The organism is Desulfobaculum bizertense DSM 18034, assembly GCF_900167065.1.
Taxonomy (GTDB): domain Bacteria; phylum Desulfobacterota; class Desulfovibrionia; order Desulfovibrionales; family Desulfovibrionaceae; genus Desulfobaculum; species Desulfobaculum bizertense.
Window position 1 is genome coordinate 57,672 of record NZ_FUYA01000007.1, and the last position, 112,811, is coordinate 170,482.

The 112,811-nt window shown below is 53.0% G+C and carries 113 protein-coding genes and 6 tRNA genes (1 of these 119 only partly in view); 71 read left to right on the forward strand and 48 right to left on the reverse strand.

Features of this window, described 5'->3' with window-relative positions; all coding sequences use genetic code 11:
* From rpsG to rplQ, 32 genes are all read left to right on the forward strand, one after another.
* Window positions 1-17, forward strand: the 3' end of a protein-coding gene (rpsG, locus tag B5D23_RS10735; protein WP_078685443.1) for a 30S ribosomal protein S7. The gene continues 454 nt to the left of window position 1, outside the view; the window shows 17 of its 471 coding nt (coding positions 455-471); the start codon falls outside the window, past its left edge; its stop codon occupies window positions 15-17.
* Between the two features lie 16 nt (window positions 18-33).
* A complete protein-coding gene (gene fusA / locus B5D23_RS10740; RefSeq protein WP_078685444.1) occupies window positions 34-2,103 on the forward strand; it encodes an elongation factor G in 2,070 nt (689 codons plus the stop codon).
* Window positions 2,104-2,115: 12 nt separating this feature from the next.
* A complete protein-coding gene (gene tuf, locus B5D23_RS10745; protein ID WP_078685445.1) occupies window positions 2,116-3,309 on the forward strand; it encodes an elongation factor Tu in 1,194 nt (397 codons plus the stop codon).
* Window positions 3,310-3,312: 3 nt separating this feature from the next.
* A complete protein-coding gene (gene rpsJ, locus B5D23_RS10750; RefSeq protein WP_078685446.1) occupies window positions 3,313-3,630 on the forward strand; it encodes a 30S ribosomal protein S10 in 318 nt (105 codons plus the stop codon).
* Window positions 3,631-3,645: 15 nt separating this feature from the next.
* Window positions 3,646-4,275, forward strand: coding sequence for a 50S ribosomal protein L3 (gene rplC / locus B5D23_RS10755; protein ID WP_078685447.1), 630 nt, complete (start codon window positions 3,646-3,648; stop codon window positions 4,273-4,275).
* Window positions 4,276-4,288: 13 nt separating this feature from the next.
* Complete coding sequence (gene rplD, locus B5D23_RS10760; protein ID WP_078685448.1) at window positions 4,289-4,909, forward strand: 50S ribosomal protein L4; 621 nt, start codon at window positions 4,289-4,291, stop codon at window positions 4,907-4,909.
* The gene (gene rplW, locus B5D23_RS10765; RefSeq protein WP_078685449.1) at window positions 4,909-5,199 is read left to right on the forward strand and encodes a 50S ribosomal protein L23; all 291 of its coding nucleotides are present in this window, start codon (window positions 4,909-4,911) and stop codon (window positions 5,197-5,199) included. The genes rplD and rplW overlap by 1 nt, the downstream gene beginning before the upstream one ends.
* A 2-nt stretch (window positions 5,200-5,201) precedes the next feature.
* The gene (gene rplB, locus B5D23_RS10770) at window positions 5,202-6,032 is read left to right on the forward strand and encodes a 50S ribosomal protein L2 (protein ID WP_078685450.1); all 831 of its coding nucleotides are present in this window, start codon (window positions 5,202-5,204) and stop codon (window positions 6,030-6,032) included.
* Window positions 6,033-6,040: 8 nt separating this feature from the next.
* Window positions 6,041-6,322: a 30S ribosomal protein S19 gene (gene rpsS / locus B5D23_RS10775; protein WP_078685451.1), complete on the forward strand. Its 282-nt coding sequence runs from the start codon at window positions 6,041-6,043 to the stop codon at window positions 6,320-6,322.
* An 18-nt stretch (window positions 6,323-6,340) separates the two neighbouring features.
* Window positions 6,341-6,670 (forward strand): 50S ribosomal protein L22, encoded by a 330-nt coding sequence (gene rplV, locus B5D23_RS10780; RefSeq protein WP_078685452.1) that lies wholly within the window; start codon window positions 6,341-6,343, stop codon window positions 6,668-6,670.
* Between the two features lie 10 nt (window positions 6,671-6,680).
* Window positions 6,681-7,319, forward strand: a complete 639-nt coding sequence (gene rpsC, locus B5D23_RS10785; protein ID WP_078685453.1) for a 30S ribosomal protein S3 — start codon at window positions 6,681-6,683, stop codon at window positions 7,317-7,319.
* A 2-nt stretch (window positions 7,320-7,321) separates the two neighbouring features.
* Window positions 7,322-7,735, forward strand: a complete 414-nt coding sequence (rplP, locus tag B5D23_RS10790) for a 50S ribosomal protein L16 (protein WP_078685454.1) — start codon at window positions 7,322-7,324, stop codon at window positions 7,733-7,735.
* Entirely contained in the window at window positions 7,736-7,930 is a 195-nt protein-coding gene (rpmC, locus tag B5D23_RS10795; protein WP_078685455.1) for a 50S ribosomal protein L29, read from the forward strand.
* A gap of 3 nt (window positions 7,931-7,933) precedes the next feature.
* On the forward strand, window positions 7,934-8,197 hold the full coding sequence (rpsQ, locus tag B5D23_RS10800) for a 30S ribosomal protein S17 (protein WP_078685456.1): 264 nt from the start codon (window positions 7,934-7,936) through the stop codon (window positions 8,195-8,197).
* 11 nt (window positions 8,198-8,208) lie between these two features.
* Window positions 8,209-8,577 carry a 50S ribosomal protein L14 gene (gene rplN, locus B5D23_RS10805; protein ID WP_078685457.1) on the forward strand — a complete coding sequence of 123 codons (369 nt, stop codon included), beginning with the start codon at window positions 8,209-8,211 and terminating at the stop codon, window positions 8,575-8,577.
* Between the two features lie 11 nt (window positions 8,578-8,588).
* Complete coding sequence (gene rplX, locus B5D23_RS10810; RefSeq protein WP_078685458.1) at window positions 8,589-8,912, forward strand: 50S ribosomal protein L24; 324 nt, start codon at window positions 8,589-8,591, stop codon at window positions 8,910-8,912.
* A 9-nt stretch (window positions 8,913-8,921) separates the two neighbouring features.
* Window positions 8,922-9,461, forward strand: coding sequence for a 50S ribosomal protein L5 (gene rplE / locus B5D23_RS10815; RefSeq protein ID WP_078685459.1), 540 nt, complete (start codon window positions 8,922-8,924; stop codon window positions 9,459-9,461).
* 12 nt (window positions 9,462-9,473) lie between these two features.
* Window positions 9,474-9,659: a type Z 30S ribosomal protein S14 gene (locus tag B5D23_RS10820; RefSeq protein WP_078685460.1), complete on the forward strand. Its 186-nt coding sequence runs from the start codon at window positions 9,474-9,476 to the stop codon at window positions 9,657-9,659.
* Between the two features lie 12 nt (window positions 9,660-9,671).
* Window positions 9,672-10,055, forward strand: coding sequence for a 30S ribosomal protein S8 (gene rpsH / locus B5D23_RS10825; RefSeq protein ID WP_078685461.1), 384 nt, complete (start codon window positions 9,672-9,674; stop codon window positions 10,053-10,055).
* Between the two features lie 12 nt (window positions 10,056-10,067).
* Entirely contained in the window at window positions 10,068-10,601 is a 534-nt protein-coding gene (gene rplF / locus B5D23_RS10830) for a 50S ribosomal protein L6 (RefSeq protein ID WP_078685462.1), read from the forward strand.
* 14 nt (window positions 10,602-10,615) lie between these two features.
* Complete coding sequence (gene rplR, locus B5D23_RS10835; RefSeq protein WP_078685463.1) at window positions 10,616-10,978, forward strand: 50S ribosomal protein L18; 363 nt, start codon at window positions 10,616-10,618, stop codon at window positions 10,976-10,978.
* A 17-nt stretch (window positions 10,979-10,995) separates the two neighbouring features.
* Entirely contained in the window at window positions 10,996-11,520 is a 525-nt protein-coding gene (rpsE, locus tag B5D23_RS10840; RefSeq protein WP_078685464.1) for a 30S ribosomal protein S5, read from the forward strand.
* A gap of 13 nt (window positions 11,521-11,533) precedes the next feature.
* Window positions 11,534-11,710, forward strand: a complete 177-nt coding sequence (rpmD, locus tag B5D23_RS10845; RefSeq protein ID WP_078685465.1) for a 50S ribosomal protein L30 — start codon at window positions 11,534-11,536, stop codon at window positions 11,708-11,710.
* Entirely contained in the window at window positions 11,710-12,156 is a 447-nt protein-coding gene (gene rplO, locus B5D23_RS10850) for a 50S ribosomal protein L15 (protein WP_078685466.1), read from the forward strand. The genes rpmD and rplO overlap by 1 nt, the downstream gene beginning before the upstream one ends.
* Before the next feature lie 6 nt (window positions 12,157-12,162).
* Entirely contained in the window at window positions 12,163-13,476 is a 1,314-nt protein-coding gene (gene secY, locus B5D23_RS10855; protein WP_078685467.1) for a preprotein translocase subunit SecY, read from the forward strand.
* Window positions 13,477-13,480: 4 nt separating this feature from the next.
* On the forward strand, window positions 13,481-14,251 hold the full coding sequence (gene map, locus B5D23_RS10860; RefSeq protein WP_078685468.1) for a type I methionyl aminopeptidase: 771 nt from the start codon (window positions 13,481-13,483) through the stop codon (window positions 14,249-14,251).
* 78 nt (window positions 14,252-14,329) lie between these two features.
* Window positions 14,330-14,443: a 50S ribosomal protein L36 gene (rpmJ, locus tag B5D23_RS10865; RefSeq protein ID WP_078685469.1), complete on the forward strand. Its 114-nt coding sequence runs from the start codon at window positions 14,330-14,332 to the stop codon at window positions 14,441-14,443.
* Window positions 14,444-14,460: 17 nt separating this feature from the next.
* The gene (gene rpsM / locus B5D23_RS10870; protein ID WP_078685470.1) at window positions 14,461-14,832 is read left to right on the forward strand and encodes a 30S ribosomal protein S13; all 372 of its coding nucleotides are present in this window, start codon (window positions 14,461-14,463) and stop codon (window positions 14,830-14,832) included.
* Window positions 14,833-14,907: 75 nt separating this feature from the next.
* Window positions 14,908-15,297, forward strand: a complete 390-nt coding sequence (rpsK, locus tag B5D23_RS10875; RefSeq protein ID WP_078685471.1) for a 30S ribosomal protein S11 — start codon at window positions 14,908-14,910, stop codon at window positions 15,295-15,297.
* Window positions 15,298-15,323: 26 nt separating this feature from the next.
* The gene (rpsD, locus tag B5D23_RS10880; RefSeq protein WP_078685472.1) at window positions 15,324-15,950 is read left to right on the forward strand and encodes a 30S ribosomal protein S4; all 627 of its coding nucleotides are present in this window, start codon (window positions 15,324-15,326) and stop codon (window positions 15,948-15,950) included.
* An 11-nt stretch (window positions 15,951-15,961) separates the two neighbouring features.
* The gene (locus B5D23_RS10885; RefSeq protein WP_078685473.1) at window positions 15,962-17,005 is read left to right on the forward strand and encodes a DNA-directed RNA polymerase subunit alpha; all 1,044 of its coding nucleotides are present in this window, start codon (window positions 15,962-15,964) and stop codon (window positions 17,003-17,005) included.
* On the forward strand, window positions 16,995-17,411 hold the full coding sequence (gene rplQ / locus B5D23_RS10890) for a 50S ribosomal protein L17 (protein WP_078685474.1): 417 nt from the start codon (window positions 16,995-16,997) through the stop codon (window positions 17,409-17,411). The genes B5D23_RS10885 and rplQ overlap by 11 nt, the downstream gene beginning before the upstream one ends.
* Window positions 17,412-18,116: 705 nt before the next feature.
* On the opposite strand, the gene B5D23_RS10895 is transcribed toward rplQ, so the two are convergent.
* Window positions 18,117-18,572, reverse strand: coding sequence for a hypothetical protein (locus tag B5D23_RS10895; protein ID WP_078685475.1), 456 nt, complete (start codon window positions 18,570-18,572; stop codon window positions 18,117-18,119).
* Between the two features lie 168 nt (window positions 18,573-18,740).
* Here B5D23_RS10895 and B5D23_RS10900 point away from each other — a divergent pair, with 168 nt between their 5' ends.
* The 5 genes from B5D23_RS10900 (at window position 18,741) to lipA (ending at window position 24,009) form a co-directional block, all read left to right on the forward strand.
* The gene (locus B5D23_RS10900; RefSeq protein ID WP_078685476.1) at window positions 18,741-19,679 is read left to right on the forward strand and encodes a selenium metabolism-associated LysR family transcriptional regulator; all 939 of its coding nucleotides are present in this window, start codon (window positions 18,741-18,743) and stop codon (window positions 19,677-19,679) included.
* 207 nt (window positions 19,680-19,886) lie between these two features.
* Complete coding sequence (gene selD / locus B5D23_RS10905) at window positions 19,887-20,942, forward strand: selenide, water dikinase SelD (RefSeq protein WP_078685477.1); 1,056 nt, start codon at window positions 19,887-19,889, stop codon at window positions 20,940-20,942.
* Between the two features lie 6 nt (window positions 20,943-20,948).
* On the forward strand, window positions 20,949-22,505 hold the full coding sequence (locus B5D23_RS10910) for an ASKHA domain-containing protein (RefSeq protein WP_078685478.1): 1,557 nt from the start codon (window positions 20,949-20,951) through the stop codon (window positions 22,503-22,505).
* Window positions 22,506-22,532: 27 nt separating this feature from the next.
* A complete protein-coding gene (gene lipB / locus B5D23_RS10915) occupies window positions 22,533-23,216 on the forward strand; it encodes a lipoyl(octanoyl) transferase LipB (RefSeq protein WP_078685479.1) in 684 nt (227 codons plus the stop codon).
* Window positions 23,146-24,009, forward strand: coding sequence for a lipoyl synthase (gene lipA, locus B5D23_RS10920; RefSeq protein WP_078685480.1), 864 nt, complete (start codon window positions 23,146-23,148; stop codon window positions 24,007-24,009). The genes lipB and lipA overlap by 71 nt, the downstream gene beginning before the upstream one ends.
* A gap of 51 nt (window positions 24,010-24,060) precedes the next feature.
* Here lipA and recJ read toward each other — a convergent pair whose 3' ends face one another.
* From recJ to rfbB, 16 genes are all read right to left on the reverse strand, one after another.
* Window positions 24,061-25,758, reverse strand: coding sequence for a single-stranded-DNA-specific exonuclease RecJ (recJ, locus tag B5D23_RS10925; RefSeq protein WP_078685481.1), 1,698 nt, complete (start codon window positions 25,756-25,758; stop codon window positions 24,061-24,063).
* A 147-nt stretch (window positions 25,759-25,905) separates the two neighbouring features.
* Window positions 25,906-26,790 (reverse strand): HDOD domain-containing protein, encoded by an 885-nt coding sequence (locus B5D23_RS10930; RefSeq protein WP_078685482.1) that lies wholly within the window; start codon window positions 26,788-26,790, stop codon window positions 25,906-25,908.
* Complete coding sequence (locus tag B5D23_RS10935) at window positions 26,791-27,672, reverse strand: tetratricopeptide repeat protein (RefSeq protein ID WP_144012608.1); 882 nt, start codon at window positions 27,670-27,672, stop codon at window positions 26,791-26,793.
* A 20-nt stretch (window positions 27,673-27,692) separates the two neighbouring features.
* Window positions 27,693-28,397: an orotidine-5'-phosphate decarboxylase gene (gene pyrF, locus B5D23_RS10940; protein WP_078685483.1), complete on the reverse strand. Its 705-nt coding sequence runs from the start codon at window positions 28,395-28,397 to the stop codon at window positions 27,693-27,695.
* 20 nt (window positions 28,398-28,417) lie between these two features.
* Window positions 28,418-29,038 (reverse strand): guanylate kinase, encoded by a 621-nt coding sequence (gmk, locus tag B5D23_RS10945; RefSeq protein WP_078685484.1) that lies wholly within the window; start codon window positions 29,036-29,038, stop codon window positions 28,418-28,420.
* Window positions 29,031-29,291, reverse strand: a complete 261-nt coding sequence (locus tag B5D23_RS10950; protein ID WP_078685485.1) for a DUF370 domain-containing protein — start codon at window positions 29,289-29,291, stop codon at window positions 29,031-29,033. Before B5D23_RS10950 ends, gmk begins: the two co-directional genes overlap by 8 nt.
* A gap of 25 nt (window positions 29,292-29,316) precedes the next feature.
* Window positions 29,317-30,201, reverse strand: a complete 885-nt coding sequence (locus tag B5D23_RS10955; protein ID WP_078685486.1) for a YicC/YloC family endoribonuclease — start codon at window positions 30,199-30,201, stop codon at window positions 29,317-29,319.
* A 181-nt stretch (window positions 30,202-30,382) separates the two neighbouring features.
* On the reverse strand, window positions 30,383-31,699 hold the full coding sequence (gene mtaB, locus B5D23_RS10960) for a tRNA (N(6)-L-threonylcarbamoyladenosine(37)-C(2))-methylthiotransferase MtaB (protein WP_078685487.1): 1,317 nt from the start codon (window positions 31,697-31,699) through the stop codon (window positions 30,383-30,385).
* Window positions 31,690-32,736, reverse strand: coding sequence for a tRNA 2-thiouridine(34) synthase MnmA (gene mnmA / locus B5D23_RS10965; RefSeq protein ID WP_078685488.1), 1,047 nt, complete (start codon window positions 32,734-32,736; stop codon window positions 31,690-31,692). Before mnmA ends, mtaB begins: the two co-directional genes overlap by 10 nt.
* Window positions 32,737-32,817: 81 nt before the next feature.
* Window positions 32,818-34,284: an Asp-tRNA(Asn)/Glu-tRNA(Gln) amidotransferase subunit GatA gene (gene gatA, locus B5D23_RS10970; RefSeq protein WP_078685489.1), complete on the reverse strand. Its 1,467-nt coding sequence runs from the start codon at window positions 34,282-34,284 to the stop codon at window positions 32,818-32,820.
* A 29-nt stretch (window positions 34,285-34,313) separates the two neighbouring features.
* The gene (gene gatC / locus B5D23_RS10975) at window positions 34,314-34,598 is read right to left on the reverse strand and encodes an Asp-tRNA(Asn)/Glu-tRNA(Gln) amidotransferase subunit GatC (RefSeq protein ID WP_078685490.1); all 285 of its coding nucleotides are present in this window, start codon (window positions 34,596-34,598) and stop codon (window positions 34,314-34,316) included.
* Between the two features lie 46 nt (window positions 34,599-34,644).
* Complete coding sequence (locus B5D23_RS10980) at window positions 34,645-36,756, reverse strand: penicillin-binding protein activator (protein ID WP_078685491.1); 2,112 nt, start codon at window positions 36,754-36,756, stop codon at window positions 34,645-34,647.
* A gap of 152 nt (window positions 36,757-36,908) precedes the next feature.
* Entirely contained in the window at window positions 36,909-38,816 is a 1,908-nt protein-coding gene (gene dnaK / locus B5D23_RS10985) for a molecular chaperone DnaK (RefSeq protein WP_078685492.1), read from the reverse strand.
* Window positions 38,817-38,963: 147 nt separating this feature from the next.
* On the reverse strand, window positions 38,964-39,554 hold the full coding sequence (gene grpE / locus B5D23_RS10990; protein ID WP_233812605.1) for a nucleotide exchange factor GrpE: 591 nt from the start codon (window positions 39,552-39,554) through the stop codon (window positions 38,964-38,966).
* Between the two features lie 252 nt (window positions 39,555-39,806).
* Window positions 39,807-40,691 carry a dTDP-4-dehydrorhamnose reductase gene (gene rfbD, locus B5D23_RS10995; RefSeq protein WP_078685493.1) on the reverse strand — a complete coding sequence of 295 codons (885 nt, stop codon included), beginning with the start codon at window positions 40,689-40,691 and terminating at the stop codon, window positions 39,807-39,809.
* Window positions 40,688-41,713 (reverse strand): dTDP-glucose 4,6-dehydratase, encoded by a 1,026-nt coding sequence (rfbB, locus tag B5D23_RS11000; protein ID WP_078685494.1) that lies wholly within the window; start codon window positions 41,711-41,713, stop codon window positions 40,688-40,690. Before rfbB ends, rfbD begins: the two co-directional genes overlap by 4 nt.
* 267 nt (window positions 41,714-41,980) lie before the next feature.
* Here rfbB and B5D23_RS11005 point away from each other — a divergent pair.
* Both B5D23_RS11005 and B5D23_RS11010 read left to right on the forward strand, forming a co-directional pair.
* Window positions 41,981-42,057: transfer RNA gene (locus tag B5D23_RS11005), tRNA-Val, on the forward strand.
* A 93-nt stretch (window positions 42,058-42,150) separates the two neighbouring features.
* Window positions 42,151-42,227 (forward strand) — tRNA-Val (locus B5D23_RS11010).
* Between the two features lie 496 nt (window positions 42,228-42,723).
* Here B5D23_RS11010 and B5D23_RS11015 read toward each other — a convergent pair.
* The 3 genes from B5D23_RS11015 to B5D23_RS11025 all read right to left on the reverse strand — a co-directional run bounded on the left by B5D23_RS11015 (window position 42,724) and on the right by B5D23_RS11025 (window position 44,265).
* Window positions 42,724-43,467 carry a sulfite exporter TauE/SafE family protein gene (locus tag B5D23_RS11015; RefSeq protein WP_078685495.1) on the reverse strand — a complete coding sequence of 248 codons (744 nt, stop codon included), beginning with the start codon at window positions 43,465-43,467 and terminating at the stop codon, window positions 42,724-42,726.
* A gap of 8 nt (window positions 43,468-43,475) precedes the next feature.
* The gene (locus B5D23_RS11020; protein WP_078685496.1) at window positions 43,476-43,874 is read right to left on the reverse strand and encodes a rhodanese-like domain-containing protein; all 399 of its coding nucleotides are present in this window, start codon (window positions 43,872-43,874) and stop codon (window positions 43,476-43,478) included.
* 91 nt (window positions 43,875-43,965) lie between these two features.
* Window positions 43,966-44,265 (reverse strand): ArsR/SmtB family transcription factor, encoded by a 300-nt coding sequence (locus tag B5D23_RS11025; RefSeq protein WP_078685497.1) that lies wholly within the window; start codon window positions 44,263-44,265, stop codon window positions 43,966-43,968.
* A gap of 189 nt (window positions 44,266-44,454) precedes the next feature.
* Here B5D23_RS11025 and B5D23_RS11030 point away from each other — a divergent pair, with 189 nt between their 5' ends.
* From B5D23_RS11030 to B5D23_RS11050, 5 genes are all read left to right on the forward strand, one after another.
* A complete protein-coding gene (locus B5D23_RS11030) occupies window positions 44,455-45,006 on the forward strand; it encodes a GNAT family N-acetyltransferase (protein WP_078685498.1) in 552 nt (183 codons plus the stop codon).
* 44 nt (window positions 45,007-45,050) lie between these two features.
* Window positions 45,051-45,539, forward strand: coding sequence for a tRNA (cytidine(34)-2'-O)-methyltransferase (locus B5D23_RS11035; RefSeq protein ID WP_078685499.1), 489 nt, complete (start codon window positions 45,051-45,053; stop codon window positions 45,537-45,539).
* A 34-nt stretch (window positions 45,540-45,573) separates the two neighbouring features.
* Window positions 45,574-46,533, forward strand: coding sequence for a CobD/CbiB family cobalamin biosynthesis protein (locus B5D23_RS11040; RefSeq protein WP_078685500.1), 960 nt, complete (start codon window positions 45,574-45,576; stop codon window positions 46,531-46,533).
* A 106-nt stretch (window positions 46,534-46,639) separates the two neighbouring features.
* Window positions 46,640-46,966: a hypothetical protein gene (locus B5D23_RS11045; RefSeq protein ID WP_078685501.1), complete on the forward strand. Its 327-nt coding sequence runs from the start codon at window positions 46,640-46,642 to the stop codon at window positions 46,964-46,966.
* A gap of 153 nt (window positions 46,967-47,119) precedes the next feature.
* Window positions 47,120-48,514 (forward strand): MBL fold metallo-hydrolase, encoded by a 1,395-nt coding sequence (locus B5D23_RS11050; protein WP_078685502.1) that lies wholly within the window; start codon window positions 47,120-47,122, stop codon window positions 48,512-48,514.
* Between the two features lie 72 nt (window positions 48,515-48,586).
* Here the strand turns inward: B5D23_RS11050 and B5D23_RS11055 are convergent, their stop codons facing one another.
* The 3 genes from B5D23_RS11055 to B5D23_RS11075 form a co-directional block, all read right to left on the reverse strand.
* Window positions 48,587-50,146, reverse strand: a complete 1,560-nt coding sequence (locus B5D23_RS11055; protein WP_078685503.1) for a phosphoethanolamine transferase — start codon at window positions 50,144-50,146, stop codon at window positions 48,587-48,589.
* A gap of 1,728 nt (window positions 50,147-51,874) precedes the next feature.
* A complete protein-coding gene (gene purT, locus B5D23_RS11070) occupies window positions 51,875-53,056 on the reverse strand; it encodes a formate-dependent phosphoribosylglycinamide formyltransferase (RefSeq protein WP_078685506.1) in 1,182 nt (393 codons plus the stop codon).
* A 507-nt stretch (window positions 53,057-53,563) separates the two neighbouring features.
* A tRNA-Pro gene (locus tag B5D23_RS11075) sits at window positions 53,564-53,640 on the reverse strand.
* Between the two features lie 342 nt (window positions 53,641-53,982).
* Between B5D23_RS11075 and B5D23_RS11080 the strand changes: the two genes are divergently transcribed.
* The 7 genes from B5D23_RS11080 to B5D23_RS11110 all read left to right on the forward strand — a co-directional run bounded on the left by B5D23_RS11080 (window position 53,983) and on the right by B5D23_RS11110 (window position 63,205).
* Entirely contained in the window at window positions 53,983-55,044 is a 1,062-nt protein-coding gene (locus B5D23_RS11080) for a protein-glutamate methylesterase/protein-glutamine glutaminase (RefSeq protein WP_078685583.1), read from the forward strand.
* 46 nt (window positions 55,045-55,090) lie between these two features.
* On the forward strand, window positions 55,091-57,019 hold the full coding sequence (locus B5D23_RS11085; protein WP_078685507.1) for a HEAT repeat domain-containing protein: 1,929 nt from the start codon (window positions 55,091-55,093) through the stop codon (window positions 57,017-57,019).
* Window positions 57,019-57,894 (forward strand): CheR family methyltransferase, encoded by an 876-nt coding sequence (locus tag B5D23_RS11090; protein ID WP_078685508.1) that lies wholly within the window; start codon window positions 57,019-57,021, stop codon window positions 57,892-57,894. Before B5D23_RS11085 ends, B5D23_RS11090 begins: the two co-directional genes overlap by 1 nt.
* A 504-nt stretch (window positions 57,895-58,398) precedes the next feature.
* A complete protein-coding gene (locus tag B5D23_RS11095) occupies window positions 58,399-59,181 on the forward strand; it encodes a ParA family protein (RefSeq protein ID WP_078685509.1) in 783 nt (260 codons plus the stop codon).
* A complete protein-coding gene (locus tag B5D23_RS11100) occupies window positions 59,168-59,929 on the forward strand; it encodes a chemotaxis protein CheW (RefSeq protein ID WP_078685510.1) in 762 nt (253 codons plus the stop codon). Before B5D23_RS11095 ends, B5D23_RS11100 begins: the two co-directional genes overlap by 14 nt.
* 9 nt (window positions 59,930-59,938) lie before the next feature.
* Window positions 59,939-60,310 carry a response regulator gene (locus tag B5D23_RS11105; RefSeq protein ID WP_078685511.1) on the forward strand — a complete coding sequence of 124 codons (372 nt, stop codon included), beginning with the start codon at window positions 59,939-59,941 and terminating at the stop codon, window positions 60,308-60,310.
* A 75-nt stretch (window positions 60,311-60,385) separates the two neighbouring features.
* Window positions 60,386-63,205, forward strand: coding sequence for a chemotaxis protein CheA (locus B5D23_RS11110; RefSeq protein WP_078685512.1), 2,820 nt, complete (start codon window positions 60,386-60,388; stop codon window positions 63,203-63,205).
* Between the two features lie 111 nt (window positions 63,206-63,316).
* Here B5D23_RS11110 and B5D23_RS11115 read toward each other — a convergent pair whose 3' ends face one another.
* Window positions 63,317-64,348 carry a hypothetical protein gene (locus B5D23_RS11115; protein WP_078685513.1) on the reverse strand — a complete coding sequence of 344 codons (1,032 nt, stop codon included), beginning with the start codon at window positions 64,346-64,348 and terminating at the stop codon, window positions 63,317-63,319.
* A 201-nt stretch (window positions 64,349-64,549) separates the two neighbouring features.
* Between B5D23_RS11115 and ybgF the strand changes: the two genes are divergently transcribed.
* The 3 genes from ybgF to xerC are packed head-to-tail and all read left to right on the forward strand — an operon-like array spanning window position 64,550 to window position 67,677.
* The gene (ybgF, locus tag B5D23_RS11120; RefSeq protein ID WP_078685514.1) at window positions 64,550-65,470 is read left to right on the forward strand and encodes a tol-pal system protein YbgF; all 921 of its coding nucleotides are present in this window, start codon (window positions 64,550-64,552) and stop codon (window positions 65,468-65,470) included.
* Window positions 65,471-65,482: 12 nt separating this feature from the next.
* Complete coding sequence (gene dprA, locus B5D23_RS11125; RefSeq protein WP_078685515.1) at window positions 65,483-66,715, forward strand: DNA-processing protein DprA; 1,233 nt, start codon at window positions 65,483-65,485, stop codon at window positions 66,713-66,715.
* 32 nt (window positions 66,716-66,747) lie between these two features.
* A complete protein-coding gene (xerC, locus tag B5D23_RS11130; RefSeq protein ID WP_144012609.1) occupies window positions 66,748-67,677 on the forward strand; it encodes a tyrosine recombinase XerC in 930 nt (309 codons plus the stop codon).
* A gap of 6 nt (window positions 67,678-67,683) precedes the next feature.
* Here xerC and B5D23_RS11135 read toward each other — a convergent pair whose 3' ends face one another.
* The 9 genes from B5D23_RS11135 to B5D23_RS11175 all read right to left on the reverse strand — a co-directional run bounded on the left by B5D23_RS11135 (window position 67,684) and on the right by B5D23_RS11175 (window position 81,267).
* Window positions 67,684-68,133 carry a GNAT family N-acetyltransferase gene (locus B5D23_RS11135; protein ID WP_078685516.1) on the reverse strand — a complete coding sequence of 150 codons (450 nt, stop codon included), beginning with the start codon at window positions 68,131-68,133 and terminating at the stop codon, window positions 67,684-67,686.
* Between the two features lie 45 nt (window positions 68,134-68,178).
* The gene (locus B5D23_RS11140) at window positions 68,179-68,505 is read right to left on the reverse strand and encodes a hypothetical protein (protein ID WP_078685517.1); all 327 of its coding nucleotides are present in this window, start codon (window positions 68,503-68,505) and stop codon (window positions 68,179-68,181) included.
* A 318-nt stretch (window positions 68,506-68,823) separates the two neighbouring features.
* Window positions 68,824-71,745 (reverse strand): PD-(D/E)XK nuclease family protein, encoded by a 2,922-nt coding sequence (locus tag B5D23_RS11145; protein ID WP_078685518.1) that lies wholly within the window; start codon window positions 71,743-71,745, stop codon window positions 68,824-68,826.
* Window positions 71,733-72,200: a 2-thiouracil desulfurase family protein gene (locus B5D23_RS11150; RefSeq protein WP_078685519.1), complete on the reverse strand. Its 468-nt coding sequence runs from the start codon at window positions 72,198-72,200 to the stop codon at window positions 71,733-71,735. The genes B5D23_RS11145 and B5D23_RS11150 overlap by 13 nt, the downstream gene beginning before the upstream one ends.
* Entirely contained in the window at window positions 72,187-75,759 is a 3,573-nt protein-coding gene (locus B5D23_RS11155) for a UvrD-helicase domain-containing protein (RefSeq protein ID WP_078685520.1), read from the reverse strand. Before B5D23_RS11155 ends, B5D23_RS11150 begins: the two co-directional genes overlap by 14 nt.
* 23 nt (window positions 75,760-75,782) lie before the next feature.
* On the reverse strand, window positions 75,783-76,661 hold the full coding sequence (locus tag B5D23_RS11160) for a DMT family transporter (RefSeq protein WP_078685521.1): 879 nt from the start codon (window positions 76,659-76,661) through the stop codon (window positions 75,783-75,785).
* A gap of 105 nt (window positions 76,662-76,766) precedes the next feature.
* Complete coding sequence (locus tag B5D23_RS11165) at window positions 76,767-78,977, reverse strand: AsmA family protein (RefSeq protein ID WP_078685522.1); 2,211 nt, start codon at window positions 78,975-78,977, stop codon at window positions 76,767-76,769.
* 92 nt (window positions 78,978-79,069) lie between these two features.
* A complete protein-coding gene (locus B5D23_RS11170; protein ID WP_078685523.1) occupies window positions 79,070-79,540 on the reverse strand; it encodes a chemotaxis protein CheX in 471 nt (156 codons plus the stop codon).
* Between the two features lie 83 nt (window positions 79,541-79,623).
* Complete coding sequence (locus tag B5D23_RS11175) at window positions 79,624-81,267, reverse strand: glycoside hydrolase family 3 protein (protein ID WP_078685524.1); 1,644 nt, start codon at window positions 81,265-81,267, stop codon at window positions 79,624-79,626.
* A 282-nt stretch (window positions 81,268-81,549) separates the two neighbouring features.
* Between B5D23_RS11175 and B5D23_RS11180 the strand changes: the two genes are divergently transcribed.
* The gene (locus B5D23_RS11180) at window positions 81,550-81,789 is read left to right on the forward strand and encodes a hypothetical protein (protein ID WP_078685525.1); all 240 of its coding nucleotides are present in this window, start codon (window positions 81,550-81,552) and stop codon (window positions 81,787-81,789) included.
* Window positions 81,790-82,312: 523 nt separating this feature from the next.
* On the opposite strand, the gene B5D23_RS11190 is transcribed toward B5D23_RS11180, so the two are convergent.
* From B5D23_RS11190 to B5D23_RS15070, 5 genes are all read right to left on the reverse strand, one after another.
* Window positions 82,313-82,915, reverse strand: a complete 603-nt coding sequence (locus B5D23_RS11190; protein WP_078685527.1) for an SAM-dependent methyltransferase — start codon at window positions 82,913-82,915, stop codon at window positions 82,313-82,315.
* Between the two features lie 91 nt (window positions 82,916-83,006).
* Window positions 83,007-83,882, reverse strand: coding sequence for a zinc dependent phospholipase C family protein (locus B5D23_RS11195; protein WP_159445980.1), 876 nt, complete (start codon window positions 83,880-83,882; stop codon window positions 83,007-83,009).
* 240 nt (window positions 83,883-84,122) lie between these two features.
* Window positions 84,123-85,454: an ATP-dependent 6-phosphofructokinase gene (locus tag B5D23_RS11200; RefSeq protein ID WP_078685529.1), complete on the reverse strand. Its 1,332-nt coding sequence runs from the start codon at window positions 85,452-85,454 to the stop codon at window positions 84,123-84,125.
* 39 nt (window positions 85,455-85,493) lie between these two features.
* On the reverse strand, window positions 85,494-85,895 hold the full coding sequence (locus B5D23_RS11205) for a cytochrome c3 family protein (protein WP_078685530.1): 402 nt from the start codon (window positions 85,893-85,895) through the stop codon (window positions 85,494-85,496).
* Window positions 85,896-86,157: 262 nt separating this feature from the next.
* Window positions 86,158-86,298 carry a hypothetical protein gene (locus B5D23_RS15070; RefSeq protein ID WP_159445981.1) on the reverse strand — a complete coding sequence of 47 codons (141 nt, stop codon included), beginning with the start codon at window positions 86,296-86,298 and terminating at the stop codon, window positions 86,158-86,160.
* A 350-nt stretch (window positions 86,299-86,648) separates the two neighbouring features.
* On the opposite strand from B5D23_RS15070, the gene B5D23_RS11210 reads away from it, so the two are divergent.
* The 3 genes from B5D23_RS11210 to cbiM all read left to right on the forward strand — a co-directional run bounded on the left by B5D23_RS11210 (window position 86,649) and on the right by cbiM (window position 90,456).
* Complete coding sequence (locus tag B5D23_RS11210) at window positions 86,649-88,244, forward strand: alkaline phosphatase (protein WP_200803658.1); 1,596 nt, start codon at window positions 86,649-86,651, stop codon at window positions 88,242-88,244.
* Between the two features lie 143 nt (window positions 88,245-88,387).
* Window positions 88,388-89,563, forward strand: a complete 1,176-nt coding sequence (locus B5D23_RS11215; RefSeq protein ID WP_144012610.1) for a YibE/F family protein — start codon at window positions 88,388-88,390, stop codon at window positions 89,561-89,563.
* Between the two features lie 290 nt (window positions 89,564-89,853).
* On the forward strand, window positions 89,854-90,456 hold the full coding sequence (gene cbiM / locus B5D23_RS11225) for a cobalt transporter CbiM (RefSeq protein ID WP_078685532.1): 603 nt from the start codon (window positions 89,854-89,856) through the stop codon (window positions 90,454-90,456).
* Between the two features lie 61 nt (window positions 90,457-90,517).
* Here cbiM and B5D23_RS11230 read toward each other — a convergent pair whose 3' ends face one another.
* Entirely contained in the window at window positions 90,518-90,775 is a 258-nt protein-coding gene (locus B5D23_RS11230) for a hypothetical protein (RefSeq protein ID WP_078685533.1), read from the reverse strand.
* Window positions 90,776-90,791: 16 nt separating this feature from the next.
* Window positions 90,792-91,166: a response regulator gene (locus B5D23_RS11235; protein WP_078685534.1), complete on the reverse strand. Its 375-nt coding sequence runs from the start codon at window positions 91,164-91,166 to the stop codon at window positions 90,792-90,794.
* A 290-nt stretch (window positions 91,167-91,456) separates the two neighbouring features.
* On the opposite strand from B5D23_RS11235, the gene B5D23_RS11240 reads away from it, so the two are divergent.
* The 4 genes from B5D23_RS11240 (at window position 91,457) to B5D23_RS11255 (ending at window position 93,717) form a co-directional block, all read left to right on the forward strand.
* Complete coding sequence (locus tag B5D23_RS11240; protein WP_078685535.1) at window positions 91,457-91,639, forward strand: ferredoxin; 183 nt, start codon at window positions 91,457-91,459, stop codon at window positions 91,637-91,639.
* Between the two features lie 143 nt (window positions 91,640-91,782).
* Window positions 91,783-92,619, forward strand: coding sequence for an AraC family transcriptional regulator (locus B5D23_RS11245; protein ID WP_078685536.1), 837 nt, complete (start codon window positions 91,783-91,785; stop codon window positions 92,617-92,619).
* 65 nt (window positions 92,620-92,684) lie between these two features.
* A complete protein-coding gene (locus B5D23_RS11250; protein ID WP_078685537.1) occupies window positions 92,685-93,422 on the forward strand; it encodes an AzlC family ABC transporter permease in 738 nt (245 codons plus the stop codon).
* Entirely contained in the window at window positions 93,409-93,717 is a 309-nt protein-coding gene (locus tag B5D23_RS11255) for an AzlD family protein (RefSeq protein ID WP_078685587.1), read from the forward strand. Before B5D23_RS11250 ends, B5D23_RS11255 begins: the two co-directional genes overlap by 14 nt.
* 85 nt (window positions 93,718-93,802) lie before the next feature.
* Here the strand turns inward: B5D23_RS11255 and B5D23_RS11260 are convergent, their stop codons facing one another.
* Window positions 93,803-94,021 (reverse strand): hypothetical protein, encoded by a 219-nt coding sequence (locus B5D23_RS11260; RefSeq protein ID WP_078685538.1) that lies wholly within the window; start codon window positions 94,019-94,021, stop codon window positions 93,803-93,805.
* An 18-nt stretch (window positions 94,022-94,039) separates the two neighbouring features.
* Entirely contained in the window at window positions 94,040-94,867 is an 828-nt protein-coding gene (locus B5D23_RS11265) for a tetratricopeptide repeat protein (RefSeq protein ID WP_078685539.1), read from the reverse strand.
* A 208-nt stretch (window positions 94,868-95,075) separates the two neighbouring features.
* Between B5D23_RS11265 and B5D23_RS11270 the strand changes: the two genes are divergently transcribed.
* The gene (locus tag B5D23_RS11270; protein WP_078685540.1) at window positions 95,076-97,829 is read left to right on the forward strand and encodes a PAS domain S-box protein; all 2,754 of its coding nucleotides are present in this window, start codon (window positions 95,076-95,078) and stop codon (window positions 97,827-97,829) included.
* Window positions 97,830-97,868: 39 nt separating this feature from the next.
* On the opposite strand, the gene B5D23_RS11275 is transcribed toward B5D23_RS11270, so the two are convergent.
* From B5D23_RS11275 to B5D23_RS11290, 4 genes are all read right to left on the reverse strand, one after another.
* Window positions 97,869-97,945, reverse strand: a tRNA-Arg gene (locus tag B5D23_RS11275).
* Window positions 97,946-98,039: 94 nt separating this feature from the next.
* Window positions 98,040-98,549 (reverse strand): DUF3124 domain-containing protein, encoded by a 510-nt coding sequence (locus tag B5D23_RS11280; protein ID WP_078685541.1) that lies wholly within the window; start codon window positions 98,547-98,549, stop codon window positions 98,040-98,042.
* Between the two features lie 181 nt (window positions 98,550-98,730).
* A tRNA-Arg gene (locus B5D23_RS11285) sits at window positions 98,731-98,807 on the reverse strand.
* A 129-nt stretch (window positions 98,808-98,936) separates the two neighbouring features.
* A tRNA-Arg gene (locus B5D23_RS11290) sits at window positions 98,937-99,013 on the reverse strand.
* 299 nt (window positions 99,014-99,312) lie between these two features.
* Between B5D23_RS11290 and ispG the strand changes: the two genes are divergently transcribed.
* The 7 genes from ispG (at window position 99,313) to dxs (ending at window position 107,626) form a co-directional block, all read left to right on the forward strand.
* On the forward strand, window positions 99,313-100,410 hold the full coding sequence (gene ispG, locus B5D23_RS11295) for a flavodoxin-dependent (E)-4-hydroxy-3-methylbut-2-enyl-diphosphate synthase (RefSeq protein ID WP_078685542.1): 1,098 nt from the start codon (window positions 99,313-99,315) through the stop codon (window positions 100,408-100,410).
* Window positions 100,411-102,150, forward strand: a complete 1,740-nt coding sequence (locus B5D23_RS11300; protein ID WP_078685543.1) for a proline--tRNA ligase — start codon at window positions 100,411-100,413, stop codon at window positions 102,148-102,150.
* Window positions 102,151-102,238: 88 nt separating this feature from the next.
* Window positions 102,239-103,624, forward strand: a complete 1,386-nt coding sequence (gene xseA, locus B5D23_RS11305; protein ID WP_078685544.1) for an exodeoxyribonuclease VII large subunit — start codon at window positions 102,239-102,241, stop codon at window positions 103,622-103,624.
* A gap of 7 nt (window positions 103,625-103,631) precedes the next feature.
* Window positions 103,632-104,537 carry a M23 family metallopeptidase gene (locus B5D23_RS11310; RefSeq protein WP_078685545.1) on the forward strand — a complete coding sequence of 302 codons (906 nt, stop codon included), beginning with the start codon at window positions 103,632-103,634 and terminating at the stop codon, window positions 104,535-104,537.
* Between the two features lie 4 nt (window positions 104,538-104,541).
* Window positions 104,542-104,772, forward strand: a complete 231-nt coding sequence (xseB, locus tag B5D23_RS11315) for an exodeoxyribonuclease VII small subunit (protein ID WP_078685546.1) — start codon at window positions 104,542-104,544, stop codon at window positions 104,770-104,772.
* Window positions 104,765-105,664 (forward strand): polyprenyl synthetase family protein, encoded by a 900-nt coding sequence (locus tag B5D23_RS11320; protein WP_078685547.1) that lies wholly within the window; start codon window positions 104,765-104,767, stop codon window positions 105,662-105,664. The genes xseB and B5D23_RS11320 overlap by 8 nt, the downstream gene beginning before the upstream one ends.
* A 51-nt stretch (window positions 105,665-105,715) precedes the next feature.
* Window positions 105,716-107,626: a 1-deoxy-D-xylulose-5-phosphate synthase gene (dxs, locus tag B5D23_RS11325; protein WP_078685548.1), complete on the forward strand. Its 1,911-nt coding sequence runs from the start codon at window positions 105,716-105,718 to the stop codon at window positions 107,624-107,626.
* Window positions 107,627-107,681: 55 nt separating this feature from the next.
* Here dxs and B5D23_RS11330 read toward each other — a convergent pair whose 3' ends face one another.
* Entirely contained in the window at window positions 107,682-110,063 is a 2,382-nt protein-coding gene (locus B5D23_RS11330) for an ABC transporter substrate binding protein (RefSeq protein ID WP_233815334.1), read from the reverse strand.
* A gap of 139 nt (window positions 110,064-110,202) precedes the next feature.
* Here B5D23_RS11330 and B5D23_RS11335 point away from each other — a divergent pair, with 139 nt between their 5' ends.
* A complete protein-coding gene (locus B5D23_RS11335; RefSeq protein WP_078685550.1) occupies window positions 110,203-110,832 on the forward strand; it encodes an FMN-dependent NADH-azoreductase in 630 nt (209 codons plus the stop codon).
* A gap of 65 nt (window positions 110,833-110,897) precedes the next feature.
* Here B5D23_RS11335 and B5D23_RS11340 read toward each other — a convergent pair whose 3' ends face one another.
* The gene (locus tag B5D23_RS11340) at window positions 110,898-112,664 is read right to left on the reverse strand and encodes a long-chain-fatty-acid--CoA ligase (RefSeq protein WP_078685551.1); all 1,767 of its coding nucleotides are present in this window, start codon (window positions 112,662-112,664) and stop codon (window positions 110,898-110,900) included.
* Window positions 112,665-112,811 lie beyond the last annotated feature (147 nt).

Sequence of the window (112,811 nt, forward strand, 5' to 3'; positions counted from 1 at the left end):
CTCATTATCGTTGGTAGTTAATGGAGAATTAACGTGGCACGTAAAGTATCCATTTCCGAGCAGAGAAACATCGGTATCATGGCCCACATTGATGCGGGCAAAACGACGACTACCGAGCGTATTCTCTACTACACCGGCGTATCTCACAAGATCGGTGAGGTTCACGATGGCCAGGCAACGATGGACTGGATGGAGCAGGAGCAGGAGCGTGGTATTACTATCACATCTGCTGCTACTACTTGCTTCTGGAATGATCATCGTATCAACATCATTGACACTCCCGGTCACGTTGACTTCACTATGGAAGTTGAGCGTGCCCTTCGCGTACTTGACGGCGCTGTCGCTGTTTTTGACGCAGTGAGTGGCGTTGAGCCCCAGTCTGAGACTGTGTGGCGCCAGGCTGACCGTTACAACGTTCCTCGTATCGCATTCGTCAACAAAATGGACCGCGTTGGCGCGGATTATTTCCGTTGCGTTGAGATGATCAAGGACCGTCTCGGTGCCAAGGCTGTTGCAATGCAGCTGCCTATCGGTGCAGAAGACGAGTTCCGCGGTATGATCGACCTCCTGACCGGTAAAGCTCTCATCTTTGATGACGCTGACAAAGGCGCTCATTACACAGTTGAAGAGATCCCGGCTGACCTGCAGGACCAGTACGAGACCATGCGTCTCGAGCTGATCGAAGCAGTTGCAGAGGAAGATGAGGAACTCATGGAGAAGTACCTGGGCGGCGACGAGCTGTCCTGCGAAGACATCGTTGCTGGCGTTCGTAAGGCCGTCATCAACATGAGCATTGCTCCTGTCTTCTGTGGTACCGCATTTAAGAACAAGGGTGTTCAGCCTCTGCTGGATGCTGTTGTTGCTTACCTGCCTTCTCCTGCAGACATCGAGCAGATGGTTGGTCACGATGTGGACACCGACGAAGAGATCGAGTGCCCCTGTGACGAGAGCAAGCCTCTGGCTGCTCTGGCCTTCAAGCTCGCTGCTGACCCGTTTGTCGGTCACCTTTCCTTCCTTCGCCTCTACTCCGGCCGCATTGAATCCGGTATGACCGTTATCAATGCTACCACCGGCAAGAAAGAGCGCGTTGGTCGTCTGCTGAAGATGCACGCTAACAAGCGTGAGGAAATCAAGGTTGCTAAGGCTGGCGATATCGTTGCAGCTGTTGGTCTGAAGAACGTGAGCACAGGTGATACCATCTGTGATCCCGCTCAGGTCCTGAAGCTCGAGTCCCTCGAGATTCCGGATCCAGTTATCCAGGTTGCAATTGAGCCTAAGTCCAAGGCCGACCGTGATTCCCTGTCTGACGCTCTCGTTAAGCTTGCCAAGGAAGACCCGAGCTTCCAGGTTGCTTCTGACGACGAGACTGGCCAGACTCTGATCTCCGGCATGGGTGAGCTTCACCTCGAAATCATCGTTGACCGCCTCATGCGCGAATTCAACGTGAATGCAAACGTGGGTGCACCCCGCGTTGCGTACCGTGAAACCATCACCAAGCCTACCAAGGTTGATCACAAGTACGCCAAGCAGAGTGGCGGTCGCGGCCAGTACGGTCACGTCGTCATCGAGGTCGAGCCGAATCCCGAAAAGGGCTACGAGTTCGTCAACTCCATTTCCGGTGGTGTTATTCCTCGCGAATACATCCCCGCAGTCGACAAGGGCATTCAGGACGCACTGAAGTCCGGCGTGATGGCCGGTTACCCTGTTGTTGACGTGAAAGTTGATCTCGTCTTCGGTTCTTTCCATGACGTCGACTCCTCCGAACAGGCATTCTACATTGCCGGTTCCATGGCTATTAAGGAAGCTTGCAGACAGGCTGGTCCCAGCCTCCTCGAGCCAATTATGGCTGTTGAAGTCGTTACCCCCGAGGATTACCTCGGTGATGTCATGGGCGACCTGAACTCCCGCCGCGGTAAAGTTTCCAGCATGGAAGCACGTGCCAACGCACAGGTTGTCAACGCTATGGTCCCGCTGAGCGAAATGTTCGGTTATGCAACCGACCTTCGTTCCCGCACACAGGGCCGCGCTACCTTCACCATGCAGTTCGACCACTATGAGAAGGTTCCGAACAGCTTGGCTGAAGAAATCATCAAGAAGAACTAGAGGTAGTCAGTCATGGCTAAAGAAAAATTTGAGCGCAAAAAGCCTCATGTAAATATTGGTACCATTGGTCACATTGACCACGGTAAAACCACCTTGACCGCAGCTATCACCAAGGGTGCATCCCTCATCGGTGGCGGCGAGTTCATCGCTTTTGACGAAATCGACAAGGCTCCCGAAGAGAAAGAGCGCGGTATCACCATCGCAACTTCTCACGTTGAGTACGAGACCGAGACCCGTCACTACGCTCACGTGGACTGCCCCGGTCACGCCGACTACATCAAGAACATGATCACCGGTGCTGCCCAGATGGACGGCGGTATCCTCGTGGTTGCAGCTACTGACGGTCCCATGCCTCAGACTCGTGAGCACATCCTGCTCGCTCGTCAGGTTGGTGTGCCTTCTCTGGTTGTGTTCCTGAACAAGTGCGACCTCGTTGACGACGAAGAGCTCCTCGAGCTCGTCGAACTCGAAGTTCGTGAGCTGCTTTCCAAGTACGGCTTCCCCGGTGATGACATTCCGGTCATCCAGGGTTCCGCACTGAAGGCTCTCGAGGCTGACACTGCTGAGGATCCGGCACTCGCTCCTATCAAGGAACTCCTGGATGCTTGCGACAGCTACATCCCCGAGCCTGAGCGCGACGTCAACAAGCCTTTCCTGATGCCCATCGAAGACATCTTCTCCATCTCTGGCCGTGGTACCGTTGTTACCGGTCGTGTGGAGCGCGGTGTGCTGAAAGTTGGTGACGAAATTGAAATCGTCGGCATCAAGGACACCACCAAGACCACCTGTACTGGTGTTGAGATGTTCCGCAAGCTCCTCGATCAGGGTGAAGCTGGCGACAACATCGGCGCACTCCTTCGCGGTGTGAAGCGTGAAGACGTCGAGCGCGGCCAGGTTCTGGCAGCTCCCGGCTCCATCACTCCTCACAAGAAGTTCAAGGGTGAAGTCTACGTCTTGACCAAGGAAGAGGGCGGTCGTCACACTCCGTTCTTCTCTGGTTATCGTCCGCAGTTCTACTTCCGTACCACCGACATCACCGGCGTGGTTACCCTCGCAGAAGGTGTCGAGATGGTTATGCCTGGTGACAACGCAACCTTCGAAGTCGAGCTCATCGCCCCCATCGCTATGGAAAAGGGCCTGCGCTTTGCTATCCGTGAGGGTGGCCGCACTGTCGGCGCTGGCGTTGTTTCCGAAATCGAGGAGTAAGCCATGGTTTCCATGCAGAGCGATCGCATCAGAATCAAGCTGAAAGCGTACGATTACAGGATTCTGGACAAAGCCGTTGCCGAGATCGTCGACACGGCCCGGAATACCGGCGCCAGCATTGCCGGCCCGATCCCTCTTCCGACCAACATCCACAAGTACACGATTCAGAAGTCTGTGCACGTGGACAAGAAGTCCAGAGAACAGTTCGAGATGCGCATCCACAAGCGCCTTCTCGACATTCTTGAGCCCACTCAGCAGACCGTGGACGCCTTGGGTAAGCTTAGCCTTCCCGCTGGTGTGGATGTTGAAATCAAACTCTAGAATGAGGATATCATGATGGCTAAGACGCTTGGCATCATGGGACGCAAGCTGGGCATGACCCGCGTCTTCAGCGATGACGGCACGGCAGTCCCCGTTACCGTCGTTGCTGCCGGACCTTGCCCAATCCTTCAGAAGAAGGAAGCTGCGACCGAGAAATACGCCGCTCTTCAGATCGGCTTTGAAGAAATTGACGAGAAGAAGGTCACGAAAGCCCAGAAAGGGCACATGGCCAAGGCTGACCGCGGCCTGTATCGCCACCTGAAAGAATTCCGCGTGGATTCCACAGATGGCTACGAGCTGGGTCAGGATCTTACCGTCGAAATGTTCCAGCCCGGGGACAAAGTTAAAGTTTCCGGCACGTCTAAAGGTAAGGGCTTTCAGGGCCCAATGAAGCGTTGGAACTTCCGCGGCCTGCCGGCATCTCACGGCGCCGAAAAGGTTCACCGTTCCCCAGGTGGTATTGGTCAGTGCGCTTGGCCTGCAAAGGTTTTCAAGGGCAAAAAGATGGCCGGCCAGATGGGCAACAAGAATGTGACCTGCATTAATGTGGAAGTCCTTGACGTTCGTCCCGAAGACAACCTGATCATCCTTAAGGGTCAGGTGCCCGGACCCAAGAACGGCCTCGTGATGGTCCGTAAGCAGTAATGAGGATAAGATCATGGCTGTTTTGAAAATATACGACCAAGAAAAGAAAGAAGTGGGCGAGCTGACACTCGCTCCCGAGGTTTTCGAAGTTGCCGTTAAACCGGAAATTTTGAACCTCGTGGTTCGTGCACAGCGCGCCTCTCAGCGTGCCGGCACTCACGCCACCCGTAACCGCGCTCTGATTCGCGGTGGTGGTGCGAAGCCTTGGCGCCAGAAGGGTACTGGTCGTGCACGTGCCGGCTCCATGCGTAGCCCTCTGTGGCGCGGTGGTGCAACGGTGTTTGGCCCTCAGCCCCGTAGCTACGAGTTCAAGGTGAACAAAAAAGTTCGCCGCCTCGCCCTGCGTATGGCTCTGTCCGCCAGAGTCGCTGAAGGGAACATGACGGTGCTTAAGGGCATTGAGCTGAAGGAAGCCAAGACCAAAGCTTTTGCGCAGGTTCTGACCTCTCTGGGCCTTAAAAAGGCCTTGATTGTTACTGCTGATGAAGATAAAGTTCTCAGTCTTTCCGCGCGCAATATCCCCGGTGTTACTCTCCTTCAGCACGACCAGCTCAATGTCTACGACGTGCTTCGCTACGACCAGCTCATCATGCTGGAAGACGCAGCTAAGTCCGTCGAAGAGAGGTTGAAGTAATGGATTACACAAAAGTAATCATTAAACCGCTGATCTCTGAGAAGGCCGCTATGATGCACGAAGAAGGCAACAAGGTTGTTTTCTTCGTGGCCGTCGACGCCAACAAGATCGAGATCGCTAAAGCGGTTGAGAAGGCATTCGATGTGAAAGTGACGGGTGTGAACGTGATTAAGCGTCGCCCGCGTGCCCGTTTCCGTATGGGACGCCGTCTGGGCGTCGAGTCCGGTTACAAGAAGGCTTACGTCACTCTGGCTGAAGGCCACAAGATTGAACTGTTCGAAGGAGTCTAGACATGGCTGTGCGCAAACTGAAACCCACTTCTCCGGGTCGGCGCTTCCAGACGGTCTCTACCTTTGAAGAGATCACCTGCACGACTCCTGAGAAATCTCTTGTCGAGGGTCTGACCAAGAAGAGTGGTCGTAACCACTTTGGTCGTATCACCTCTCGTCGTCGTGGTGGTGGCCACAAGCGCCTCTACCGTATTATTGACTTTAAGCGTGACAAGCGCGGCATTGCTGCTAAGGTTGCTACCGTTGAGTACGACCCGAACCGTAGCGCCCGCATTGCACTGCTGCATTACGCCGATGGTGAAAAGCGCTACATCTTGGCACCTGTTGGCATCGAAGTGAACCAGACCGTTATGGCTGGCGACACTGCCGACATCAAGCCCGGTAATGCACTTGCTCTGGCCAAAATTCCGGTCGGTACCATCGTGCACAATATTGAGTTGCGTCCCGGCTGCGGCGGACAGTTCTGCCGTGCAGCTGGTACTTACGCCCAGCTCGTTGCTAAGGAAGGCAAATACGCACTGCTGCGTATGCCCTCCGGCGAAGTCCGCAACGTGCTGGCAACCTGCTTTGCTACTGTCGGTCAGGTTGGCAACATCCAGCATGAAAATGTGAGCGTCGGTAAAGCCGGCCGCGCACGCTGGATGGGCAAACGCCCCGAAGTTCGTGGTGTTGCAATGAACCCTGTTGACCACCCCCTCGGTGGTGGTGAGGGTCGTAGTTCCGGTGGCCGTCATCCTGTCACTCCGTGGGGTAAACCCACCAAGGGCTACAAGACCCGCAACAAGAAGAAACCTTCTTCCCGGCTCATTGTTAAGCGCCGTGGTGAGAAATAGGAGTTGTCATGCCTAGGTCGCTGAAAAAAGGTCCCTTCATTGATGACCACCTTTGGAAAAAGGTAGAGAACGCCGGCGAGACGGGTGACCGTCGAGTCATTAAGACCTGGTCTCGTCGCTCCACGATCTTCCCCGAAATGGTAGGTCTGACCTTTGCAGTTCACAATGGCCGGAAGTTTATCCCTGTCTTCGTGAGTGAAAACATGGTCGGGCACAAGCTCGGCGAATTCGCTCCGACGCGTACCTACTTCGGTCATGCGGCTGACAAGAAAAGCAAGGCCAAACGATAAGGGGTATAGGTGACTTCGATGGAAACCAGAGCTGTTGCCAAATATATGCGCACTTCTGCACAGAAAGTTCGCCTCGTTGCTCGCAACGTTGAAGATCTTCCTGTAGAAGAGGCTATTAATATATTGACTTTCACGCCTAAAAAGGCAGCCAAACTGCTCAACAAGGTGCTGCATTCCGCAGTTGCCAACGCAGAGCAGGCTGGTGTTGAGGTCGATAACCTGTTTGTGAAACAGGTGATTGTTAACGAGGGACCGACCCTCAAGCGAATCATCCCTCGAGCCATGGGGCGCGCGAACCGTATCCTGAAGCGCACCAGCCACATTACCGTGGTAGTCGCTGAGGCCTAAGGAGGCAGATGTGGGTCAGAAAGTACATCCCTACGGATTCCGGTTGGGGTACAACAAGAATTGGCTGTCCCGCTGGTTCGCGAACAAGGACTATGCGGACAACGTTTTCGAAGACGACAAGATCCGTAAGTTCGTCAAGAAAAGACTTTACCACGCTGGCATTTCTCGTATCGAGATCGAACGTGCTGGTGGCAAGGTCCGCCTGATCGTCTTTACAGCCCGTCCCGGTATCGTTATCGGTCGCAAGGGTGTAGAGATCGAAAAGCTTCGCGGTGAGCTCCGTCACAAGTTCGGCCACGAGTTCTCCATTGAGGTGAACGAAGTGCGCCGTCCTGAAACGGACGCCCAGCTGGTGGCTGAAAACATCGCTATGCAGCTCGAGCGCCGCGTGGCATTCCGCCGCGCTATGAAGCGCACGGTAGGCATGGCCCGTAAGTTCGGTGCCGAAGGCATTAAGATCAACTGCGCAGGCCGTCTGGCCGGTGCTGAGATCGCACGTAGCGAGTGGTACCGTGAGGGCCGCGTTCCGCTGCAGACCCTTCGTGCCGATCTGGACTATGGTTTTGCCCAGGCCCATACCACCTACGGTGTTATTGGCGTGAAGGTCTGGATCTTCAAGGGTGAAATTCTGGATCAGGAAGGTGAATAACGATGCTTTCTCCAAGAAAGACAAAGTTCCGCAAACGCCAGAAAGGTCGTCTGCGCGGTAAGGCCCTGCGTGGCAACACCATTGCCTTCGGTGAAGTCGGTCTGAAGACGCTTGAACACGGGAAGCTGACCAACCAGCAGATTGAGGCAGCCCGTATTGCCATGATGCGACACATCCGTCGTGGCGGTCAGGTCTTCATCCGTATCTTCCCGGACCAGGTCCTCACCTCGAAACCTGCCGAAGTTCGACAGGGTAAAGGTAAGGGTGCTCCTTCCGGCTGGTACGCTCCGGTCAAGCCTGGCAGGATCATGTATGAAATCAAGGGTGTTGATGTTGCCTTGGCCAAGGAAGCACTGGTCCGTGCGGCACATAAGCTGCCTGTAAAGACCGCTATTGTTGTCAAGGAGGGTCTGTAAATGACTGCCAAAGAACTCCGGGAACTCTCCGTTTCCGAGCTCAATGAAAAACTCGGCGAGTTTCGGCAGGAGCTGTTTAACCTCCGCATTCAGCATGCCACGGCTCAGCTGGAAAATACCCAGCGTATTCCCGAGGTGAAGAAAATCATCGCCCGGATTCTCACCATCCTCACTGAGAAGGAAAGTGGAGAATAAATCATGGCTGAAGTGAAGAAGTCTAACAAGCGTGTTATGACCGGTAAGGTTGTTTCCGACAAGGGCGACAAGACCATCGTCGTTCGCGTCGAAACCCTGGTCAAACACCCTCTGCTGAAGAAGTACATTCGCCGCCGTACCAAATTCATGGCTCACGATCCCAACAACGATTGTGGTATCGGGGACAAGGTGCAGATTATTGAGCACCGCCCCATGAGCGCACGTAAGCGGTGGCATCTCCTCAATATCGTTGAAAAAGCGGTCTAAGGAGCTAGAATATGATTCAGGTCGAATCCAAGCTCGACGTCGCCGATAATTCAGGCGCTAAGAAAGTGCTCTGCATCAAGGTGCTCGGCGGCAGCCGCCGTCGTTACGCCTCGGTGGGTGATATCATCATGGTTTCCGTTAAGGAAGCAATGCCCCATTCCAAAGTGAAGAAGGGTGATGTTATGCCGGCCGTCGTCGTTCGTACCAAAAAGGAAGTTGGCCGCCCGGACGGGACATACATCAAGTTTGACACGAACTCTGCAGTTCTTTTGAACAAGCAGAACGAGCCTGTGGGCACCCGTATTTTCGGACCCGTTGCACGTGAGCTTCGTGGCAAGAACTTCATGAAGATCGTCTCTCTGGCGCCTGAAGTGCTGTAGAGGTCAGCCCTATGAAAAAGTTCAAGATCCGCAAAGATGACAAAGTCATGGTCATCGCCGGTAAGGATAAGGGCAAAGTCGGTAAGGTGCTGAAGATCTTCCGCAAGAAGGACAGAGTCCTCGTGGAAAAGGTCAACATGGTAAAGCGCCATACCAAGGCTAACCCTTATACCCAGCAGGCTGGTGGTATCGTCGAGAAAGAAGCAGCTGTTCACATTTCCAATGTGGCTCTGATTTGCGACGCTTGCGCCAAGCCTACCCGCGTTGGGTACAAGGTCACTGCAGACGGCAAAAAAGTCCGTTTCTGCAAAAAGTGCAACGAAACCATCGACTAGGGAGCTTCCATGACTCGTCTCGAGAAACTGTACAAGGACAAGGTCGCTCCCGCCCTGCAGAAAGAGTTTGGGTACAAGTCGCCGATGCAGTTGCCTACGCTTAAGAGCGTAAGCCTCAACATCGGTTTGGGTGCGGCTAGCCAGAATAATAAGCTTATCGAAGGCGCCGTAGACGAACTGACCCGCATTGCAGGTCAGCGAGCTGTTGCTACCCGCGCTAAGAAATCCATCGCAGCATTTAAGCTTCGCGAAGGCATGCCGATCGGTGTGCGCGTGACGCTGCGTGGGGATCGTATGTGGGACTTCCTCGATAAGTTGGTGAATGTTGCACTGCCTCGCGTCCGTGACTTCCGTGGAATTCCGGATCGTGGTTTTGATGGCCGTGGTAACTTTACCCTTGGTGTTAAGGAACACACGATCTTCCCCGAAATCGAAATCGATCAGGTGGAGCTCGTTAAGGGCATGAACGTGACCGTCGTAACCAGCGCCGGCACCGACAAGGAAGGCAAAGCTCTGCTTCAGATGCTGGGCATGCCTTTCAAGAAGTAAGGGAGAAGAGAAATGGCTCGTACATCTCTTATGAATAAGGCAAAGAGAAAGCCTAAGTTCTCTGCCCGTGCCTACAACCGCTGCCCCATTTGCGGTCGCCCTCGGGCTTTTATGCGGGACTTCGGCATCTGCCGAATCTGTTTCCGTAACAAGGCTCTCGCTGGCGAACTGCCGGGCGTCCGTAAATCCAGCTGGTAAGGAGAAAGCACAATGTCCGTGATTGATCCCATTGCGGATATGCTCACTCGGATTCGCAACGCCCATCAGGCGCTGCATCAGGAAGTGCTTATCCCTAAGTCCAAAGTGAAACTGGCAATTGCCGGTATCCTTAAGGAAGAGGGTTACGTAACTGACTGCTCCGAAGAAGAGCGTGATATTCGCATTGTTCTGAAATACGCCGACGGCACTCCGGTTATCGCCGGAATGAAGCGCATCAGCAAGCCTGGCCGTCGTGTATACGTTTCCTCTGCAGAGATTCCGAGTGTTCAGAACGGCCTCGGTGTTGCAGTCCTGTCCACCTCTCATGGTGTTATGGCAGGCGGCGTTGCAAGGGAAAAGAACGTTGGCGGCGAACTGCTGTTCGAATTATGGTAGTGAGGAAGGAACATGTCGAGAATCGGTAAAAAACCAGTCTCCCTCCCCTCTGGTGTTGAGGTGAAGATCGGTGATAGCCAGGTTGATGTGAAAGGCCCCAAGGGCTCCCTCTCCACGCCGCTGCACGACAAGATTAAGGTCCAGCAGGAAGGAGCAGAGCTGCTCGTTACCCGTGTTGATGACTCTCGTGTTGCCCGTGCTCAGCACGGTCTCCGCCGCTCTTTGCTGGCGAACATGATCGAAGGCGTCACCAAGGGTTATTCCAAGGGTCTTGAAGTTGTCGGTGTTGGTTACCGCGTGAAGGTTCAGGGCAAGAAAGTTGTTCTGAACGTGGGTTACTCCCATCCTGTGGAGTACGCACTTCCCGAAGGTATCGAAGCCAAGGCAGAGGGAACTAAGCTTACGATTTCCGGATGCGATAAGCAGATGGTAGGCGAAGTCGCTGCCCAGATTCGTCGAGTACGTCTGCCCGAGCCTTACAAAGGCAAGGGTATTAAGTATATTGATGAAATCATCCGCCGCAAGGCCGGTAAGTCCGCCAAATAGAGTAGGGTGATACGATGAAAAAGAGTAAAGAGCTGGCGCGTCGCCGCAGAAAGATCCGCATCCGCAAAAAGATTAGCGGTACTGCTGATCGTCCGAGACTCTGCGTCTATCGCTCCAACATGCATGTTTATGCACAGCTTGTCGACGATGTGACGGGTACCACTCTGGCCTCCACTTCCACTCTTGCCCTGAGCAAGGGGGAAGGCGTGAGCCTCAAGTCCAACAAAGAGGGCGCAGCCCGAGTTGGTGAGGCAATCGCAACATTGGCTAAGGAACGGAACATCGAAACTGTGGTATTTGACCGTAGCGGTTACATCTACCATGGCAAGATCAAGGCTCTCGCCGACGGCGCCCGTGAAGCTGGGCTGAAATTCTAAGACTGCGGAAGGTCGAAATGGATAAAAAACCTCGCAGAGACTCCCGTAGGGAGCAGCAGGAAGAGCTCGGCCACATTGAGAAGCTTGTCTCCCTGAACAGGGTAGCCAAGGTTGTCAAGGGCGGCCGCCGTTTCAACTTCAGCGCACTCGTTGTTGTTGGTGATGGCAAAGGCTCCGTTGGTTATGGTCTGGGCAAGGCTGTTGAAGTTCCTGAGGCAATTCGTAAGGCTACGGAGAAGGCCCGCAAGTCCATGAAGCAGGTTCCTCTGCTGGACGGCACTCTCCCTTACGAGACCCTCGGCCGCTTTGACGCTGCCCGAGTTGTCCTGAAGCCCGCCTCCAAGGGTACCGGCATCATCGCCGGTGGTCCTGTGCGTGCTGTCATGGAAGCTCTCGGTGTCCACGATATCCTGACTAAGGCTATCGGCACTAACAACCCTCACAACGTGCTTAAAGCTACTATTGAGGGCCTCACTTCTCTTCGAAGCGCAAAGCAGGTTTCTGCACTGCGCGGAAAAGAAGTGTCCACCCCCAGAAAGTAGTAGAGGACGCGACATGGATAAGATCAAAGTCAGACTCGTTCGGAGCTTGATCGGCTGCACACCGCAGCAGCGTAAGACCGTCGCTGCCCTGGGGTTGCGCAAGATCCGTCAGGAGAACGAGCTTCCCAAGAATGACTGCACACTTGGCATGGTCAAGCACGTGCAACATCTTGTTGAGGTGGTAGAATAATGAGACTTCACGAACTGTACCCTTTTCCTGAAGAGCGCAAGGGTCGCAAGCGTGTCGGTCGTGGTTCCGGCTCTGGCTGGGGCAAGACCGCAGCTAAGGGTCATAAAGGCCAGAACGCCCGCTCCGGCGGTGGTGTTCCTGCTTGGTTCGAAGGTGGCCAGATGCCTCTGGCACGCCGTCTTCCCAAGCGTGGCTTTAAGAACCCGTTCCGCGAAGCTTATGAGGCTCTGAACCTGGATAGGCTCCTTGCTGCATTTGACGGCCAGGCAGAAATCTCTCTGGACGAAATCTACGCTAAAGGCCTGGTTAAGCCCGGCGCTTTGGTGAAGGTTCTCGGCAATGGAGAGGTCAAGTCTGCTGTGACTGTTGAAGCTCATCGGTTCAGCAAATCTGCTCAGGAAAAGATTACCGCCGCTGGCGGCACTGCCAAAGCACTGGAAGGGTAATACATCGTGGCGCTTAATGGGGTTGAGAATCTCACCAAGTTACCGGAGTTAAAGAAGAAGCTTCTTTGGACGTTCCTCCTGTTGGCTGTATACCGGATTGGCATTCACGTGCCGACTCCGGGCGTCGACACGGTAGCCCTCCAGGACTTCTTTGATAGTGTTCAGAACACCCTGTTCGGTTTGTTCGACATGTTCTCGGGTGGAGGATTAAGGAATCTTTCCATCTTCGCTCTGGGAATTATGCCCTACATCTCCGCATCGATCATCATTCAGCTGCTGACAGTTGTCAGCCCAGAGCTGAAGCGATTGTCGAAGGAAGAAGGGGAAGCCGGACGCAAAAAGATCACCCAATATACCCGATACGGAACGGTACTTATTACCATCGTACAGGGTTTGGGTATCGCAATCGGTTTGGAGAGCATGACCAGCCCCACCGGCGCGCCCGTGGTGCTTGACGCAGGCTGGGCCTTCCGACTGGTGACAATCATCACGTTGACGGCCGGAACCGTGCTGATCATGTGGATCGGTGAACAGATTACCGAGCGAGGTATCGGCAACGGCATCTCGCTCATCATCTTCGCCGGTATTGTTGCCGGGTTCCCCGGCGCAGTCGCCAAATCCTGGCGTCTTATGACCACCGGTGAAATGTCTCTGTTCATCCTGCTCCTTATTGGGGCGCTGATGCTGGCTGTGCTGGCAATCATCGTCTATATGGAGCGTGCCCAGAGACGGGTTCCGATCCAGTACGCCAAGCGTATGATGGGACGCCGTATGTACGGGGGGCAGACAACGCATCTGCCGCTGCGTATTAATACTGCTGGCGTTATTCCTCCAATCTTTGCTTCATCCATTCTGATGTTCCCGGCCACGCTGGCGAACTTCTCCCGGGTGGAGTGGATTCAGGAGGTTTCCGCCTGGCTGTCCCCATCTTCGGTTTTGTATAATGTGCTGTATGTAGGCATGATTGTCTTCTTTTGTTTCTTCTATACGGCCATTATCTTCGACCCAAAAGACATTGCAGAAAACATTCGTAAGCAGGGTGGCTTCATTCCTGGGATTCGTCCCGGTGAGAAGACCCGCGAGTACATTGATCGGGTTTTGTCCCGCATCACACTCTGGGGCGCTCTGTATGTTTCCGCAGTTTGTGTGCTGCCGATGTTCCTTATTAGCCAGATGCACGTACCATTCTATTTTGGTGGTACCAGTCTGCTGATCGTCGTCGGTGTTGCCATGGACTTTATGTCTCAGATTGAGTCTCACCTCATCAGCCGTCAGTACGAGGGCCTGATGGGTAAGAACAAGATGAAGGGTCGACGGTAAAACGTTGAAGAAGTCTCACGGAATATTTATTAAGAACGATGCGGAGATCGCGCTCATGCGAGAGGCGAACCGCATCGTCTCCGTGATACTTGACAAACTGGGCGAAGCTGTAGAGCCAGGTGTTTCCACCATGCGCTTCGAGCAGATCGCCCGGGACATGTGCAAAGAGTTCGATGTAACGCCCGCTTTTTTGGGCTACAACGGTTTTCCCTTTGCACTGTGCTGCTCAGTAAACGAAGAAGTCGTCCATGGCTTTCCCTCAGATCGAATTCTGCGGGAAGGAGACCTTGTCAGTTTGGACATGGGTGTTATATACGATGGCTTCTACGGTGATTCGGCACGGACCTTCGAGGTGGGAGAAGTCTCCCCGGAAGCGTCGCTTCTGTGTGATGTGACTCGTGAGTCACTCATGAAAGGCATTGCACAGGCCGTTGAAGGCAAGTTTCTTTATGATATTTCTCGAGCAATTCAGGAATATGTGGAACAGAATGGATTTTCTGTGGTAAAGAGATTTGTCGGACACGGAATAGGGCGGCAGCTTCATGAGAAGCCCGCGGTCCCCAATTACGTTCCCATTGCCGGGAGGAGCCTTCCGCTCAAGAACGGAATGGTCCTTGCTATCGAACCGATGGCGTGCGTGGGAACGGCCGAAGTCGAGATACTCGAAGATAAGTGGACAGCGGCGACGAAAGATCGTAAGCTCTCTGCCCACTTTGAACACACGGTTGCTCTGACCCCAAACGGGCCGGAGATATTGAGCAGAAACGAACAATAAGGTTCTTGCTTGCATATATACCTTGGTTCCCGGCCTGTTGTGTCGGGGGCTGAACAAGGAAAGTAGCGGGAGAAGGTCATGAAAGTTAGACCCTCAGTGAAAAAGATGTGCCCGAAGTGCAAAATTATTCGCCGCAAAGGCGTGCTCCGGGTTATCTGCGACAACCCCAGGCATAAGCAGCGCCAGGGCTAGGTTAAAGGGGATTTATCGTGGCAAGAATCGCAGGTGTTGATTTGCCCAAAAATAAGCGTCTGGACATCGGTCTGACGTATATTTACGGCATCGGTCGCACTTCTGCTCTGGAAATTCTGGAAGCTACCGGAATTGACTGGACCAGAACGACCGACGATCTGAACGCTGATGAAGTGAACACGATCCGTCAGGAGATTGAAGCCAACCATAAGGTTGAAGGCGATCTTCGTCGTGAAGTGACTGCTAACGTTAAGCGTCTGATGGACATTGGTTGCTACCGTGGCCTCCGCCACCGTCGTGGCCTGCCGTGCCGAGGACAGCGCACCCATACCAATGCACGCACCCGTAAGGGTCCGCGTCGTGCTGTTGTCGGTAAGAAAAAGAAGTAACCAGCTTTGCATCCCTCGCATTCTCTCTGTTTGAGGGATGCGAATCTGCACTAAAGAGTTTACGGAGAAAAGGTTATGGCTAAACCCCGCCGCTCCGGGAAGAAAAAAGAGAAGAAGAACGTACCTGCGGGCATTGCCCACATTCAGTCTACGTTCAACAACACGATTGTTACTTTCTCTGACATGAAGGGAAACGTGGTCAGCTGGGCATCCTCCGGCGGATCCGGTTTTAAAGGCTCCAGAAAGAGCACCCCTTTTGCCGCTCAGGTTGCTGCCGAGCGTGCTGCCCGAGTTGCTATGGACCATGGCATGCGTACAGTTGGCATTTTTGTCAAAGGCCCCGGCTCCGGCCGTGAAGCCGCTATGCGCGCCATTAATAATGCCGGTTTGAAAGTCAGCTTCATGCGTGACATCACCCCCGTACCGCATAACGGGTGCCGTCCGCCCAAACGCCGTAGGGTCTAACCCGGTAGTTTTCAGGAGGAAACGTTTTGGCCAGATATACTGAAGCGAAATGCCGCCTCTGCCGCCGCGAAGGGCAGAAGCTTTTCCTCAAGGGCGACCGCTGCTACACTGATAAGTGCGCATATGAGCGTCGTCCTTATGTCCCGGGCCAGCATGGCCGGGCAAGGAAAAAGACTAGCGACTACGCTGTCCAGCTGCGTGAGAAGCAGAAAGTACGCCGTATTTACGGCATCCAGGAGAAGCAGTTCCTCTCCTACTTCCACCGCGCTGACATGATGAAAGGCGTAACCGGTACCAATCTGCTCGCGCAGCTTGAAACCCGTCTCGATAACGTAATTTACCGTCTCGGTCTCGCAAACTCCCGCACCCAGGCTCGCCAGCTTGTGCGCCACGGCATTTTCCTGCTGAATGGCCACAAGGTGAACGTGCCTTCTCTGCAGGTGAAGATCGGTGATGAAATCACCGTCCGCGAGAAGAGCAAAAAGATCCCGGTTATTCAGGAAGCCCAGGACGTCATCGCACGTCGTGGTTGCCCTGATTGGCTCGAAATTGATGGCGCTGCTCTCAAGGGCAATGTTAAGGCAATGCCCGTACGTGAAGACATTCAGTTCCCCATCAATGAACAGCTGATCGTCGAATTGTACTCCAAGTAACAGGTGTAATGATGATCATCCAAGACGGCGACAAACTGATCAACACCCGGAATTGGTCCGAGCTGGTCAAACCCGAACAGATAATCCGCGACCCCAAGAGCAACGAAGCTTACGGCAAGTTCGTTTGCGAACCTTTGGAGCGTGGCTTCGGTACGACCATCGGAAATGCACTGCGACGCGTCCTGCTCTCATCTTTGCAGGGAGCTGCAGTGGTGTCGGTGAAAATCGAGGGCATCCAGCACGAGTTTATGACCATGCCGGGCGTTCTGGAAGACATTACGGACATCGTCCTGAACCTGAAGCAGGTTAGGTTCATGATGACCACCGAGGAGCCGCAGCACCTCACCCTCACTGCCGACAAGAAGGGCGAGATCACAGCTGCCGCCATCTCGGAGAATCAGAACGTTACTGTTCTGAACAAGGACAAACATATCGCTACCCTGACTGAGAATACGCCCTTTAAGGCAGAACTCGAAGTCAGAATGGGTAAAGGCTATGTTCCTGCTGAGATGTTGGAAGGTCTGAGTGACGAGATCGGTGTTATCCGCCTCGACGCCAGCTTCTCCCCCATCAAGAAAGTAGCTTATACCATTGAACAGGCTCGTGTGGGTCAGATGACCAACTACGATAAGCTTATCCTGGAAGTCTGGGCCGATGGCTCCGTCATCCCCGAGGACGCCGTTGCGTACTCCGCAAAAATCCTCAAGGAACAGCTTTCCGTGTTCATCAACTTCGATGAACAGTCCTCTGACGAAGAACAGACCGCTCAGCAGTCCGCTATGGACCTCAACCCGAGCCTCTTTAAGGGGATCGATGAGCTTGAACTCTCTGTTCGCGCAACGAACTGTTTGAAAAGCGCAAACATTCGACTCGTCGGTGAGCTCGTGCAGCGCACCGAAGGCGAAATGCTTAAGACCAAAAACTTTGGTCGTAAGTCCTTGGATGAGATTCGTAAGGTTCTTGCCGAAATGGAACTCGAATTCGGTATGACCGTTGAGAATTTCGACGAACGCTACCAGGAATGGCTGAAGAGGAAAGAAAGCGATGAGGCATAAAGTAGCCGGAAAGAAATTCAATCGCTCCGCTTCGCACCGTAAGGCAATGTTCCGCAACATGGCTAAGTCCATGATCGAGCACGAAAGCATCCGTACTACGGAAATCCGTGCTAAGGAACTGCGACGCGTGGTTGAAAAGCTGGTGACACTCGCTCTTAAGAACGATGTCCCCGCTCGTCGACAGGCATATAAGGTTCTCGGGAGCCACACCCTCGTCAAACGTCTGTTTGATGATATCGGTCCCCGTTTCGCCGGTGTCCCCGGCGGTTACACTCGTGTCGTTAAAATGGGCCAGCCCCGTAATGGCGACGCTGCTCCGATGGCTATCATTGAGTTTACTCGTGAAGCCGCCGCTGCAGTCGAGGAAGCACCCAAAGCTGCTGAAGAAAAGAAGACCGAAGAATAAACCCTTCTTACTTCTTTCTGAAGATTATAAAGCAGGCCCTTTTAGGGCCTGCTTTTTTTTTGTTCTTTATTACGGGAAGAGCTGGGGGGAAAAATGGGGGCCAGCCCCCAACCCCCCGCGTAAGGGAATGATTCCCTAACGTATCCTCAGCGAGTTTGAATTCCCTCCACGCTTCGCGTGAATGAAATTCAAACTTGATGAAAATAACGTCGAGAGCCTCTTTCTCTTCTGCGAGTTGCTACCATTTTCATTCTGAACGCGAGCGTTCAGAATGAAAATAAGTGTGCTCTGAAGAAGGCAAAAGAACACGCATTCGGGAAATGCCCACTAGGCCAAAATTAAGGGGCCGGATGTAAGGAAAAGCCAACGGCTTTCACACATCCGGCCCCTTAATTTTGGGCGATAGCGGGATTCCCAAGGGCCTCGTCCTTGGGCGGGGTCAAGGGGCAGCGCCCCTTGCAGGGTTTGGGACAGAGTCCCAATAAAACAACACCACCCCCCATCCACCCGGCGCCCTTGCAGAGCACGAGACGGTGTCTCGTAACCCACTCACCAAACGTCCAAAAAAAATCCCCGCAGCCCGGCCCCTTTTATTGGGACAGAGTCCCAATAAAAGGGGGTGAGTGAAGGGACTATTCACTCACCCCGTTCCCTTAGCGCAAAAGCGGCGTAATACAGAAACGCATTGAAAGTGTAATACGCTGCTCAAGGGTCAACAGAGAGGCCTGAGACGGTGCTGATCTGCTTAGAGTTCGCGCCGATGATTACGTGCTGAAAGTCGCGAGTGCGAAAGACCCAGACGGGTTCGGTGCACGCAGGCATAAGTGGCCAAAAAAGCTCAGCTTCGACAAAGTTAGGTGCGATGCTGGCATTGAGGAAACTTTCAATGGCGGCAGAGAGATCGAGTTTGCAGTTGTGGATAATGCGGAGACCGAGTGGGCAGTGAACAGCCCGAGGCGAGGTGCTGGCGGATTCAGGGGGGAGGGTGGAGAAATAGGAGAGGCAGCTTTTTTCCCAATGGACAAGATACTCTATTCCCAAAAGATCGGAAAGGGAGCTTGCGAAGTTTCCTTTGAGAGCTGCTTTCATTCGGAGTAGCCCGTCGGGGCGCACTCCGGGGAGGAGAGGTGAAGTGAAAAGGTTTTGGTTTGTGAGTTTCATAGTTCCTCTATAAAAAAATATTTATAGAACAAGCTATACTCCATGGGAGAAAAAAACGTCAAGGGGTTAAAAAAATGATGCTTTTCTTCTGAAAAGCCTGATGGTGCGCGGTGTTTTTTCTTTGGCCTGCTGTTTGCTTTCTCAATAATTTGTATTAGTCATTTCGATATGGACTTTCGAAGATTAGAGGCCTTTTCCAAGGTCTACGAGTGTAGAAGCTTCTCCAAGGCGGGGCAGCTGCTGTTTTTGTCACAGCCGACGATTTCAGCACATGTGATTGCGCTGGAGGACGAGCTGGGAGTACGGCTCTTTGATCGGTTGGGACGAGTTGTTCTGCCTACTCCGGCGGCAGAGATATTGTATACCCATGCGCAGGATGCTTTTGGGATTCTGGAGAAGGCACGGGCAGAGATTCTGCTTGTGAATGACCGGGTCGCGGGTGACCTGTACATAGGCGGGAGCACAATCCCGGCAAACTATGTTCTGCCGGAGCTGCTGGCGAAATTCACCCGATTGCACCCAGATGTTCACCTGCGGGTGGAGCTTGGGGATAGCCATGATATTCTTGGCTTGCTGAGTTCGGGAAGCCTGCCACTGGGAATGGTTGGAGCCAAGGTCCCAAGTTCTGATGTTGCATTTGAAGAAGTGCTGCGAGATGAACTGGTGGTGCTGGCAAGTCCGGCACTGGCGGAGCAGTATAACGCAGCTCCAGAGCTAACGACACTGACACAGCTTCCGTGGGTTATGCGAGAGCAGGGGTCGGGGACGCGACGGGCACTGGAGCAGGCGCTGAATGCTGTGGGTGTGAATATCCGCAAGCTGAATACGGCAATTTCCGTAGAGAGTACGGAATCCGTTATGCGCTGTGTGCTGGCTGGCCTTGGTATTTCCGTTACATCAAAGCTTGTTGCGCAGGAGTTCCTTGAACAGGGGAAGCTGGTCCTGCTGGAAGTGCCGGAGCTGCATATGGTCCGAAGCTTCTATCTGGCGTATAATGAACGTCGGGAAATGTTCCCGGCTGCACGATATTTTTTGGATTTTGTTCGTGAAGAGCTTCAGGCGCGTGAAAATCATGTGCCCGCACAGTCCCGTGCACAAGAGAAGTGAGAGGAGAACAAAAATGACCGAAGAGAAGAAGTATAAGGAATCGATGCGCTCCGCAGGCTGAGGCCCAAAAATGACTCCAGAGGAACTGGAGAAATTCTTGGCAACTCTGGATAAAATTGAGGCATTTTTCAAAAAGAGTGTTGCCCGCATTAAAGGCATGTTCCGCCGCGGGTCAGATCAGTAGGAAAAGAAGAAAGGAAAGTAGAGATGGCAGATAAGAAGCTCGTGGAAACGGTCCGCGCGGCAGGTTGAGCTGCAAAAATTGCTCCGGGGGACCTAGAGCAGGTTTTGGCAACTCTTGAAATCCAGCCGGACGAGCGGCTTCTGACGGGCACGGGAGATAATGAAGATGCTGCCGTGTTGCGCTTTCCTGCTGGTAAGGCGCTTGTCCAGACTGTGGATTTCCTGACGCCGGTTGTGAATGACCCGTTCCGCTTTGGGCGTATTGCCGCAGCAAACGCGCTGTCGGATGTCTACGCTATGGGCGGAGAACCGTGGTCAGTCATGAATATTGTGTGCTTCCCCATTAAGACGCTGGACCGGGATATTTTGGCGCAGGCGCTCCGTGGTGGCTATGAGGCCATTATGGAGGCCGGAGCTGTTCTGGCTGGCGGACATAGCGTGGAAGATGATGAATTTAAATATGGTTTGTCTGTGTCTGGAGTTATTGACCCAGGGCACAGGGCAACAAACAGAGGGCTTCGCGCTGGTGATGATCTGCTTTTGACCAAGCCGATTGGAACGGGCGTGCTCTCGACAGCAATCAAGGGACGCTGGGAAAACAGCGAGAAGATGGAAGATGAAGTCTTTCGCTGGGCTGGCCGACTGAATCGCTTTGGTGGCGAGGCTATCCAAAAGTTCAAACTCCTTGGCGCAACGGATGTCACGGGCTTTGGCCTCGGTGGACATGTGCTGGAGATGGCGCAGGCGTCGCATGTTCGAGTCGAACTGTGGCCCAATGCCGTGCCGCTTTTGCCGCAGGTGGAAGCTCTGGCTGGTATTGGTATGCTCCCGGCTGGCAGCTTTGCGAACCGCTCGTACTGTGCGTCACAGGTCGGAGTGCATAGAGCTGTTGATTCTGTGCTGGCTGACCTTGTGTTTGATGCGCAGACCTCGGGCGGCCTCGTGCTTTCTGTCCCGGCAGAAAAGCGGGAAGCTGTTCAGGAATTTTTGATTTCGCACGGTGACCTTGCCGCGCATGTTGGCCATGTTTTGCCAGCGGATGCACCTGTTGATGCTGTACTGAATCTTAAAAATCGCTAGGTGACTATGCCCGAAATACGGCTGACTGTACTGGATGCAGATCATCAGAAGCGAGAGATGAGCTGTGAACCAGGACAAACTCTGGCTCAGGGCCTCTTTTTGAGTGGGTATTGGAAGACCCCTGTTTTATGCTCCGGCGTCGGCCTTTGTGGTCGGTGCCGGTTGCGTTTTTTATCGCCTGCTCCCGCTCCGGATAGCGCTGACGAAGCGCTTTTTTCTGTGGAGGAATTGCATGATGGCTGGCGGCTTGGCTGTCGACATCAGGTCAGAGAGGGGCAAGAGGTCTTTTTGCCATGCCATGCCGCAGCGTCGGCTGCGCCGCAGGAATTGACGCCGGACGCAAAGGCTGTGCGCCTCGCAGTGGACTTCGGGACCAGCTCGGTGTCGTGGCAGGCGCTGGATGGCGAACGAAGCGTTGCACAGGGGACCGACCCAAATCCTCAGCTTGGCGCGGGAAGCGATGTTATGAGTCGGCTGGCCTATGCTGCGGACCCAGACCACGCTCGGCAACTCCAGAAGCTTGCTGTGTCATATTTGCAGCAGGTAGTGGCTGGACTTGGTGCTCCTGTCGAGGAAATTGCGGTTGCCGCAAACCCGGCCATGACGTTGATTCTGCTCGGAAAAGAGAGCGCTGGGCTTCGGGCTGCACCGTACCGGCTGAGCTACAGGGGCGGACAGGTGGAAATACTTGAAGCCCTGCCGCCTGTGTATGTCTTGCCGCAGCTTGCACCATTTGTCGGGGGAGACCTGAGCGCTGGGCTGCTGGAGCTGCTGGAACGGAATACAAGGCCGCAGTTCCCGTTTTTGCTTTCAGATATGGGAACGAATGGAGAGTTTGTGCTGGCTGTTTCGCCGGAGCGTTTTCTGGTGACCAGTGTTCCGCTTGGGCCTGCACTGGAAGGTGCGGGGCTGAGTTGTGGGAATGCGGCTGGTCCCGGTGCTGTGGTGCACTTTGAAGTCCAGCCCGCGGGATTGGTGGCGCAGTGCCTTGGTGGAGGAATGCCTTCGCGTAAGGCGGGCATGACTGGGACAGGATATATTTCACTTCTTGCACTGTTGCGTCAGCTTGGTGTGCTTGCTGAGGATGGGCGCTTTGAGCAGGGGAACACGCCGCTTGCAAAACGTGTGAGTCGTTCCCTTGGTACGCAGTACGGTGAGCCGTGTTTGCATCTTCCCGGTGGGCTGGTACTGCTGGCCCGGGATGTTGAGGAAATTTTGAAGATCAAGGCTGCATTTCATGTGGCTTTGGATGCGCTCTGTGAGGCGGCGGGAATTCGGCTTACTGATCTTGCCGCGGTGTATCTTGCGGGAGCACTCGGTGAAAATGTCTCTTGTTTGGCTCTGGAACAGCTTGGTTTTCTTCCGGAAGGGAGTGGGAGGCTTGTGCAGAGCGTTGGCAATACATCGCTTGCGGGTGCAGCGAGAGTTCTGTACGACAAGACTGCGCGAGAAAAAGTGGAAAGCTTTTCGAAAAAGACGCAGGAAATTGTGCTGGCTGGAGACCGGGACTTTAGCACCCGGTTTATGGCGAGAATGCGTTTTTCGCAGAGTGAGGCCGTATAGACTTTTGCCGGAACAGAGGAGGTCGACGTGCGCATTCGGGATTTAGGCCGAATCAGCTATGCAGATGCTTTGGCGCTCCAGCTTGAAGAAGTGGAGCGGGTACAGCAGGGCGGCGAGGACACGCTTTTTTTACTGGAACATCCGCCGGTCATTACTCTTGGCAAAGGCGGAGGACTGGATAATTTGCATGTTTCGCCGGACTATCTGAAAGAGCATGAAATTGAGCTGGTTCAGGTGAAGCGTGGCGGAAACATAACCTGTCATTTCCCGGGGCAGCTTGTGGCCTATCCTGTGTTTCGCATTGAGCACCGTCCAGGTGGAATTCGGGCTTTTTTTCATGACATGGAAGAAACCGTGATTCGCACACTGGCCCGGTATGGGCTTGTTGCTGGACGCTCAGAAGGGCGCCCCGGTGTGTGGCTGGGCAATCGGAAAATTTGTTCGATGGGCATCGGGGTCAAGCGATGGGTGACATGGCATGGCCTTGCGCTCAATGTTTTGCCTGATGTGAGTCTTTTTCAGCTTGTGACGCTGTGTGGCCTCTCGGATGCTGTCCCGACCTCTGTCCACGCAGAAATGCGTCGATGTGATGCGCAACGCAGTTCAGAAACCCCATTGCCAACTTTGCAGGAGATAAAAGGTGTCATCGCAGAAGAATTCCGCACGGTGTTCAAGGATTCCAGAGTGGCTGAGAATCAAGCTGCCCAGTGATCCTGCATTTGCCGAGACTCGTGGACTGCTCAAGGATCTTGGGCTGAATACGGTGTGTCAGGGGGCGAAGTGCCCGAATATTTATGAGTGCTTTTCAAAGCATGTGGCGACGTTTCTTATTATGGGGAGCCACTGCACCAGAGGCTGTGCCTTTTGCAATATCGGGCTGGGGCATGTTTCTCCTCTGGACCCGGAAGAACCGGCTCGCGTGGGTGAGGCTGCGGCTCGGCTTGGCCTCAGGCATGTTGTGATTACGTCGGTGACGCGTGATGATTTGCCGGATGGCGGAGCAGAACATTTTGCAGAAACAGTGCGGCAGGTCAGGGCACAGGTACCGGGGTGCACTGTAGAAGTGCTTATTCCTGATTTTCAGGGGAATGAGGCGGCCTTGCACACGGTGATTGATGTGGCTCCTGAGATCATTAACCACAACGTGGAAACCGTGCCAGAGCTGTATACGGCTATCCGACCACAGGCCAACTTTGAGCAGAGCCTGACTCTGCTCCAGCGGGTTCATGACGCCGGGATTGTGTCCAAGAGTGGGCTTATGCTTGGGCTTGGTGAAAGCCATGAGCAGGTGAAGCAGCTCCTTGCCCGTCTGCATGAAGTGCAGTGTCAGATTGTGACGGTGGGGCAGTACATGCGCCCAAGTCTCAAGCACCCGGAAGTGGTGGAGTATGTGACACCAGAAGATTTTGAGGCTTTGGCCTGCTACGCACGGGAGCTTGGAATTCCCCATGTCTTTTCTGCGCCACGGGTCAGAAGCTCGTATAATGCTGCTATGTTTGTGTAGCGGCACATGAGAGAGAAAGCGAAAGCGCCGTCCATATGGGCGGCGCTTTTTTTAGATTTCTTTCCAGTCTTTGATGTAGAGGTCGATGCGGGCCGTGCCCCGGTAGCGGTCAATGCGCGGGGTAAAGGCAATGCGGATGCTGCGTCCCTGAATGCCCGGCAGAATGTTTTCTGCCTGTCGCCATGCCTTGGCGCTCTGGCGGATGCCTGACTGCTCGTCCAGAAGGTCCAGCTTGATGTGATTCTTGCCGAAGACGCTGCGTCGTTCCACCTTGACGGGCGGGGAAACAAAAACAGGTTCGGCATTGCCGGGACCAAAGGGCTGGAGCAGTTCAAGCTCCTTGAGCAGGGTGAAATCAATTTCGGCAAAGGGCAGCTCGCCGTCTGTGAGGAGGGTGGCCGTAAGAGGGCTGTCTCCGCACTGTTTGCGGACGGCTTTGTCGAAGGCATCGCGCAGGGCAGGGAGCTTGTTTTCATCAAGCGACATACCTGCGGCCTGCTTGTGTCCACCAAATCCGAGCAGAAGCTCGCTGCATTCCGTCAGGCCGTCGTAGAGATGAAATTCGTGGGTGCTGCGGCCCGAACCTTTGAGGTGGTCGCCTTCCTTGGTCAGAATCAGGGTTGGGCGATAAAAGGCTTCGACAATGCGCGAGGCCACAATACCAATAACGCCAGCGTGCCAGTCAGGATGATAGAGCACCAGTCCAAGGCGGTTTTTGCTCTGGGACTCGGCCTGTGTCAGGGCCTCTTGCAGGATGCTGTCTTCTGTGGCCCGGCGTTCGGTGTTCAGGTCATCAAGCTGGGCGGCAATAGGCCGTGCTGTGCTGTAGTTTTTGGACAAGAGCAGGGTCAGGGCGTCTTCGGCTTTGCCAATACGTCCTGCGGCGTTGATGCGCGGAGCAAGTCCAAAGCCCACCTGACCAGCACCAAGGGCGGCTGTGGGGGCGTATTTGCTGACCTCTTTCAGTGCGGCGATGCCGGGGCGCTTGGCCTCTCCAAGGAGCAGCAGGCCGTTTTTTACGAGGACGCGGTTCTGGCCACGGAGTTTGACGACGTCTGCAATGGTGCCAAGGGCCACGAAGTCGAGAAATTTGCGGATGTCGACTTTGGGCGGAACAAGAGCATTCACTGCGGCCATAAGCATGAAGGCCACGCCAACGCCTGCAAGGTCTGCACAGGGGCAGTCTGCACAGCGAGGGTCAACAATGGCGTCAGCAGGGGGAAGTTCCTTGCCGGGGAGGTGGTGGTCAGACACGACAACGGTCATGCCCAGCTCTTTTGCCCGCGTGACTTCCTGAATGTTGGTAATGCCGCAGTCAACAGTCAGCAGCAGTTCAACGCCCTGTTCGGCAAGGGCCTCAATGCCTGCGCAGTTCAGGCCGTAGCCTTCGCTAAAGCGGTCAGGCAGGTGGTGCATGGAGTCGATGTTTTTCTCTGCCAGAACATCTGTGACCAGAGCCGTGGAGGTGACGCCGTCCACGTCATAGTCACCCCAGACCGCAAATTTTTTTCCGGCGAGCAGACCGTCAGCCAGAATCTGTGCGGCTTCATTCAGGCCGGGATATTCGCTGAGCGGAGCAAGGTGCTTGAGTCCTGGACTCATAAAGGTGTCCATCTGCTCGGCGGTGTGCATGCCTCGCTGCCACAGGATAGTGGCAATACGGGGGCTGACGTGCAGGGCTTCGGCTCTGCGTTCAATGTCTGCGGGCGTTTCTTTTTCTTGCGGTCGGGGAATCCAGTTCAGGGACATGCTCCATGCCTTTGGTTGAAATTTTCTCGCTGGGAATTGTGTAGAGTGCGGAACGCATCTCGTCAATTGCTCGGCAGAGCCTGAGCTTTTTGAGCTGCACAGGCTCATCAGGAAATATGTATGTCGTGAGGGGGGAGAGCGTGGCTTTTAGGCCAGAGCGGCCAGCAGGCGCTTTTGCTCCGGTTCCTTGACGCTCTGTGCGATTTTTTGGGCCAGAGGACGCAGGGAGAGATCAAAGCTCTGGAGCAGGCCTTTCCAGTCTTCGGCAACGGGTTCTTCTGAGGACTGAAGGCGAATGGCAAGGGCGTTTGCAAGGCAGAGGATGCGGGCATCCAGTTCATGCTCGGCGGCCCTGTCTGGTGCGTGGTGCCAGCTCACGGGTTCTGTCAGGGATGCGGGGAGGTTCCATGAACGAAGGGCCATAGCGCCAATGACACCGTGATCCATGCCCCAGTAGTCTTCTTCGGCCTCTGCAACGGTGCAGTGTTTGGCTTTGGCCTGCTCTGTTACGCGCTGCCAGTCCTTGGGCATAAGCATTGCGGTCAGCAGTTTGCCCATGTCATGGAGCAGGCCCGCGGTGTACATGCGTTCGGGATTGGGCAGGGCTTCTGCTGTGAGCGGATGCTGTCCAAGCTGAGTTGTGATGTGCTTGGCCGCGACAGCTGTCAGGATTTGGTGCTTCCAGTAATCCCGGAGGGCAAAGCCTGAGGCGCTTTTGAGGTTTTGGCCGATGCTTTGGACACCAAAGCTCAGAATAAGACTGCGGATGTACTCCAGCCCCAAAACGGAAACGGCCCGCAGTGGAGAGGCGATCTCCGACTGCAGGCCGTAATATGCGGAATTGGCAATGGACAGAACACGGGTGGTCAGCGCGGGGTCAGAGGCGATGCTCTGGGCAACATCTTCCAGAGAAGAGCGTGAATCCTCAGACGTTTGTGCAAAGAGAGCATGGAGTATTTCCGGTGAATACGGAAGCTCCTGCCTGAGCTGGGTCACTTTTTCTATCAGAAGTGCGCTGCGCTGATGTGTCATTTAGACATCCATAACGTAGTTTGTCCCCGGTCGCTTTTTGGGTGCAGAATGCTTTTTGCCTCGCACAGGGCGAAGCGCTCCTGGAATGGCCTTGCCGTCGCGGTCCACGAGCTTGTTGTCCTGCAAATAATCCATGAAGCGAAGGGCTTCCGGAAAATCCCGGTTCAGTTCCAAAGCTCTGGTCAGATAGGTTGCTGCCCGGCCCCAGTCTTCCTGTTCAAAGGAAACCCGGGCCATGTTGTAGAACAGGTGTTCGTCCTGCTGTGAAAGTTCCAGCGCACGGCTGTAATATTCCATAGACTGTTCAAACATCTTGTTCTTTCGAAGGTTGATGCCAAACTCGTTGAACAGGTGCTTGTGCTTTTTTTCAAACGCGGCATCCAGTTTGACCAGACGCTCAAAAATGTCGTTGGCCTTGGCATCTTCGCCACGCTCAAGGTAGGTCAGGCCCAGACCAAAATTGGCCCGGACGTTTTCCTCATCAATGCCAAGAGCGTGTCCAAATTCCAGCTCGGCGCTAAAGGATTCGCCGCGCTCACGGTGCTTTTCTCCCTTGTCGATGCTGGCCTGAAGCTCCTTCATCTTTGGGAAAACCGTGGAAACATAAAACTCTGGCTCTGGCGAAAACTTCTCAAGGAAGTCCTCGCGGGGAACGTCCCGACGTGCTCCAGATGGGACATAGTTCGCATTGAGCGGCTGAACTTTTATTGTGCCATCTTCTTGCTCGTCTGCAAACCAGAATGCTTTCTTTATGGTTTTGCGGGTCGTGGTACCAGTGCCCACTCGCTGGATGCGCTGGATAGAAAAAACGCCTTTGATAGACTCTTTGCGACTTGTCTGTGCAACTTTCATGTCAGTATCAATCTTCTTTTCATCAGTCATAGGCTTCCCCTTTCGGAAACTTATAGACTTTCAGCGGCCATCTGTTCAAGGAAAAGAGTTGCAGCATCACGGGGCGAATCTGCTTTTGTGATGGGGCGTCCTGCCACAAGATAGTTTGAGCCAGCCGCGACAGCCTGTGCTGGAGTCATAACGCGTCTCTGGTCATCGTCAGCGCTGGCAAGTCGAATGCCCGGAGTCAGGCAGACAAAGTCATCGCCGCAGGCGCTTTTGATGCTTTCCACTTCGTGCCCGGAGCAGACAACGCCAGTCAGTCCGCATTCACGCGCGGCCTTGGCGTACTGGAGGGCCAGCGTGGGCACCGTCATGCCCTCGGGCAAAACAAGATCGTCCTCGGTCATGCTGGTCAGGACTGTGACCCCAAGCAGAAGAGGGGAGCGGCCTGTGTCGGCTGCGCCTTCTTCAAGCCCTTTTCTGGCTGCTTCCATCATGCGGCGTCCACCGCAGGTATGGATGGTGATCATGTCTGCACCAGCGCGAACCGCAGAGCGCACTGCGCCCTGTACCGTGTTGGGAATGTCCATGAATTTCTGGTCCAGAAAAACACGGAAACCCAGCTTGCGAAGTTCATAAATAATCTCAGGGCCTGCTGTAGTATACAGCTCAAGACCAACCTTCATCCATGTGGCGGTCCCTTTTAGGCTCTGGGCCATTTCAAGTGCGCTTTCCTTGGTGGGAAAGTCCAGTGCTACGACAAGTTCAGCCATCTTTTCCCTCGTTCTTCCAGTTAAATCTTTTTGTGGTGCAAAATGCGGTCAGGCAGCTGCGGCAGGTAGCTGGGGCGTGTTCCTTCGGCAAGGTAGACGCTTTTCAGCAGGCGGTATGCAGAATCCAGATCGTCATTCACAATCCAGTAGTCAAACTTGTTGGCTTCTTCGACTTCACCCGGTGCATTATTCAGACGGCGCTCAATGATGGATTCGTCGTCTGTGTTGCGGGCTTCCAGTCGCTGGCGCAGTGCGGCCAGAGATGGTGGGAACAAAAAGACGTAGCAGCCCTGCTGCATGCTTTCGCGAAGCTGTGCTGCTCCCTGAACGTCAATGTCAAAGAGCACGTCCTGACCTTCGTCCAAAAGCTCCAGAACGGCATCCTTGGGAGTGCCATAAAAGTTGCCGTGGACTTCGGCCCATTCTGCGAAGAATCCTTCCTCGATGAGTGTATTAAACTCGTCGCGGTTCACAAAATGATAGTCAATGCCCTGCCGTTCGCCATCGCGAGGTTTGCGGGTCGTGTAGGAAATGGAAAAGGAGATTCGTGGAAACTCTTTCCGGAGACGTTTGGTGAGGGTGCTCTTGCCTGTGCCAGATGGGGCGCAGATGACAAGCATCAGACCGCGTCTGCTATTCATTCTCCTCTTCCTCCTGGCAGTAACGCTGCCCGATGGTTTCTGCCTGAATTGCGGACAGAATGATGTGATTGGAGTCGGAAACAATAATGGAGCGTGTTTTTCTGCCCTGTGTCGCATCGATGAGACGGCCAGCCTGTCTGGCGTCTTCACGCAGTCGGCGCATGGGGGAAGACGTGGGGTTCACAATCGCAATGACCCGGTTGCTCACGACAAAATTGCCGAAACCAATGTTGAGCAGTCCGTTTTTCTGCATGGTAGTGACTCGCGGGTTAGTGGTGTTACTCAATGTTCTGGACCTGTTCACGGCATTTTTCCAGCTCGGCCTTAAAGTCAACAACGATGCGGCTGACCTCAGTATCCTGAGCCTTGTTGCCACAGGTGTTGATTTCGCGGAAGCATTCCTGGAGCACGAAATCGAGGCGCTTGCCCATTTCGCCACCATCAGAAAGCACTTTCTTGAGCTGGGTGAGATGCGCCTCAAGGCGGGTCAGCTCTTCGGTGACGTCGATCTTATCGGAAATAACTGCGATTTCCTGAAGGAGACGGTCCTGATCCAGTGTCAGTTCGTATTTGTCGAGGACGGTCTGCATCCGCTTTTCAATGGTCTCAAAGCGGGTTTCCTTGACCTGAGGAGTGCGCTCTTCGAGTTTGGTCAGCCAGACGCGCAGGCGAGCTACACGCTCCAAAAGGTCGGCTCGCATGGCTTCGCCTTCGGTAGCACGAGCTGCATTCCAGTCTTCAAGAGCTTTGATGAGACCCTGTTTCAGGTCGTCAGAGAGTTTGGGATCAGGCTCGGAGGAGCTGTCTTCCCACAGGAAGGACATGGACATCAGTCGCATGAAATCTGGTGTGAAATCCGCACCCTTTTCCTGAGCAAAGCCCTGAAGCTGGTCCAGCATTGCCGAGGCAAGGGTTGTGTTGAGCGTGACGCCAAGAATTTCTGGGCGGAAGACCTGGAGGTTCAGCTGCACATTGATGCGGCCACGGGTTGCGTAGTCGCGGAATGTTTTTTCAAAGCTGGTCTCCAGAGAACGCACACTGGAGGGAATGCGCCATTTCAGATCAAGGTGGCGACCATTGACGCTGCGGATTTCCCAGGCCTGTGCCCAGTCTTCTGTTCGGGCTGTGTGGCGGCCGAAGCCAGTCATGCTTTTTATTGTCATATCAAGTACCTGCGTGAGTAAAAGGTTGCACGGTCGGTTATGAAGTATGCGAAAACGGCGCGGGCCACTCCGAGAGTAGCCCGAGCCGTTTTTGTGTAGATGCTAGTGGGCACGGTTCATTAGTCCTCTTTTGAAAGGATGTCCATACCGTGACCGGAGCGAAGGGTGAAGGATTTCTCCCCTAAGCTGGACGAACAAGAAGGGTATTTCCCTCCCGTCGAATGGGAACGGCCCTGACCATTTGGCGCTTTTCTGCATGTTCCAGAGTATCAGGAAACACACAGTCTGCATAATGCTGGCAGACGCCACGGGCTGGGTCGAGTTTTTCCAGAACCACATCAAGCTCTGGCTGCTGGGCCAGATGCTCCAGAAAGGCCTGTTTTTTCTCATCGGCACATTTTCGCAAAAGTGCAGCCCGTTCTTTTTTGATTTGTGTGGGCACCTGCTCCGGGTAGCGGGCCGCCGGAGTGCCGGGGCGCTGGGAGTAGGGGAAAACGTGGGCGTAGGTGAGTGGCAGTTCTTTCATGTGAGCCAGCGTCTCCTGAAAGTCCTCGTCAGTTTCGCCGGGGAAGCCCGCGATGAGGTCCGTTCCAAGCCCAAAGAATGGCCAGTATGCAGCCAGGCCCTTGAGCCAGTCAGAAACGCTTTCAAAACTGTAATGGCCGCGGCCCATGCGTCGCAGCACGGCCGGGGCAAGGCTCTGGAGAGAAATATGAAGCTGCGGGCAGACCATGCGGGAGGTGCCCAGTACGGTAAGAGCCTGCTCGGTGAGCTGGCCCGGATCAAGAGAGCTGATGCGCAGTCTGGCTTTCCCGGCCCATGTGGGAGCAAGGTCTTTTTCCAGATATTCCATGAGGTCCCAGAAATTCGGGGAGCCGTCGAGGTCCCGGCCAAACTGGCGGAGATTGATGCCAGACAGGGTGACTTCGTGCCAGCCAGCTTCAAAAATACGGTGGATCTCTTCGGCTGTGTCCTGCATGGGACGGCTGACAGATTTGCCTCTGGTGCTGGGGATAATGCAGTAGGTACACCGGTGTGTGCAGCCGTCCTGAACTTTGACGACCGCGCGGACACGGTTGTAGCCCGTGATGGAAAATTTCGGGAAGTGCAGTGCTGCGGGTGACTGCTCCGGAGTACTGATACTTGCATCTGGCGTGGCCATGGGCAGGGTAAGCAGCTCTTCCTTTTTGGACTGGGGCACAATCAGGGCATCGCCAAAGTCTTTGGCGAGTTCCTTGTGCAGGACTTCTGCGGCGCAGCCTGTGATGATGACTTTGGCTTCGGGAGCAAGGCGCATGAGGCGGCGTGTCTGCTGGCGCAGGTCGCGGACCGCATGGGCGGTGACTGCGCAGGAGTTCATCACAATGATGTCTGCCTGCTCTGGGTCTGTGCATTCCTGATACTCAGCGCCAAGCCATGCTTCACGAATGGCCTGACTTTCATACTGGTTGATTTTGCAGCCCAGTGTGTAGATGTAGAAATATTTGTTTATCGACATGAGTGAGAAATAACTCCACCGGCCAGAACTGTACCGTCTTCGGTGTAGAGCGCGCCGATCTGGCCGGGGGCTGGGCGCGTGTGTGCTTCGGTAAAGCGAAGTTCCAGACCTCCGTCAGTCAGCTCGACCTCAACAGGACGGGCTTTTTGGCGGTAGTGCGTCTGGGCATAGAGCTTTTCTGGCCACTGGTCTTGCGGCACAAGGATGTTGACCTCGCGCAGCTGGCAGCAGGCGATGGGCAGGCTGCTTTTGGGACCAACGGTCAGGGTGTTGTCCTCGGCGTTTTTGGCAATGACATAGAGCGGTTCTTTCCACGCAACGCCAATACCCCGGCGCTGGCCCAGTGTGTAGCGCCAGATGCCGTTATGCCGTCCTACTGCGCTGCCGTCTTCCAGAATGATTTTTCCGGGACCGGGCAAAGGTTCCAGACTTCTGTGCTCTAAAAATGCACAGTAGTCGTCGCCGGGAACAAAGCAGATTTCCTGGCTGTCGGACGGAAGCGGAGGAACAATGCCTCGCTTTTCCAGTTCGGACCGAACGTCTGTCTTGCACCATGAGTCCAGTGGGAAGATGGCCTTTGCAAGGCGCTCCTGCGGAACCAGAGAGAGGAAATAGCTTTGATCCTTGACCGGGTCTGTGCCGCGAATAAGCCGAGCGTCTGCACCTTCGCCCTGAATGCGGGCATAGTGACCTGTGGCAACGTGGCTCGCATCGAGCTCTTTTGCACGGTCAAAGAGCAGGCCAAATTTCATGGTCGGATTGCACAGGGCACAGGGATTGGGTGTTTTCCCGGTGGCATAGGCCGCAATGAACGGGTCAATGACCTGCTGCTGAAATTCTTTGTGCAGGTCGAGCACGTGCAGGGGCACGCCAAGGGCATCGCAGCGGCTTTGCAAGCCCGCAACGGTTTCGTGCGCCTTGTCGTCCGGAGGAAGGAAAAAGGCGTGAACAGCAAAGACGTCGTGCCCCTGCTCCTTGAGGAGAATCAGGGAAAACAGGCTGTCTGTTCCGCCGCTCACGGCAACTGCTATCTTCATAGGTCCTCTACTGGTCCCGGTGTGGGAATCTGTAATAAACGGAAGCCCCGCAAAAGCGGGGCTTCCTGAATCTTCGGGAGCTTAGGCAAGGCCCTTGGGTCCGGGCAGCGGGTCAAGCTGACTGGACAGGGCACCAGCTGCGGCAAGCAGCTTTTCTTCGCCAAAGGCGGGTCCCAAAAGCTGGAGACCAACAGGCATGGCGCTGTCTGCACCAAGCCCGGCCGGGATGGAAATGCCCGGCAGGCCCGCAAGGTTCAGGCTGATGGTATAAATATCCATCAGGTACATCTGGAGCGGGTCGTCAGTTTTTTCGTTCAGTCCCCATGCTGTGACCGGAGATGCCGGTCCACAGATCAGGTCGCATTTGGTGAAGGCGTCCAAGAAGTCCTGACGAATCAGGCGACGAACCTGAGCGGCCTTGCGGTAATATGCGTCATAGTAGCCAGCAGAAAGCACGTAGGTGCCCAGCATGATACGGCGTTTGACCTCAGGGCCAAAACCGGCGCTGCGGCTGGCTGTGTACATGTCGATCAGGTCGTCGGCATGTTCACGGTGCCCATACCGCACACCGTCGAAGCGGGCAAGGTTGGAGCTGGCTTCGGCCATGGCGATAATGTAGTAGCTGGAAACAGCGTACTTGGTGTTGGGCAGGCTGACGGGAACAACCTTTGCGCCCATGTCTTCGGCCTTAGCAATGGCTGCACGGCAGGAATCTTCAACCTCTTTGGCAAGACCTTCTGCCCAGTATTCTTCTGGCATACCAATGGTCATGCCGGAGAGATCTTTCTGTGCTGCTACGGCTGCGGCATAGTCGGGAACGTCGCAGGTCGCGGACGTGGAGTCCATTGTGTCGTGACCTGCAATAACATTCAGCATCAGTGCTGCGTCAGGAACATTGCGGGTCAGCGGGCCAATCTGGTCAAGGCTGGATGCATAGGCAATGCAGCCATAACGGGAGACTCGGCCATAGGTGGGCTTGATGCCGACGCAGCCACAGAAGGAAGCGGGCTGGCGGATGGAGCCACCTGTGTCAGTGCCAAGGGAGCCAAAGCACTGGCCAGCAGCAACGCTTGCAGCGGAGCCTCCAGAGGAGCCACCCGGAACCTTGGCGGTATTCCACGGGTTTTTCGTGGGGCCAAAGGCAGAGCTTTCCGTGGAAGAACCCATTGCGAATTCGTCCATGTTGGCGCGGCCAATGATGATGGCGCCAGCGTCTTTCAGTCTTTTGACAGCCGTGGCGTCATAAAATGGCGTAAAGTTTTCCAGAATTTTGGAACCGCAGCGTGCCGGATCACCCTTGCTGGCAAGGATGTCCTTGATGCTGACGGGAACACCCCAAAGCGGCTTGCTGGAATCAGGACCAGCAGCGTCCATGCTCTGGGCAAGGCTCAGGGCAGATTCGCCCTGAACGTGGGTGAAGGCATTCAGGGAACCTTCGGTTGCTTCAATGCGGTCAAGGCAGGCCTGAACAGCGTCAGCGGCCTTCACGTCTCCAGAAGCAAGGAGATCGCGAATTTCTGTAAGGGATTTACTGGTCAGCTCGGACATGAAATTTCCTTCTCTCAAGAGATGTCCCGCTACACAATGCGGGGAACAATGAAATATTTGCCGTCGGATTCGGGGGCATTGGCCATAACGTCGTCCCGGTTGCTGCTCTCGCGGACTTCATCGTCACGCAGGCAGCTCATATTCTCAATGGGAGAGTACAGCGGTTCAATGCCTTCGGTATCGGCCTGACCCAGCTCATCCATGTATTCCAGAATATTTCCAAGCTGGCCGCTAAACTGGGCCTGCTCGTCCTCGCTCAGGTGCAGGCGTGCCAGACGGGCAACTTTGGCAACCTGTTCGGGGGTAATTTTCATACTGTCCACTCCTTAATGCTGGCGGACCTTGCGGCCCGCCTTCGGTCTACTGTGCGGAAGACATTTCTTCCAGACGGCTTTCCAGCTGAATTTTCAGTGCCTGAACCCGCTGTTTCAGGGTTTTGTCCGAGGGCTTTTTGTCGAGAGCCTTTTGCAGGTCATCGATTTCTGCCTGACGGCGGAGCACTTCGCGTTTGTCGTGCAGAGCGCGAATCCGCAGGATGCGGCGGGAAAGCAGTTCTGGGTCAATGGGACGGTACCCGTCTTCGGTTGGGCGGAACAGGAAAAGCTGCTGGGATGCCTTACCATCATAAGTCCATTCCAGCGGAGCCATGCTCCAGTCCATTTCCTGAGCACCTTGCAGTGCTCTGTTGACATCAGTCGCACTCGGTTCTTCTATCTGACCAAGGCGCTCGGCTAAACGAATAAAGTCATATCCGATTGCTGTCCAGAGGTCGGCCCGGCCAGATGCATCCTGTTCCAGTTCCGTACGCAGGGTTTGTGCTGGCGCAGAAGGATTTTCTGGCCACCATGCGCTTGGAAAAACTGCCAGACGGAAATAGCGGGCTTCGATGTTTTTGTCATGTTCCAGTCCCTGTGCCCAAAGTGACGGGCCAAGGATGAGCAGACGGTCTTCATCATAATAGAAAAGCTGAGGCACAAGCTGGCGTGCGGTTTCCCAGCTGTCCGGAAGGAACACGGCCTGAAGGCGCTGCGCGCCGCTGTCGCTTCTGGCCTGAGCAAGGAAGTTGCGGACAGATTTGCCCCATTTGGTGGGCTGACCCGGAGGGTAGCTTGTACTGCCTGCGACGTGGGCAAGGCGATCTGCTGCGGCCTGTGAGAAAAGTTCGGACAGGCGGGCACCGTATTTTTCATCGGGGTAGAGCACTCCAAGAGAGTGCATGTCCAGATTGTCCACCGCAAGGTTCAGAAGAACCCGGAGCTGGTCTTTCTGGCTGGGGAAAAAGCGCCATGCGTCTTCGCCCTCTGTGGCAGAGCCAAGGCTTGGCAAAAAGCTAAAGAAGGGGCGGTTTGCAAGCATACCGCTTTTTTCGAGCTGCTTAAACTTGGCCGTGCGAAGTGGTCCACCAACAACGGAATAGCCTTTGGGCAGTGCCTTGATCTGGTCCATCCAGTCCGGAGACTCTGTGTTCACAGTACGGATGTCCATCTGGCCACCGGCCATAAGGATTTTCCACTGGGCAACGCCCGCACCGCGGACAATCTTCCAGCCGATTTCGCTGTAGGGTCCAGAGAGAGGCAGAGCCAGAGCAACACCGCCAGTGGACTTGGCACGGTTCTCCATGAAAGGCGCCATGCTGCGGGCCACGAGGTTTTTGTCGGCAAACTGGCCGTCTCGGTTTAGTTCAGTAAAAAGATTCCATGCACGAGGCCAGCTTGCGCTGTCTGCGGCAAGGCGGCGGGCTTTTTCGAGCTGGAGAACACTGTATGGGAATGCAAAGCGGCGCTCTGCCGGAGTGACCTGCTCCAGACCGTTCAGGGTCGGAGTTGCAAGCTCGTGCAGGGCTTCTGCAAGCTGGCGTTCCAGTCCGGCCTGAGACTGCTCAACAGGTTCCGGGGCTGCTGCATAGAATGAATCCAGCTCGCGGAGAGAGTCGTCAAAATCACGGGCCTGCCACTGCTGCAGAGCCAGTGCGACGGCAGCCTTGGTGCGCAGTTCCCATGTATAGCTTGTGTTGTCAGTCAGGGCACGCAGGTGGTCCTGCGCGGCTCCACGCTTGCCCTGGGAAAGAAGGGCATCAGCAAAGATGCTGTGCCATTCCCATGTCTTTCGGCTTGCCGGGTCCAGCCGGGAAAGCTGGTCCAGTGCATCAAGGGCGATGTGCGGGTGCTGTATTTCTACAGCGCTGCGGCCCAGCCGATACAGGGCAGTCTTTTTTTCGTCGGGACTGAGGGTGCCATGATCCAGCAGGTGCATATAGAGCATTTCGCTTCGGGCGTAGTCCTTGGCGTCCCATGCGGCCTGCGCATCACGAGTGTCGAGCGTTGCTGTGTCTGCTCGTGGTACGGGGTCTCCATAGCTGGGGAGGGATTTTTTGGCACAGCCAGAAATGGCAAAAAGAAGCGCCAGCGTCAGCGCAAAAATGACGTAGCGCAACGGGGTCCTGACGTCGTGACGGTCGCGTGCGTTTTTCATTGGCGTCCGGGGGTGTTACGGGGTGACACCGCAAAAATCTGCGGCATAATAAAATGGCCTGCCTGCAAAAATAGCAGACAGGCCAGAGTATACCCGTTCAGGGGGGGAAGGCAAGCGGGTGCACGGCGTACAGCCCGTTCTTCCCTGAGGATTTAGACTTCTTTGTAGTCAGCGTCGACGACGTCGTCATCATCCTTCTGAGCGCCGCCCTGAGGCTGCTGTGCACCGGGCTGACCCTGTGCGCCTTCAGCATTGGCACCCTGTTCTGCGTACAGCTTTTCGGCCAGCTTGTGAGATGCCTGAGCAAGCTCATTGGTAGCGGCTTCGATAGCTGCGGCATCTTCGCCCTCAAGAGCCTTCTTCAGGGTCTCGATCTTGGCTTCGATGTCGGTCTTGGTCTCAGCGTCAAGCTTGTCACCAAGGTCGCGGATGGACTTTTCGGTGGTGTAAATCAGGGTATCAGCCTGATTGCGGGTCTCGATCAGCTTCTGCTTGGCTTTGTCTTCTTCTGCGTGTGCTTCAGCTTCTTTCACGAGGTTTTCGATTTCGTCCTCAGAAAGGCCGCTGGAAGCAGTGATGCGGATGGACTGCTCTTTGCCAGTGCCGAGATCCTTTGCGGAAACATTAACAATACCGTTGGCGTCGATGTCAAAGGACACCTCAACCTGCGGAACGCCACGGGGAGCAGCCGGGATACCGGAAAGCTCAAAGCGGCCGAGAGTCTTGTTGTCTGCTGCCATTGGACGTTCACCCTGGAGTACGTGGATGGACACGGAGGGCTGGTTGTCTGCAGCAGTGGTGAAGACCTGGCTCTTCTTGGTCGGAATGGTGGTGTTGCGCTCGATCAGCTTGGTGCACACGCCGCCCATGGTCTCGATGCCGAGAGAAAGGGGAGTGACGTCGAGGAGCAGAACGTCCTTAACGTCGCCAGCGAGGATGCCACCCTGAATGGATGCGCCCATTGCGACAACTTCATCGGGGTTCACGCTACGGTTAGGCTCTTTGCCGAAGAATTCGGAAACCTTTTTCTGTACCAGAGGCATACGGGTCATACCACCAACGAGGATAACTTCGTCGATGTCGGAAGCAGAAAGGCCTGCGTCCTTAAGTGCTTTCTGGCAGGGACCAGCGGTACGCTCGACCAGATCTTCGACCAGCTTTTCGAGCTTGGCGCGGGAGATCTTGACCATGAGGTGCTTGGGACCAGTTGCGTCTGCGGTGATGAAGGGCAGATTGACTTCGGTCTCGACAGAGGAGGACAGTTCCTTCTTTGCCTTTTCTGCTGCTTCTTTCAGGCGCTGCAGGGCCATGCGGTCCTGAGAAAGGTCGATGCCGTTCTCACGCTTGAATTCTTCAACGAGGTAGTTGATGACACGGTGGTCAAAGTCTTCGCCGCCGAGGAAGGTGTCACCGTTGGTGGCACGGACTTCAACAACGTTGTCGCCAACTTCCAGAATGGAAATATCAAAAGTACCACCACCAAGGTCGAAGACAGCGATTTTTTCGTTTGCCTTCTTGTCGAAACCGTATGCCAGAGAAGCAGCGGTAGGCTCGTTGATGATACGCTTTACTTCAAGACCAGCAATGCGGCCGGCGTCTTTGGTGGCCTGACGCTGGGAGTCATTGAAGTATGCAGGAACAGTAATAACGGCTTCGGTCACGGTCTCGCCGAGGTAGGTCTCTGCGTCGGACTTCAGCTTCTGGAGGATGTTGGCGGAAAGCTCAGCCGGGCTGTACTGCTTGCCGTCGATCTCAACATAGGCATCACCGTTGGAATGGCCTGCGATGGTGTAAGGGCAGGAAGAAACCCACTTCTGAATTGCCGGGTCCTGGAACTTGCGGCCCATGAGACGCTTTACAGCGAAAACGGTCTTGTCAGCGTTGGTCACTGCCTGACGCTTTGCAAGTTCACCCACGAGGCGTTCTTTTTCAGTGAAAGCCACGATGGACGGAGTGGTGCGGCCACCCTCAGGGTTGGTGACACACTTGGGGTCCTTACCTTCCATGACGTAGACACAGGAGTTGGTTGTGCCGAGGTCGATGCCGATGATCTTACCCATGATTAAAAATCCTCCTCTTCATGAGAAATATATTTTGAGTCTCTGTGTTTAGAGAGATGTCATTTCCGTTTGTGCCGATGAAAATAATTCGCAAATTCCAGCTGTAAAGAGGGGGGATGCAAATTTTTCATCATTTTTTTTGTGCAGCTATTTTTCGGGGGCCTTGCTGACCGTCACCATTGCAGGGCGAAGCAGACGACCGTTCAGACGGTAGCCCTTCTTCATCAGGGTCACGACGTGGTTCGGTTCCATGTCGTCACATTCTTCCTGACCAACTGCTTCATGGATTTCGGGAGAGAACTCTTCGCCACGGGTGCCAACCGCTTCAAGGTTGTGCTTGGCAAGAGTATCAAGGAAAATTTTGCGGGTCATGTCCACGCCAATGACGAAGTTCTTGGACGCATCGTCCTGCGGGGCATGCTGGAGAGCAAGGTCAAGGTTGTCCAGAATGGGAAGCAGGTCTGCAAGCACTTTTTCTGCGGCAAAGCGACGGAATTCTTCCTTGTCGCGCTCAAGGCGCTTGCGGGTGTTTTCCATGTCGGCCAAGAGGTGCAGGCGCTCGTCTTCGAGTTCTTTCTTTTCGGGACACTCGGGGCAGACCTGTTCTTTGCAGAGCTTTTTCAGCTCCTCTTCGGTCAGGGTCAGATCCTGTGCTTCTGCGGTCTCTTCCTGCACGGTCTGCTCTTCTGTTTCTGCATTCATTGTATTTTCAGGCTCTTCGTTCATTTTCTCTGTCATATCGGTCTCCGGGACGCCAGATGGCGATTCTAAGCGATTGCTCTGGAAATCAGTAAGCACTCAAACCATGAAGTCAACCGCCAGACGTTTTTTTGGTGGAATCTTTTTGTATGTTTTGAGCAAGATGCTTGAACAAAGAAAATGCAGGCAACCACTGACGCCCACAGTTTGGGTAAGCGTTTTGGGTGGCCTGCCTGCGATACGTCGTTCAAGCCGGTCCAGTCATGGAGTATGCCGGACCGTTTGTGTCTGTTACTGGCTGAGGTTCTCTGCTGTTTCAGAGTAGACATACTCCTGCACGGCCTGAAGCCAGGGGCGCGGTGTTATGCCTGTTGCCTGCGTAAAGCGGGACGTGTCCAAAACAGAGAACGCTGGGCGCTGTGCCTTTTGCGGGTAGTCTTCCGAGGGTATTGGATTGACTGTGCAGGAGTATCCTGCAGCCCGGACAGCTTCGCTTGCCAGTTCGCACCAGCTCGCGCGGCCGGAGTTGGCAAGGTGATACAGCCCATACTGGCCTGTTTTGATAAGAGCCAGTGAATATTGTGCAAGGTCAGGGGTGTAGGTTGGGGAGCCAACCTGATCGTGCACCACGCCAATATTTTCGCGGTCCTTGCACAGCGTCAGCATGGTTTTTACAAAATTTTTCTTTTTGGGACCAAAGAGCCATGCAGTTCGAATGATGAACAGCTTGTCCAGCCCAAGATCGAGCAAAGCTTTTTCGCCATCACGCTTTGTCTTGCCATACACAGACTCTGCGTCTGCCTTGTCATCCTCAAGGTAAGGCGTTCCTTTTTTGCCATCAAAAACAAAATCTGTTGAGTAGTGAACAAGAGGAATGTCCAGCCCCTTGAGCGCTTTTCCGATTATTCCCGGCAGGATTTTGTTGACCCGGCGGGCTTCCTCTGGTTCATCCTCGGCAAGATCAACCTGGGTGTACGCCCAGGTGTTCAGCACGAGGTCAGGAGACTCTTTTTGGAAAAATTCGCGCAGGCTTTCGACATCGTATGCCCAGTGCTCAGGGCGGGGCGTCACGGAAACTTCCCAGCCATCATGGGCGAATGCCTCAGCGAGAGACATGCCTAAAAGGCCGGACTGGCCGCCAAGCACGAGCGCCTTTTGTGACGCTTCTTCACTCATTTTCGTTCTCCATACCAGTCAGACATAAAGCTGCGGTATTCGCCACTTTCAATGGCATTCCGCCAGTCTTTATGCTCTTCGTACCAGCGCAGGGTTTCGGCAAGGCCACGCTCAAAGGTATATTTGGGGCTAAAGCCAAGTTCTTTTTCTGCGAGGCTGTAATCCATTGCGTAGCGGCGATCATGGCCGGGGCGGTCCTTGACGTAGGAAATCAGGTCTTCACCCTTGCCCATTGCGGACAGAATGGATTTGACGACGTCAATATTGGCTTTTTCTGCGTTACCACCAAAGTTGTACACTGAGCCAGGAGTGCCTTTGCGGAGTGCAAGGTCAACACCGTGGCAGTGGTCAGTGACAAAAATCCAGTCGCGGACCTGCATGCCATCTCCGTAAATCGGGAGGGGCTTATCTTCTTCTGCGAGCTTGATCATCAGCGGGATAAGCTTTTCCGGGAACTGCCACGGACCATAGTTGTTGGAGCAACGGGTGATGACAACCGGGTAGCCATAGGTCTTCCAGAAGGAACGAACAATCAGGTCCGCGGAGGCTTTGGACGCGGAGTAAGGACTATTGGGTTCCAGCGGATTCTCTTCGGAAAAGGCCGGGTCATCCGTAGCAAGCGTGCCGTAGACTTCGTCCGTAGAGATTTGCACAAAGCGTTCGATCCCCGCTTCCATTGAGGCTGACAGGATGTTCTGGGTGCCCAGAACATTGGTCACAATGAAAGGTGAGGGGTCATGGATGGAGCGGTCCACATGCGACTCTGCTGCAAAGTTCAGCACAGCATCAGGCCTGTGCTCGGCAAGAATGGCGCGAACGCTGTCCTTGTCGGCAATGTCGGCCCGCACAAAGCTATGCCGCTTGCCCAGCGGAGAGGACTCCAGCGGAGCAATGTTGTTGCGGTTTCCGGCGTAGGTCAGCTTGTCGAGGTTGACAATCTCTACGTCCGGATAGGTCTCAAGCATGTGGTAAACAAAGTTGGTGCCGATAAATCCGCAACCACCAGTAACGAGTAACTTCATACGTTTCCCTTGTTTGACGTGTTCGAAGAGGACTGTACCAGGGGTATTTTTCTGGTACGTGGAAGCGCAGTATCATAAAAAAGAGGCGCCCCTTGTCCCTGTGTCACGAAGTACACAGTAGCCTATCGTAAATTTGGCTGCTGGCAAAGCCTCTGCGTTATGTAAAAAAGTATGAAAATTCGTAAAGTTCAAAAAAAGAGTTGACCCGGGAAGGGATGGGAGATAATGACTTCTTCCCGCAGCACCTGCGCGGTGTGTTTTGAAAATGGGCGATTAACTCAGTTGGTCAGAGTGCCATCTTCACACGGTGGAAGTCACTGGTTCAAATCCAGTATCGCCCACCATTTTCAACACACAGAACTGAACAGGAACCCAAAGTCCTTGACAGTCTGCGCACTTGCGTGCATATATCAAAGCCTCAACGCGTTTGAGTCTATGGGCGATTAACTCAGTTGGTCAGAGTGCCATCTTCACACGGTGGAAGTCACTGGTTCAAATCCAGTATCGCCCACCATATGATACATCAAGCTCCAGAATTTATTCTGGGGCTTTTTTTATTTGGAGGAGTTACGAGACTCTGTCTCGTGCTCTGCAAGGGGCGCTGCCCCTTGACCCCGCCCAAGGACGAGGCCCTTGGGAATCCCGATTTCGCCCGAAATAAAAGGGGCCGGATGAGTGAAAGCCTTTGGCTTTCCCCTTCATCCGGCCCCTTTTTTTCGGCCTAATTAACTCAGCGTGTGTTCTTTTTCTTTGCGCTCCACCCCTTTCTTTTTGAACGCGAGCGTTCAAAAAGAAAATGGAGGCAACGCACGGGAAAGAGAAAGAAGCTCTCGACGCTAGCCCCAACAAGTTTAAAAGCCGAGGAAGCAAAGCTTCCACGGCTTTTAAACTCGATGAGGATACGTAAGGGAATCATTCCCTTACGCGGGGGTTTGGGGGCTGGCCCCCAATTATATACCCACCCATCCAAATCACCCGCTTCATCTGTCCCTCCAGTCCTTATTTATAAGTTAGAAAAGCTGCCAAAGGAGTTTGACACCGATGAGCATAATGACAGCTCCGAGGAATTTTTTGACGGTGCCGGGGGCGAGGTGCTTCTGCATGTAGTTTGTTCCGAGATACCCGCCGAGGGCGGCAGCGACGCCGACGCAAAGGACGAGTGGGATGTGAATATTTCCCATTGCCCAGTAGGCGAGAAATCCGGTGAAGGAGGAGAAGGGGACGACGAGGGCAGTAATCATGGCGATGCGCTTGGGGTTGAAGCCAAGGAGCACCATGAGGGGAGCCACCACACCGCCGCCACCGACACCGAGGAGGCCGGAGCTTCCTCCTGCGAGGGCGCCAATGAGAAAGAGCGTCAGGGCAGGGGCTTTTTCGCGATAGATTTCCCGGTCTGTTTTGCGCTTGGGCTTGAGCATCATGCTGCTCGACATAAAGAGGAAGGCGATGAAGCAGAGCTTGAGAGCTGACTCATCGATGAATGTTGAGGCATAGGCTGCAATGGGGGCCATTGCGATTGAGCCAATGATGATGGGGCTTCCGAGCCGAAGGTCGAGCCGCCCTGAGCGCAGGTTGGAGACGGATGCACCGATGAGGCTCAGGGTGTTGACGAAGAGGCTGGTTGGCCGCGCCTCGGCAAAGGGGACGCCCAGCCAGTGAAGGACCGGAACGAGTACGAGCGCTGACCCAATACCGCCAAGGGCAAAGATAAAGCTGAGAACAAACGCGATTGCGGAAATGAGTAAAATTTCCATATGGGAACCTAGCCTTGAACTTTTTTAAGAATCGTACCGGGTTTGAGTATGGCCAGAAAATTTTCAAGCGGGGAAGTCAGACACTTCACGTTTTCGTAGCCCTTGTAGCGCAGATAGGCGTACGCAACCGCACCACGGAAAATAGACGTGCAAAAGACTATGTTCAGCGTGTCATCGGAAATTTCGTCAAGATGCTCAGACAGAGTGTTGAGGGGAATGTTGGTGGCAAAGGGAAGAGGAAGATAGGAAATTTCTTCGGGAGTACGAACGTCAATGAAGCGGGCCTTGTCGGTGCCGTAGAGTGGAGCAGCCTGCGCCGCGCTGATGGAGTGCTGGCCGGAACCTAAAAAGCTCAGATCCATTTCCGAAAGAATAGCCTCAAAAGTCTCTGTTTTTGCCGTCGTCATTTTGAAATCCTTGAATAAAATCAGCTTGAGAGTGAATGGGTAAATAGCTGTTTGGCTATTCGGCCAAATACAGGGTATGAAAAAAAGCCCCTTATTCCTGGAGCTTGTTTCCAATGCAGTGGAATGTGTCCACAATGCAGGGACAGACCAGCGTGTAGAAAATATATTTCCCTCTGCGTTCGTCACGGATGAGTCCAGCCTGCTTGAGGATGGCGAGATGCTTGGACACCGTGGACATGTCGTTTCCGACCATTTCCTGAAGTTCGCCAACGCAACGCTCACCGTGTGAGAGTGCGTCGATGATGAGCAGTCGGGTGGGGTGCGCCATAGCCTTGTAGACTTTGGCGAGTTCCTCATATTTCGAGTGTGGCAGAAGAAAAATATTATTCATAACTGAGCTTCCCTAAAGGAGATACGTTTGGCGATAACGCCAAATGTGTGGGGTGGTCAAGCCTTCTTTTGGGAGAAATAGCACAGTCGGGGCGTGAGGCGAAGTTTTTGCGTGCAAAAAACAGGAAAGCCGTGTCAGAAGCTGGATTCAAAGCCTGGGAGATGATAGCTCATGTCAGAGAGGTGACAGATGGACTATTCATGGCAGGTACTGACTCTTTCGGAACAGGGAGATGACTGTGGACGCTGGCTCTTGGCCAAGAAGGGAGTGAGCGGGGCGTCGTTTAGTCTGAACCCTGTGTTTGGCGTGCGTGAAGATCAGGGAATATTTTCGTGCTTTGACTTCCCGTGCAAGGGCTTTGAGCTGCACTGTGGTGAGCGGCAGCTGGCTTTTGGACGTGAGCTTTTCGTCCCGGAACCTTTACGGGGAAGAGGCGTAGGTTCCTACCTTTTACGCTGGCTTGCCGGGCAGGCTCTGGATGCCGGGCTGGGAGCAGAGCGGGTGCGCTCGCTGCATCTTATTTCGCGCCAGAACACGGAATTGCGCAATGCGTTTTATGAGCGACTGGGCTTTGAGCTGACCGTGTACCGGGATGGAAGCGGCTGGGCACGATTGCCTCAACTCAAAGCCATGCAGATGCAGCCGTCGCATGAAAAAGTACGGCCAGTTCTGGATGAAGAGCCACGGCCTGTGGCCTTGCAGAACTTTGCAGACATGAACTCGCGCTTGCTCCAGACCTGAATAGGCAGTACAGCCCCCTGAGCCGAAACGGCTTGGAGGTTAAAATGGAAATTGTACTGTACGAACCGGAGATTCCGCCGAATACGGGGAATATTGCGCGGCTTTGCGCTGCGACCAAGACTCCGTTGCATCTTGTGGAGCCTTTGGGTTTCAGTCTGGAAAATAAATATCTCAAGCGTGCAGGGCTGGACTACTGGCCTTATGTTGACGTGACTGTGCATCCGAACTGGGAGCATTTTCTGGAGCATGCTGGAGATCGCCGTATTGTTGCGACCAGCTCCAAGCAGGGCAGCCGCTATGACCGTTTTGGTTTTGAAGCTGACGACATTATTTTGATGGGGCCAGAAACGCGTGGCCTGCCCGAGCAGGTGATTGCGAGCGTGGGGCATTGCATTAATCTGCCCATCTGGGGACATGTGCGTAGTCTGAACCTGTCGACTTCGACAGGTATTATTTTGTACGAAGCAATGCGTCAGGCAGATATTTTCCCAGACATTGAACCGGGTGTGGCGCACGATCTTGCGATGTCATAGGCGCATGATTTTTTAGGACGCGAAGGAGCGGGGAATGGAATCTGTGATGTACTGGGCTGTGCCGCTGTGCGCAGTCCTTGTGGACTGGTTTGTTGGTGATCCGCATGGCTGGCCGCATCCTGTTTGTGCACTTGGCTGGTATGCCGGTCGCATAGAATATTGTGCCCGACGCTTTGCTGGGCAGAAATTTTTGCTCGCCAAGGGTGCTCTTGGCGTTGTGCTGATGGCTGGAACGGCGTGGCTTGTCGTGGCTGGCCTCACGGCGATTCCCTATGTTGGGCTGATTCTGGCGTTGTATTTTTCCTTTGCAGGTTTGGCTCTTGGTCAGCTTATGCGTGAAGGCCGTCATGTGCTCGCGCTGCTGGATGCTGGGGAGCTGGAAGATGCGCGTTTTGCTCTTTCCTATCTCGTGAGTCGTGAGACTGAACAGATGAGCGAGGAAGACGTTCGTGCCGGGCTTGCCGAGACGCTGAGTGAAAATCTCAACGATGGTTTTGTCGCTCCATTTTTCTATCTGATGCTTGGTGGACCTGCATTGCTGTGGGCGTACAAGGCCGTGAGCACGCTGGATTCCATGTGGGGGTACCGCACGCCACAGTATGAAAAGTTTGGCAAGGTTGCGGCCCGAATGGATGATGTACTTGCGTGGATTCCGGCGCGTTTGTGTGCGCTGGGGCTGCTGTGTGGTGCAAAGCTTTTGCGCTATGAGACGGCAGGCGAAGCCTTTGGGCATGCATCAATTGACGCAGGCAAAAGCGCGAGTCCGAATGCAGGCTGGCCAATGGCAACGGCGGCATGGCTTGCTGGCGCGGCAATGGGTGGCCGAGCTGTGTATTTTGGGAAAGTGAAGGAAAAACCCGTGCTTGGTCCTGCGGGGGAACCGTGGACTGATGCAGCATTGCGGCGGCTCATGCGGCTTATTCCTGTAGGAGGGCTTGTTGGGGCTGCTTTTTGTGGCATTTTGGCCGCTGTGATTCGCTTTGCTGTGTGCTAGATTTCTTGCGCTTTCAGGGGATTGCAGGTAGGTCTCTTTGACTGGGGAATGCTTGGCAGGAGACAAACACAAAGCACCTCTGGAACTCAAGGACTGGAGAAGGTTCATGGAAACAGGAATTACAGACTGTCCTGGAATGGATTATCTCGTATGTATTGAGGGCTTTTTGGTTCCTCTTGCACAGATTAAGGCTATTGGGTGGATTGAGAAAACCTACTCCGATCCAGACGCTCCCTATGAGCCTGAGCAGTATTATTTTCGAGTTTATCTTTCACAGCCAGAAGGCGATCGTGGGGATGGCGTGCCGCGTGATCTGGCTGCGTTTTTTGACTCGGAAACTGAGGCCACGCAGGAACGGCTGGCCTTGGCAAAGAAGGTGAATGCCTATTATCAAAACATGTTTGGGGTGATTTTCCCTACGTGTGTGCATTAAGCATTTTCCGCATACATCTTTAGCGCAGAAACATATGTTTCTGCGCTTTTTTTGTGCCCTTGGAACAAGATAGGTCTTGGTTCATGTCTGTGTGCTGTGCTATTTGTAAACGCAGTAATATCGCTAACAACTGCATTGCAAGGAGCTGTGCTTATGTACTTTAAACAGATTGTTGTTCCGGGCATGGGCTGTTTTTCGTATGTGATTGGATGCCCTGCGGCCGGCGCAATGGCTGTTGTTGATCCCAAGCGGGATATTCAGGATTATCTGGATATTTCACGGCGGGAAGGCATGAAGATTACGCACATTATTGAAACGCATGTCCATGCTGACCATGTGAGCGGAAATCAGGAGCTGAAATCGCGTACAGGCGCGACGATATACATGGAAAAGGATTCTCCGGTGAGCTTTCCGTTTGAGCCGCTGAAAGAAGGTGATCGACTGGAAATAGGTGCGGCACGTATGGATATTCTGGAGACCCCCGGGCATACGCCCAATTCACTGTCTGTGCTGGTTTCTGACTTGATGCGTTCCGAAGAGCCGTGGCTTATTTTGACTGGTGACGTGCTTTTTGTGGGAGACATTGGGCGTCCTGACCTTGTTGGACCTGATGTGATTGATCAGCAGGTACGCAATCAGTGGCAAAGCCTCTACGTGAAGTTTGGGCAGTTGCCGGATCATCTGGAAGTTTTTCCTGCACATGGCCAAGGCTCACTGTGCGGCAAGGGGATGAGTAGCAAAGGAAATTCCACGCTTGGCTATGAGCGGGCAGCAAATCCCATGCTTCAGTTTTCAAATTTTGAAGATTTTCATGCGGCGATGACGCAGACCTTCCCGGTGCGACCGAAGAGCTTTACTCACATTATCCAGTCGAACATGCACGGCGCGCCTTTGCTTGAGCGCTGTCCTATGGATTTGGCTCTGAACCCTGACCAGTTTGAGGCGGCGATGGAACGGGGGGCGGTTGTTATTGACACCCGTGGTGCGGCGTCATTTGGTGGAACACATATTCCGGGAAGCATTAACATTGGCTTTGAGCCTGCCATGGCCAACTGGGTCGGCATGGTGGTGGAGCCTGATGCGGATATTATTCTCGTGGTGGATGGGCCAGAGCGCTATGCTGAAATGCAGACGATTTTGCATCGCATTGGCTACGACCGAATTTATGGCTGGCTTGCTGGCGGTATGAGCGGCTGGGTAATGAGCGGGCGGCCAGTGGAGCGCCTGCCACAGTATTCATCCAGGGAGCTGGCAGAAGAGCTGGTTGGTGGTGGATTGCCGCAGATTATTGATGTGCGAACTGATGCAGAGTGGAAACAGGGATACATTCCCGGTTCAACGCATGTCGCATTGACTGACCTGCTTGCGGAGGGCGTGCCGGGACTGAAAGCAGACGAACCTGCACTCGTGCTTTGCGGCTCTGGTTACCGTTCAAATATCGCCGCAAGCCATTTGCAGCATGCTGGATTTCCTAAAGTCTCCTCTCTTGCTGGCGGCCTTGTCGCATGGCAGCGTGCCGGGAATAGCGTCATGAAAGATGTGGAATAAATTGCTCTGAACTTAGCAGGGCAGAAAGAATACAAAAGCACGCCTCAGCGTTTACTGGGGCGTGCATGTTTTTTAGCGATGTGCGAGTGTTTTGTTAAGGGAACCATGCCCGACGAGCATGGTTGAGGAACTCAAATCAAGTTCGGGGCGCTGGCGCTGATACTCAATGGACGCCAGTGCAAGGAGAGAATGAAAAATGTAGTCGTGAGAAATTGGAAGGTCTTTGTTTGCCCAGAGGTTCGCAACGTGCTGTGGAGAGTTTTGGGCATATTTTTTTGAAAACCAGACGATGAGAGGCACTTTTCGTTGCTCAGTACGATCAGGGTTGCCGTGGTTAAAGACGCCGTCTTCTCCAAGGGATTCTCCGTGGTCGGAGCAGTAGAGCACAAGCGCATTTTTGTTGCGCACAAGCTCAATTGTTCTGTAGAGCAGATCGTCAGTCATCAGGATGCTGTTGTCATAGCTGTTTATGAGCCCCTGTATGTCCGAGGTGGATGACGTGTCTGGTGTCCACTTCCTGAATTTCTGCGCGTAGCGATTCTTGTATGCCCAGTGACTTCCTCGTGTATGCAATACTACGAAGTGGCTTTTGTTGGGCGTGTCTTGCAAAACTTTTTTTAGCGCAGGGAGCATCATGTGATCCTGAGCTGTTTTGTATTCAACATTGAAGAATGAACGGAAATAGAGGTTGTCTACGCCAACAAGCGTTCGGGTGATTGGATTGCTGTGCCTGTCAAATTTGTCGTTAAGGGAAAACCAGAATGTTTCGAAACCAAGTTTTTGAAAAATGCTAAGGAAAGACGAGCTGGTGACTTCTGGCTGTGCGGAATCCGCTTCTGTGATCATAATTGGAACAGAGCGGCGGGTGTTTGCAGCAAAAGAAGTGACATCTTTGAAGCTCACAGCATTTTTTTCTAGAGAAAGTTTTGGGGTCGTGTTCCGATGATAGCCATTCAGTCCAAAATGGTCCGCACGGGCTGATTCTCCAAGGACAAAGATGACATCAAGTGGAACCTGCTTGGTGCGGTGCGCTTCCAGTTGTGCTGTGTTTTCGATTTTTCCTAGCTCATCAATGGCTGAGGCATTTTTGATATACCCAAAGAAGGCGTTAACACTATTGAAAGGTATGATATTTTCAAAGTGGGTCAAGAGCCGTTCATTGTCATAATGCTCTTTGAAGTATGAGCTGTTGAGATTCTGGTATGCTCCTATAAGAAGCGCACAGAGTATCCCAAAGAATCCCAGATATCTTTTTGTGACGCGCATGCCTGAGAGGGCACGGGACGTGAGAAAGGTCATGGCTCCAGCCATGAGGAGCCAGAGGAGAAGCCTTGGTTCCAAGAATTCTTTGGCTTCAAAAAATGACGTTTCCAGACAGGCACCAATGATGTCTGGTGTTATTTTAAGCTGGAAGCTTGAAGTGTAGTATCCCGTTACTGCGGATAAAAGAAAAAGACATGTAAGAAGCGGTGTCTTTGCTCTTTTGCTTAGTGCCAGAAGGGAAAAAATAAAGTTAAAGAGAAGAAAAATATACAGTCCAACCCACCAGGGCGTTGTGCTTGAAGGAATTTTGTCTGGATTGTAAAGGAAAATCGTGGCCGCTGATATGCATGCAATGTAAATATATTTCATAATTAACTCGAGTAGCTAGGGGCTATATCCTGCCTGAAGTCAAAAAGAAAGCTCAGAGTACGTCGCCGAGAAAATTTGAGAATTATGCCTATGGGATGGCAGTATTTTACATACTACAGGGCAGAAAGAATACAAAAGCACGCCTCAGCGTTTACTGGGGCGTGCTTTCTGGTTTTACTCTTTGGAGCTGAATGTAATCGAGAAGCAGGATGAGAATGAGCATGAAAGGAAAGTCGAAATCAAAGAAGATACTTCTCCTAAAGGGGAAGGATTCAGCGAGAGTAAAGAGGAAATCTGCTAAGCAGTAGACGCCTGCGAATGCGATTAAAGAAAGGATGCCTGAGGATGGAATTCTGGGGAACCCTTTTGAAGTGTCGGGGAATACCATGACAAAGACCTTGAGGCTGGGGTCCGTGTTGTGAAGTACTCTGTGTCCATGAATGAAGTACACGATAAGGAGTGCGCTTATGACGAGATGAGGGAGGCTTTCGAGACTGATGGGGAAATTGCCGAACCAGAAAAGAGGTGTAGCCTTGTTTGGCGCAAGTCCAAAGGCGAAGCTATTTCCTAGAGATATAAGAGGAATGAGGAGTGAAAGCTGGAGAACTCTGAGAGAGATGTGCCTCGCGCATGCAATAGCCTGATTCCGTGGGCTGTCGGGAAACTCCGTGTTCATGTCGACCTCGCAATGTCTGTTGGTGTAATTAGAAAGACATAGCAATATGAGATAGTTAAGTCGAATTTTGCCGATATTTTGTCTGGAAGTGGCAGAGTCTCCTTTTTAGGCCTGTGCGTAGGAGATTGGGCGAAGGGGGGCATTGATCGAAAAGCTTTTGAGGAAGTGATAGAGGAATATTACAAGTAAAGCGGTAGGGATGTAGAAACTGCAAATCCAACACAAAAGGATGAGGGGCTTGGGTTGGGCTAGGGCGCTGATCAGGTCTTTTTACCAAGATATGGTGCGGGCATTTCGCAGGTGGCACCAAAGAGTAAGATAAAGGCAGTTCCTTTTCTGTGAGAGGACTGCCTTGTGTTGCCCAGAGGTTGCTTTAACTTTTAAACTTGAGAGATTACTTATTACCCAAAGCATACCCCGCAATGACGCCAAAAATGGTGAAAATATGTGAGTTTTGCGGGTCTTGAACTATATACAAAATTCCAAGGACTGGAATTAGACAAGAGAAGCAGAGGAGTTTGTAAGTATTAATTCCTATTCCTTGACTTTTTCTTTTAAGCAATTCGAAAATTTTATAGCTAGAGAAAAATAGATAAAAAATAAGAGCGAATAAACAAATAATTTTAAGCGTGAGTGTCATTTAGGCTCCGTTTTTAGAATTTTAAGCATCTTTTTATAAATATTGAAGGGTGATTGCAACGTAGGAGTTTGAAGGAAGGATTGCACCTATATGCGAAAAAAAGGAAGAACGGAATATTTTTTAGAAAAAAGAGACTTGCTGACCGCGATAAAAAAGGGTTTACGCTTTTACACGTAAACCCTTGAACCGCTTGTTGGGATAGCGTTCCTTGAGGATGTGTTCTCTGCCTGCCGGTGTGAAGGGCCTCATGGCGTTGTATTCCGAACTCCTTGGCAAGGAAGAAATCTGGAACACATCTGCTGGAGTTATGAGCTGGTGAGAAGCTCGGCCACGAATTCAACGGCTGGGAAAAGATGGGTGCGTATACTTTTCGCAAAGCCTGCTGATGTCATGCGGGCTGCCCAGCATATTTTTAATACATAACTTTTATGGCAGCAGACGTCTTCTTTGCTTTTTCTACAGCATCCTGAATATCGTCAGCAAGGGCCAGAGCGACACCAAGACGGCGCACTCCCGCGCATTCGCCTTTTCCGAAAATCAAAACCTTTGTATCTGCCTCGCGGAGCGCAAGGTCAACGCCATCAAAGGCTGGCTTGTCTGATGTGCCATTGGACAAGATAACACTTGATGCGGCGGCTCCGTACTGGCGAATACCTGGAATGGGCAAGCCCAAAATAGCGCGCACATGCAAGGCAAATTCACTTAAATCCTGAGAGATGAGAGTCACGAGTCCCGTGTCGTGAGGGCGAGGGGACACTTCGCTAAAAATAATGTCATCATCTTTCACAAAAAGTTCAACGCCGAAAATGCCACGCCCACCGAGGGCGTCTGTGATCTTGCGCGCATACTCCTGTGCTTTTGCGAGGGCCTTTTCGCTCATGGGTTGCGGCTGCCAGGACTCGCGGTAATCCCCATTTTCCTGCCGGTGGCCAATCGGCGCACAAAAGCTTGTTCCATCAATGTGACGTACTGTCAGCAGGGTAATTTCATAATCAAAAGGCACAAATTTTTCGATAATGATACGCCCTTCACCAGTGCGGCCTCCGGACTGAGAATATTCCCAGGCCTTTTGGATATCAGCCTCACTCTTCACAATAGATTGCCCTTTTCCGGAAGAGCTCATGACAGGTTTGATTACACAGGGAATACCAATTTCGACCACTGCGGCTCGGTACTCTTCTTCTGTGTCGGCGAAACAGTATTTTGATGTGGTTAGGCCCACTTCCTCAGCAGCAAGCCGTCGGACACCTTCACGATCCATTGTCAACTTTGTCGCATTGGCCGTAGGGACAATATTGAATCCCTCTTTTTCAAGCTCGACCAAAGTAGACGTCGCAATCGCCTCGATCTCGGGGACAATATAGTCCGGCTTTTCTTCTGTAATAACCTTTCGAAGTGCCTCACCATCTAACATGGACATGGTATAGGAACGGTGTGCAACCTGCATGGCCGGGGTGTCTTCGTAGCGATCAACTACAATAACCTCAACGCCAAGACGCTGCGCTTCAATCACAACTTCCTTACCAAGTTCTCCGCCACCAAGAAGCATCATTTTTTTTGCTGATGCAGTTTTGGCTGTTCCTAATAGTGCCATACTCAATCCCTTTAAATAAATTTACGTCATGCTTTAGGCAGGAACCCTCTATGCCAAACTTCCTTCCAAATTGAAAGGATTTCCCTTTTGGATTTTTGCGGCTTCAAACGCCTTTGTTTTTTTTGCGATTTTGTGGGGGGAGTGCTGAGAGTTTAAGGGGGAGGCGTCTCTTGCAGGGGGGGGCAGTGTTGTGTCAATTGGCTTTGTGAATGTATATTGCGCACGCAACTATATAGAAAAAGAAATACATCTCTTTTTTGTCTGCGTGGCGGAGGAGCACGGCGAGCTGGTGTAAAAAAGTGGGAGTGTACGGCCTGTCGAAGATATTCCCGGTGGGAGCATTATGTAGGGAATGCCAGAAATGAGGAGTGAGGTGTTGGTAGCGAAAAGAAAGGAAGAGGCTTGGGGACGAAAAAGTCGCAGAAAAGGTAGGGTGCTGGGTCCCGTTTTTGGGTCCCGCAACAAAAAAAGGGTTTACGTTTTTACACGTAAACCCTTGAATTCGTTTGGTCGGGATGGCGTGATTTGAACACGCGGTCTCTGCGTCCCGAACGCAGCGCTCTACCAAACTGAGCCACATCCCGTTGCGGAAAAGACATTTATGTGTTCAGCCCCGCTTTGGCAAGTACTTTTTTCATTTTTCTTGAAAAAAGTGCTTTTTTCCAAAAACTTGAGCTTTTCACTAGGTCACCCCTGTTCCTTTTCGAATTCCTGCCGATTCAGAAAAAGAGATTTTTCGTTGGATAACGAAATATCATTATCAAATTCCCAGTTGTCCTTGCCAGATATTTTTTTTACACCTCGACCTAGCACCCCCGCTTACATCTAGCTCTTGAATTTGTAACAACTTTCTCGCAAACGCTTCGCGAGACTCCGGGTGCTGAATCTGTTTGCTGACTTGCCTCGCTGAACAAGGAGTTATGGCTGTGGTTCGGGTTGTCGTTGTGGATGATTCTGCTTTCATGAGAAAAGCCATCCAAACCATGCTGGATAAAGATCCAGAAATTCGTGTTGTCGCAACTGCCCGCGACGGACGGGAGGGCGTTGAAAAAGTACGCCTGCACCAGCCCGATGTCGTCACTCTCGACATCGAAATGCCGCGCATGGATGGGCTGACCGCTCTGAGACACATTATGATGGAGATGCCTCGGCCTGTGTTGATGGTCAGCTCGCTGACAACAGAAGGCGCTGAGGCAACACTCAAAGCTATGGAGCTTGGGGCAGTGGATTTTATCCCGAAACAGCTTTCCAGAGTCTCTCTCGATATTATTAAAATCGAAGAGGATCTGCGTCGAAAAGTGAAAACTGTTGCCCGAAGACGCTTTCGTGCCCCGGTTGCACGACGCGCTGCGCGTCCGGGAAACACTCCCACCCGTTCCAGACGGGCCGCTCGACCTCGCCCTTCGGGAGCACCCCGGCGTGACGTTGTCGCTATTGGCGTTTCGACTGGCGGACCGCCAGCTGTTCAAAAGCTCCTGTCGCGACTCCCTGCGGATTTCCCCGCGGGTATTCTCATTGCGCAGCATATGCCTGCAGCTTTTACTGGACCCTTTGCCAAGCGTCTTAACGGCGTTTGCCCACTTCCCGTCAAAGAAGCAGAGCATGGCGAACGCTTTGCTCCGGGGCACGTGTATGTCGCACAGGGCGGAAAGCACCTGAGAATTGTCCAAAAAGTGAGCAGAATCGATATTGAAGTTTCGGAACGACCAAGCTCAGCGCTCTATAAACCTTCCGCAAACGAGTTGATGACTTCGGTTGCAGAAGGCGTGGGACGTCGCGCCCTTGGCGTTATCCTGACGGGGATGGGTAACGACGGCCGTGATGGAATTCGAGTCGTTAAGCAGCGGGGTGGGCGAGTCCTGGCCCAAAATGATTCTTCGTGCGTTGTGTATGGAATGCCAAAGGCTGTTGTTGATGCCGGGCTTGCTGACGAGATTGTAGATATTGAAGATATGGCAGACGCAATCGTAGAGAATATCTACAGGTAACAGCACCATTTCTTTCGCAGAGAGAGTGCTGAAAGGATGAATATTGATGGAAACATGCGTTGAAATTACAGACGTGCTTCAAAACGGAAGCCCCGAAGAAATGCGAGAGGCTGCATTTCTTGCTGGAGAGCAAGGCTGCCGTGACGCTATCCCTCTTCTGGCGAACCTTTTGCTCACAGATAATCTCGGATTGCAGGACGCGGCTGACATGGCTTTGCGACATCTTGGAGGAGAAGAGACCGCAAAGGCTGTTATCCCTATGCTGCGTTCAGAAAGTGCACCTGTTCGTAACCTCTCTATGGATATACTCCGGGAAATTAGCGCACAGGCAATGGCTCCACTGCTTGCGCTTCAGCATGACGCTGACCCGGATGTCAGAATTTTTCTTGCGGACATTCTCGGCTCCAGTGCGAGCCCTGATGCTGTTCTTCCGCTTGGTCAGATGTTGCTCAAAGATCCCGCTGTCAACGTGAGAAATCAGGCCGCCATTAGCCTTGGCGAGCTTGGAATGACAGATGGCGCCCGCTTTTTGAACAAAGCCTTGCAGGATGAAGAATGGGTTCAGTTTGCCGTTGTGGAAGCGCTGGCCAAAGTTCGGGATGAGGAATCCGTTGGGGCTTTGGCAAAAGCCTTGAGTACCTGCTCCGTGCTGGTCGCATCCATGATTGTGGATGCCCTTGGTGAGATGGGAAATATTAAGGCTGTTCCGCTTTTGCTCCGGAACATGGACGGTGCCCCAGAGGCTCTGCGAAACAAGATCGTGAAGGCTGTCATTCAGATTCTTGGGCCGCAGTCATTAACCTTGCTTACAGAAAAAGAGCAGGCAGATTTTTTACAGTATCTTTTTGAGGCCTTGCAGGACAGCGACACGAGTATTCAGGACGCTGCCATTCAGGGGCTTGGTGTGACTGGAGGGGAAAAAGCCTCGGAAGAAGTTTTGAACCTCGCCGTTGCAATGGACCCTGAGCACGATCAGGAGCGTCTTGAAGCTGCTATCTCGGCCCTTGCCTCAATTGGTATGACAAACACCCTTGTGCAGGGACTCCACAGTTCTGACACGCATCAGGTCATGATTATCGTGGACGTTTTGAACCGCATCGGAGGCGATGAGGTTTGTACGTTGCTGACGGATGTCTTTTGGCAGGTCGAACGCGATGTGCAGCGTTTCATTATTCATGTGCTTGGGGAATGCGGCGCACCAGTCAAAGATTTTTTCTATGATGTGCTGAATCGGCACAATGACGGCGGAGTGCTCAAAGGCGCCCTTCATTACTTTGGCGAAATGGTCAAGGAATCCGAAGCCGGAGCCGTTGTCTTTGGCTTTTTGGAGCACCCATTCCCAGATGTTCGCGATGTCGCCCTCGAAGCCTGTGTCGCCATTGGTGGCGCGGAAATGAGCAAGCGTTTTGTCGTCCTCGCAAAAAGCCCGGAGGCAGAGCATCGGGCCAAGGCTGTGTACGCGCTTGGGCGTTTGGACTGCGTTGGCAACCTTGAAGAAATCAAGATCGCCCTTGAAGATGAATCGCCAGATGTACGCAAAGCCGCGATTGAGGCCTTTTCGAATTTGAAAAATGGTCTCAGTGCCTGGCTGCCAGTTATTATTTCTCGGCTCAATGACGAGGATCAGTCTGTGCGCCTTGCCGTTGTCGATTTGCTTGCGGAAGTGCAGCAGTCAGACGTGATTCCAATCATTGTGAGCGCCCTTGATGATGAAGATGACTGGGTTCGGGTTCGAGCCATTGACGCCCTTGGGCGACATCAGGCCATTGATGCAACCCCACGGCTTGTGGAGTGCATCGACTCTGACTCCCGGCTCGTCCAGATCAAAGCTATCGAGGTTCTGGGAGAAATCGGCGGGCCTGTCGCCTTCTCGACGCTTCTCGAACTTATCGCCGTGGATGATTATGAAATTGCTGGAACCGCGGAGCGATCTCTCGAAAAAATTCAGGAAGATCAGGCAGGGGAGGGGGCATAATGTCAGCGCTGTTTACTCATTCTGCTACTCTCAAGAAGGATTTTGTCATCTCTGCGGAGGAATTTACCCAGCTTCGTGATTTCATTTACTCCAAAAGCGGAATTTTCATCGCTGATAATCGGAAATATTTGCTGGAAAATCGTCTTCGGAATAGACTCAAGGAGCTGAATCTTAAAAGCTTTAGTGAGTATTATTACTTTTTGCAGTATGACATGCAGCGTCGCAAAGAGTTGACCAAGCTCTTTGAGGTCGTGACGACCAACGAAACAAGCTTTTATCGCAATCCGCCGCAGCTTGATGTCTTTCAGAAGAACGTGTTGAAAGAACTCGTCGAGGAGCAGCGCAGAAAAGGCGAAAAGCGGATTCGTATTTGGTCTGCAGGGTGCTCCACAGGTGAGGAACCCTACACCACCGCGATGCAGCTTCACGAAGTCCTGCGTTCCGAAATTGCCGCGTGGGATATTCGCATCACTGCGAACGATCTCTCTGACGCGGTGCTCGCTGCGGCCCGGCGTGGTGTCTATTCTGAGTATTCTCTCCGAACGACTCCCAAGGAATTCATTCCTCGCTATTTTGAGAATGAAAATGGAAAGTACAAGATTAAGCCCTCTGTGAAACGGCTCGTGACTTTCGGGCAGATCAACCTGAGCGACAGGATGCAGCTCAAGCGCGTTGAACGGTCGCACATCGTTTTTTGCCGAAATGTCATCATCTATTTTGACGACATTATGAAAAAAAAGGTCATTAACTCCTTTTACGACAACTTGCTCGCTGGTGGGTACTTGCTCATTGGACACTCAGAATCGTTGCACAATATATCAAGAGCATTTAAACCTGTGCATTACCCCGGCGCTATTATTTATCGAAAATTATAGCGTTGTAAGGCTCTAGGTTAGCTGAGGAAGAAGACTGGCTGGGGGCCAGCCCCAGCCCGCGAGGGCTGGATGGGCGGGAGGGGGAAGTTGGGGGCCAGCCCCCAAACCCCCGCGTAAGGGAATGATTCCCTTACGTATCCTCATCGAGTTTGAATTCCCTCCACGCTTCGCGTGAATGAAATTCAAACTTGGGTGAGAAGGCGTAGAGAAAGTCTTTCTCTTCTGCGAGTTGCCACCACATTCTTTCTGAACGCGAGCGTTCAGAAAGAAAGGGTTGAAGCGCAAAGAAAAAGAACACACGGGACGCCCACTAGCTGGAGTATGGGGTTGATGGAGAGGAGAGCATAGCTCTCATCCCACTCAACCCCATACTCCAGCGAAAGCGGGATTCCCAAGGGCCTCGTCCTTGGGCAGGGTCAAGGGACAGCGTCCCTTGCGGGGTATTAGGGGCAGCGCCCCTAATAATAAAAAAAACAAGTATACCACCAAAAATGGAGTCATACCGTGGGGGCGCAAGTTCTTGCCATAGCAAACCAAAAGGGCGGCGTTGGAAAGACGACGACGGCGCTGAGCCTTGGAGCTGCGCTGGTGCGCGAAGGCAAGAGGGCGCTTGTGATTGATATGGACCCCCATGCCTGCGCGTCAATACACCTCGCACACTACCCGGAAGAGATTGAGGCTTCGGTGCTGGATATCTTTTACGCAGACGAGAGCGATGCAGGGATGATCTGGCCTGAGATTATTCACCACGAGGAAGGCCCGGGCTTTGATTTTGTTCCGGCGAGCATCCGCCTTTCTGATCTTGAGGTGGACCTGAAAGAGCGTCAGGGGCGGGGTGGTATTTTTCGTCGGGCCATTTTATGCATAGAGAATGATTACGACTATATTGTTCTGGACTGCCCGCCTCATGTGGGGGTGCTTCTGGTGAACGCTTTAGTCTCGGCAAACCTTGTCATCATTCCAATCCAGACGGATTTTTTGGCTCTTCATGGGCTGCGACTACTTTTTGACACAATGGGGACCTTAAACAAGGTTCTGGTGCATCCGCTCCAGTTCATGACGCTTGGGACGATGTTTGATCGTCGGGCAGGGGCCTGCCGTCGTGTTTTGAATTTGTTGCGAAAAAAGATGAAAAGTCGGGTTTTTGATACGGTCATCAACCTTGATACGAATTTTCGAGAGGCGAGCGCCAAGGGCAAGGTGATTTATGAAATCAGTCCGAAGTCACGGGGCGCGCTAGAATACACGCTGTTAGCCAAGGAGATCATAAAAGATGAAATCTCCTGAAGAATATTTCATCGATCGAGATTTTCCTGTTGAGCCACAAACGGAAACGCTTTCTGACTCAGAAAAGGCGTTTGTGGAAAAGTTTCTTGGAGTGTCTGCGGAAAATGGACAGGGCGACCTTGTTCTGCCGCGACCTGTGCAGGCTGAGTCGGTGACGAGTTTTGCCGCACAGCCCCAGGAGCAGGAACATAGTGCAGGAGCAGAGAAGAGTGCTGGAGTGCCTACCGCACCAGAAAAATGTGATGAAAATCTGGAGCAGGCGGCCCCGGCAGAAACTGTGGATGCTGATGATTTTGAAGAAAAGCTGAAAGAGGAAAACTCGCTTCAGCTTGTGGCCTTCACGCTCAATGGTCAGGAATACACCGTTCCTATTGAGGCTGTTCAGGAGGTCATTAAATACGTGACACCAACCAAACTGCCGTCTGCCCCGGCTTACGTCGCAGGCATTGTGAACCTTCGGGGCCATGTGACGCCGCTTATTACAACGGGGTCGCTTTTGGGCGGAGGTGAAGATGGTGATGGGTGTCGATTTATTATGGTATGTCGCCGAAAAGGATTGCAACTTGGTTTGCTTATCGAAACGGTGAAGACGATGTATCGAGTCGAGCAGAACCGAATAGACTGGCACGTGGAGAGCCACCTAGGAAGTGATGCCGAGTACGTGATGGGGCTGCTGAAAGCTGATGACCAGCGTCTTGTCGGGATATTATCTGTAGACCGCATAGTTCAGCATGTTCTCATGGCATAGGGGAGAAAAATGTCTAAACATATTCTGATAGTGGACGATTCTAAAACTGTAAGGAATCTCGTCGCCTTTATTATGAAAAAGGAAGGATTCCTTGTTACGACCGCTGAGGACGGGCTTGATGGGCTGGAAAAGCTCTATTCCTGTGCTCATGTCGATTTGATTATTTCCGATGTGAATATGCCGCGAATGGATGGCTTTACGTTCATCAAGACCGTTCGCGAGCAGGAGACATATCGAGATGTTCCAATTGTCGTGCTTTCGACAGAGGGGCAGGAGCAGGACATTCGTACGGGCATGAACCTTGGTGCCAATCTGTACATGGTGAAGCCCGCGCAGCCTGAATCTATGGTGAAGAATGTCAAAATGCTTCTTGGAGCATAGCTTTCGGGGAAGCCTGGTATACATCCAATGGCCCTCAGTTGTTGTGACCGGAGGCCGAACCTTTGAGGTGGGGCAATGAATCAGGAGTTCATGGATCCTGAAATTTTTTCAGATTTTATCATTGAGGCCAAAGAGCACCTGGAAACGATTGAGCCGAATCTTTTGGAGCTGGAAAGTAATCCGGAAGATCTGGACTTGCTCAATGAAATTTTTCGCCCGATGCATTCCCTAAAGGGAGCGTCTGGTTTTTTGGGGCTGGATAAAATCAACATGGTTGCTCACCGGGCAGAAAATGTTCTGGATGAGTTGCGCAAAGGCAAAATGAAAACCACGTCGCACATTATGGACGTGATTCTGAATGCGACTGATGTTTTGCGAACCATGATTGAGAATCTGGAGACTGAAGAGAGCGAAGGCGATGTCGACATTAGTCCGATTGTTGGCAAGCTGGATGCCTTGATGAAGGAGCAGGCTGGAGGAGCTTCGGCTTCTGCACCGGAAGCCGCGTCAGCACAGCCTGCCGCGCCAGTTTCTGCGGCGCCGGCACCTTCTGCTCCAGAGGCCGAGGCTGCCGGAGATCTTGCCGTTGCCGAGCGCCCGGAACCAGAGAACAGCCCTGTTGCTGAAAGCCTTGAGGCGTATGCCCTGTCTGTTTCGACCCATGAGCACCTGACTGATTTTGTGGAAGAGGCGCAGGAGATTGTCCAGAATCTGAACCAGTCACTGCTTGGTCTGGAACAGCTGGATGAGCCTCAGGAAACTGTGAACGATATTTTCCGGTATTTCCACAACCTCAAGGGAAACAGTGGAATCGTTGGATATTCCGAGCTGAACGCCCTGACTCATGAGGCAGAAAGCCTGCTCAACAAGGTACGCCACAAAGATATTGCGGTGAGCCATGAGCTGGTTGATTTGCTGCTCCAGGTGGCGGACGTTATTGAGTCGCTGGTCAATGGCGTGAACATTGAAAGCGGCGAAGTGACTCCTGTTGGCACTGCTGAGCTGCTTGCCCGTTTGCAGCTGGCCTCGCAGACCGGAACCGTGACTGCACAGGAAGCACCTGTTGCCAAGTCTGAAAGCGCAGCGCAGGGTGGCAAGGCCGAGGACGTTCTGAGTGAAACAGAAGAGTCTGGTCTGGATGGGGTGGACCCGGAAGACGTGAAGATTTTTCTTGATACGGTTCGCCAGCAGCAGGAAGCCATTCATCTGGCCCTTGTAGAGCTGGAAAAGGACTCTGGGCAACAGAATTATGTTGATGCCCTGTATCGCTCGCTGGTGACGGTGCAGAATTCCACGGGCTATATGGGCTTTGACGACATAAGCCTGAACGCCAAGCGTACAGCCGGTCTGGTTGATCAGGCACGAAATTCAGATATGGATTTTGGCTTGATGATCGACATCCTGAAACAGGAATGCTCTATCATTTCTGATCAGATTAAAGCCACGGTGGAAGTGCTCAAGGTACAGTTTGAGAAGGCGGAAGAAGAGGCTGCGGCCCCAGAACCGGCTACTTCGGCTCCTGTTGTGGATGAGTCCCCAGTGCTGAAAGAGACGGCAGAGTCTGCTCAGAGCGCACAGCCGTCTGCTGAGACAGCATCCCCGGCAAAGGATGAAGCTCCAGCCCCTGAGGCTGCGAAGAAACCTGCCAAGAAAGCCGGGAAAAAGCCTGTTGAAAGCAGCAAGCGAAACAAAGCAAAAATTTCGACTATCCGTGTGGATCATGACAAGCTCGACCACCTGATGAATTTGATTGGTGAGCTTATCATTAACCGCAACCGTTTTGCTATGCTGGCCCGCCATCTGGAAGAGGGCGGAGAGCAGCTAGACATTCAGGACGTGGCTTCGAATTTGACCGAAACCACCTATGCAATGGCCCGTATTTCTGATGACCTTCAGGATACAATTATGAAGGTCAGAATGATGCCAGTGAAAACGGTCTTTACCCGTTTCCCTCGTTTGGTGCGTGATTTGTCCCGCAAGAGCCAAAAGGCTGTGGAGCTGATTACCGAGGGCGAGGAAACAGAAATGGACAAGAGCGTTATTGAGGAGATCGGCGATCCGCTGGTGCACCTCTTGCGTAACGCTGTTGACCACGGACTGGAGCCGCCGGAAGAGCGTCTTCGTCTTGGCAAGCCTGAGACCGGGCGTGTGTGGCTGCGAGCCTATCACGCAGGAAATTCGGTCAACATCGAAGTTCAGGATGATGGTCGTGGCATTGACCCGCAGCGTATGCGCGAGGTTGGTGTTCGCAAGGGGATTGTGACCGAAGAGGAAGCAAAGAACCTTGACGATCAGCAGGCCATTGAGCTGATTTTTGCACCGGGATTCTCTGGGGCAGAAAAGGTGACGGATATTTCTGGCCGTGGTGTGGGCATGGATGTTGTCAAAACCAACATCAAGAATCTGAAAGGCTCAATTAATATCAATACGGAAATTGGCAAGGGAACCTGTTTTACCCTGTCCCTGCCGCTGACCTTGGCTATTATTGATGCTCTGATGGTGACGGTGTCTGGACAGACCTATGCGATTCCGCTGGAATCTGTGTCTGAGACGACCAAGCTGGATGCTGATATCCTTACCGAAGTGAATGGCCGCAAGGCTGTGACTATGCGGGATGAAGTGCTCGGCATTATGGAGCTGTCCGAGATTCTGGAGCTTGATCCAAACCTTGAGGAGCGCGAGCAGCTCCCTGTGGTGGTGATTCAGGACGGGAATCGACGTCTTGGGCTTATTGTTGATAGCCTTCTGGAACGTCAGGAAATTGTTATTAAGCCTCTTGGGGCGTACCTTGGCGACAAGGAGGGGATTTCTGGGGCAACGATCATGGGTGACGGCTCTGTCGTACTCATTCTTGATCCTCATGAAATCTACCGCATGTCGATGCGCGTTATCTAAATCTAATGAGGCCGGGCCTGAGTGTCCGGCCTTTTTTCTTGCGCAAGGCAATATAAAAGCCCGCAGGCTTGCGCCGTGCGGGCTTTATTTTTTTTGGGGAAAAGGAATCTGCTAGGCAAGCGGAGCGATGTTCTGGAGAACCAGAAATGCGCTGGCAACGCCAAAGGCACAGAATCCGAGAACGAGCAGAACAAGTCCGCTTATCATGGAAAATTTGTGACGCATGGGCGTCTGGGAGCGGAGAATAAACGCCCAGAACAGGCAGGCCAAAACACTTGCTCCGGCTCCAGCTCCGGCGACGATGGGCATGTACTGCTGCATGGGAGAACCAGAGAGCATGGGCATGGTGGCCCAGACAGACCAGCCTTCTGCGCAGAGGGCGAGAAGCGTTGTTGCAATGGCCCAGCCAGCGCCTGTGCGTGCAGCAAAGGCGTAGTAGTCGCGGCCCCAGTCGTCACGGTTTCGGCGCAGAATAAGCCAGACTAGCCCTGCGGCGGAGGCACAGGCCAGTGCATCCAGCAGGAAAGGAATGAGCAGGGGCAGGAAGAGCATGGAGCCTGCACCGCGGATGATAACTACAAGCGGGTTGATGCTTTCTGGCGGCAGAGCTGGCAGAATCATGGCAACGAGCTTGGTGGAGAGCGAAATGGCACACATGACAACGAGCAGCAGCACGGTCAGGATGCCAAGCGCCTTGTGCGGCGTGGGAGCCTTGCGGGAGCTTTTCCAGCTCATGGAGTAGGCTCCAGCACACAGAACATAGGCCACGAGTGCACCAAGCATGGGAGCGAGCACGAGAGGTGCGTCAATCCAGGGCTGGGCAAAGGCTGGCTTTTTGACATACATGTAGGCAAGGCTGGCTGCGCTTGCCAGAAGAAGATAAAGAGTCGCAAAAAAGCCCAGTTTGCTGAGCTGCTGGGCAAACTTTTTGAAGAAGATTTTCTTTTTGGCCCCGGCGAGGAACTCACAGGCAACAGCGACAGGAAAAGCTCCCATGGCTGTGAGTACGGCTGTGAGATGGAGCGCAAAAAGCACAGCCAGGGGATAGACCCCATAGTTAGTGATGATGCCGCTCGCTGCCAGTTCCGAAGAACAAGGGACAGACGCCCCGAGCAGCATGGGACTCAATTCCGGGAAAAACATACAGCAGTCTCCTTAAGGGTTCAGCAAACAGAAACCTGTTTGACATAGGCGATGCTTTTTTTGCCCTAAAAAAGTGCACAGGGCAAGCCGGACACTGGTCCCTGTGCTGCCTGTGAGAAAGAGCATACTTGAAGAACCTGTAAAAATCGCGGTACGATTTGACAGCGGCATATCCTGACTGTGAGAGACGAGGAGGGGAAAATGGCTGTTCGTTTACGGTATACTTTTCTGAGCGGGTGTCTGTGTCTTGTTCTCTGTGGCTGTCAGGGAATGACGTATTCCGTACGTGATGGCTGGCGTTTGGAAAGTGTCGAGGAAAAGACCGTGCAGTTGCAGGAAGACCAGTTGCAGCAGCGCGACCGCCTTGATGCCCTGGAAAAACGTCTGGCAGTGCTCGAAGCGTCTCAACTCGCTGATTCGCGCGTTCAAAAGGGAAAGGCTGCACCACGTCTGGCCGCTTCTTCTCAGATGAAGACCCCGCCGCCAGAGCGGAAAAGCCTTCGTCCGCAAAAAAAGAAAACACGCACTCCGTACGTTTGCCCCTTGCGGAAACATCCTCGCAGAAAACCTGCTCCCGCAAAGGTCGCAGCGGCTCCCAGTAAAAAAGCTCCTGCCTCGCGTCAGGCTCCATGTGTCCCCCCGGCGCACAATGTTCAGCCTCAAAAGGTTTCCAAAGCTGTCGTCCACAAACAGTCTTCGCAGGCTCACCCGGTTAAGAAAGTTTCGCGTGTGAACGTGCAGGCGACCAAAGCCAAGGACCTCTATGACAGAGGGCTTCGCGCTGTGCTGGAAGACAGGCCCGCCAAGGGACGAGAGCTTTTGAATCATTTCATAAAAAAATATCCTCGCCACGAGTTGCAGCCGAATGCCCGTTACTGGATTGGGGAAAGTTTTTATTCTGAAAAACGTTTCCCAGAGTCCATACTCGCCTTTAAGGCTGTAACCAGAGGCTATCCCAAGCACGAAAAATCTGCTGCGGCCCTGCTCAAGACGGGCTATGCCTATGAAAAGCTTGGAGATGCACGAAACGCTGCGTTTTATCTCAAAATTGTTGTGCAGGACTACCCGAACACTGAGCCAGCTCGACTTGCCCGGCGTCGCCTTGCGCTTCGGAACTGGTAGGAAAAACTTGTTGTGAACCACGCTCAGCTCAAAGAATATCGGGCCTGCCTTGCCTTGCGCCACTGTCTGCATATTGGTCCACGGACATGGAAACGCCTCTGTGATTTTTATGGCTCTGCGGCAGAAGCCGTGGAGGATTATGCCTCGTGGCGAGAGCACCGTCTGGTGTCGGCCCGGCAGTACGACTCTTTTGTATCCAAAACATGGGAGCAGGGGCAGGAAGAGGAGCACGCGGCTGCGCGTATCCATCGGCAGTGTGTTGTCCTGTCTACTGATCCACGTTTTCCTGAGGCGTTGCGCCAGCTCCCGGACCCTCCGCTTTTTTTGTATTATTCTGGGCAGATTTCCCTGCTCAAGAATCCTTGCGTTGCTGTTGTTGGATCGCGAATGTGCAGTACTGCGGGCGTTAACATGGCCCGAAGGATTTGTCGTGAGCTGTCCGCTGCGGGCATTACTGTGGTGTCTGGCATGGCCCGGGGCATTGATCGGCAGGCGCATCTTGCCAGTGTTGAGGGGCCGGGGGCAACGATTGGCGTTTTGGCAACGGGACTTGACCAGACCTTTCCTCTGGAAAATAGCGATGTGCGCAGGCGAATCGAAAGCAGAGGACTCCTCCTCTCTGAATTTGCACCGGGGACGGAAGCTCTTCCGGGAAATTTTCATATCCGAAACCGTTTAGTTAGCGGGCTGAGCCTTGGGGTTGTTGTGGTGGAGGCTGCCAAGCGAAGCGGAACGCAGATTACGGCGCGGCTGGCACTGGATCAGGGCCGTGAAGTGTATGCCCTGCATGGGCCAGAAGGAACGCCAAGCTTTGAGGGATGCAGGCATTTGCTGGAGGATGGAGCGCATGAAATTCATTCAGCCTCCGAAATTATTCTGGATTTGTCGGCGCAGATTACGGCATGCCTTGAAGGGAAGAGTCCCTTTGCCGGGCGAAAGCCCGTCATGTCGCCGCATCAGTCGAAACTTCCGCACATGAACATGGCTCCTCGTGATGATTTTGAGAGCGAGAAAAGACAGCCTCCAGAAACGGCGTTGGCTTCATCCTGTCTTGCGGGACTGGAGCAGGATTCTGATGAGTTTGCAGTGGCTTCACTGCTTTCTGCTCGTACGCAGACACATATTGATGCCTTGTCCCGAGAGCTTGGGTGGGAGGCATCGCGGACCAGTTCTGCACTTTTGATGCTTGAACTCGATGGTCGGGTGCACCAGCTTCCGGGTATGGAATATGTTTTGAGTGCGTGATGATTTTTTTTGAAAAGGGTATGACGTTTCGTATGACGAAAAGTAGACAGAAAAAGGCAAATCCAAGTCTTGTTTGGGCATTCCGACAGTATCTTGAGGTGGAGAAGGGCTATAGCGTCGCCACCATTCGAGCCTATGATCGGGATTTGGAGCAGTTTGAAAATTTTTTGAATGCCAGAAGTAAAACCCTTGAACGCCCGGCCGAACTTGAGCGACAGGATGTTCAGTCGTTTATGGCGGAGCTTCATCGCCAGCGTATGGCAAAAACAAGCGTCGCCAGAAAGCTGTCCTCACTTCGGACGTTTTTTCGATACATGGCGCGTGAAGGTGAGATTCAGCATAATCCCAGTTCAGGGGTGCGAAATCCCAAGCAGGAAATTCATCACCCCAAGGCGCTGAATGTGGATCAGGCTTTGGCACTGATGGAAGCAGAAGCCGCAGATAACCCGCGTGCGCTCCGAGACCTCGCGCTTGCCGAGTTGCTGTATGGCTCTGGTTTGCGCATTAGCGAGGCGCTTTCGCTCGATCTGGAAGATCTTGATTTGCGTTCTGCTGTGGTGCGGGTTTTTGGTAAAGGCTCAAAGGAACGAATGACGCCACTGTCAGGGGCAGGGGTGCAGCGTCTTGGGGCGTATCTGAAGGTTCGTGGAGAGTTTTCTCGTATGCCGTCGCAAAAAGCGCTGTTTTTGGGCGATCGGGGTGGTCGGCTCCAGCGTCGGCAGGCGTCGCGCATTCTGGAAAAGCTGTCGACAGAAGCAGGGCTGCCAGAAAAGGTGCATCCGCACATGCTGCGGCATAGTTTTGCGACACATCTCTTGGAGGCTGGCGCAGACCTGCGCAGTGTTCAGGAACTTTTGGGGCACTCTCGGCTTTCCACCACTCAGCGCTATACGCATCTGACCATGTCGAAAATTATGCAGACCTATGACAAGGCGCATCCGCGTGCTGCAAAAAAGAAATAAGTTTTCCTAGAGGTCTTTTTGCATGGGGACAAAGCGAATGCCGTGAATGTCCTGCATATCCTGTGTCGGCCGGAATCCAAGCCGAGTATACACCGGGATGGCACAGGGTGAAGAGTTGACTGTGATGGTGCAGTCTTTTGTGAACGTGAAAGCCTTGTTGAGAAGCGCGGTGGCAATGCCTTTGCCGTGCCAGTCGCAGTGCGTAAAAAGCAGGGCAATGTGTCTGCCTTTTTGTACTTCGAGGAGGCCAATTATTTGGGTGTTGTGCCGCGCAATAAAAAAAACAGACTCAGCAGAAAAGCGCTGGCGCAGAGCTGCTGGGGTGATGAATGCAAAGAACTGTTCCTGGCCGGTCTGGCTGTAATCTGGAGCGATGCAACGCAAAAAGACCGAAGCAACGAGTTCGCGGGCCGCAGGAATTTCCTGCTCCGTCATGGTATGAAGGGTAAAAGACATAATTGTGTGTTGTGAAGAAAGCCGGGGCTGTTGCTCTGGCCTTTTTTATGACTGAAATTCACATTCGCGCTGGTGCAGTGCCGCAATGTCTGGATCTGGTTCCAGCACATCACCAAGCTCTGGGCCAAGGATCTTTCCGGGCCACTTGTAGAAGCAGTAGCCGTATTCCTTGACTGCAGTAATGATGCGTTTTTGACCGCCAGCTGCAAAGGGAAGGTGGGAGGGAAGAATAGACCCCTTGGACAGGCTGAGCTTGCCAAAAAGGTAGAGAATATTAAACGGCACACAGTTTTCTGGAGTCAGATCCCGTTCGATAACCAAATAGGTTTTGGGAAAGTTCAGGCCACAGTATGTCTTGTAAAGCGAAGTCATGGGTGTGCGTTCTCCCCGCGCTGAATTCAACAAACAGGACTGGACAAGATGCGTCTGCAAGAAAAGACGCAGTGCTTTGAATAAACGAGCCTGTCGTTCTCGACATACGACAAACTCTTTTGTGTTACGTTTTGAGTATAAAAAAGAAAACCTCGTAACCCTTATGATGAAGATATACTAAATAAGGTGTCAGCGCAATGACTTGTCGAAAAAGGGCGGAGAAGCCGGGGAAAGCCGCGTCAGCTCTGGATTTGTCGGCTTTCTGACAAAAAAGCGCCACCGGGGAGCAGTGGCGCTTTGGGTAACTGTTTTGATTTTTTACTGCTTTTGACATGCGAAGCCATAGGGGCACCAGTCGCAATAATGGCCGGGGGTGGATGTGAAAACCGGGGTTTTGAGCATGTGTGAGAGGACAAAGCGCAGAGCGCGGGGCGTGTATTCACAAATGGCATCTTCTCGGATTTCTTCGCTATCTGCGTCGGAAAACAGCTCTGATTCCATTCCCTCGGTGCGCAGTTCAACCCAGCCTGCATTGGCAGGTACAACGCCATTTTCCAGATAATACAGGTAAGCGTAGAGCGGGAGCTGGAGACTCGGAAGTTTTTCTGCAAGCATCACCAAAAGCTCGTCGTCTGCTGTTTCCTGTTCATAGCCTCGGGCGATGTCGTCCCAAAAATCAATGTCTGTCCAAATCCCACGCTTGGGCATGGGCATCCCACCGGTTTTGTAATCCAGAATAGTGATTCCACCCGCGCGTTCATCCACACGGTCAAGGGTGCCCTGCAACAGAATGTTCAGGTCGCCAATGGGTGTTTTTTGGTCGATCTTTTCCTCAAGTTTGAGGATCGTGGTCGTGCCCTGATTTTTCAAGAAACGGCGCAGGCGTTCGCGACCGCTCAGGTTAAGCCCTTCGCGCATGTCCCACGGCATCTGTTTGAAGAATTTTGAGTCAGTAAGCCTGCGGGTAAATTCATCCTGCAGGTCTGCGGGATCAAGTGTGCTCAGGTTCGTGAGTTCGCCGCGGTATGGCAAAAAAAAGTGGTGCAGCACGTCGTGCACAATGGTGCCGAGTTCTGCTGGATCGCCCGCTTCGTTTACTTCGTCCAGTGGCTTGAGTGGAGTCAGGTACTTATAAAAGAACATCACCGGGCAGCGCAGGTAACTGTCCAGAAGCGACGGCGAAAGCGAACGCTTGTGGAGCATGTCCAGCAGACGGTTCTGGATGGTTCCGGTCTTTTCAATTTCAGTTTCCCGAAGTGGGATGCCCCGGATGGGGAAGCTGACTGTTTTGACAGGCCCGGTGCCCGGTTCAATGAGATGTCCCTCCCGCTTTTCTTCTTCCCAAAGCAGCTCTTCGACAAACCTGCTTCGGACACTTTTGCCACCAAGAGCGCCCGCGCCATCCTCACCATTGCGATAATAAATGCAGACGTCCTGAGCACCAGCCAAAAGCCGATGGAAGTTGTGTGCTGAAACAAGGCTCCTGTGGCGGTGGTCCGGCAGACCGAGTTCGCGGCGAAGCGGTTCTGGCAAAAGTGGGTCATAGGCCGTGCTGCCGGGGAGTTTGTCATCTGTGGCGTCTAGAATGTGGACATGCGAAAAGCGCAGAAGACGGGATTCCAGAATACCCATGATTTGCAAACCAGACAGTGGCTCTGCCTCAAACGGGACGCGTTCACGGTTAATGAACTGGCGCAGGATGGAGTAGAGCACTGACGGAGAATAGGTATCGTGGCTGATTTGGCTGTCGGTCAGCGTCGGAATGGATTCCTTGACCAGCCTAAACAGACATTCGGCGTCAATGGGGAACTTATGCCACTGGGAACTGCCCTCGTCCTCAGGCAGGAGCACATCCGCAACACCAAGCAGGGCGTCACCAAGTCCGGCAAGAGAATTGACGCTCTCAAAGGCTGTGCAGCAGGCCCGGAGCACTTCGTGCAGGCCTTCGAGCTGTGCCGTTTTAAATGCATCATCAGCATCATCTGGCCAGTTTTCTGTCTGCGGCACCCATTCCAGCGGATTGAGATATTTTCCGCCACGACGGATAGCCTTTTCAAATTCTCGCAAAATGGCTCGCAGGGGCACGGTGCCCTTGGGTGTGAGCATTTTGATGTAGGGGTGGCGCAAGAGGTTGATAAGTTCGCGCCAGTAGTAGCGTCCCGGTCCCTGAGATGTTTCCTGCAGGCGCAAAATAATGTCTACAAGGCGGTGCAGGTTGGAGTGGGACAGAGGGTAGCCCATGGAAATATTGATGTCTTTGTCGGGCAGGTGGTGGAGCACAGGCATCAGTGAAGACGTATCTGGAACCACGACTGCCGTGTCGTGTCCATCCGTTCCGGCCATGTTTTTTTCCAGTTCCCGGAGCTGAGAATGCAGGTCAAAGCCCTCAATGAACTGGATGTCTGGGCGGGGTGCTGTTCGGGGACTGACGGCTAGGTCTGTGAGTTCGGCCTTGGCTCCCCAGCGTTTCAGCCAGCGGAGGTGCTCTTTGCAGGTCCAGTGCGCCCGGTCTGGCTCGTCAACAATGGCCGGGTCCGTGTGGAACACAACGCGTGCTGCGTCTGCTTTCCACAGCGTTTCAAAAATGGCGTTTTCTGTTCCGGTCAGCGCGTAGAAGCCTGCAATCCAGATTTGCTTTTCTTTGGCAATGGCGACCAGCTCTTCTGGGTGAGAGGCAACAAAACAGGCGTCGCGGCCCGGCGTGGTCCAGCCCTTGGCTTCCAGCATCTTTTCATACTGCTCATGGATGGCAGCCAGCTGTTCCAGAAGTGCGGCGGCCATTGGCTGTACTTCTCCAGAAAGGTGCAGCAGGTTTGCTGGGGTGCGGCCATGGCGGAAGAACTCTTCCAGCAGTTCTGCAAGGCGGACGCCCCATGGGTAGAAATGCTCCCGTTCAACGGGCAGTCGGGAAAGCAGCCCTTCACCGGACTGATGCAGGTCCTGAACAATGTCAAAAAGCATTCCAGCCCTGTCCAGAAGCGAAACCGTGCGCAGGGGGCGAGGGTCCATTTCCTGTCGCAGATGGGGAATCCATTCGTTGATGGACAGACCTTCTGGCAAAAAGAGAGGTTTTGGGACCTCTGGGTCCTGAGCAAGAAATTCCTGCAAGTGCCGTTGCGGGCGCTGGTGTGGGTAGAGAATGAGGACGTCGCGAAGCTCTGTCCCGTGCGCTTCGAGCAGCAGGCGCTTGAGAGTGGCGACAAAGTCGGCGCTCCAGTCAATGACGGTTACTTGCTGCATGGCTCGCCGTTCTCCTCAAGGTCGGATTCGGTGAAAATGGCGAGTCCGTTTTCACGACAGAGTGCGGCGAACAGGCCATCTCCGGGAACATGGATATGCTGGAATGTGCCATCATAAATGACACCTGCGCCACAGCTTGGAGAGCGCTCCTTGAGCACGGCTGCCGTGCATCCGGCGAGCGAGGCAATGCGAAACGCTTCCTGTGCTCCGCGTGCAAAGTATTCGGTGACGTTTTCGTCTCTGTCATTCCAGACCTCGACAGCCTCACCATTTTTACGGATTTCACAGCAGGGGCGAGGTGTGGGCAGACCACCGAGCTGCTCTGGGCAAACCGGAATGGCCCGGCCCTGTCGCACCAGCTCAACGACAGCTTCGCAGAGGTTATCCCCGCCACTATATTTACAGCAGCATCCTGCAAGACATGCGCTCACAATAATTTTTTTATGCGTGTTCATTTGTCGTCTCCGGGTTGGATGCAGAAACCGTCACGGTTTCCTGCTTGTCGAGGTAAAGAATGATGCCGCGATATGGGGCCGAAAGTCCGGGCATGGCCTGCGTCAGGCGCAGATAGCGCCGGACCTGGTCAATGTGCTCCTCACGTTTGCCACCTGTTTTGTATTCCACCACAAGTGTTCCGGAATCATTGGTGACCAAAAGATCTGGACGGTGTTCGTTACCGTCTTTGTCGAGTATGGGGCACTCTGGAGAACCTTCTGTAATCCACTGTACAAAATCAGGCACTTCGACAGCCCAGCGAAGGAGTCCCTCGGCTTCGGCTGTAATGGCCTCACGCTTGCGATCCCCAATGGGCAAAATGTCGACGTGCGCAGCTACGGCACTTGCTGCGGCCCGGTGAATGTCTTCCGTCATGTCGCCAGTAAAGTGCAGGCGGTCCATTGCTTCGTGCATGAGTGTGCCACGGGCGCGTTCATCCCAGTTGCGTCCAGACAGCATATCTTCCCGCGTGACGTCTTTGGCAAAGTGACGGTGAATTTTGAGGCGGGGGAGCCATGCCATTGGGCGCGCTGCGGTTTCTGATGCGTCATCAAAGAGCTGTACTGGTGCGGTGTGCTCTTCGTCGTTTTTGCTTTCCTCTTTTGGGAGGCTGTCGGTTTCTGCGCGTTGCGTATCGCTTGGGGCGACCTTTTTTTCTGCTTCTGGTCTGGCGGCGTCCTGAGTGAGGGCGTCAGCGGGATCACTCTCGAGGAGCTGGTCCACGTAACTCCCGTTGAAATCCGGGGCAAAGTCTGGCTCATAGCTTTCGCCAAGGCTGCCGTTTTCATCAACGTCTGGTACAGGTTCGGCATCGCGCGTGCAATAGAAGTCCTCTGGCAACTCATCAAGATAGCTCGAACCTGCAAAGCTTTCGTCGTCAGGAACGGGCGCTGTTTCTTCATGGGCTGTGCTTCGGCGTTCAGTCCGGGGCTGTGGATTTTCGCCATAGTCCAGCACCGGAGTCCCCTCAAAATCTTCATCCCACGGCAAGGCGCTGGTGATTTTCTCCAGCCCGCGCACCATTGGATAGCGGGTTCGAAATGCCGGTGTGCTGGTTAAAAAGGCATACAGTTCATCCACCGGGCGAGTCCACGCAACGTAAAGCAGGTTGAGCTGTTCCTGCAAAATCGCGGTCAGGCGCTCCCAGTAGAGCGGGCCAAAGTCCTTGCTCCGCAGGGGAGAAAGCAGGTGCATTGAGCCAATTTCTGTGATGGCGAGTTCGTTATGCATATTGAACTGCCAGTGATGGAAGGGCACAACGCAGACCGGGAACTCCAGTCCCTTGGATTGGTGGATGGTCATGACGCGGATAGCATCAATGCTGTCTGGCAGGGGGACTTTTTCTTCACCGCCAGAGTCGCGCCAGTAGTCCAGAAATGCAGAAAGTGATTGGTGCCCGGCTTCCTGTGCGCAGTGGATGACTTCCATAAAGCGCCGCACAAAGAGTTCGTCTTTGGGGTTGCGTTCAATGACCCGGAAGTGGCGGCAGATTTCCTGCACCATGTCGTACGGACTCATAAGCCCAGCCTGAAGCTGAAACGGTGAAATATGCCGGTCCCACAGCTCTGGGAATGCCTCGCGAAAGCGTGGGAAAAGCGGGCTGTGGGAACAGGTACAGAGCCAGTTGCTGAGGTCCTTGATATCCACGCCTGTGTGACGCAGGAAAATATCCTCACCAGAAATGAACTCCCAGAATGCAAGGTCATCAAAGGGATAGTCCATAAAGGTCATTATGGCCACGAGCTGGCGAATGAGCGGATGCTCGGCAAGGCTCAGGCTGTTTTCCGTGATGACTGGCACACCCCATTCAATGAGCCAGCGCGAAACCTCTGCAGCTTCGGAGTTGGTGCGAACCAGCACGGCAACGTCACCAAAGGGGCGGCGCTTGGCGAGATTTTCAACAAGAAGCTGATGGAGTTTTTCGCGGACATTTTCAAAGAGTCCGTCCTTGTCATCTCCTTCAATTTTCTGGAGCTGGACAAAGCCACCAGAGCCGAGTTTGTGCTCTGGGACGTCCTGCGCTGCACCATGAAAAAGATGCTGAATGCGCTCGGCAAAGCGTTCGATAGCGTCCCCGGCTCCCTTGGTGTCTTTGGGGAACATGGCCGTGGCAAGCTCCGAGGCGTTTTCTGGGGATTCCAGCGCGCTAAAGATTGTGTTGTTAAAGCGGATGATGCGTTCGGTGCTACGCCAGTTGTTGGGCAGTGAACGCCGCTCCGGATCTGTCATGGCGAGCAGTTCCGGATCCTCCGGTACTTCGTCAAAAAGCGCTGCATCGCCACCACGCCAGCCGTAAATGGCCTGCTTGATGTCGCCAACAAAGAACATGCTGCCGCCCTTGGCAAGGCATTCCGCGGCGAGTGGGTGCAGGGCTTGCCACTGGTCGCGGCCTGTGTCCTGAAATTCGTCAATGAGGATGTGCATGAGCCTTGTGCCCATGCGGCAGTATGCGTCAGGCACTCCTGTGTCGTGGTCCAGAAGCCGTGTTGCAAGGGAAGGGCACAGGCTGTTCAGCAGTACGCCGCTTTCGGTTTCTTTGCGCTCAAGATCCTGCAAAATTCGGTCAGCAAGTGGAACAAAAGGCGCAAAGTTCCGGGCGCCTTCAATGGCCGGGCGCAGGGATTTGTATGCAGTCCATGCCTGCTGGAGATTCTGGAACACTGCTTCGTCTGCGGGGCTGACATCGTCCTGCGACTTTTTGTTGACGCAGTCGCAAAAGCTCATGTTGAGCATGAGCTTGGAGTCTGGGGTTTTGTCTGTGCCAGAGAAGGCAAGGCATTTGTCCAGAAAGTTCAGGAAATGCTTTTTGACGGCCAGCCTGTTTTGAACCTGTGTTTGCAGCTCGCGTGCTGCATTTTGCATTGCAAAGCGCAGGTCATTCAGGATGTCATTCAGTTTTTGTGGGTCGGTTTCGAGCTGCTCGCTGTGCGTCAGACGAAAGCGAAGCACATCCAGCAGGCGCTGGCGGAAAGATGCGGAAAGATCAAAGCCTTTTTTTTGCTCAAGGTAGAGCATGGCCTGAAGGGCATTGAGTAGAAGCTGCTGCTCTTCGGTGTGCCCGTTTTCGGCCTGTGCAGCCAGCTCGTCAAACAGCTCTTCGAAGAGTTCATTGATGTCAAAAATAACAGTGAAGTCGGGAGAAACGCCAACATCCAGCGCAAAGATGCGCATGAACATGTTGAGCAGGCTATCAATGGTTCGGATGTTGAGCTGGTGATAGTGGCGCAGAATTCGGGTGAGCCAGAGGGCGGCCTCGTTTGCCTTCCATTCTCCGGCTGGGCCGCTTTTGTCGCCAAGGGCGCGGGCCTTGAGCGAGCTGATGACGCGCTCTTTCATTTCTGCGGCGGCCTTGTTGGTGAATGTCACGGCCATGATTTCTGACCAGCCATAGCCTTCACCGGGTATGGCTCCGCAGGCGGCTGGAACACCGTCATTGGCATTTTTGAGCAGTCGCAAAAAACGGCTGGTGAGTTCAAAGGTTTTTCCGGAACCAGCAGAAGCTTTGACCTGTTCGAGCATGATGGAGTCCAGCCAGAGGCGGGTTAGGATTGAGTACAGGGGGCCTGGTGTTTTCGACCGTCCAGAATCATCAGGAGGACTGCGCCAAGAATCAGGGCGCTGCCAATGTATCCGGCAAAGGAGAAGTGCTCACCCCACCAGACAAAGGCCATTGAGGAGGCCACAACAGGCTCAATGGTGGCAATGATGGAGGCACGGGTTGCCTCAAGGTGAACAAGGCCAGCACAGTAGACCGTGTAGGCCAGATAGGTCGAAAGAATACAGATCGCAAAAATGGCGCCCCAAACATACGGGGTTTTGTCATGAAATTCTACAAAGGGGAAAAGGAGAACGGCCCCAAGCGGAAGCCCCCAGATAAAAAGCTGGGGTGTCGTATAGCGGGGGAGCAGAAGCTTTCCGAAAATAAAGTACATGGCGTACGTCATGCCAGAAAGGACGCCAAGGATGAGCGCGAGTCCTGTGACCTCTGATCCACCGCCGAGCACACCACTGACACCCGCTACCCCAAGAAGGGTTGCGCAGACAGCAGCCAGTTTTACTGGGGTGAGCTTTTCTTTGAGGAAAAGTCGGGCAGCAATCGCAACCCATGCAGGAGACGTATACATCAGGACGCAGGCAAGGGCTGCGCCGCCTTCCTGAATGGCGAGCTGATACACTCCGTAGAAAGCCGCAATGCAGATTAGCCCAAAGCCGCCGACGAGTGGAATGTCGTTTTTGGCAATGGTGAGAGAACCACCCCGGATGGCCTGAAATGCAAAGGGAAAAAAGGGAATGACGCAACGCCAGAAAGCGATTTCCAGAGGTTCAATGCCAAGCGAAAATGCGTATTTTGCCAGAGGGCCAGTAATGCCCCAGAGCACCGCAGCCGTAAAAACGTACAGATAGCCTTTTGCAGAATTCATTGCAGAACCTGAACCATGCGTGAAAAGTGAAGTCCAAAAGCGGAATGACGGCAAAACGGTTCTGATGTTCTGCGGCGAGATTGTCGCGTAATATTCTGAAACCGTTTACTTCTTTTTGTCGCCACCAAAGATGTTTTGCAAGCCCTTGTTGATGCCGTCAAGAATGTCTTTGCCAACATCGATGGTGCCTTTGCCCACATCTTCGCCAACGTCGAGAGCTTTTTTGCCCACATCAAGTGGCGAAGTCATGATGGTGTAGGCGGTTTCCTTGAGAAACTGCACGGTGTCAAGGGAATAGGTCGGCTTGTACACGGGGCCGGTAACGGTGAAGGGGATTCGTGGCAAAGCTGTGATGCTAATGATCGCATTATAATTCAGCTGATAATCGCCGCGAAGGTCCAGCGTTCCTGCTCCCTGTCCACTCAGGCGAGGGGCTGTAACTCGGGTATTTTTTGTTTGCAGGAGGCCGTTTCTGACTGTGAAATCAGAGCTGAGCCGTTCGTATGGCTGCTGCTTTTGGATTTTTCCTGAGATGTCAGACGGACTTTTTTCAATGGCGGCCTGTTTGACTGGTTCGGGAATGATGGAAAAACCTCGGAAGACGCCATTTTTCATGACAAGTTTGGCGTTGCCGTTCAGGCTTCGGCGCACGGTATGCCACGTAAAGCCATTGGCGCGGGCATTGATGTTCAGATCGACTCGCCCGGTGACGTAGTCTTTTCCTGCGAGGTCCGTCAGCGCCTTGCCAAGGTCCACATTGCGGGCCTTGGCAACAAGCTGATTGCGAGGAGTTTTGCCCCGAAAGTCTCCCTGTGCATCAGTCACCAGCTTGCCGCTGGAAAAGTCCGTGCTCAGTGGGTTGATGCGAATGAGTCCGTCGCGGGCTTTGACTGTGCCCTTGATGTTGTTGAGCCGCAGTTTTTTGAAGCGGAATTCGCCAAGCTGGACCGTGCCTTCCATTGTCACGTGACGCAGGAAGTCAATGACGGGGTTCTCGGCGCTGTGCTTTTCTGCTGCAGTGTCTTTCGTGGGGGTGTTGTCTTTCGACGTGGCCTTGCCCTTGGCGTTTTTTTGGGCGGCATTCCCTTTTTTCTGTGCAGGGGGCAGGTACCTGTTCAGGTCGAGACTGTCTCCCTTGAGGGCAAAGCTTAGGTTTGGTTCCCTAAAGCTTTTGATATTGGCATGACCTGAAACCGTCGTGTCATCCAGATTGAGCTGGAGAGAGAGGATGTTCAGGAAGTCCATGCCCCCAGTGGCGGAAATTTTGAGTGCGCCAGCAGAAAGGGCTTTGGGGTCTGCTGTTTTGGGAACTGGAATTTGCAGGAGCTTGAGCAAAGCCCGGGGCTTGACCTGCGTCATAACCAGATCCGCGGCGTACTCAGGTGCGCTGTTCAGCTTTTCAGCTGTGACAACTCCTGTAATTTCTGCCTGTGGTGTTTTGAGGTCCAGATTTTCAACAGAAAAGCTGCCTTCGTTCAGATCAATAAGAATATTGGCGTGAATTTCGGCCTGAACACCTTCCTTGGCAATTTCATCTGCCTTGGCCGTGATGGAAAAAGCAGCGTTTTTGTACTGCTGGCGGCGGAAGTTTTTGTCGATGTTTGCCGTGCTGGTGAGCTGGACAATGCCTTCTTTGTCGTTGTGGGCAATACGGCCGGAAATATCCAGATCAAAATCTCGACCTGGGGCCATTGCTCCGGTGTTCAGATTGAGCTGGTCGAGAATCAGCTTACGGTTTTCGACAGCATCATCCCAGCAGAGGCTTGCATTTTTGAGCTGGAGGTCGGCAATGGCAAAAGACTCTGGCGTCAGCGAAAAACCAGAGTTCGTCTTTTCCTTTGGAGATGACTCTGCGTGTTTTTCGCTTGTACTTTTGTCCTTTTGCGCCGCGCGTTCAGTCTTTTCTTTCCTGAACTCTGTGATGTCTTCCCAGTTTGTTTGGCCGTGTTTGTTACGGGCAAGGTTGAGAGAAACACCATCAAGCATAAGGCTTTGGATACGCAAATCTCGATTAATAAGCGGAAGGAGCTGCACCTGTATGGAGCTGTGCCGTGCTTCAAGGAATGGCTGTGGCCCAAAGCCTTCTGCATTGGACAGGGCTATGGGACCAAGGTCCACGCCAAGCCACGGGCGAAGAGCAATGGAAAGGTCTCCATCGAATCGCAAATTTCGACCCGTCTGTCGTTTTACTTCCCTGATGATGTCAGACTTGTAGGAATTGGGGTCAAGAAGCTCTGGGGCCAGTACAAGCCCAAGGGCACCAGCGGTGCACAGGACAAGAAAGAAAAGCCCAAAGAGAAGGACGCCTTTTTTCATAGTGACTCCATCAGGAAAAACGTCTTGCCACAGGGCGTGCGGCGCAAAGCCAAACGTGCGCCACAACGCGTCGGATTCTCATGCACGAAAGTTTACTCCAGAGAAACTTCAACCGTAAAGGCTCCACATGCCGTGGAGAACGGTATTGCAAGAATGGGTTCTTTGCAGATGTGAGAAATTGTGTGATTTTTCCCCATAATAACAGAGGGAATACCACCATCAAACTTGGTGCCAAGGGCTGAAAGGCCCTGACGAGCCTGACCAGAAATCATATTGGTCAACTCGCCCACTGCATCGCGAATTTCTGCCCCCATTTCTGTGATTTCTTCACCCAGCATCCCACTCACAACCCGCAGGATGCACGCTTCGCTAAAGGTTACGGAAATTGTTCCGTTACGATCACCTGAAAGGCTGATAATGCCCGTCACATCCCCAACTGCCTGTGAATCTTTTTTGATGTATGGCTTGCCGGGCGTTGCCTCGACCATCGCCATCATGGACAGAACACTTTGCACAGCGTTCAAAAATGGCTTCACAATGCGGACATCTTCCTTAACATTCATCTCTTTTATCCTTTTGAAATCTGGTCAGCTCTTGCCGCTCTCTCCCGTGTGCAAAAGAGCAATTCTTTACGGTGAGATATGTCCTACCTGACTTGTGTCGCACTTGCAAAAAGAAGCTCTGCGATGGCCCGTATAGCCTCCGGGGTAGAGGAGCCTGACGCGATGACGCAGGGAGCCGCTGTTTTGTTGAGTATGGCGTCTGCTGTTCCCAGTGTGGCAACATAAAGTTTTCCGGCATTTCTGGATTCCAGAGCGCGAACCAGTTCAAGCTGTTCTGGCGCCTTGGCTGTTTTACGGGTCAGGACAATGCAATCTGCATCACGAAGGTGTTTGAGCACTCGCAAAATGAGTTCCTGACTGGGGCGGCGGGGAAGTTTGATGAGTCCCGTTCCTGCTGGGAATGATGCCTCAACGGTCTGCTGTGACGGTGTGTCGCCAAAAGTAATAACAGCAGGGGGGATGGCTCCACGTATGGGGAGCTGTTTGTGGGTGTCGCGGAGAATTTTTGTCCCTTTTCGCGCCAGCATAAGGGCTGCGGCCCGGTGCTTTGGGGTGCCAACCATGTGGCTTGCCGCGAGTGGAGACTGGAACGAAGGACTGAGGATATTGTACGCCTTTTTTGTCTTGAGGATGCGCAGCACGGAGGCGTTGAGTCGGGCCTCAGAAATTTTCCCGTTTTTCACTGCGTCTCGTACGGTACGGATTGCAGCAAGAGCTTCTTCTGGTTCGTGTCCTTTATCTGCACCAAAAAGCAAAATGTCTGCACCTGCTTTGAATGCCCGTACTGCGGCCTGTCCTGAGCCGTAGGTGTTGGCAATGGCTCCCATGCCCAGTGAATCAGTAATGATAAGGCCGTTAAAGCCCATTTTTTTTCGCAGGAGTTCCGTTAGAATTTTATGGGAGAACGTCGCGGGCTGGTTCGGCGTAGGATCAAGCGCTGGCACAAAGAGGTGTGCGGTCATGATGGCCGGAGCGTCTTCTGCGAGTGCCGAGAATGGGGCAAGCTCTGTCTGTTGCAGGCGTGCAAGCGAGTGGGGCACAACTGGCATTGCGTTATGTGAGTCAACGCTGGTGTCGCCGTGTCCTGGGAAGTGTTTTAGCACTGGGATGACCTTTTGCGCCACATAGGCGTCTACAGCCGCGCGGCCAAAGCGGGCTACCATGTTAGGATTATTTCCAAAAGATCGTGTGCCAATAATTGGATTATCCGGGTTTGAATTCACGTCCACGGATGGCGCAAAGTTCATGTTCAGTCCGACCGCAGTCATTTCCTGTGCAAGGAGTGTTGCGGCCCGGCTTGCGGAAATCGCTGTGTCTGTGTGCCCGATGCTTAAATTCGACGGGAGAACAGTAAAGCCTTTGGTCAGGCGGGTGACAGGACCACCTTCCTGGTCGATGCTCATGAACAGACCAAGGTCAGCACCAGTGCGCAGCGCAAGTTTTTGGGCTGCCGTGCTGAGTGTGGTGATTTGTTCAGGTGATTTTGTGTTGCCGGTAATGGAATAAAAAATAAGCCCACCGACATGGTATTCACCAATGGCTTTCTGCAAAAATGGAGACATTTCTCCACCCTTGAACCACACTATAAAAAGCTGACCAACTTTTTCGTCAAGCGTCATCGTCTTGAGTATTTCCTCTGGCGAAACTCGTGGCGCAGACTGCGCATTCGAAACAGGAAAGACCCAAAGCAGAAGCGCAAGCAGGATGTACAGATGTTTTTTTCGCATGCTTATAGAATCGGAAATATTCTCTTCTCTTGTCAAGATTATGCATCCTCAGCATCCCTTTGCAAAAGAACACTTTTAAATCATAGCAACTCACTGTAATCATGAAAAAATGGAGAGAGCACTTGAAGTAAATGCTCGCCTGTGCTTAACTAAACGCATGGACGGAGAACTATGCTAGAGTCTCTCTGTATGTTCCCGTCCTCGATCGCGGCAATACACTCTTTTCGTCGCGTGTATATGGTTTTTAGTGAATATATCCCCCGGTGTGTATGGAGGTGGATTATGGATTATTCGCAGAAGGATATCCCGCTAGAAATACATCACGGAGAAATTTTGTCTTTTGAAAATGGACAGACTCTCCGCTTTGAAAGCAATGGCGAAGCCAAAGACCTCTTTTTTGGCGATGAATGGTCCCCAACTATTCAGCTCTTCCCCGCCTGTGACTACTCTTTTGAGAACGCAGGCGATAACTACAAAGCTACCGCCCTTTTCGAGGATGGACTCAAGGTCGAAAAGATTTAACCCGTGCCTAGCGCCGGGGGATTGATGTTTGGAAAGCCCTCGAAAGAGGGCTTTTTTATGGTGTGTGGGAGAAGATTGGGGGTCCGCTCAGCGCGCGAGGGCTGGATGGGTGGGAGGGGGAAGTTGGGGGCCAGCCCCCAAACCCCCGCGTAAGGGAATGATTCCCTTACGTATCCTCATCGAGTTTGAATTCCATCCACGCTTCGCGTGAATGAAATTCAAACTTGTTGGGCATAACGTCGAGAGCGTCTTTCTCTTCTGCGAGTTGCCACCATTTTCTTTCTGAACGCTTGCGTTCAGAAAGAAAGGACTGGAGCGCAAAGAAAAGAACACACGGGACGCCCACTAGACCAAAATTAAAGGGCCGGATGTAAGGGAAAGCCAACGGCTTTCACACATCCGGCCCTTTAATTTTGGGCGATAGCGGGATTCCCAAGGGCCTCGTCCTTGGGCGGGGTCAAGGGGCAGCGCCCCTTGCAGGGCTTGGGACAGAGTCCCAATAAAACACCCGCCCACCCGGCGCCTAACGCTGCCCGATGAATTGAACGACAGAGCTTTTCCCTGTGTGAAGCTTCCCTTCGTAGACAGATCGAATGCGCTCCTGCAAAAGGATGCGCCGCAAGGAGGGGAACTCGTCGCGTAAAATTTGAGCAGTCATAAGCCGCTTGGCGTCCTGCGGCCCACCGGTGTCACGGTTGAGCTGGTCGGGGGTGTACGCTTCGAGAATAATGATGCCGCTGGGGCGAAGCGTTTTTGCGCAACGCTGATACAGGGGGACGCGCACTTTTGGTGGAAGATGGCAAAAGATGGAAATAATGCCGTCATACTCGCTGGGGGGAAGGGGGAAGTCTGCGAGATTGGCTTGAATGGTTGTGATGCGGACACCGCGCTGCCTTGCGAGGGACTGGGCCTTGTCGAGACCAATGCGAGAGGCGTCAACGGCGGTGACGCGAAATCCCTGCTGCGCGAGCCAGACGGCATTGCGTCCTTCGCCTTCGCCGAGGCTCAAAAGATGCCCGCCGGGGGTGAGGTGTGAAACAGAGCGAGTCAAAAAGGCGTTGGGACATGTCCCAAAGGTAAAGCCTTCCTCAGAATATCGACGATCCCAAAGTGGTGTGCGTTCCATGCAAAAGCTCCATGCTTGCGACCTCAAAGATCAAATGGTGAGGAGAGCGTAGCAAAAAAAGCTCAAGCGGGAAAATACGGGGAGGGAGAAGCTAGGCCGCGTGCGACCCTGTGCTCTCGTAGCGCCGATGAGCCTGACGCAAGATGTCAAGATTGTCGGCTTCGAGAAGAAGGGGGCGGGGCAGACTTACAAGCCGTGGGTCAACCGGAAAACGGTTGCCAAGTGGGGTTAACATGCCGCGCAGATTCGCAAAACGCTTTTGCAGAAGAAGATTCTTGGCACGCGCAAGGGCGTCGGCACCAATGGGGTCAAGCTGCCGGGAAGGGCAGGACTCTGGATGCAAGAGCAGGTCGTGGACCGTTGCAATGCTGATTTCCATCTGGTTGCAAAAATAAAAGCGTAAACCATGCGGGGCTAAATGCTTGGAAAGCAACCGCAGGGAACCGTCAACGCCTTTGTTGTTGCTGAGATGCATGCTGTCGCCAACGAGACGCTTCTTGAGAGAGAAGGACAGAGGGCGAAGTGGCTGCTGTCGGCGAATGGAGCGAAAGAGCGCGCGGTCTTCTGCCTTGTGTTCCTTTCGCATGAGGCGGCGGGCCTTGCGTGGAGACCAGAGAACATAGTTGTCTGCAAGAAGCTCTGCGTAGACGTGTGGCAGTGTTCCGCCAAGAGGCATGGCAGAAACAAGATTTGGCACATAGTAGTTGTGCGCAACAGTGTCGGCGGCAAGATGGCTCATGTAGCCGAGGGCGTATGCCTGTACTTCTGTAGACTTGGCCTGCTGGAGAATACCTTGGGCAACGGACCAGTTGTGACTGTGTCCGGGACGGGGACGGGAGCCTTTGCCCACAAAAATGTCGGGGCTGAGGCAGCCATAAAGAAAAGAGTCGCCATGCGAGGCGAGAATACCGGCAACAACCGGACTCAGGAGTGCCAGGTTGTTTAGAAAGAATTCACCAATTGCCATATGAACACCTGGCCCCCATGCGAATGCACTTTGGGCAGGCAAAAGCAGTAAGAGTACTGCAAAAGAGACGACAATGGAGATTTTTGACATGATTCGCGACTGCATCGGCATAAGGTAATCAAGCTTATGTGAAAGTCAATAAAAAGACCGGTAAAAAAAAGAGGAAAAGGCTACAGTAAAATGTGTCATTTTGACAAAGTCTTAGAGTGAACCGGGGAGACTGTGCTCCCCGGTGTGTGCCTAATCTTCTGGAGTGCCAAAACAGGAACGCATGTACTGAAACTGCCCGGTTGATTCAAGAACTGCTCGCCAGTAGTCGGAATGCGTATCGATTTTTCTACGCTGCCCAGTGACGAGCTTGAGGGGGAGATGGATGTAGTGCTCACGCATCCTGCTGATGACAACGCCGGTCTTGCCGCCCATTGCGGCGTGGACTGCGTGCTGCCCAAGGAAACCGCAGTAAATTCGGTCGTTGGCGTTGGCTGCAACGGAACGGATAATGTAACTCGGGTCAATGTACTTGAGCGTGTGCGGAATTTTTTGCTCTGAGAGATACTCAGGAATCCGTTTGCGCAAAATTCCGGCAATGTCGCCAAGGATGGGGTTGCCCGAAGCATCTGTTTTTCGTGATGCATCTGTCAGGTCCTGACCGGCTCCCTCGGCAACAACAATAACGGCGTGGTGGCGTTTTTTGAGCCGTTCTGCCAGCCCCTCAAGGAGTCCTTTTTCTCCTTCAAGCGTGAACGGTGATTCCGGGATGAGAACAAAATTGACGACCTTGAGGGCGAGTGTTGCCTGTGCAGCAATAAAGCCGGATTCGCGCCCCATGAGCTTGACCAGACCAATGCCGTTGTACGCGCCGTTTGCCTCGGTGTGCGCACACTGAATTGCTGTTGTGGCGGCTTCGACGGCGGTGTCGAACCCAAAGGACTGATAGACAAAGCTGATGTCGTTATCAATGGTCTTTGGGATGCCAATGATGGCGATTTTCAGCTTCCGCTTCTGCACCTCGTTGAGAATGCTTTCGGCCGCTCGCATGGTGCCGTCTCCGCCCACCATGAAGAGAACGGAAATGTTCATGCGCTCAAGGGCATCAACAATTTCCTCGGGATTCTGTGGCCCTCTGGATGATCCCAGCATTGTCCCGCCAAAGGTGTGGATGTCGCCAACTTTTTCGGGGGTTAATTCCAGAATGTTGTGCCCATACTTGGGAATGAAGCCTTCCAGACCATAACGGATGCCAATGGTCGCTGCGACCTTGTAGTTGTAGTGCGCTTCCATGACGATGGCCCGAATGACGTCATTGATGCCGGGGCAGAGTCCACCACAGGTCACAATGGCGCATTTGGTCTTTGACGGGTCAAAGTATGTTTTTTGGCGAGGGCCAGCGAGTTCGAAACGAAGAAGCTCTTCCTTGGTCTTACCGTCCGGCTGTGGGACGGGGATGGTAATTTTGGTGCTCTCGTCCGGCTCCATGAACTGGCAGTAGTGCATTCCAGATTTTATTTTTGCAGGTCCAAGCGTGGGAATGCTTGTGTTGATGCGAACTTTGCGTGTCTTTTTTGCCGGCATGTCGACTCCTCAATGCGCTAAAAAGGCCGAGGTGCAAGGTTATTTTTTGTGACAGTCTTTGCAGGAACGCGGGCCGTATTTAGCTGCTTTTTTCTTTTTGAGAGATTTGTGACACCCAAGACAGCTTATTGTCTTGGAGGAATGAAACGCTTTGTGAAAGGATCGTTTCCCCTGTTTGCTGTCAAAACGATCGTGACACCCCTTTGAGCTGCAAGACTGGAGCTGGCTTTTGCCATTCCAGGTGTGGTGGCACGACGTGCACTGGATCTTTGTGTGCTTGTCGTGAGAAAAATGCACAACTGGTTTGCTTGGCGTGTGTCCTTTGGGGATCTTTACCGCAAGTGAACCAGCAGGTGCATGGTGCGGAACTGCCATTGCAAGAGGGAGTGCGAAAAAAGCAATAACGGAACAAAGTGCCATGATACGAAAGATCTGTTTCATTCTTGTCTCCTCACCGTACAGAAATTTTAGAAGAGAAGTCAGAAAATCGTAGCAAGTTCACAGTGTCGCTTCAAGCCCCTTGCAATAAAAACAGCATTGCTCAAAACAGGAAAAAAGGCATCCCCTTTGGGAAACTGAAAAAAATCTGGAGGATGCGAGTGCCTGTGAAAACAGCGAAAGGGCGTATTACACGCGGTGCCCTGTCAAAAAATCCCACAAGGTGTGTGTAGATTGTTTTATTCTATATCAAGTGGCTCTTCTTTTATTGGCTTTCCTTTTTGGTGTGAGGCAATCCATCAGGGAGAACGGGGAGTTCCGTAGGTGGGAAGCTGTATTTATTTTGAATTTGATAATTTTTTTTATATGGCAATAGTACAATTTGAATTGTCAGTTTCTGCATCATACACGGTATTTCCTGATTCTTCTCCATTCCCCTTTTTTAAAAATTCCTCCAAGGTAGAGAGCTTTTTCTTGGGTGTATTATGCACGTAGGTCTCTGGTATTGTTTATGAAAATGTTTGCCGCAAAGCCAGATATAGTGTACAAGCCTTGTCGTGAAAAAGTCTCGCAAAGTTCATTTTCCTCAGCACGTTACAGTCTTTGAGCCTGCAGTGTACGCTGGGCTTCGTTGTGTGTGACGCTGTTTGTACGCATCGGTCACGATGAGAACTGGAGATACATTCTTGAGGGGAGAGGTCGCCGGATAAAGTATAGTAGTCCGGAGACTTGAACAACTATACGATGGAGAAATGTATGATATTCTGTCGACGAGCTCATAATGCGCTCAGCACCATGGTGCTTTCTTTCTGCTTGGTCCTGATGGCTTCTGTTGCTTTTGCTGCAGATGCTCCCAAGTATGTTTTTTATTTCATTGGTGACGGTATGGGGCCTGCACAGCGCCAGTCCGCCGAATACTTTTATAAAATGGAGACCAAAAACCCGGAAGCAAAACTGCTTATGAATAGCCTTGGCACCTCTGCACTGGTGACCACCTATTCCGACAGCACGCTGGTCACTGACTCCGCCGCAGGTGGTACCGCCCTTGCTACGGGTTTCAAGACGACCAACGGCATGATTTCCAAGCTTCCTGATGGCAGGGACATTAAGACCATTGCTGAGGCCGCTCGTGATGCTGGCTTTGCTGTTGGTCTGGCGACGACCACCCGCATCACTCACGCAACACCTGCATCTTTTTCCGCTCATAACATGAGCCGTGGCAATGAGAACGAAATCGCCGTGGATCAGCTGAACTCTGGATTTGATTATCTGGCAGGCGGCGGCTTCCGTCACTTTGTGGCCAAGGGCAATGCCGAAGGTCTCAAGTCCAAGCGCAAAGACGGGCGTGATCTTGTGGCTGAGTTCAAGGCTAAAGGCTACACAACGTTTGTTGGTGATAGCGCTCGTGATGCGTTCCGTGCCTATCAGCCCAAAAAAGGTGACAAGGTTCTGGCTTCCCTGTGTTACAGCGCAGTGGGAATGGAAATTGACCGCCGTTTCAGCACAGAAAAAGTGAACGCTATGCCCGCACTGTCCGAGCTGACTGAAAAGGGCATTGAGCTTCTGTCTGCTCAGGAGAAGCCGTTTTTCATGATGGTTGAAGGTGGCCGCATTGACTACGCTTCACACTGTAATGATGCCGCAGGCACCATTTATGAAACGCTGTCTCTGGATGCTGCTCTGGCAAAAGCTTATGACTTCTACAAAAAGCATCCCAAGGAAACGCTGATCGTTGTCGCCGCAGACCACGAAACCGGTGGCATGGCTATGGGCATTAGCCTTGATTCCAAGGGCTACTTCCTGAAGCTGAAAGAACTTTGCAAGGTGAAAGCCTCTGTGGAAGACGTTCTGGCCTCTGTTTATCCTGAAATGATTAAGGAATACCCCGATGTGAAAAGCCGTCGCAAAGCCTATCTGGCGTACGTGGCTGAAAACTTTGGTCTGTCTGACCTTAATCCTCAGGAGCTGAAAAAGCTGGAGACAGCTATGGCTGTTGAAGATCGTAACCAGACCCTGAGTTTTGAGGACAAGACCACCTACGGGTATGCCTACACCCCCACCATGATTGCCGTGGCTCATCTGGTTTCTGAGCGCGCCCGTATTGGCTGGACCTCCTACGTCCATACCTCTTCGGTGATCGCGTTGTCCGCAGAAGGATGTCAGGCTCAGCAGTTTGCCGGGTTCCGGGATAACACCGACCTTCCCCGTACCATGGCAAAGCTCATGGGTGTGAAACTCTCTTCGTTTGATGTGGACCCCTCCAAGGCGCTTTTGGGCAAGACCGTTGGTCCCGATGAAAAATACTCTAAGCTCCCTTATGGCAAGACCCAGAACGTTGCCGGGAAGAATTAGTCCCGACATGTTGCTGGCCGAAATTGGCCATACCATGCGAGTGCGTGCCCTGACTGTGTTGTTATGACAGTGTTGGGGTGACGCATTCTCATGATGCTGTTGGAGGGCGGGTTTCCCGTCCTCCTTACGGCTTCGGAGATTTTATGCGAGCATTGAAAAGATTACTGGAATTTGTCCTTCTTTTTGTTGTCCTTGCCGCGGTGTGCGCTAGCGCCAGACTTTGGCTTGAAAGCGACGGGCAGGGGCGGCCTGTTTTGGAAACGGCGGGGACCGTTCTCTCTGTGGACAACGGAAATATTCTTGCCGCTGGTGGTGCAGGAGCTGTTGGCGTCCAGATGCTTTCCGTAGTGATTGTGGACGGGGAGTGGAAGGGCAGACAGGTTCGGGCGATAAATCATCTGAATGGGCAACTGGACATGGACGAGATTTATGTTCCGGGGGACCACATCCTTCTCGCTGTACAGGCAAATGACGGGTGCATTGTTGATGCGAAGGCTATCAATATGTACCGGCAGAACTGGGAGCTGGTTCTTTTTGGTGTCTTTGCCGCTGCTCTTATCCTTTTTTCCCGTTTTGTGGGTGTGAAAGCGCTGCTTTCTTTTGTCGGAGCACTTGGTGTGCTGTGGTGCTTTTATATTCCTTATCTCCTGAGCGGAGTCTCTCCACTGCTTCTTAGCATTGGGGTTTTGGTGCTTCTCTCTATGGTGATTATCTTTACTGTCTCGGGCATAACCCGTCAGGGCGTGTCAGCGTTTCTGGGAACGGTTTGTGGTCTTGGAGTGACCCTTGGGCTAACACTGTTCTTTGGTTCCCGCCTTCATTTGGGCGGGATGACGACGCCATTTTCTTCCCTGCTGCTGGTTCAGGGAGGCTATGGCCTGAATATGCAGCATATTTTTTATTCGGCTGTGTTGCTGGGGGCTTCTGGGGCGGCGATGGATATTGCTATGGATGTGAGCGTCTCTATGGGGGAGATCAAGGCGAAACGGCCTGATATTGGGATGCGTGAGCTTATTGCTTCCGGGTTCAACGTCGGGCGTATGGTCATTGGCACGATGGCAACGACGCTTTTGCTTGCCTATTCGGGGGGCTATTTGACCATGCTTATGGTCTTTGTCTCCCAGGGAACCAGCTTTTCCCGTATCGCCAACATGAAGCTGGTGGCCGCCGAGATCTTTCGGATACTGATTGGCAGCATTGGTCTTGTCTTGGTCGCTCCTGTGACGGCTGTCATTGCCGGGCTGCTTCTGAGTGCCGGGCATGAAGTCTGGATGTCTCGAGGGTGGCGCGAGGCGCTTGCGCGGCGCTGGCCTTTTTAAGCGGAGGCGGGCGTTTTTCATTCCTCCTCTCCACGTTTTCCTTTTTCTCTTTTCTTTTTCTGAGTCTCCTTCTTTTTTTCTCTCGCTGCATGTCTTCTTGTGCTGGCCGTATTGCTTGTGTTCGCTTGGCCTGAAAATGCACAGGGCAATGCGCTTCTTTGGCCTTTTGAAGCAGAGTCTACTTTAACTCACTGGAAAGACGTCTCTTTTGGAAGACTGAAAAAAATAGCCGAAGCTAGTGACACGATATTGAGTTTCGTGTAATTCAGCGAGGAGGATAAGGAGGCGGTATGCATATTTCTGAAGGCGTGTTGTCTATGCCTGTGCTTTTGGGTGGGGCTGTGCTCGCTGCGGCAGGAACGGCTGTCGGGCTGAAGAAAATTGATTATGACCAGCTGATGCGCATTGCGATTTTGTCGGCAGTAGCGTTTGTCGCGTCGTTTATTCACGTCCCGGTGGGACCGACGAGCGCGCACCTTGTCTTGAATGGTCTGCTGGGCCTGCTGCTCGGCTGGGCTGCATTCCCCGCATTTCTCGTGTCACTCACCTTGCAGGCCGTGCTGTTCCAGTTCGGAGGGCTGACCACGCTTGGAGTGAACACGTTTGACATGGCCGCGCCTGCGGTGATGCTCGGAATTTTATGTCGTCCTTTTTTGCTGCGCTCTTCCCGTTCGCTCTCTGTGGCTGCATTTTGTTGTGGAGCCGGTGCAGTGCTGGTTTCTGGGCTACTTACAGCTGGAGCGCTGGCATTGTCTGGTGGTGAGTTTTTGGGCGTGGCTAAGGCACTTTTTATTGCGCATGTCCCCATTGCAATAATTGAAGGCGTTATTTCTGGCTTTGCGGTGTCATTCCTTGGACGGGTCAAGCCGGAAGTTTTGGATGGGCTTTCGTAAGTTTTTCTGAACGACCATATTTTGCATGAAAAAAAGGCCATTCCAAGGAATGGCCTTTGTGTTATTCGCTCTCTTCGGTTTTGGAATACCCCTTTTGCTGCATACATTCATCAATGTAGAGCTGGAGTTCTTCCGGCGACAGTTCAACTTCACTCCATGAGCCGTCCGTATTCTGCACGTGGGTTGCGTCCCATTCGCAGTTTTTCAGGTCAAGATCGAGGTTGGCTGTGCCTTTGTCGTGGGTATATTCTGGTGTACTTGCACATGCAGCGAGGCATGCTGCGAGAAGGATTGCGACGAAAAGGCGCGCGGCGCGCATAGTGTGAACTCCCGGGTTAGCTGTGGGTACTTGGAAAAACTTCCTTGAGCTTTCGTAACAGGTCGAGAACATTATACGGCTTTGCGAGGCAGTAGGCAAAGCCGTTTTGCGTACAGTTTTGACTGTCGCAGGTGTCGCAGGCTGAAACTGCAACAATTGGGGTGTCCTGAGCTGCGGGGATGTTTTTCAGTTGCTTTGCTGCTTCTCGTCCGTCCATAATGGGCATTTGGAGGTCCATGAAAACAACGTCAATATTCCACGGCGATTTTTTGGCGAGTTCAACTGCTTCGTGGCCATTGGGAACTGCGGTCACGGTGTATCCGTGGTCCTGAAGGGACAGGCGAGCACATTCTCTGGTGATGCACTCATCTTCGACAAGAAGCACATGCATTTGGGATGCCTCCAAAAGGGATTTCCGAGAATAACCTACTGTATTCTATGATAATGCAATATTAGAGGAAGAGGGGGCTTATGTCAATGACTCGTGATGAAAAAAGCGCTTCCTGACGTGGTATTTCGTCGCTTATGTGATTCGGCGATTGTATAGGTTCTTGATATGAAAGTCTGAGAACGTGACGGATGATTCAAAAAAAATTTTTTCGTGACAAAAAACTTCGCTTCGGGGCACAATACAGGGCGATTGGCAGAGGAATTCTTAGACATAAAGCAGATGGAGGAATTATGGCTATTATTATCGATGCCGACGCCTGCATTGGGTGTGAAACCTGTGTGGAACTGTGTCCAGATGTTTTCGAGATGGACGGCGACGGCGAAAAAGCTATCGTGACTGATCCGGACAGCACCGCCGAGTGTGTTGACGAAGCTATTGATACCTGCCCTGTGGAGGCGATTTCAAAAGGGTAGGATGACATCGCTTTTTGAAAGGGCGGCTGGGGTCGCCCTTTTTTTGTGCCCAGGAAAGCTGTTTTCCCCCTTGACCAGAGGGCTGGTGAGTATGAGAGTGTCTTTTGCGAAATGTCACTTCCTGTGCACAACGGATAAATTTTATGCGTCAAAATGATACACAAAACTTAGCTCTTATGAGCACACTTCCGGGCTTTGCCGAGGTCCGTTCTTTGCGCGCGCACTTCACGTCGTTTGCATTCGAGCCGCATGCTCATGCAGAGTACGTGCTGGGAACAGTGCAGGACGGTGTGCAGCGATATTCCCACAGGTTTGGGGAGTCCTATTTGCAGCCCGGTGGCTTGTTCACGATTAATCCTGACGAAATTCATTCGGGGGCACCAGCTTTGCAGTCCGGCTATGCCTACCGTGTCGTGTATGTTCCGCAGCAGACTGTGCTGGAAGCCTTTGCGGATGTTCCCGGCGCAGATCACCCCCGGTATTTTTTGCGTCCGGAAGCGCATGATCCTGAGCTGGCACGTCGATTTTCGTATGCAATGTCACTTTTTGATGAGGATTATCCAGAGAACAGGCTGGAGGCAGAGTCGCATTTTGTGGCCTGCCTGCGAGATTTTTTTACACGTCATGCTGTCCCTGATGATGCTGAGCATGTTGGAGCAAATGTGCGTCTGGCTGCGCGGCTCAAGTGCTTTTTGTATGAGCATGCGGCCGAAGGCGTGAGTCTTGATGAACTTGCGCAGGAAGCAGGTTTGTCCAAGTATCATGTGTTGCGGACCTTTAAGGCCGCGACGGGGATTGCCCCCCATGCCTTTTTGAACCAGTGCCGGGTTGGGCTTGCGCGTCAGGCGCTGGAGAAGGGGCACAGCCTGACAGAAGCAGCCCTTGCTGCCGGATTCTCGGATCAAAGTCATTTGTCCCGGCGTTTTAAGGCGCTTGTGGGTATGTCTCCCGGGCAGTATCGACGTCAGCTTTCACGCTGACCGCAATTTTGTTCAAGAAAAACCTCTGCGACTTGACTACGGTGTGAGTTTCGGAGGTTTTTTTTATGAAAAATGGTTTTGCGCAAGGGGTACGTGCAACCATGCCCGTGTCTGCCAGTGTGGCGGCATACGGGAGTGTGCTCGGTGTGCTGGCTGTGCATAAAGGCATGGCCTGGGGAACACTGCTCTTGATGAACGGACTTGTTTTTGCAGGTTCGTCGCAGTTTGTGATGGTTGAAATGTGGAACGAGTCCATGCCCTTTGTCGAAATGGGGCTGGCTGTTCTGGTAATTAATTTGCGCTATCTGCTGGCGGGGGCTTCTTTGGAGCCAATACTTCGCAACACACCGCTTTTGAGACGGCTTTTCATCATCCATTTTGCAACCGACGAAAGCTGGGCCGTGACAATGGCCGCAGATCGTTTGGGCAAGGCGACGCCAGCGTATCTGCTTGGCGCTGGGCTGTGTGTTTTTGGGGCATGGAGCCTTGGCACTATGGCTGGCACACTGTGTGGTTCGACAGTTTCCAACCCGGAACGCTTTGCTCTTGATTTCGCATTTACTGCCGTTTTTACAGCACTTGCCATCAGCATCTGGCGAGGCAAGGATGATGACATGCTCCCGTGGGCTGTTGCTCTGGTTGTGTCCCTCCTTGCTGCCCGGTTTTTGCCGGGAAAATGGTACATCGTGATTGGCGCGCTCTGTGGTGCGCTGATGACGCTTTTGAGTCCTGTTCCAGAAAAAGAGGAAAAGGCAAAAGCCGTTCCTGCGCAGGATGTGGAGGTGTGCCATGCAGATGATTAGTACGGCAGAATTTGTGGCAATCCTTGTTGCTGCGGCGGTCACATACGGGCTGCGGGCCGGAGGCCTGCTCCTTGCGGGGCATCTCCCGCAGGAAGGACGCCTGCGCCGGGTTATGGATGCTCTCCCCGGAACGATTATGGTGTCGCTTGTTGCGCCTTCTGTTGCTGAGGCTGGTCTTGCTGGAGGTCTTGGTGCAGTGCTGACTGCGCTTGTGGCGTGGAAAAGCAAAAATGTGTTTTTGGCAATGCTGGCAGGAATGGCCGTTGTTGCTCTGGAACGAAATTTTATGGCGTAAGCTTGAGCTTTCCCCAAGACGTTTGTGCGGTACGCATGAACACAAAAAAGGCGACCTGAGGGTCGCCTTTTCTTTTGGGAAAAATTTATTCGCCTTCTGCCACCAGCGTGGCCACCAGCTCGTGGTCCTCTGGGTAGCGCAGGCCGTCGGGGGTGACAATGATGCTTGGGTGCAGCATGTCAGAGTTGGGGTCATCAAGCGGCATGATGATCCAGCCGCTTCCGGGTTCCTTTCCGACCACCATGTCTCGGTCATCGTCACGGGCAGTGCGCCATGCACGTGCAATACTCGCTTTGAGGTCCACGTTTCTCTCCGTCCTGATTTAGGCTGTTTTTTCCATAATCCGGCGCGCTTCTTCCAGGTTTGGCGCGGCATCAAGTGCCCGGCGGGCATACTCAAAGGCTTTGTCCCGTTTGTTCCAGTAGAGATAGAGTTTGCTCATGTTGAGGAGCGTCATGGGATGGCTGCCAAACTGTCGGAGCGCATCAAGGTAGACCTGCTCGGCCTTCTTGAATTCGTGCATGCTCACATACGCATAAACAATGAGCCTGTACAGTTTGCTTTCCTTGGGGAAATGCAGGCGGCATTCCTCCATGATCTCTGCTGCTTCCTGATAAAATTTGGCCTTAAGCAGGCGTTTGCTGATGTCGATGACCACCGCAGGTTCTTTGCGGAATTCGTAGGCGGCCCGTCGGAGATAGGCCTTGCCTCGCGGGGATTCTCCCTTGTTCAGGTACTCTTGCCCCTTGCCAATGAGCAGGCGTTTGCGCTGCTGCACGGCCATCTTTTTTTTCTTTTCTCTGTTTTTTTCGAGCTTCTCAAGAAGGGTCCCCAGCATATACAGGCGCTTTGCAAGCTGGAGTTCCTTTCCTTTTTGGTATTTCAGGAAAGGCTGAGCGTTGATTTTAAGCTTCGAAAGAATAAGCAGAATGCCCGGCGTCGTATTAAACTTGTCGCAGAATTCTTTGAGGATAAACCGCATTTCAATCCGCTGCTGGCCATAGACATTGGAGCAGTCTTTGACATGCGCAAAGGCAATCAGCGCAGCATTAATGGCCTTACCGTACTCCTGTTTATTCAGATAATTCGTAGCCCGGGCGATGTTGCGCTTGATTCGTTGAAATGGGGTGTCGAAAGGTCCATTGAGCATTGTACTTTTGCAGAAGCTTTTTTCGAGGTGAACGAGCAGTTACGGCAAATCCCTCTGAAAACTTCCTTATCTCAGAGTGCTGGTGATGGCAACGCAGTTTCGGCTGGTCGTTGTATGGGACTTGTCTTTGAGGTATATTTATACAGATGTTCTTTGCGGTACGTTATCCAACCCGTGACGGGATTCGCCTGCCTGGAGGATTGGCCCCATGATGCGTTGTTTGTTCCGTGTGAAGGAAAATGTGCAGATGCTGGTGAGTTGCCTCGCTGTTGTTCTGCTTGTTCTTATGCAGGTCTCTTCGGCAGAAAGCGCAGTTCCTTTAGTCGATCCCCCTAAAAATATTCTCCTTCTTTACTCTTCTGCGCCCAATCCGTGGACCACGGAAGTTTTTCAGGGGGTGCGGCAGGAACTTTCTGATGACAGGTGCAACTTTTTTGAAGAATTCATGGACGCGCACTGGAATTCCAGCCCGGCATATCTTCATGCGCTGAAAGCCGTGTATGCCGAGAAATATCTTCATACGCATTTCGACGCCATCATTGCGACGGAAAATGAAGCTCTGGAATTTTTGCTTGTAAATCGGGACACACTGTTTCCGGGTGTGCCTGTGCTTTTTTGTGGTGTTGAGGGCTACAGCCCGGACATGCTGGGCGGGCGTATCAATTTTTCGGGTGTGACGTGGGACAATGAATATGAGCGGGCGCTTCAGGTTGCCCGAAAGCTCCAGCCCGGTGCACGTCGGGTTATTGTTGTTGCTGACCGGAGCCTGAGCGGACGCCATGCCTTGGCTTCTTTTATGACTGTCGCAGGTCGAAAGCATTCTGATTTGCAGATCGAGCTGCTTCAGGACGTGACCGCAGAGCAGCTTGCGCTTCGCCTGCGCGAAGCTCCCCCGGACAGCTTTGTGTTTTTGCTGTCGTTTTGGCGGGACGTTTCAGGGCGACCCGTAACCCTTGATATGCTGTCGAGCTTTTTGCAGTACAGTGCCGTCCCGGTGTTTGACCGTATGGAGTGGCTTGTGGGGCGTGGGGCTATTGGTGGCCTGTGCGTAAGTGGCAGAGAGCAGGGAAAGGCTGTTGCGGCCCTTGTTCATAATGTTTTTGAGGGGGCACCAGTCTCTGCTCAGAGCGTTGCCCATCATCCAGCAGCTTCGTACGTCTTTGATCTTGCCGGGCTTGAAGCTTTTGATATTTCCAAAGACCTTTTGCCAAAGGGGAGTGAGTTGCTTGCTCCGCCTGAGCCGGTTTTTGAACTCCGTCATTCTCTTGCGGTTGCCCTTGGTGGCGGACTGTCTCTTGCGGTGTTTTTGACCTTTTGGTTTGCCGCGGCAAATTTCCGTCGGGCCGCAGTGCAGCGCAAGCTTGGGAAGAAGCAGGAGCGGTTTCAGCAGATTATTGACGAGACGCCAGCGATTATTTGTGGCGTGTCTCCTGAGGGGGTGACGGAATTCATCAATCCGTATGGATTGAAGGCCATAGAATATAGCAAAAGTGAAATTTTGGGGAAAGACTGGTGGCACACCCTGTATGTTGGAGAAAAGTACACTCAGGTTGAAAAACTTTTTCAGGATATGGGACCAGAAGGCGTGCGTGGCTATGAAATGGCCCTGCATACTCGTTCGGGTGCGGAAAAAATTATTTCATGGACCTCGATGAACATTTTGGATTCTGCGGGGAAGATCAAGGAAGTTATTGGTTATGGTGACGATGTGACTGCACGGCGGCAGGCAGAAATCGCTTTGCGGCAAAGTGAGAAGCGCTATCACATGCTTTTTGATGCGGCGTATGACACGCTTCTTGTTCTCCATGATGGACAAATTATTGAGTGCAACCAGCGGGCCGAAGAGATGTTTGCTGCCCCCCGGGAAGAGATTCTTGGGCGTTCTCCCGTGGACTTCTCGCCCCGGAATCAAAAGGAAGGAGCGTCGCAGCGAGAGGCTGAGCGCCTGATTCAGGAGGCGGTCGAAGGAACGAGCCGAGTCTTTTACTGGCGGCACATGCGGGCGAATGGTGAAGGCTTTGACGCGGAGGTGTCGCTGTCGAGCTATGAGCTGGACGACAAGCAGTATGTGCTGGCCATTGTTCGAGACGTAACAGAAGCGCGTCGGCTTTTGGAGCACGGAGCGCAAACGGAAAAGATGCGTTCGCTGACCGGGCTTGCTGCTGGCATGGCGCACGAAATTAATAATCCGCTGGGTGTGATTATCCAAAGCGTACAAAATATTGAGCGGCGGCTTAGTCCCAATCTTCCTGCGAATACTCGTGTGGCTTCTCAGATAGGGATGAAGCTGCCTGTCTTGCAGGGCTATCTTGATGAGCGGGGCGTTTTGCGGATGCTCGAAGCCATTCGGCAGGCTGGCGGCCGGGCTGCGTCTATTGTGCGGGGCTTGCTGGATTTCGGAAAGTGGGAGTCAGACAACAGTGTGTCGTGTGATGTCCCGCTTGCTGTGCGGAATGTGGTCGAGCTGATACGGGAAGACGTTGAACTTGATGAGCTGTACGGCGGGAAAAATGTTCGTTTTGAAACTGACATTGACGAGTCGCAGCATTGTGTGCCGGTGAGTCAAAGCGGTTTTGAACAGGCGTTGCAGCATCTGTGCAGAAATGCGGTTCAGGCAATGGGTGAGCTGGGTAAGAAACAGAAAATTCAGCCTGTGCTGAGCCTGCGGAGTTATGTGCAGGATGAGGTGCTGGTTTTTGAGGTGGAGGACTCAGGGCCGGGGGTGCCGGAAGAAGATCGAAAGCAGATATTTGAACCGTTCTATACTACGGCAGGTTCAGCAGGAGCCGAACGCCGAACCGGACTTGGTCTTGCGGTCTGCTATTTTATTCTGGTCCAGAGCTTTGGCGGGAGGCTTTTTGTCGAAGACTCCACGCGGGGCGGGGCAAAGTTTGTGATTCATTTGCCTCTTCGGGAGGGCACAGTCTGCCCTTTGAATTTGGCAGAAGAGTCTGACGCATAAAAAAAGCCCCGAAGCAGAAGCTTCGGGGCTGAATCGTCGTGGTGGGCCCGGCAGGATTCGAACCTGCGACCTACTGGTTCGTAGCCAGGCACTCTATCCAGCTGAGCTACGGGCCCACGTCGTTGTTGCGAAGAGGTGTTTATGTTTTTCATCCCTGAGCGTCAAGCACTTTTTTCAAAAAAAGATATTTTTTCGAATAAGAAGGAACGCTTACCTGTCTGGATCACCCAAAACCTGCGCCGGGCGGGCAAAGGAAATACCGAGACTTGATTCGGTTCCGATCATGACCGCTTCGACGACCGGGACGTTAACACCCTTGTCAGAATGCCACTCTACTATGAAATTTGCTCCAGAGCCACCCTTGGTATCCCTGAGCTGCACAATGATTTCATGCGTCCCAAGTGGCGGAATGAGGACAGGCTCTTTCACATGGTCACGGATGCGTTTCCCTTCTGTATTGTAATAGCTCGCCCTGGTGAGAATGATGGGGTGAACTTCGTCGGTGTTGCGAATGCTGAGGGTCGTGCTGAGCTGAATGGCCCGGCTCTTTACCCCGTGATAAATATGTGAGTAGACAGGGACATAGAGTTTTTGTCCTTTGCTGACCTGAGCGCGCTGGCCTGCGTGAGCCAAAGGAAGATTTGCAGAATTCACGAGGCAGAAAAAGAGACTCAGGACAAGAAACAGTGCAGAGGAAAGAAAAGCGTTTTTGTGTGGCATACGCACACCCCTTTTGCTGAAAACGGTTTTGCAGAGCAGCCAAAGAATAGCAGTGAGAAAATGAAAAGTCATTCAGAACCGTCGGGCAGGGGAGGGGAGGCTGAGAAAAGGGGAGAAGACAGGCGGGGAGCATTGCATACAAAAAAAGCCCCGAAGCAAAAGCTTCGAGGCTGAATTGGCGTGGTGGGCCCGGCAGGATTCGAACCTGCGACCTACTGGTTCGTAGCCAGGCACTCTATCCAGCTGAGCTACGGGCCCACGTCGTATTGCGTGAAAAGGGATTTATGTTTTTCATCCCCTGTCGTCAAGCTTTTTTCAAAAAAACTGACCGCGCCTTTTCGGGACAGAAAAAACCTCGAAGCGTGCTTCGAGGCGTCTTTGTCGAAGTGGTGGGCCCGGCAGGATTCGAACCTGCGACCTACTGGTTCGTAGCCAGGCACTCTATCCAGCTGAGCTACGGGCCCACATCGTTGGCGCGAAAAGGGATTTATGTTTTTCGGTACCGGGCGTCAAGCACTTTTTCAAAAAAAGCTGAAATTTTTTCGATTTTTGCCATGCCCGTGGTGTTGTCAGGTGCCTGTGCCTGCGGTATCCCTTTCGCACACAAATCAGGAAAACAAAAAAGACCCCAGCTCTGGAGTCCTTTTCTTTTGCCCGTATCCTTGGGGCCGGGTTCTGCTTTGCCCTTTTGCGAGGGCGGGGAGCAACTTGGCTTGTGAAAGGAAATCGGATAACAGGTTTACGCTTCCAGGGAGGCACATATATGGATTACACACCACTGATGCCGCGTCGCAAATCGCGCGTTGTTCATGTTGGAAATGTTCCGATTGGCGGCAACAATCCCGTGGTTGTTCAGAGCATGTGCAATACGGACACCCGAGACGTTGAGGCGACCTGTCGCCAGATTGACGAGCTGGCTCAGGCTGGTTGCGAGATTGTTCGCCTTGCTGTGCTGGATGAGGACGCGGCAAAGGCGCTTGAGCCGCTGTGCAGGCGTTCTCCTGTTCCGCTTATTGCAGATATTCATTTTGACCACCGGCTCGCTCTTGCTGCTGTGGACGCAGGCATAAGTGCCCTGCGCATCAATCCGGGCAACATTGGGAGCGAATCGGCTGTTGATGCTGTGGTCAAGGCGGCAAAAGCTGCACAGCTCCCCATTCGTATCGGCGTTAATTCTGGCTCCGTGGAAAAAGCCCTGCTCAAAAAGTTTGGCGGGCCAAGCCCGGAGGCTATGGTCGAAAGCGCTTTGGGGCATGTGCGCCTTTTGGAAGAACGAGATTTTTACGACACGAAGATTTCTCTCAAGTCATCTTCGGTCCTGAATACCATTGCTGCGTATCGGCTTTTGGCAACGCGCTGTGATTATCCTTTGCATATTGGAGTGACCGAAGCTGGCACTCTGACCCGGGGCACGGTCAAGTCTTCTGTAGGACTTGGCATTTTGCTGGCTGGAGGCATTGGTGACACCATGCGCGTTTCGCTGACGGCTGACCCCGTTGAAGAAATGGGCGTTGCATGGGAAATTCTGCGTTCTCTTGGTCTTCGGGCCAGAGGACCGGAAATTGTTTCATGTCCGACCTGCGGACGCACCGAGATTGATCTTGTTCACCTTGCAGAAGAGGTTGAACGCCATCTGCGCCATGTGACGGAAGTCTTTACCGTGGCGGTTATGGGCTGCGTTGTGAATGGTCCGGGCGAAGCCCGCGAGGCAGATATTGGCATTGCTGGCGGGCGTGATCTTGGTATCATTTTCCGCAAGGGCAAGGTCATCCGAAAAGTGAAGGGGAATGACAATCTTATCCCTGCTTTTCTTGAGGAACTGGATAAATTTCTCCTAGAACGTCGAAATGAGGAAAACTGAATGCGTTTCAGCAAACTGTATGCTCCTACTCTGAAGGACGCCCCGGCCGATGCCGAGGTCGTGAGTCACAAGCTTTTGGTCCGTGCGGGCATGATCCGCAAGCTGACCTCTGGCATTTACACCTATCTGCCGATGGGCCTCCGCAGCCTCGAAAAGGTCAAGACCATTGTCCGCGAGGAAATGGAGCGTGCTGGTGCTCAGGAAATTTTTATGCCCACAGTGCAGCCTGCTGACCTGTGGAAAGAAACTGGCCGCTGGGATTTTTATGGCAAAGAGCTTTTGCGCTTTGAGGATCGTCACGGCCGTGGCTACTGCCTTGGACCCACACACGAAGAGGTCGTTACTGACCTGCTGCGTGGTGAAGTGCGTTCCTACCGTCAGCTTCCGCTGAACGTGTACCAGATTCAGACCAAGTTCCGTGACGAAATCCGTCCTCGCTTCGGCCTGATGCGTGGCCGCGAGTTCATGATGAAAGACGGCTATTCCTTTGACCGCGACGATGCTGGTGCTGATGAAAGCTATCACGCCATGTACGAAGCATATAAGCGTATCTTTACCCGCCTTGGCGTGAAGTTCCGCCCGGTTGAAGCTGACTCCGGTTCTATTGGTGGCAGCTTCTCTCATGAATTCATGGTGCTTGCTGATACTGGCGAAGACACCATTGCCGTGTGTCAGTCCTGCGATTACGCCGCCAATGTGGAAAAGGCCGAAGTGAAGGGTGATTTTGCTCCCTGCACCGAGAGCTGCGCTGCAATGGAAGAGGTCGCAACCCCGGACAAGCACACCGTTGAAGAAGTGGCTGAATTCCTTGGTGTGCCGCTTTCTGCCATTGTGAAGACTCTGCTTTTCAATGTTGATGGCGAGCCTGTTGCAGCTCTGGTCCGTGGTGACCGCGAGCTGAACGAAATCAAGCTCAAGAATTACCTCAACGCTGACGAAGAGCCAGAGCTGGCAAGCCCTGAGCAGGTTCAGGAATGGACTGGTGCTCCGGTTGGCTTTGCTGGTCCGGTTGGTCTGAAACAGGTCAAGCGCATCATCGCAGACAGCGAACTGATGGCTGCAAACGACTACGTTGCAGGAGCAAACAAGGCTGACACGCATGTGCTGCATCTTGATCTTGCCCGCGACGCCAACGTCGAGGCGTTCATTGACCTGCGCATGATTACCGACGCTGACCCCTGCCCGCACTGTGGCGGTGCTCTGGAACTGCCCAAGGGTATTGAAGTTGGTCATGTCTTTAAGCTTGGCACCAAGTACTCCAAGTCCATGAATGCGACATTCCTTGACGAGAACGGCAGGGAACAGGTCATGATTATGGGCTGTTATGGTATTGGCGTGTCCCGTGTTGTGGCCTCCTGCATTGAGCAGAACCACGACGATGACGGCATCTGCTTCCCTCCGCCGGTTGCTCCTTATGACGCAACTGTGCTTTGCCTTGACCCGCGCAAGGAAGACATCCTTGGCAAGGCAGAAGAGATTGAGAAAATGATGGAAGGCTGGGGCATGAGTGTGCTTTTGGACGACCGTCAGGAGCGCCCTGGCATCAAGTTCAAGGACGCTGATCTCATTGGCCTGCCCATGCAGGTCGTCGTCGGCGGCAAGGGCCTGAAAAATGGCATTGTCGAAGTGAAAGACCGTCGCACTGGCGAAAAAACAGAGCTTTCTCTGGAAAACCTTGAAACAGAACTCAAGGACTTTTACCAGAAGGTGCTGGACGGCTGGAAGGCCGCTCGGGACTAGTACTGCTTTCTTATGATATAGAGGGGCACTTCCGCGGCATTGTGCTGTGCGGAAGTCCCCCTTTCTGACCTGCCTGCAGGGAGGACGTATGCCGCACATTTTTGAGGTCTCAGAGCTGACCCGTGCTGTTGGAGATGTCCTTGAGAGCCAGTTTCCATTTATCTGGGTCAAGGGACAGGTCGGCAATGTAACCCGCCCCCGAAGCGGGCATATCTATTTTTCTTTGCGTGACGCAAATTCCCAGCTTTCTGTTGTGTGGTTCAAGCGGAACCAGCGCTGTTTCAAGTGTGGTGAAGTCGACCCGCTGACTGGCGAAGTCTATGAAGAAGGCTTCCAGCCTCAGCTCGAAGAAGGGCAGGAGGTGGTTTGTGCTGGGCGGCTGAATGTGTATGCCGCACGCGGTCAGTATCAGCTTGTTGCTGAGCTGGTGCAGGAGCAGGGGCTTGGTCAGCTGCATCTTGAGTTTGAACGGCTTAAGGCAATGCTGGCTGAAAAAGGCTATTTTGACGCCGAGCGAAAGCGCGCATTGCCGTACCATCCGCAACGGGTTGCTGTTGTGACAGCTCCTACTGGCGCGGCAGTACGAGATTTTTTGCGTATTGCCGATGAGCGTGGCTGGGGCTGCGAAATTCGCATTTACCCCTCACTTGTTCAGGGCGATGCCGCACCTGCTCAGATTGCTGCGGCCCTGCGACAGGTGGCCAGCGATGGCTGGGCCGAGCTTGTTGCAGTGATTCGCGGTGGTGGTTCACTCGAAGACCTGTGGGCATTCAATACCGAAGCCGTTGCAGATGCGATTTTTCAGTCGCCTGTCCCTGTGCTTTCTGGTGTTGGTCATGAAGTCGACACAAGTCTGGCGGATTTTGTGGCTGATGCCCGCGCGGCAACCCCGACGCATGCGGCTCAGATGCTGTGGCCAGAGCGTGATGCCCTGATGCAGGACATCGATGCCCTTGAAGGCCGCTTGGTTCAGCGTGCCTGTGAGCGTCTGGTTCAGTTCGAACGTCAGCTCCAGCATACAGAAAAAGCGGTGTCGTGGCTGTCCCCTCGGCGGCGGCTCAATGCACTTCTGGAGCGGTTCTCGGACAGCTTGCGTGCTCTGGAGCGGAACGTGGGCACTCTTGTGGATCGGAGTTCTCAGCGCCTGAGTCGCTGTGAACAGCGCATGAGTGATTCCTTTGGGCCGCGAGAGCTGAGCGATCGGGAGCGACGTTTTGAAGCTGCTGTACAGGGACTTGAGCGGAGTGCTGGGCTGATTCTGGACAAAAAGATGCAGGAGCTGGCTTTTGCACAGGACAGGCTGGAAAGCCGAGATCCTCTCAAGCCTTTGGAACGCGGCTATGGGTTGATTACCGTCGACGCAACAGGGCGATTCTTGCGAAGTGTTGATGAGGTTCAGGAGGGCGAGCAGCTTTCCCTCACCGTGCGTGATGGTGAGCTTGCCGCACAGGTAACAGCAAAACGCAGGAGATAAAAATTTCATGATTTCCAGACGGGCGTTTCTTGGCAGTCTTCCGGTGATGGCCGGATGGTGCGCATTCCCGGCCTTGGCCTCTGCGGCCTCTGCTGGCGGAGCTGTTCTTTCTGCTCCAGAAAGTGTTTCAGTGGGAGAAGCTTTTTTTGTAAAGATTGTCTGCCCACGGGAGGCACGGCGGGTCAAAGTGTCATGGCTTGGTGAAGAGCTGTCGCCTGTGCTGCGGCCCATTGACGGGCACTATGAAAACTGGTTTGCCCTTGGGGTAGGTCTTGGGGCAAAAGCCGGAGGGTACCGCTTGCGCGTGGAGCTTGCAACGCAGGGCAAAACACAGGTTTTGACTCAGCTTGTGCAGGTTTCGACGAGGACCTTCCCAGAGCAGCACCTCAAGGTTGCCAAAAAGATGGTTCATCTGAGCAAGGAAAGCCTTGATCGGCATTATCGCGAAAAAAAGCTGATGAAAGCCGCGCTTGCCCGTCGCTCTCCAGAACGCTTTTGGGACAGCCCCTTTGTGCGACCTGTTCCTGGCTCTATGAGCAGCGCCTTTGGACTTCGCCGGTTTTTTAATGGCGAACCAAGAGCACCACACCGCGGTGTGGACCTGCGCGGAGCCAAGGGAACGCCTATTAAAGCATTCGCTGCGGGCGAAGTTGTTTTAACTGGGAATTTTTATTTTTCTGGCAATGCGGTATTTGTGGACCACGGACAGGGTATGGTGAGCCTGTACTGCCACATGTCGCATATTGATGTGAAAGAAGGGCAGTTTGTTTCTGCTGGCCAGATTCTTGGTCAGGTTGGATCAACTGGACGAGTCACAGGGCCGCACTTGCACTTTGGCCTCTCGGTCATGGGAAACATGGTCGATGCCATGCCTATTTTTGCTGGCAAGGGTGTTCCCACAACGCGGGAGTAAGCACGTGGCACCACGCAAAAAGCAGAATTTTGAGACGCAGCTTGAGAAGTTGCAGCAGATTGTGCAGGACCTCGAAAAAGAGGACCTGCCATTGGAAGAGGGCGTCACCTTGTTTAAGGACGGCGTGAAACTGGCCAAGGATTGCCGTCGGCGTCTGGAACAGGCCAAAAACGAAGTCAGTCTTCTCACAGAAGAGGGACTGAAGGAATTCCATACGGAAAAAGAACATGACTGAACAACGTGTTGATATAAAAAAGACGCTGAAAAATTACTCCACCACTGTCGAAAAAGAGCTGGAAAAGTGCTTTGCCGACCGTGGCATTGAGCCTCGACTCAAGGACGCAATGGAATACAGCCTGCTCGCAGGCGGAAAGCGTATGCGTCCAGCTCTGTGCCTGAGCATTGCTGCGCACTATGGCCTTGATTTTGACGTGACGGTTCCCTTTGCTGCGGCAATCGAACTGATTCATACCTACTCGCTCATCCACGACGATCTGCCTGCAATGGACAACGATGACCTGCGCCGGGGCAAGCCGTCCAATCACAAGAAGTTCGACGAAGCAACGGCTATTCTGGCTGGTGACGGGCTGCTGACCGAAGCCTTTAGCATGATGCTGAATGTGCAGGGCGTGCCCGCAGAGCGTGTGCTTCAGGCTGCTTCCGTGCTTGCCTATGGTGCTGGTCCTAATGGTATGGTCGGTGGACAGGTTGTCGACATGGAGCTGACGGGCAAGCTGGATGTTGCTCTTGGTGAACTGCAGCACATGCACGCGCTCAAGACTGGCGCACTGATTGTTGCCTCCTGTCTTTCTGGTGCTATCCTTGCTGGAGCAAAAGACGAGGAACTTGCCAAGGTTATTGATTATGGCAAGCATCTTGGCATTGCCTTCCAGATTGCTGACGACATGCTTGATGTGATCGGCGATGAAAAAGAATTGGGCAAGCCTGTTGGAAGTGATGAAGCTCAGGGCAAGAACACTTATCCGAGCCTGATCGGCATTGACGAAAGCCGAAACCTTGCCATTCAGATGGCCTCCAGCGCCTGCCTTGCCATCAAGGACTTTGCTGGTGCGCAGGGTGAATTCCTGCGTGGGCTTGCTGCCTATGTTGTGCAGCGTGCCTGCTAGGACAAGCAACTGATATTTTCGCGAATCACCTCTGACTGAAAAGGAACCGGCATGGACGTCACACCGTTAACTCAAAACAGTTTACTCTCCCGCATTAAGACGCCTGCGGACGTACAGCGCCTTTCCTTGCAGGAACTGAGTCAGCTTGCAGTAGAAATTCGACAGCTTATTATTCAGACCGTTTCGCATACGGGCGGGCACCTTGCCCCGTCGCTTGGCGTGGTGGAGCTGACCCTTGCCCTGCTCAAGTCCTTTGATCTTGAATCAGACAAGCTTGTCTGGGACGTGGGGCATCAGGCCTATGCCTACAAGATTTTGACAGGCCGGGCCGACAGGTTCAATACACTGCGAACCCAGGGCGGACTGAGCGGTTTCCCCAAAAGAAGCGAAAGCCCGTATGACGCCTTTGGTGTTGGGCATTCGTCCACGTCTATCTCTGCGGCTCTTGGGCTTGCGTATGGACGTGATCTGAAAAAGGAGCATAACCGGGTCATTGCTGTGATTGGTGATGGTTCCATGACTGCTGGTCTAGCCTATGAAGGGCTGAATCAGGCTGGTGGCCTGCATGGAGACCTGACTGTCATTCTTAATGACAATGAGATGTCGATTTCCAAGAACGTCGGTGCGCTGTCCTCTTTCCTGTCCCGTAACCTGACCAAGAAGTGGGTCGTCCAGTTCAAAAAGGATGTGGAGAGTATCCTCAAGGCCGTGCCAAAGATTGGTGGCGATCTTGCGACCTATGCCAGAAAGTCAGAAGAGGCGTTTAAGCACTTCTTTACGCCGGGCATGTTGTTTGAGGCGTTTCGCTTTAATTATCTTGGACCTTTTGACGGGCACAACATTGAGCAGCTTACCAAGGTCTTTGAGCAGGTGAAGACCCTGTCTGGACCGGTACTTGTTCATGTGCTCACCAAAAAAGGCAAGGGCTATACTCCCGCAGAAAACAATCCGACCTATTTTCATGGTGTTGGGTGCTTTGAGCCGGAAACTGGTCTTGCCAAGAAGTTTGGACCCTGCGGGGCACCAAGCTATACCAGCGTGTTTGGGAAAACACTGGTCAAGGAAGCCAAGACCGACGAACGTATTGTTGCCATCACGGCGGCAATGCCCGAAGGAACTGGCCTTGACCAGTTTGCAAGCGCGTATCCGGAGCGCTTTGTGGATGTGGGAATCTGTGAGCAGCACGCTGTGACCTTTGCAGCAGGTCTTGCCGCGGAGGGCTTCCGGCCTGTGGTTGCCATTTACTCGACCTTTATGCAGCGTTCCTACGACCAGATCGTGCATGACGTGTGTCTCCAGAATCTTCCGGTGACCCTGTGTCTGGACCGTGGTGGTTTGGTTGGAGAAGATGGACCCACCCACCACGGTGCATTTGACCTGAGCTTTATGCGCCACATTCCGAATCTGCTCTTTATGGCTCCGGCTGATGAGGCCGAATTACAGCGAATGCTGGTGACGGCCCTGAAACATGAGGGACCAGTGGCGTTGCGCTATCCGCGTGGGGCTGGTGTTGGCGTTGAATTGCATGATGCGCCTGAACCACTTCCTCTTGGCCTTGGCGAGCTTGTTCGTGATGGCGAAGACGGCGTGATTGTCGCTATTGGCAGTCGTGTGCATCCAGCTCGTCTGGCAGCAGAAAAGCTGGAAAAGGAAACAGGCAAAAAGGTTGCGGTGTTCAATGCCCGCTTTATCCGACCTATTGCAGAACAGCAGCTTGTTGAATTGGCCGGGCGTTTCTCCAAAATGCTCGTTGTGGAAGAGAATGTCCTCAAGGGCGGTTTTGGTGCTGGCGTGCTGGAAGTTTTAGCAGATAATGATGCTCTGGAACACTGTCGCGTGCATCGCCTTGGGCTTCCTGATGGCTTTGTGGAACATGGCAAGCAGAAGGAGCTTCGGGCCAAGCTTGGTCTGGATATGAATGGAATTTGTGCAAAAATGCAGGAATTCCTCGACGCGGAGTAGTTCGCTTCGACATATGATGAAACAGAAACGGCCCGGAAATTCCGGGCCGTTTTTTTTATTCTGCGGGAGTGTCTGAACTGGCTGCGTCATCTTGGGCGTCTGGTGACTCTTCTTCGGTGATGGGGAGAGTCACCGTGTACGTTGCGCCTTCTCCTCGTTCGGACTGCACGTCCAGAGTGCCTTTGTGATGATCCTCAATGATGTATTTTGCCACCGCAAGGCCAAGGCTGTTGGCCCGGCCACCAGCTTTTGGCGCAAAGAGTTCGCTCAGTGTTTCTTTTGTCATGCCTGGCCCGTTGTCCGCAATGCTGACGCCAATGCTCGTGGGGGAGCTTCGGAAGCTTGTGATTGAAATGGTGGGGGTGCCTGCTCCCTGTGTCGCGTACATTGACTGGGCAGAGTGAATGAGAAGTTTGAGAAAGACCTGCCGAATTTCTGGAGCGATGCAGCTTACGGAGGGAATGCTGTTGTCGTAGTGTGTGACGATGTTGATCTTTTTGAAGTCAAAGTCGCGATGCAGACTGTAGTCATGCTTGGACAGGGTGAGGCTGTCGGCAAGAATTTCATGAATATCATAGCGGCTGCGTCCGCCCTTGGAGTGGCGGCTAAAACTGCTGAGCTGGGCGACGACGCTGTTTGCATGCTGTCCGGAAAGGAAAATGCCGTTGAGCATATGAAGTATGTCGCGCTCTTTGGCATAATTATGAATATTCTCGATGCTGGTTCCGCATTTGTGAGCCACAGGCTCATTGCTGGGCAGCTCTGGAGAAAGCCGTCGCTGAATGTTCTGGGTACTTTGCAGGATTGCCCCCAGCGGATTGTTCAGCGCATGAGACATGCCAGACGCAAGCTGCGACAGACTCGACATCTTTTCGGACTCGATGAGCAGTTCGTCAGCCATTCTGCGCAGGGAAATATCGCGAATCAGTCCTTCTGTGGCGATAGCGTTCCCATTGTCATCATAAATAAGATGGATGGAGCAGTCCGCCACAAATACAGTCCCGTCCTTTTTTTTGAGGGGAATCTCCTGTCCTATCATTTCTCCTGTTTCCATGACCTGACGCAGAATCGCATGGCGGACATTGACGTCTGTATAAAAAACATCCTGAACAAGTTTTCCGACAACCTCTGAGGGCGAAGTGTAGCCGGTCATGCGTAAAAGCGCGTCATTGGCGACCGCAAGCGTGCCGTCCATCTCTGCCTGGAAGTATCCTTCCCGCATGTTTTCATAAATACGGCGGAATTTTTTCTCGCTGTCCCGCAAAAGTTTTTCGGCGATGCGACGCTTGATGGTCGTGAAGAGCAGGGCAATGATGATAATGAGCTGCCCAATGCCAATGGCCAGAGTTGTCCAGATAATGCTCTTGTACCGTTCATAAAAAGACTCTGGAGAATTTTTGATGATACTCCCTTCTGGAGCATCCTGCTGGGCTATTCCAAAACGCTCCATGGCATTCCAGTCGAGAACGATTTCCACCGGGCTGGTCATGTCGATGGCAAGATCATTGGGCGAGATGCCAGAAAGAATCTGGAGTGCTTTGTGTGCAGCGTGCTCGCCCTGAAGCTCTGGGCTAAGCAGCTCTCCACCAAGTGCGCCGTAGCCAAGGTACGTGCCAACCAGAGTAAAAACCGGAAGTGTGGTGGACGATGTGATGAGTTGAAAGGTTTCCTGAAGGGAGTGGGCCTGACCTTCACTGTCTAAAAAACCAGAAACAAAAAGCAGGACCGAGCCTTCGGACAGGGCCGCCAGCCGTCGCTTGAGCTGGGCAGCGGTGAAGCCGACAAATTCCTTGTAGGCGAGGTCGGGGTGTTTTTCTTTCATGGTTGTGCGCACCGATGCCAGCAGGTTTTGTCCTGTGGTTGTGGTGTCGCTTATGGCGACGAGTCGCTTCATCTCAGGGTAGAGGTGCAGAGCGAGGGAAATCGTTCCTTCGGGATCGCGCTCTTCGACAACACCCGTGATGAGCGGGTCTTTTTCATATTTTGCGGCCAGTTCTGCATCAATTCCACAAAAGACAATCGGGATATTCAGGAAGAATTTTTTGCGTTCGCGCAGGGCAAAGTGAAAGGCGTTATGGTCCGTGGCAATAATGAGCGAAAACTTGGTGCGGGTGTATTTGTCTTTGAGGTGGCGTTCTGTGATGCGGAAGGCCTTTTCTGGTGGGGTCCGCTTGGTGTCGAGATATTCGAAGTAGAGCTGAGGGGAGGGCGTTGCGCGCTGCATGGTTTTTTCTATGCCGTGCATGATTTTGTCGGACCAGTCATAACCTCGGTGATAGGAGTTGATGACGAGAATTTTAGCTGGGCTTTTCTGCTGGCGTGCATGTGCCTGTGGGGAAAGAAGACACATGGCGAAAATGAAAAAAAGAATGCAGCAGACTATCTGCCAGCAGAAACGTCGTGCAAGAGTCCTGTTCGGAAAGCTTTTTTGCGTCATCAAATCGCCTCCTCTCTGCCCCGGTGGAATAAATATTGGACTTTGACAGAATATGCTTCTCCCTGTCATAACAGAAATACTCAGGAAAAGTATACTTGACTCTTATGTGAGTTTGCGAAGCTGACCAGAGGAGGTTTGCATGGATTGTCTGCTGTACGTGAAGGCTTCTCCACGGGGCGAGCGCTCCCATTCGCTTTCTGTTGCTGATGAGTTTGTCAAAATCTGGCTTGCGGCACATCCCGGAGGACTGGTGACAGAAAAGAACCTGTTTGAAGTTGGGCTGCCGAGTTTTGACGGATTTCGGATTCAGGCAAAGTACAACATCATGCATGGTCTGGAACACACCATGTCAGAAAAAAATGCGTGGAAAGAAGTTGAGGAGCTGATTGGAGAATTTAAGGCTCACAAGCGCTATCTTTTTGCTGTGCCGATGTGGAACTTTAGCGTTCCGTACATCCTCAAGCAGTATATCGATATTATCAACCAGCCCGGCTACACCTTTGGCGTGGCAGAAGATGGTGGATATCATGGTCTGGTTCAGGGCAGGAAGGCTATGGTCGTGTATTCACGGGGTGGGGAGTATATCCCCGGTACTCCGGCAGAGGGCTACAACCACCAGTCTCCATATCTGGAAATGATGCTGAATTTTATGGGAATCACTGATGTGGAGTCTGTGGCTGTGGAAGGCACGATGATGGGACCTGACAAGCGTGATGAAAACAAAGAGCAGGCATTGGAAGCCGCACGGCAGATTGCAACACATTTTTAAACTTTGAGGCAGTGCGCATAAAAAACGGCCAGTTCCACGTGGGAGCTGGCCGTTTAGTTTTGACGTTACTTGTCGCCTTCTGCTTCTTGAGCTTCTTTGGCGGCTTTGGCTTCCTTTGCAGCTTTTCGTGCTGCACGTTTGGCTGCCATTTTTTTCATTTTTTCCTCTTCTTCCTGACGCAGGGCGCGGCGCAAAACTTTGCCGACCAGCGTCTTGGGAAGTTCGGGGCGGAATTCCACCTTGCGTGGAACCTTGTACTTGGCGAGCTTCTTGCGGCACCACGAAATAACATCGCTTCCGCTCATCTTTTCGCCGCTGTGCAGGACGACATAGACCTTGATGATTTCGCCACGGGCTGGATGAGGAATACCAACGGCGACCGCATCCTTGATTTTTGGATGCTCATACAGGACTTCATCAATTTCACGAGGGTACACGTTGTAGCCACTGGTGATGATGAGGTCTTTTTTGCGGTCGACAATGTAGAAGTAGCCTTCTTCGTCCATCGTGGCGATGTCGCCTGTGTACAGCCAGCCATTTCGCACGGCATTTGCTGTTTCGTCAGGACGTTTCCAGTAGCCACGCATGACCTGAGGCCCACGCAGAACCAGTTCGCCGGCCTTGCCCGGTGCCAGCGTCAGTTCGCCGACTTCCATATCCACGATGCGGGCATCAGTGGAGGGGAAGGGCAGACCAATGGACCCGTTTTTCTTGGTTCCAACCAGCGGATTCAGATGGGTTACCGGAGACGCTTCGGTCAGTCCGTATCCTTCAATGATGTCCGCATGGGTGATGGCCTTGAACTGCTCAAGAATCTCTACCGGAATTGGGGCAGAGCCGGAAACACAGTAGCGCACCGAGGTAAAGTCACTGGGCGAAACGTGTTTCTGGAGCAGCAGGGCTGAGTAAATGGCAGGTGCACCCGGGAAGATGGAGACTTTGCGTTTTTTGAGCGTGCCAAGCAGCTCCGCAGGATCAAAGCGGGGCATGGGCACCATAGTGGCGCCAATGGATGTCGGCAGGTTCAGGCAGGTGGTCAGGCCATAGATGTGAAAATAGGGCATGACGGCAACAAAGGTTTCGTGCTTGTTGCCAATCGCATGAAGAATCTGGTGGCACTGCTGAACATTGGCGGTCATGTTCTGGTGCGTAATCATGACGCCTTTGGAAATACCCGTGGTTCCACCGGTATACTGGAGCAGGGCCAAGTCTTCCTTGGGATCTGTTGGGGGACGGCTGTAGCGCTCTTTGCCCTTGAGCAGATCTTTCCAGCGAATGATGTTTTTCTGCTCGTATGGAACGTCTGTGAAGAGCTTCTTTTTCTTGGCATTGAAGCCATAAAGAAAATTCAGCGGAAAGGACAGACAGTCAGAAATGCGGACAATGATGAAGCGCTTGACCGGGAGCTTGTCGCGGACAGCTTCGATCTTGGGCCAGAGGTGGTCCAGAACGATCATGGTGTCGCATTCTGCGTCGTTGAGCTGGTGAATCAGCTCGGTTTCCATGTAGAGCGGATTGGTCATAACCACAATGGCGCCAGCTTTGAGTGCTCCCCAGTACGACAGAATGGTCTGCGGCAGGTTTGGGAGCATGATGGAGACACGGTCTCCGGGCTGGATGCCAAGGTTACGGAAGTTCGCTGCAAGAACTTCACTTTTGTGAAGCAGCTTTTTGTACGTGATGCTCCAGTTTTTGAACACAATGGCCTTGCGTTTGCCAAACTTTTTGGCCGCAAGGTCCAGATACCCAAAAACTGGTATATTTTCGCAATCAATGGTCGCGCTGACTTCCTTGTCGTAACTTTGAAGCCAGGGGCGGGTTATTTCTGTCATGGTATACCTTAACATGGATTGGGAGTGCTCTATGCTGTCGGGAGTACGACGCACAGAAGAACAAGACGAAACACATAATATGGATTTGGCGCGAAGTGAAGGGGGTTTTCGTTGCTTACGCAATAGCGGCGGGATTTCTGAATATTC

Coding starts and splice junctions, on each gene's coding strand:
- B5D23_RS11330 (WP_233815334.1), bottom strand. CDS start 110,063: ATGACGCAAAAAAGCTTTCCGAACAGGACTCTTGCACGACGTTTCTGC.
- rpsK (WP_078685471.1), top strand. CDS start 14,908: ATGGCTAAACCCCGCCGCTCCGGGAAGAAAAAAGAGAAGAAGAACGTA.
- xerC (WP_144012609.1), top strand. CDS start 66,748: ATGACGAAAAGTAGACAGAAAAAGGCAAATCCAAGTCTTGTTTGGGCA.
- B5D23_RS11200 (WP_078685529.1), bottom strand. CDS start 85,454: ATGCCGGCAAAAAAGACACGCAAAGTTCGCATCAACACAAGCATTCCC.
- mnmA (WP_078685488.1), bottom strand. CDS start 32,736: ATGAAGATAGCAGTTGCCGTGAGCGGCGGAACAGACAGCCTGTTTTCC.
- B5D23_RS11030 (WP_078685498.1), top strand. CDS start 44,455: ATGGACTATTCATGGCAGGTACTGACTCTTTCGGAACAGGGAGATGAC.
- B5D23_RS11025 (WP_078685497.1), bottom strand. CDS start 44,265: ATGAATAATATTTTTCTTCTGCCACACTCGAAATATGAGGAACTCGCC.
- B5D23_RS15070 (WP_159445981.1), bottom strand. CDS start 86,298: ATGATGCAGAAACTGACAATTCAAATTGTACTATTGCCATATAAAAAA.
- B5D23_RS11265 (WP_078685539.1), bottom strand. CDS start 94,867: ATGCTCAATGGACCTTTCGACACCCCATTTCAACGAATCAAGCGCAAC.
- B5D23_RS11310 (WP_078685545.1), top strand. CDS start 103,632: ATGATTTCCAGACGGGCGTTTCTTGGCAGTCTTCCGGTGATGGCCGGA.
- B5D23_RS11100 (WP_078685510.1), top strand. CDS start 59,168: ATGAAATCTCCTGAAGAATATTTCATCGATCGAGATTTTCCTGTTGAG.
- B5D23_RS10935 (WP_144012608.1), bottom strand. CDS start 27,672: ATGACTGATGAAAAGAAGATTGATACTGACATGAAAGTTGCACAGACA.
- B5D23_RS11210 (WP_200803658.1), top strand. CDS start 86,649: ATGATATTCTGTCGACGAGCTCATAATGCGCTCAGCACCATGGTGCTT.
- purT (WP_078685506.1), bottom strand. CDS start 53,056: ATGGCACTATTAGGAACAGCCAAAACTGCATCAGCAAAAAAAATGATG.
- rplW (WP_078685449.1), top strand. CDS start 4,909: ATGGATTACACAAAAGTAATCATTAAACCGCTGATCTCTGAGAAGGCC.
- B5D23_RS11280 (WP_078685541.1), bottom strand. CDS start 98,549: ATGCCACACAAAAACGCTTTTCTTTCCTCTGCACTGTTTCTTGTCCTG.
- rplQ (WP_078685474.1), top strand. CDS start 16,995: ATGAGGCATAAAGTAGCCGGAAAGAAATTCAATCGCTCCGCTTCGCAC.
- ybgF (WP_078685514.1), top strand. CDS start 64,550: ATGGCTGTTCGTTTACGGTATACTTTTCTGAGCGGGTGTCTGTGTCTT.
- B5D23_RS11135 (WP_078685516.1), bottom strand. CDS start 68,133: ATGTCTTTTACCCTTCATACCATGACGGAGCAGGAAATTCCTGCGGCC.
- grpE (WP_233812605.1), bottom strand. CDS start 39,554: ATGACAGAGAAAATGAACGAAGAGCCTGAAAATACAATGAATGCAGAA.
- B5D23_RS11140 (WP_078685517.1), bottom strand. CDS start 68,505: ATGACTTCGCTTTACAAGACATACTGTGGCCTGAACTTTCCCAAAACC.
- ispG (WP_078685542.1), top strand. CDS start 99,313: ATGGATTACACACCACTGATGCCGCGTCGCAAATCGCGCGTTGTTCAT.
- rpsJ (WP_078685446.1), top strand. CDS start 3,313: ATGGTTTCCATGCAGAGCGATCGCATCAGAATCAAGCTGAAAGCGTAC.
- B5D23_RS11020 (WP_078685496.1), bottom strand. CDS start 43,874: ATGACGACGGCAAAAACAGAGACTTTTGAGGCTATTCTTTCGGAAATG.
- B5D23_RS11035 (WP_078685499.1), top strand. CDS start 45,051: ATGGAAATTGTACTGTACGAACCGGAGATTCCGCCGAATACGGGGAAT.
- B5D23_RS11155 (WP_078685520.1), bottom strand. CDS start 75,759: ATGCTCGAACAGGTCAAAGCTTCTGCTGGTTCCGGAAAAACCTTTGAA.
- tuf (WP_078685445.1), top strand. CDS start 2,116: ATGGCTAAAGAAAAATTTGAGCGCAAAAAGCCTCATGTAAATATTGGT.
- B5D23_RS11215 (WP_144012610.1), top strand. CDS start 88,388: ATGCGAGCATTGAAAAGATTACTGGAATTTGTCCTTCTTTTTGTTGTC.
- rplP (WP_078685454.1), top strand. CDS start 7,322: ATGCTTTCTCCAAGAAAGACAAAGTTCCGCAAACGCCAGAAAGGTCGT.
- B5D23_RS11235 (WP_078685534.1), bottom strand. CDS start 91,166: ATGCATGTGCTTCTTGTCGAAGATGAGTGCATCACCAGAGAATGTGCT.
- rplE (WP_078685459.1), top strand. CDS start 8,922: ATGACTCGTCTCGAGAAACTGTACAAGGACAAGGTCGCTCCCGCCCTG.
- rplV (WP_078685452.1), top strand. CDS start 6,341: ATGGAAACCAGAGCTGTTGCCAAATATATGCGCACTTCTGCACAGAAA.
- B5D23_RS11180 (WP_078685525.1), top strand. CDS start 81,550: ATGGATTATTCGCAGAAGGATATCCCGCTAGAAATACATCACGGAGAA.
- rpmC (WP_078685455.1), top strand. CDS start 7,736: ATGACTGCCAAAGAACTCCGGGAACTCTCCGTTTCCGAGCTCAATGAA.
- rplB (WP_078685450.1), top strand. CDS start 5,202: ATGGCTGTGCGCAAACTGAAACCCACTTCTCCGGGTCGGCGCTTCCAG.
- gmk (WP_078685484.1), bottom strand. CDS start 29,038: ATGAATAGCAGACGCGGTCTGATGCTTGTCATCTGCGCCCCATCTGGC.
- B5D23_RS10980 (WP_078685491.1), bottom strand. CDS start 36,756: ATGAAAAACGCACGCGACCGTCACGACGTCAGGACCCCGTTGCGCTAC.
- B5D23_RS11175 (WP_078685524.1), bottom strand. CDS start 81,267: ATGCGAAAAAAACATCTGTACATCCTGCTTGCGCTTCTGCTTTGGGTC.
- B5D23_RS11300 (WP_078685543.1), top strand. CDS start 100,411: ATGCGTTTCAGCAAACTGTATGCTCCTACTCTGAAGGACGCCCCGGCC.
- B5D23_RS11045 (WP_078685501.1), top strand. CDS start 46,640: ATGGAAACAGGAATTACAGACTGTCCTGGAATGGATTATCTCGTATGT.
- rplC (WP_078685447.1), top strand. CDS start 3,646: ATGGCTAAGACGCTTGGCATCATGGGACGCAAGCTGGGCATGACCCGC.
- B5D23_RS11320 (WP_078685547.1), top strand. CDS start 104,765: ATGACTGAACAACGTGTTGATATAAAAAAGACGCTGAAAAATTACTCC.
- rplX (WP_078685458.1), top strand. CDS start 8,589: ATGAAAAAGTTCAAGATCCGCAAAGATGACAAAGTCATGGTCATCGCC.
- B5D23_RS10895 (WP_078685475.1), bottom strand. CDS start 18,572: ATGAAACTCACAAACCAAAACCTTTTCACTTCACCTCTCCTCCCCGGA.
- B5D23_RS11195 (WP_159445980.1), bottom strand. CDS start 83,882: ATGGCAATTGGTGAATTCTTTCTAAACAACCTGGCACTCCTGAGTCCG.
- B5D23_RS11270 (WP_078685540.1), top strand. CDS start 95,076: ATGATGCGTTGTTTGTTCCGTGTGAAGGAAAATGTGCAGATGCTGGTG.
- B5D23_RS11150 (WP_078685519.1), bottom strand. CDS start 72,200: ATGAACACGCATAAAAAAATTATTGTGAGCGCATGTCTTGCAGGATGC.
- B5D23_RS11110 (WP_078685512.1), top strand. CDS start 60,386: ATGAATCAGGAGTTCATGGATCCTGAAATTTTTTCAGATTTTATCATT.
- rplR (WP_078685463.1), top strand. CDS start 10,616: ATGAAAAAGAGTAAAGAGCTGGCGCGTCGCCGCAGAAAGATCCGCATC.
- B5D23_RS11190 (WP_078685527.1), bottom strand. CDS start 82,915: ATGGAACGCACACCACTTTGGGATCGTCGATATTCTGAGGAAGGCTTT.
- B5D23_RS11165 (WP_078685522.1), bottom strand. CDS start 78,977: ATGAAAAAAGGCGTCCTTCTCTTTGGGCTTTTCTTTCTTGTCCTGTGC.
- B5D23_RS11050 (WP_078685502.1), top strand. CDS start 47,120: ATGTACTTTAAACAGATTGTTGTTCCGGGCATGGGCTGTTTTTCGTAT.
- rplF (WP_078685462.1), top strand. CDS start 10,068: ATGTCGAGAATCGGTAAAAAACCAGTCTCCCTCCCCTCTGGTGTTGAG.
- B5D23_RS11055 (WP_078685503.1), bottom strand. CDS start 50,146: ATGAAATATATTTACATTGCATGCATATCAGCGGCCACGATTTTCCTT.
- gatA (WP_078685489.1), bottom strand. CDS start 34,284: ATGTCCGAGCTGACCAGTAAATCCCTTACAGAAATTCGCGATCTCCTT.
- rpmD (WP_078685465.1), top strand. CDS start 11,534: ATGGATAAGATCAAAGTCAGACTCGTTCGGAGCTTGATCGGCTGCACA.
- B5D23_RS11160 (WP_078685521.1), bottom strand. CDS start 76,661: ATGAATTCTGCAAAAGGCTATCTGTACGTTTTTACGGCTGCGGTGCTC.
- rfbD (WP_078685493.1), bottom strand. CDS start 40,691: ATGAGTGAAGAAGCGTCACAAAAGGCGCTCGTGCTTGGCGGCCAGTCC.
- rplO (WP_078685466.1), top strand. CDS start 11,710: ATGAGACTTCACGAACTGTACCCTTTTCCTGAAGAGCGCAAGGGTCGC.
- rpsH (WP_078685461.1), top strand. CDS start 9,672: ATGTCCGTGATTGATCCCATTGCGGATATGCTCACTCGGATTCGCAAC.
- rplN (WP_078685457.1), top strand. CDS start 8,209: ATGATTCAGGTCGAATCCAAGCTCGACGTCGCCGATAATTCAGGCGCT.
- B5D23_RS11145 (WP_078685518.1), bottom strand. CDS start 71,745: ATGCAGCAAGTAACCGTCATTGACTGGAGCGCCGACTTTGTCGCCACT.
- rfbB (WP_078685494.1), bottom strand. CDS start 41,713: ATGAAGTTACTCGTTACTGGTGGTTGCGGATTTATCGGCACCAACTTT.
- rpsE (WP_078685464.1), top strand. CDS start 10,996: ATGGATAAAAAACCTCGCAGAGACTCCCGTAGGGAGCAGCAGGAAGAG.
- B5D23_RS11335 (WP_078685550.1), top strand. CDS start 110,203: ATGGATTGTCTGCTGTACGTGAAGGCTTCTCCACGGGGCGAGCGCTCC.
- B5D23_RS11040 (WP_078685500.1), top strand. CDS start 45,574: ATGGAATCTGTGATGTACTGGGCTGTGCCGCTGTGCGCAGTCCTTGTG.
- rplD (WP_078685448.1), top strand. CDS start 4,289: ATGGCTGTTTTGAAAATATACGACCAAGAAAAGAAAGAAGTGGGCGAG.
- B5D23_RS10900 (WP_078685476.1), top strand. CDS start 18,741: ATGGACTTTCGAAGATTAGAGGCCTTTTCCAAGGTCTACGAGTGTAGA.
- pyrF (WP_078685483.1), bottom strand. CDS start 28,397: ATGGCTGAACTTGTCGTAGCACTGGACTTTCCCACCAAGGAAAGCGCA.
- B5D23_RS11085 (WP_078685507.1), top strand. CDS start 55,091: ATGGAAACATGCGTTGAAATTACAGACGTGCTTCAAAACGGAAGCCCC.
- B5D23_RS11240 (WP_078685535.1), top strand. CDS start 91,457: ATGGCTATTATTATCGATGCCGACGCCTGCATTGGGTGTGAAACCTGT.
- B5D23_RS11230 (WP_078685533.1), bottom strand. CDS start 90,775: ATGCGCGCCGCGCGCCTTTTCGTCGCAATCCTTCTCGCAGCATGCCTC.
- B5D23_RS10930 (WP_078685482.1), bottom strand. CDS start 26,790: ATGACACATCAGCGCAGCGCACTTCTGATAGAAAAAGTGACCCAGCTC.
- B5D23_RS11090 (WP_078685508.1), top strand. CDS start 57,019: ATGTCAGCGCTGTTTACTCATTCTGCTACTCTCAAGAAGGATTTTGTC.
- B5D23_RS11245 (WP_078685536.1), top strand. CDS start 91,783: ATGCGTCAAAATGATACACAAAACTTAGCTCTTATGAGCACACTTCCG.
- rpsQ (WP_078685456.1), top strand. CDS start 7,934: ATGGCTGAAGTGAAGAAGTCTAACAAGCGTGTTATGACCGGTAAGGTT.
- dxs (WP_078685548.1), top strand. CDS start 105,716: ATGGACGTCACACCGTTAACTCAAAACAGTTTACTCTCCCGCATTAAG.
- B5D23_RS11115 (WP_078685513.1), bottom strand. CDS start 64,348: ATGTTTTTCCCGGAATTGAGTCCCATGCTGCTCGGGGCGTCTGTCCCT.
- mtaB (WP_078685487.1), bottom strand. CDS start 31,699: ATGTCGATAAACAAATATTTCTACATCTACACACTGGGCTGCAAAATC.
- B5D23_RS11250 (WP_078685537.1), top strand. CDS start 92,685: ATGAAAAATGGTTTTGCGCAAGGGGTACGTGCAACCATGCCCGTGTCT.
- B5D23_RS10950 (WP_078685485.1), bottom strand. CDS start 29,291: ATGCAGAAAAACGGACTGCTCAACATTGGTTTCGGCAATTTTGTCGTG.
- recJ (WP_078685481.1), bottom strand. CDS start 25,758: ATGTCCCTGAACTGGATTCCCCGACCGCAAGAAAAAGAAACGCCCGCA.
- B5D23_RS10885 (WP_078685473.1), top strand. CDS start 15,962: ATGATCATCCAAGACGGCGACAAACTGATCAACACCCGGAATTGGTCC.
- B5D23_RS10955 (WP_078685486.1), bottom strand. CDS start 30,201: ATGACAATAAAAAGCATGACTGGCTTCGGCCGCCACACAGCCCGAACA.
- dnaK (WP_078685492.1), bottom strand. CDS start 38,816: ATGGGTAAGATCATCGGCATCGACCTCGGCACAACCAACTCCTGTGTC.
- B5D23_RS11340 (WP_078685551.1), bottom strand. CDS start 112,664: ATGACAGAAATAACCCGCCCCTGGCTTCAAAGTTACGACAAGGAAGTC.
- B5D23_RS10910 (WP_078685478.1), top strand. CDS start 20,949: ATGCCCGAAATACGGCTGACTGTACTGGATGCAGATCATCAGAAGCGA.
- B5D23_RS11015 (WP_078685495.1), bottom strand. CDS start 43,467: ATGGAAATTTTACTCATTTCCGCAATCGCGTTTGTTCTCAGCTTTATC.
- rpsS (WP_078685451.1), top strand. CDS start 6,041: ATGCCTAGGTCGCTGAAAAAAGGTCCCTTCATTGATGACCACCTTTGG.
- B5D23_RS11255 (WP_078685587.1), top strand. CDS start 93,409: ATGCAGATGATTAGTACGGCAGAATTTGTGGCAATCCTTGTTGCTGCG.
- B5D23_RS11170 (WP_078685523.1), bottom strand. CDS start 79,540: ATGAATGTTAAGGAAGATGTCCGCATTGTGAAGCCATTTTTGAACGCT.
- xseA (WP_078685544.1), top strand. CDS start 102,239: ATGCCGCACATTTTTGAGGTCTCAGAGCTGACCCGTGCTGTTGGAGAT.
- gatC (WP_078685490.1), bottom strand. CDS start 34,598: ATGAAAATTACCCCCGAACAGGTTGCCAAAGTTGCCCGTCTGGCACGC.
- rpmJ (WP_078685469.1), top strand. CDS start 14,330: ATGAAAGTTAGACCCTCAGTGAAAAAGATGTGCCCGAAGTGCAAAATT.
- B5D23_RS11105 (WP_078685511.1), top strand. CDS start 59,939: ATGTCTAAACATATTCTGATAGTGGACGATTCTAAAACTGTAAGGAAT.
- B5D23_RS11205 (WP_078685530.1), bottom strand. CDS start 85,895: ATGAAACAGATCTTTCGTATCATGGCACTTTGTTCCGTTATTGCTTTT.
- B5D23_RS10820 (WP_078685460.1), top strand. CDS start 9,474: ATGGCTCGTACATCTCTTATGAATAAGGCAAAGAGAAAGCCTAAGTTC.
- cbiM (WP_078685532.1), top strand. CDS start 89,854: ATGCATATTTCTGAAGGCGTGTTGTCTATGCCTGTGCTTTTGGGTGGG.